Source organism: Streptomyces sp. NPDC051064 (assembly GCF_044455985.1).
GTDB lineage: Bacteria > Actinomycetota > Actinomycetes > Streptomycetales > Streptomycetaceae > Streptomyces.
Genome location: NZ_JBITFK010000007.1, coordinates 56,476 through 166,568 on the forward strand (window position 1 = coordinate 56,476; position 110,093 = coordinate 166,568).

The window sequence follows — 110,093 nt, forward strand, 5'->3', positions numbered from 1 at the left end:
GTGCATGCTTTCGCCTGCGCTCGGTGCCGTACACATCCACCCGGTCAAGTCGCTGGCTGCCCGCGCAGCCGACGAGGCCGTCGTCGAGCCATGGGGACTCGCCGGCGACCGCCGCTGGATGCTGATCGACAGCGGGAGCAGGGTCGTCACCCAGCGTCAGCAGCCGCGCATGGCACAGCTGTCCGCCGAACCCGTGCCGGGCGGCGGACTCGTGCTGTCGGCGCCCGGGAGCCCGTCCCTGACGGTGGAGGTGCCCGGCCCGGCCCGCACGGTCGTCGCGGAGCTCCACCGGAGCAAGGTCACGACGGTCTTGGCCGCGGACGCGGCACACGCCTGGTTCGGCGCGAGACTCGGTGCGGAGGTCCGGCTCGTCCATCTCGACGCGCCGTCGCACCGCAGACCCGTCGATCCGGAGTTCGGCCGGCCGGGCGAGACGGTGTCGCTCGCCGACACGTTCCCGTTGCTCCTCACCACGCGTGCCTCGCTGGACGCGCTCAACTCGCTGGTGGCCCAGGGGGACCATCCGGACGAGGGGCCGCTGCCGATGAACCGGTTCCGGCCGAACGTGGTCGTGGACGGCACCGCGCCCTGGGCCGAGGACGACTGGAAGCGGATCGCGATCGGGGAGGTCGCGTTCCGTGTCGCCAAGCCGTGCGGACGGTGCGTCATCACGACCACCGACCAGCGGACCGGTGAGCGGGGCAAGGAGCCGTTGCGCACGCTCGCCCGGCACCGCCGGGACGGGAAGCTCCTCCTCTTCGGCCAGCTCATGGTCCCGGAGGGCACCGGCGTGATCCGGGCCGGGGACCCGGTGCGGATCCTCGGCTGACCACCCGGCGCACCGGAAGCCGGAGCGGATCGGAACTCGGGCAGGCATGGGGGCCGTTGGCGGCGTGAGGTTGCTCTCTCTTCGCCGTCGGAGGACGTAATCGCCGCCCTCCCGGGTTATCACGGACAGGGAAGGGGGTGCATGACTGTGCGAGCGGTTCTGGGAATTCGGCGGTGGCGGCACAATCCCGTGTGCCGGGCCACCGACCGGCACGAGGCATGGGTGGCGCTGACCGCGCTGCTCCTGATGCTGCTGGCGGCACCGGCCCTCGGCTGGAAGGTCGGCGCACTCACGGACGACGCACTCCAGCGGACGGTGCGGACCCAGCACGAGCAACGCCATCCGACCGCGGCCGTCGTGGTCCGCGCGGCCTCGGGCACATCCCGCTTCGCCCAGGACCCCGAGGCAGCCGTCGCCGAGGGCTCCATGCGTACGTCGGTGGTGGCCGACTGGCTCGCCCCGGACGGTACGGCACGCACGGGCACCGTGTCGACGGGGTCGACGGAGACCGCACCCGGCACCCGGATCCAGATCTGGACGGACGACCGGGGCCGCCCCGCGATGCGTCCCATGGACATGTCCACGGCCCGTACCCACACGGTGCTCGCAGGCATCGGTGCGGCGCTGATCGCGGGCGGTCTGACCGAAATCGCCCGCAGGATCGTCGTATGGCGCATGATGCAACGGCGGTACACCCGGCTCGACCGTGCCTGGGCCGAAGTCGGCCCCGACTGGGGCAGAACGGGTACGGGCAGCTGACCGCAAAGGCGCGGGTTCCCCTCGTATCCGGCTGACCAGTGGCCTTCGGCGGCCGACCCGTCAACTCGCGCCCGTCACGCGCGCTACGGTGGACCGGCCCGCCCGACTCCTCGGCAGGCGGGCCAGAGGGCTGCCGGCCGACCGGCGGCGCCTGGGGACACGTACGAGGCAGCACACACGGCACGAGGTGGGGGCACAGCAGCACCATGGCACAGGGCACGGTCCAGGTGACGCACACCGGCACATCGCGATGGCGGCGCCGTACGGGCGAATACGCATCCCTCACCGCAGCCCTGGAGGCCGCAGCGGACGGTGACGTCCTCACCATCGCCCCCGGCACCTACCGGGAGAATCTCGTCGTCCACCGCGCGGTGACGCTGCGCGGCCCCGAGGGATCCGCGGGTTCGGTACGGATCGCGCCGGTCGACGGTGTCCCCCTGACCGTCCGCGCCTCCGCCGTGGTCCAGGACCTGCATGTGGAGGGCCAGGACTCGGCCGCCCCCGCGCTGCTCGTCGAGGAGGGCGCCCCCGAGCTGTCGGACCTGCGCATCGTGACCAGGTCGGCCGCCGGCATGGAGGTGCGGGGCGCCGCCAGACCGACCGTGCGCCGCTGCACGGTCGACAACCCGGCCGGGGTGGGCATCGCCGTACTCGACGGCGCCGGCGGCGTGTTCGAGGAGTGCGAGATCGTCTCGGCGGGCCAGTCCGGCGTCTCGGTCCGCGACGGCGCGCGCCCCCGGCTCGAGCGCTGCCGCGTGCACCACTCGTCGGGCGCCGGGCTGAGCGTGACCGGGGAGGGCAGCGGCCTCGAGGCGGTGGGCTGCGAGGTGTACGAGATCAAGGGCAGCGGGGTGCAGGTCACCTCCCGCGGTACCGCGCACCTCACGGACTGCAGTGTGCACCGCACGTCCGCCGACGGGGTCACCCTGGACACCGACGCGGTCCTCACGCTCGCGGACTGCGACATCCACGACATCCCGGAGAACGCGGTCGACCTGCGCTCCCGTTCGGTCCTCACCCTGACCCGCTCCACCGTCCGCAGGTTCGGCCGCAACGGCCTCTCGGTCTGGGATCCCGGTACCCGCGTGGACGCCAACCAGTGCGAGATCCACGACAGTACGGGTGACTACCCGGCGGTGTGGGTCAGCGACGGGGCCACGGTGATACTCGACTCGTGCCGCGTCCATGACGTGCCCGACGCCCTCTTCGTCCTCGACCGGGGCTCACGCGCGGATGTCGTGGACAGCGATCTGACCCAGATCCGCAACACGGCGGTCTCGGTGAGCGACGGCGCCACCGCTCAGCTCGACGACTGCCGGATCCGCGAGGCCTCCACCGGAGCGTGGTTCCGGGACCACGGCAGCGGCGGCACACTGAACAACTGCACCATCGACGCGGCGCAGACCGGGGTCATCGTGACCAAGGGCGCCGACCCGACCATCGAGAGGTGCACGGTCACCTCGCCCGCGGAGGCCGGTTTCTACGTCTCCGCGGAGGGCCGGGGCACTTTCGACAGCTGCCGGGTCACGGGGAGCGACGGCTACGGCTTCCATGTGATGGACGGCTGCCGCTCGACCCTGACCCGGTGCCGGACCGAGCGGTGCGCACGCGGCGGATACGAGTTCACCGACGGCTCCGGCGGCGACGGCAGCGCCGGCGGTCCGGTGGCGCGGGACTGCACCAGCGACGAGAGCGGCCTGCGCGGCGCCACTCCCCCGCCCCCGCCGGTCCTGACGGCGACGCAGACCACGCCCGGGCTGCTGGGTGCGATGCCCGGGCAGCGGACGGCGGAGCCCGCCGCCATGCCCGCGGCGCCCGCCGAGCCGGTGCGCGACTCGGGCGCCGTGCTGGGCGAGCTCGACGCGCTGGTGGGCCTCGACAGCGTCAAGCGTGAGGTGCGGGCGCTGACCGACATGATCGAGGTGGGCCGGCGCCGTCGGCTGGCGGGTCTGAAGGCGGCGTCGGTGCGCCGGCACCTGGTCTTCACCGGCTCCCCCGGCACGGGCAAGACGACGGTGGCCCGGCTGTACGGGGAGATCCTGGCGTCGCTCGGCGTCCTGGAGCACGGCCACCTCGTGGAGGTGTCGCGCGTCGATCTGGTCGGCGAGCACATCGGGTCCACCGCCATCCGCACCCAGGAGGCGTTCGACCGGGCGCGCGGCGGGGTCCTGTTCGTCGACGAGGCGTACGCGCTCTCGCCCGAGGACTCGGGCCGCGACTTCGGCCGGGAGGCCATCGACACGCTGGTGAAGCTGATGGAGGACCACCGCGACGCCGTGGTGGTGATCGTGGCCGGGTACACGCACGAGATGGAACGCTTCCTCACCGTCAACCCCGGTGTGGCGTCCCGTTTCTCACGGACCATCACCTTCAGCGACTACGAGCCCGAGGAGCTGCTGCGGATCGTCGAGCAGCAGAGCGACGAGCACGAGTACAGCCTGGCGGAGGGGACGGGGGAAGCGCTGCTCAAGTACTTCACGGCGCTTCCCAAGGGCCCCGCCTTCGGTAACGGCCGAACGGCCCGTCAGACCTTCGAGTCGATGGTGGAGCGGCACGCGGGCCGGGTCGCCCAGCTCCCCGAACCGACCACCGAGGACCTGACCATGCTCTACCCCGAGGACCTTCCGGCGCTTCCCTGAGCGGTGCTGCCCCGGCCCTCCGCACCCGCTTGCTGGGGTACGACGGGCTCGAGCCGTTCCAGGAGCGCGGCACGCTCGACGGCGAAGACCGGGTCGGCCTGGTAGTCCGAGTGCCCGAGGATGGGCTCCGGCAGCGGGTGGTCGGCGGTGCGTCCGTAGACCAGCGGGTCCTTCAGCGGGCCCCGGTCCACTTCGTGGCCCGGCCCCTCGTCGATCCTGACGGGGCCGCCGATCGGGTCCGTCGAACGCCAGAGGTTGCGCCAGCAGTGGACGGACCGGTGCAGCCCTTCGAGGGGGAGCCGGCCGAAGTAGGCCGGGAACCATCGCCCGTACAGCCGCTCGATCGGGGAACCGTACGTGAGCAGCGCGACCCGGCGCCGGGCGGAGTCGGGGAGCTGCCACACCGCCGCCGCGGCGAGCACGCTCCCCTGGGAGTGGCCGGAGATGACGAGCCTGCCGCGGGTGCGCCCCGTCCAGGCGCACATGCGGGACGAGAGGTCCGGGACGGCCCGCTCCGCGTAGCACGGCGGTGCGAACGGATGGGCGGCACGCGGCCAGAACGTACCCACGTCCCAGAGGATGCCGATGGTGCGCCGGGCGGAGACGTCACGGTAGGCACGGCGTCCCCAGGTGACGAGCAGTATCACGCCGAAACCGGTCAGCCAGGAGCCGGTCGACTGGGCGGTCTCGGCGACCGACTCGACGAACGGCCCCGTGCCGTCCGTCGCGAGGCCGGGAACCTCGCCGGTGAGCCAGGAACCGGTCACCGCTCCGGCGCCGAGCAGCAGCGTTGCGGCGGAGAGCAGTCCGAGGATCCCGGGCGCGGAGTCGGTGAGCGCGGCGGTGGCCCGGGTGCGGGCGATCCGCCGGGTGCGTCCGGGCTCGGGGTGCTTCTCCTCGTACTCCGCCTCGACGGCGGGCCCCAGCCGGCGGGCACGGCGCACGGTGCGGACGGCCAGCCAGACGACGGGCGGGAGCAGGAGCAGCAGCAGGACCGGGATGACGGAGGCCTGCCAGCTGAGGAGCACGGGCGGCCCCTCTATGTCCGCGCCCGCACCCATGCCGGGCGTGCCGGGGCCGTCGAGCCAGTCGGCCACGCGCTGGGCGATCCCGCCGGTCATCACCCCGCCGAGCGCGCAGGCGAGCATGGCCACCGCCGGTCCGCCGAGACCGTGCAGGGTGGTGCGCGGCTCGGGGGCGCGCCGGTACAGGCTCAGGGCCACCACGGCGAGTACGGAGACGAGCAGGCCCTGGCCCAGGGCGAGCGTGCGGAAGACGGCCTCGCCGGCGAGGGCACCCGAGGACACCCAGCCGGGGCGCGACCAGCCGGCGTACACGACCGCGCCGAGCAGCAGGGCGAGGGCGGCGGCGGGCAGGAAGGTGGTGACGGCCCGGTCGAGCCGGTTGTCGAGGCGCCGCTCGCTGCGTCCCCGGTGGCAGACCACCGCGACGACGACGAGTCCGCACAGGGCGAGGACGGTCTCGAACAGGACGCCGGTGACCGGGGGTACGGGGCTGTCGGCGGCCCGGTCGTGCCGGGCGGTCGTGCTGCCGACCGCGGCCGCGACCGTGAGGAGTCCGGCAGCGGTGTGTGCCGCGCGCAGCCGGGCCACCAGCCTGCGTCCGTACCAGAAGCCGGGCCTGCCGAGGGCCGGGCGGACGACGGGGGCGCCGGACTGCGCGGCCACGTCCGTGTCCGCCTCCTCGTCCGTCTCCGCGCCGTCCGGTTCGTCCCAGGTCAGGGGGCGCTGTGACTCGTAGGCGCTCCAGGTGCGGTTGGACAGGTACCAGAGGAGTCCCACCAGGGCGGCGGGAACGAGCGCCGCGACGGCGAGGCGGCGTCCGGGCTGGGCGAACCAGCCGTCCTGCCGCGTGGAGAGGAACCCCAGCCAGGAGCGCTGCACGGAGCACTCGGGCGTCCCCGCGCACTGCCAGGCCACCAGGTCGAGGGCGACCTCGCAGGCCGCGGCGGTCAGGAGCACGGTCAGGCTGAGCGCGAGGAGCCGCACCAGCACCCCGTAGAGCCGGACCGTCCGCTTACGCCCCTGGGCGGCGGGCCGCATCCAGTGGGCGAGGTTGACCACCATGAAGGGGAGCAGCAGCAGCCACAGGGCGCGGGAGCCGTTGCCCGAGGTGAGATTGGACCAGCAGTAGGCCTCGGCGATGGGTCCGTCCCGGTGGCGCTCGGGGTGGTGTTCGGCTCCGACGTCCTCGGTGCGCCGGTGGACGGCGGCCGTGGCGTCACCGGTGATCCTCGTCGTACGCGGGTCGCCGAGCATCTCCTGCGGAGTGGTTCCGCCGACACCGTGGACGAGCAGTTCCAGTGCGACGCCGCTGCTCTGCGCGGCCTCGGCCTTGGGGGCAGGGGGCAATGTCGGTGACTCGCTCTCTGGTCCTTCCGGCTCGCGGCCGGTGGGCGGCTGTTCGTCCGGAACAAACTGGGCTGATGCGCGCGGGACGAGCTGGGCTGATGCGCAGTCACCACCATCGCCGACGGGAACCGTACGCCGCACCGGCTCTCACCGAATCTCCCCAGTGGGACGGCTCGTAAGCGTGCGTGGGAGGATGTGGGAGTCCCGCAGGACCGCTGCCGGACCGTGCGGACAGAGCGAAGGACCGGGGCCCGGCGTTGAGCGAGAATCAGAACCTGCTCGCGGAGCAGCGGCGTGCGCTCATTCTGGACGATGTGCGCAAGCGCGGCGGGGTCAGGGTCAACGAGCTGACCCGCAAGCTGAGCGTCTCCGACATGACCATCCGCCGGGACCTGGACGCACTGGCGCGCCAGGGTGTCATCGAGAAGGTCCACGGCGGAGCCGTGCCGGTCGTCGAGGCGAGCACGCACGAGCCCGGTTTCGAGGCCAAGTCGACGCTGGAGCTCAGTGCCAAGGAGGACATCGCGCGCACGGCGGCCGGGATGGCGTTGCCCGGCAGCGCGATCGCGCTCTCCGGCGGTACGACGACGTTCGCGCTGGCCAGGCATCTCCTGGACGTTCCGGGCCTGACCGTGGTGACGAATTCGGTGCGGGTGGCCGATGTGTTCCACGGCGCGCAGCGGCCGACGGCGGCGGGCGGCGCACGGGCCGGTGCGGCCACGGTGGTGCTGACCGGCGGGGTGCGTACGCCATCGGACTCGCTCGTCGGGCCGGTCGCGGACCGCGCGATCGGCTCGCTCCACTTCGACGTCCTGTTCCTCGGTGTGCACGGGATCTCGGTCGAGGCCGGTCTCTCCACGCCCAATCTCGCGGAGGCCGAGACGAACCGCCGCTTCGTGCGGGCGGCCAGGCGCGTCGTCGTGGTGGCCGACCACACCAAGTGGGGGACGGTGGGCCTGAGTTCGTTCGCGGCGCTCGACGAGGTCGACGCCTTCGTCACGGACGCGGGTCTGCCGGGCACCGTCAGGCGCGAGATCGAGGAGCACCTGCCGGGCCTGGTGGTGGCGGGCGGGCCGGCGGACGAGTAGTCCGCCGGCGGGTGCGGCCCACGCCTTCCGATCCTGGGCTCACGGGCGGCGGACGTCCTAGGATCGGACTGTGGCCGTATTCCGCATAGAGCGCTTCACTCCCCTCCCTGCCGCCGAGGCGTGGCGACGGGTGACCGACTGGGAGCGGCACGGCGGGACCGTTCCGTTCACCTCGGTCACCGTCCCCGCGGGCCTGCCCACCGGGACCGGGACGGTCTTCGTCGCCCGTACCGGCGTGGGGCCGCTGGGTTTCGACGATCCGATGGAAGTGGTGCGGTGGACCCCGCCGGCCGCCGGCCGGGCGGGGCTGTGCCGGCTGGAGAAGCGGGGTTCCCTGGTGCGCGGCCGGGCGTCGATCGACGTATGCCCGACCGGTTCGGGCTCGCATGTGATCTGGGTCGAGGAGCTGCGTGTGAGGCTGCTGCCGCGCTGGACGGATCCGCTGCTGGCCGGCGCGGGGCGGCGGGTCTTCGGCCGGGTGCTCGGCACACTGCTCGACGACTGAGGCGCGACCGCGCGCCCCGTCCCGGCGGTGCGGTGTAGCCCGAGGCACTGCTGGAGCGGGTCTGCGCCGATCTGCTGCGCCACGCGGGGGCCACCTGGGGGACGACGCCGCCCTCGTCGCGGTGGAACGGCTTCCAGGTCCGGGGCGAGCGGCGGCCGCCCGGCTCAGGCGGGCCAGGTGCCTGTGGCCAGGAAGTGGTCGATCGTCTCCGTGTACGGCCTGATGTCCAGGCCCTGGCCGCTCAGCCACTCGTCCGAGTAGTACTTGTCGAGATAGCGGTCGCCCGGGTCGCAGAAGAGCGTGACGACGCTCCCGGTGCTCCCCCGCTCCACCATCTCGGCCACCAGCTTGAAGGCGCTCCACAGCCCGGTGCCGGTCGAGCCGCCCGCCTTGCGGCCGATGGCGCGCTCCAGCACCCGGACGGCGGCGACGCTGGCCGCGTCGGGCACCTTCATCATGCGGTCGATGGCTCCGGGCACGAAGCTCGGCTCCATCCGAGGTCTGCCGATGCCTTCGATGCGTGAGCCGCAGTCGCTGGTCGCCAGCTGGTCGTGGCGGGTCCATCCGTCGAAGAAGCAGGAGTTCTCCGGGTCCGGCACGCAGATCCGTGTGTCGTGCTGCATGTAGCGGACGTAGCGCCCGATGGTCGCGGAGGTCCCGCCGGTGCCGGCGGTGGCGACGATCCAGGCGGGTTCGGGATACCGCTCCAGCCTCAGCTGCTGGTAGATGGACTCGGCGATGTTGTTGTTGCCCCGCCAGTCGGTGGCGCGCTCGGCGTAGGTGAACTGGTCCATGTAGTGACCGCCCGTCTCGGCCGCGAGGGCCGCCGACTCCTCGTACAGCCTGCGGGAGTCGTCGACGAAGTGGCACTGCCCGCCGTGGAATTCGATCAGGCGGCACTTCTCGGGGCTGGTGGTCCGGGGCATCACCGCGACGAAGGGCACACCGATCAGCTTCGCGAAGTACGCTTCCGAGACGGCCGTCGAGCCGCTGGAGGCCTCGATGACCGGTTTGCCGCGGCGGATCCAGCCGTTGCAGAGTCCGTAGAGGAAGAGGGAACGGGCCAGCCGGTGCTTGAGGCTGCCCGTCGGGTGCGTCGACTCGTCCTTGAGGTAGAGGTCGATGCCCCAGTGCTCCGGCAGCGGGAAGCGCAGGAGATGGGTGTCCGCCGAACGGTTCGCGTCCGCCTGGACCTTGCGCACCGCTTCCTTGAGCCAGGCCCGGTAGTCCGGGTCGCTCCGGTCGATGTCGACGGTCTCCATGACGCCACCGCCAGGTACGTGCTCACTGGTGTCCATCAGCGGTCTCCTTCGAGTGACGGCGGTTCTCCGTAAGGCCCACGATATTCCCCCCACCTGCACAAATGTTCACTTTGGCGACCCATAGGCCTCCCTTGGCCCGGGTGTCCCGCCGGCACGCCCGGACGCGTGCCCGATCCGGGGCCGCGGCCGGAAGCGATCGCGGTGAGGCCTGGCGTACGGGCCCTGTCCACGGGCAGAATTGCAGAAGCCGGTACAAGGGGGGCGAAGTCGCCATGGCCGAGACAGAATTCAGCCCTGCGGATTTCGGCGCGCGGGAGTTCGGCGCGGTGGAGTTCAGGGCGAGCGACGTCAGGATCCGTCGTTGGGCGCGGTCGCTGACCAGGGCCGGCCAAGTGATCGTCGAGGACGGCCGGATCGCGCTGCTGACGAGCAACGGGCGGGAGATCGCCAGTGCCCCGGTGAGCACGGTGAGCGCCGGAAAGCCGTGGTTCCTGGCCGCGGACTCGGCGGTCGCCCGGATCAACGGCGTGCGGTACCGGCTGACCATGGGCCAGCGCAACCGCAGGCCCGGCGGGGCGGCGCCGGTCCGCAGATTCCTGGAGGCGCTGCGCAGCGCCGCGGGACGGCGGGGCTGACTCTACGGGCCGGTACGGACACCGCGAGTTGCGGAGCCCAACCCCCTGAGTCACGCTGGTCACACGTCACTGATGGTGCACCGGTGGTGACAGCGAAAGCCGACCCCGCCGGGAGCCACGCAGGGCGGACCACGCATGACCAGAAACAGCAGTCAGCCATCTGCTGGATCCGTTCCTTCGTCTTCTTCCGGACCTATTTCGGGGAGTCGCAGCCGTGATCAGCGAGCCAAGCAGGCACTGCGCGGTGGAGCTCCAAGCCCTGCCGTCGCGGATCGGTCAGGTCCGCAGAATCATTTCGGCGCAACTGCGCTACTGGCATCTCGATCCTCTGATCGACCCGGCAGCGCTCGGTGTCACCGAACTGCTGACCAACGTCCACCGGCACGCACAGCCGGACAAATCATGCACCGTCGAGATCGAGCTGCTGCTCGACCGGCTGACGGTCTCCGTCCACGACCACGACCCCCGGCTGCCGACCGTGGGCGACGCCGATCAGTCCGCCACCTCCGGGCGCGGACTGGCGATGATCGCCGCGGTCAGCGAGAGCTGGGGCGTACGACCGAGCGACGGGGCGGGGAAGGTCATCTGGTTCACGCTGCCCGCACCGTCGTTCACCACCGCTCTGCCCCCTCTCCCGGTGTACGGGTCGACGACCGACGGCCCGTTCGGCTCGGACGTCGCGGGGCTCATGGAGCCGACGGCAGCACGGACGCGGGCCCGGTCGGCCGTCGTCGGCTGACGTACACCGCACACAGAGCGCGTCGGTCCTCCCGGACCGACGCGCTCCGCTCCGTTCGCGCCCGGAGCCTCACCCGCCTCCCGCGCTCACACCGGGCCGTCCTTCTCGTAACGGCCGTAGGGCTCGTCGAGGACGGAGAGCCTCCGCCAGTACTCGTCCTCGTCGATCTCACCGGCGGCGAACCGCCGGCCCAGGAGATCGATCGGCGAGTGCTCGCCCGTGGGCCCGCCCCGCCGGACGCCGTGCGGCTGCCAGGGCCCCGGGCGGCGGCTGCGCCAGACGGTGCGGCGCAGCAGCGTGATGACGCCGACGGCGACGGCCGCCCAGATGAGGGGGAAGAGGAGGATCCAGGGCCCGGGCCCTCCGTGGTTCGCCAGTGTGTTCATCTCGGTCAGCTCCTCGGTCAGCTGTTCGTCCGTGCGTTCCTGTCACCTACGAGCCTGTCTCCGGGAGGCGGCCGGAGCGTCGTACGGGCGGCGGCAGTTCGCGTACAGCGGCGGGAGTACGGCGGTGCCGGGCACCTGCTTCCGCCGGCCACCGTGGATGTTGTACCTACTGGTATGTACAGTGGGGTTCATGAGCACTCCGGACCGGTTGATCGAAGCCACCCAGGAGCTCCTGTGGGAGCGCGGCTATGTCGGCACCAGCCCCAAGGCGATCCAGCAGCGGGCCGGGGCGGGCCAGGGCAGCATGTATCACCACTTCGCGGGCAAGCCCGACCTGGCGCTCGCCGCCGTGCTCCGCACATCCGCGGAGATGCGGGAGACGGCCGGCCGCCTGCTGGACGGCCCCGGATCGGCGTACGAGCGGATCTCGGCCTATCTGCTGCGCGAGCGTGACGTGCTGCGGGGCTGCCCGGTGGGGCGGCTGACGATGGACCCCGACGTGGTGGCCAGCGACGCGCTGCGAGCACCGGTGGACGAAACGATCGGCTGGCTGCGCGGCCGGCTCGCCGAGATCCTCCAGGAGGGCCTGGACGCGGGCGAGTTCTCCCCCGGCCTCGTACCCCGGGACGTCGCGGCGGCCGTCGTGGCCACGGTCCAGGGGGGGTACGTCCTGGCCCGGGCGTCCGGATCACCGGCGGCCTTCGACTCGGCCGTCCAGGGGCTGCTCTCCCTGCTCGCCCCGCACGTCCCACCGAACCGAACAGCCTGAGGAGTACGCGATGCACGCCATGCAGTACGAGATCACCCTGCCCGCCGACTACGACATGGGGATCATCCGGGAGCGGGTCGCGACCAGGGGGCATCTCCTCGACGGTTTTCCGGGGCTCGGCCTCAAGGCGTACCTGGTCCGCGAACGCGGTGACACCTCACCGGTCAACCAGTACGCACCGCTGTATCTTTGGTCCGCCCCCGAGGGCATGAACACCTTCCTCTGGGGCCCCGGATTCCAGGGCATCGTCGACGACTTCGGCCGCCCCGAGGTGCAGCACTGGACCGGACTCCTCTTCCAGGAGGGGGCGGCCTCGGCGGCGCTCCCCCGCACCGCTGTCCGCCGCCGCGAGCGGATCGCGGACACCGCGGCCCCGGCCGTCGCGGTGGAGGCCGCGCTGGAGGAGAGCCGTCGGCTGGCCGCCACCCCCGGTGCCGTCGCCACCGCGCTGGCCGTCGATCCACGCCACTGGGAGCTGCTCCACTTCACACTCTGGGAGGACGAGCCCTCGGGCGACCCGGGCGACCGCTACGAGGTGCTGCACCTGTCGTCGCCGGAGCGTGACCGGCTGGGGTGGGGGAAGCAGTGGTGAGCCTGGTCCGCACGGTCCTCGGGGACGTCCCCGCCGGAGAGCTCGGGGTCTGCGACGCGCACGACCACCTCTTCATCCGCAGCCCGGTGCTGCCCGGGCTGGAGCTCGACGACCCGGAAGAGGCAGGCGCGCGACTGAGGAGTTTCCACGAGCTGGGCGGACGGACCGTCGTCCAGTGGACCCCGTACGGAATGGGCAGGCGGGCCGGGGACCTGGCGGCGCTCTCCCGAGCCGGCGGGACGCGGATCGTCGCGGCGACCGGGCTGCACCAAGCCGCCCATTACGCGCCCGGGTTGCTCGGCCGGATCATGCCGGAGCTGGAAGAACTGTTCGTCTCGGAGATCACGGAAGGGATCGGGGCCGCAGGAGTACGGGCGGGGCTGATCAAGGTGGCCGGGGCGTTCCACGGCATCGACGCACACGCCAGGCACACCATGACGGCTGCTGCCGGTGCCCATCGCCGTACGGGGGCTCCGATCGCCGTCCATCTGGAGATGGGCACGGGTGCGCGGGACGTACTAAATCTGCTGTGCGGGGAGCTGGGCGTGGAGCCGCGGCGGGTGATCCTCGGCCATCCGGGCCGGTTCCCGGACGGCGTCGCGCAGCTCGATGCCGCTCGGGAGGGTGTGTTCCTGGCGTTCGACGGCCCGTCCCGGGCGAATCACGCCACGGACTGGCGGCTGCCGGAGCAGCTCGCCGGGCTCGCGGAGGCCGGGTTCGGCGGGCAGTTGCTGCTCGGCGGCGACACCACGGTGCCCGGGACGCCCGGCATGCCGTATCTGCTGCGGCGGCTGCGCCCACGGCTGGCGCGGTCGCTCGGCGAGGAGCTCCTGGGGGCTGTGCTCGTGGCCAATCCCGCGCGGGCGTTCGCCCTGGCCGCGCACTGAGCGTGGCCGCGGCCCGGCCCGCCGGTCAGGCCAGTGCGGCCAGCGGGTCGTCGAGTACGGGCTGCCAGGCCAGTTCGGCCGCGCCCACCAGGCTGTTGTGGTCGAGCGTGCAGGACAGGATCGGCACGCTTCCGCTGCGCCCCCAGAGGCTGCGGTCGGCGACGACGGCCCGCAGGCGTTCGGGGTCGGCCTCCAGGAGATCGCGGTGCAGGCCGCCGAGGATGATCCGGTCCGGGTTGAGGATGTTGACCAGCCCGGCCAGGCCCAGGCCGAGACGGTCGATCAGCTCCTCGGCCGCGGCCCGCACATCGGGGTCGCCGTACTCCGTGCGGAGCAGGTCGCCGGACTGCTTGAGCAGCGACTCCTCGGGGCCGGGCTCCCGGCCCGCCGCCGTGAGGAAGGCGAGGGGGTCCGTCTCCACGTCGAGGCAGCCTCGTCCGCCGCAGTGACAGGGGCCGCCCTCAGGGTTGACGGTCAGATGCCCCACTTCCAGGGCGAGTCCCGAACTCCCGCTGTGGAGGCGGCCGTCCAGGACGAGGGCGCCCCCCACCCCCCGGTGGCCGGTGGCCACGCAGAGCAGGTGCTGGGCACCACGCCCCGCGCCGTGCCGGTGCTCGGCGAGGGCGGCGAGATTAACGTCGTTGGCGGTGAACGCGGGGCCCGTGATGCCCGCGGCGCGCACGCAGGTGGAGAAGATCTCCCGGACCGGCGCTCCGGCCGGCCAGGCGATGTGCAGCGGATTGAGGGCCGTTCCCTCCGGTTCGGCCACGGCGGAGGGCACGGCGAGCCCGGCCCCGACGCAGCGCAGCCCGGTCTCACGCAGGAGCCGGGCCCCGGCCTCGACGACCTCACCGAGGACCTGGGCGGGGTCGGCCATGACGGCGACACAGCCGGGCGCGGTGGCCACGATCCTGCCCCCGAGCCCCACGAGCGCGGCGCGGAAGCCGTCGGAGTGCACCTGGGCGGCGAGAGCCACGGGCCCGCTGTCACGGATGGACAGCCGGTGCGAGGGGCGGCCCTGCGAACCGGCGGCGGAGCCCGGGCTGGAGTCGACCTTGATGAGCCCGAGCGCCTCGAGCTCCGCGGCCACCGCGCCCGCTGTGGCACGGGTGACGCCGAGTTCGGAGGTGAGCACGGCGCGGGTGGGGGCACGCCCGGTGTGCACGAGCTCCAGGGCGGGCCCGAGCGCGCTGCGGCCCCTCTCCAACTTCGTCCGCGTGGTGGTCGACTTGCCGTTCATGGGGGCGAGTCTCCCATGATCCGGAGCCGTTGCCGACGCTCCGACGCCCCGCCCCGTTCACCGGCCGGTCACCGGCGCAGCGGCCTTGCGCGCTCCCTCCGCACGACCCTATCCTCATTTTGTGCCGCAAGTAAACAAACTGCGGACGGCCCTGCCGGGGGAACGTGGCGGAGACACCGCTCCACCTTCGCCGGCCCGCCTCCGTACCGCGCTGACCGTGTTCTTCGCCCTCGACGGGTTCCTCTTCGCCGGCTGGGTGGTCCGCATCCCGGCCATCAAGCACCGGACGGGGGCCAGCGCCTCCACCCTCGGACTCGCCCTGCTCGGCGTCTCCGCCGGTGCGGTGATCACGATGATGCTCACCGGGAGGCTGTGCCGGCGCTACGGAAGTCACGCGGTCACCGTGGTCTGCGGTGTGCTGCTGTCACTGAGCATCGCCCTTCCGGCACAGATGGGTTCGGCGCTCACCCTCGGGCTCGTGCTCCTGCTCTTCGGTGCCGCGTACGGCGGGCTGAACGTGGCGATGAACAGCGCGGCCGTCGAGTTGGTCTCCGCGTTGCGCCGCCCGGTGATGCCGAGCTTCCACGCCGCGTTCAGCTTCGGCGGCATGGCGGGCGCGGGCCTCGGCGGGCTGGTCGCGGGCAGCCTCTCGCCCGCGGCCCATCTCTTCGCCCTGACGGGCATCGGACTCCTCGTCACCGCGGTGACCGGCCCGGTGCTCCTGCGTGGCCGGCCCGCCGCGCCCCCGGTGGAACAGCGGGCGACGGACGCCCGTGAGCGGCCGAAGGGGATGAGCGCCCAGGCGCGCCGGGTCGTCGTCCTCTTCGGCGTCATCGCCCTCTGCACGGCGTACGGGGAGGGGGCACTGGCCGAGTGGGGCGCGCTGCACCTCAGCCAGGACCTGGGAGCCACCCCCGGCCTCGCCGCCGCCGGATACTCCTTGTTCGCGCTGACGATGGCCATAGGCAGGCTCAGCGGCACCGCTCTCCTCGAACGGTTCGGGCAGACCCGGACCCTGGTGGCGGGCGGGTCCACGGCCGCTGCGGGGATGCTGCTCGGCGCGCTGGCTCCGGCCGTCTGGCTCGTACTGCTCGGCTTCGCCGTGGCCGGTCTGGGACTGGCCAACATATTTCCCGTCGCGGTCGGCCGGGCGGGCGCGCTGGCGGGGCCCAGCGGGGTGGCCGCGGCGTCCACCCTCGGCTACGGCGGGATGCTCCTGGGGCCGCCGGTGATCGGCTTCCTCGCCGACTGGATCTCCCTCCCGGTGGCCCTCACCACGGTGACGCTGCTCGCCGCCACGGCGGCGGTGCTGGGCGGTGTCGCCCGCAACGGGAGCGAACACCTGAGCGGTTGAGTAGCCGTACTCAGGCACCACCGGCTCCCCCGGCGCAGGATGGAGGCATCAGCCATCCACGGGAGCGGGACATGAGTCATCAGGTGACGAACAGCCGGCGGCTGTGCACGCCGGCACGACTGACCTTCGGCAACACGGCTTCGCGGATCTACCTCGGTCTCGTGCTGGCGGCCTCGGTGTTCGTCGCGGTGGACACGCTGTTCGTGTCCCAGGAGGACGCCTCGTTCGCCGGTGTCTGGGTGTTCTTCCTCGCCGCCCCGACCGTGTTCGTGTTCCTCCTCGGCAGCTCGATGGCCGGCGCGGACGCCGGGGGCCCCGCCTGGTTCACCTATCTCGCGCTGGTCGTGTCGGTGCTCGTGCAGGCCTGTGCGCTGGGCTGGTTCTCACGGCTGCTGCTCCGCGCGCCCCGCCGGGACGGTTCGGCGCATCCCCAGGGCGTCTGACACCGCTCTGGCACAATCACCGGTGTGGAGACCTCCGAGCACCTGACAGCCCTCACCGCTGAAGGCCACGCACTCGCCCGGGCCGCACGCGAGGCAGGGACGGACGCCCCGGTCCCGACCTGCCCGGGATGGCGGGTGCGCGATCTTCTCAAGCACACCTGCATGGTGCATCGCTGGGCCACCGCGTTCGTCGTCGACGGGCACCGGACGTACCGCCCGGCGGCCGAGGAGCCCGACCTGGACGGCGACGCACTGCTCGACCGTTTCACACAGGGCCACCGCATGCTTGTCGACGCGCTCCGGACCGCACCGGACGGCCTGGAGTGCTGGACGGTCTTTCCCTCGCCGGTCTCGCTCGCGTTCTGGGCGCGCCGGCAGGCGCACGAGACCAGGATCCACCGGGTGGACGCGGAGTCGGCGCGGGGCGGCCCCCTCACCTCCGTGGCACCGCCGCACGCGGTGGACGGCATCGACGAACTGCTGGCCGGCTTCCACGCCCGCGCCAAGAGCCGTGTCCGTACGGAGTCCCCACGCACTCTCCGGGTCCGGGCCGTGGACACGGACGCGGTGTGGACCGTAGGTCTGTCGGCCGATCCGCCGCTCACGGTGCGCGGAGCCGCCGCCCTGGAGACACCCGCCGACTGCACGCTCAGCGGCACGGCCGAGGAGCTCTACCTGGGGCTGTGGAACCGCGCCCCGCTGTCGTCCGTCGGCTTGTCCGGGGACCCAGGGGTCGTCGCGCTGTGGGTGGAGAACTCCGCTGTCGTCTGGTCGTGAGCGGGGGCCGGGTTCGCTCAGACCCCCGGCCGGTCCGCTTCCCGGTCCTGTCCGGCGCCAGGGCGGTTCAGCATCCGGGACAGCACAGCCCGCTGAAGGGGCCTGGCCTCGGTATGGCGGGCCCGGCCGGTTTCCGTCAGCTCGACACGCACACCGCGGCGGTCCTCGCTGCACATCGCCCGGCGCACGAGGCCGTCCCTCTCGAGCCGCGCGACGAGACGCGACAGCGCGCTCTGGCTGAGATGGACCCGGGAAGCGATCACCTGAACACGGAGGCAGCCGTCGCCGTCCTCCGCACCGGCTTCCGCGAGGATGTCCAGGACCTCGAAGTCACTGGCTCCCAGGCCGTGCCGGTCCAGCGCCCGGTCCAGCTCACCCAGGGTCCTGGCGTGCAGTGCGAGCATCTCGCGCCACTCGCCGACGAGCGCCTGCTCGGACTTCTTCGCTGCCATGGCCGCACGCTAGCAGAGGCGCGAACCATTCATGCACACACATAAAATGCATACGCATCAGAACATTCCGAGGTCGGGTCCGAGGGTGGCGGGAAGCGGCGAGAAGACGCGGGAAGCTGCGGAAATCGCGCGGAAACGCATCCTTGCCGTCGGCCACGGCTCCTGTGACACTTCGGACATGTCGCGACGCACTCAGGCGGAACGGGACGCCATGACCCTGGAGATCGGCTACGCCCTGGTCAGCGGAGTCGTGGTGGCCGCGGCCACCTTCGCCGGGGTCTGCCTCCCCGCGCTGCTCCTCCAACTGCCGGCCGGTGCGGAACGCGTGCTGTTCCGGGTGGGTGCCGTGCTCGGCGCGCTGGTGTTCGCCCTCCGGGTGGTGCACGTGCTCCGCCACTTCCCCCGCGCGGCCGAGGAGCGGCGCCTGCCGGCCGTTCAGCCGAGCCAGCCGGGCCGCACGAGCCCCGACTCGTAGGCCAGTACGACGAGTTGCGCCCTGTCCCGGGTACCCAGCTTGACCATGGCCCGGCTGACGTGGGTCTTCGCCGTGAGCGGGCTGACGACGAGCCTGCGGGCGATCTCCTCGTTGGAGAGGCCGATACCGACCAGGGCCATGACTTCCCGCTCACGTTCGGTCAGTTCGTCCAGGACCGTCGCCGCCGCGGGCGCCTTGGAGCGGGCCGCGAACTCCGCGATCAGCCGCCGGGTGACTCCCGGCGACAGCAGGGCGTCCCCGGCCACCACCGCACGGACCGCGCGCAGCAGTTCGTCCGGTTCGGTGTCCTTGACCAGGAATCCGGAGGCTCCGGACCGGATCGCCTCGAAGACGTACTCGTCGAGTTCGAAGGTGGTGAGCATGACCACCTTCACGTCGTGGAGGACCGGGTCGTCGGTGATCGCCCGCGTCGCCGCCAGACCGTCCAGCTTCGGCATCCGGATGTCCATGAGCACGGCGTCGGGGCGCAGTTCGCGCACGAGGCGTACGGTCTCCGCCCCGTCGGCGGCCTCACCGGCCACCTCGATGTCCGGCTGGGCGTCCAGAAGCGCCCGGAACCCTGCCCGGACCAGCAACTGGTCGTCGGCGAGCAGTACGCGGATCACGTCGTCCCCTCCGTTCCCGTCTCGTCCCGTGCGGCGGTACCGCCCCGGCCGGGCCGCAGCGGGAGTTCCGCCGTGACGCGGAATCCGCCGTCGGGACGGGGCCCCGCGTCGATCGTGCCCCCCAGGGCCGCGGCCCGCTCCCGCATGCCGATGAGTCCGTTGCCGCTGCCTCCGGCGTCGTCGCCCGTGGCCGGCCCCTCGTCGTCGACCAGCAGTCCGAGGTGTTCGCTCCCGTACGCGATCCGGACACTCGCGGTACGCGATCCGGAGTGCCGCACCACATTCGTCAGAGCCTCCTGCACGATGCGGAAGGCGGCGAGGTCGGTACCGGGCGGAACAGGCCCCCGTGCGCCGTCCGTTTCGACGGTCACGGTGAGCCCCGCGCCTGCGGCCTGGTCGACCAGCTCGGGCAGGCGGTCGAGGCCTGGGGCCGGGGCCCGGGGGGCGTCGCCGGGGGCCCGGAGGTTCTCCAGCACCTGGCGCACCTCGCCGAGTGCCTCCTTGCTGGCGGACTTGATCGTGGTGAGTGCCGTACGGGCCTGTTCGGGATCGGAGTCGAGCAGGGCCAGCCCGACCCCGGCCTGCACGTTGATGACGGAAATGCTGTGGGCCAGGACGTCGTGGAGTTCGCGGGCCATGCGCAGCCGCTCCTCGTCGGCCCGCCGCTTCTCCGCGGCCTCCCGCTCCGCCCTGGCCGCGGCCCACTGCTCACGGCGCACGCGGAGGAGTTCGGCCGCGGCGACGACGGCCACGACCCAGGCGGTGATGAACGCCTCCTGGCCCCAGGGCGCCGGGCCGTCGCCGTCCGGCGGCAGCCATCGGTACAGCCAGTGCACGACCAGCAGGTGCCCCGCCCACAGGGTGCCCAGTGACCACCATGCCGCCTTGCGGTGCCCCGACACGATGGCGCTGAAGCAGCCGACGGCGACGGCGAGGAAGACCGGGCCGTACGGATACCCGAGGCCGAGATAGACGAGCGTGGCGGCGGACGTGCCGGCCACCGCGACGACAGGGCGGCGGTGGCGCACGAGCAGCACGGCGACCGCGGCGAAGAGCAGCAGCCGGGCGACGAGGCCGAGCGGTTCGCGGTCCTGGCCGTGCGCGGCGACAGTGGTGCCCACCATCACGATCACGCCGACCACGACGGTCGACGGCCATGGCAGCCGGTCGCCGCGCCGTCCCCGGCCGGTGAACCTCCCCAGGCCGCCCGGCCCCTCCCCGCCGCCGTACCTTCCGCGCCCCGGGGGGGTGCGGCCGGCCCGTCGGCCTCCCGGCCCCCGGCGGGGGCCGGCCGCCGCACTCGGGTGCGCTCGCCGATCCTGCATACCGGCCACGCTAGACGCGCGGACCCCCGGCGCACGTCAGCCGGGCGTGGTGATCCTGCGTACTCCCCGCGGAGTACCCGTCCGGGGGCGCCACCCCGCCTCTCCGCCCCGGGATTGCGCCCTGGCCCCGCCCCGCGTCAGCCTCCCGCGCTTCCGGCACCGGCGGGCCGGCCGTCCAGCAGGCCGACCGAGCGCCCGAGCTCGTGAACGGCGTGCCGGAAGAGCCTTTCGCGTGCCTCGACCACGCGGTTGAACTGACCGAAGAGTTCGAAGGAGATCAGCCCGAAGAGCTGCGCCCACGCGGCCACCAGGGCCACCACGACGGCCGGCGGCAAGTCCTCGGCCAGGTCGGCCGCCATCCGTGCGCCCTCGGTGCGCAGTCCGGCATCCTGCGGGGGGGCGGCAAGGCCCTCGGCGAGGTAGGCGTCGCGTACGAGGCCGATCAGGACCTGGCCCACGCGGGAGGCGGGACCCACGGTGTCCTGCGGGGCGGTGTAGCCGGGGACCGGCGAGCCGAAGATCAGCGCGTACTCATGGGGGTGGGCCAGAGCCCAGTCGCGTACGGCGCAGCCGACCGCCAGCCAGCGGGCCGGGTGGGGGACGGCCGGGGCGCCTGCCTTGCCGCGCGCCGCCGTCTCCGCGGCTTCTCCCACCGCGTCGTAGGCGTCGACGATGAGCGCCGTCAGCAGGTCGTCGCGGCTGGGGAAGTAGCGGTAGAGCGCGGAGGACACCATGCCGAGCTCGCGGGCGACGGCACGCAGGGAGAGCTTCGCGGCGCCTTCGGCGGCGAGCTGTCTCCTGGCCTCGTCCTTGATCGCCGCGGTGATTTCGATGCGGGCGCGTTCTCGGGCTCCTCGAATGGTGCTCATGACTTCAGTCTGCCACGCGATCGGAGCACTGAACATAAATGAGAGCAATGCTCTTGCTTTGGCGCACCGCACTCGTGCACACTGATCTCAAGCGAGAGCACCGCTCTCTCACGACACTCGATGGCAGGAGCCACCCATGTCGCAGCAGCCGTACTACCTCCAGGCCAACGCCTTCGCCCAGCGGATGAACGGTGTCGTCGGCTGGCTCGCACGGCACGGCGTCAGCCTCCTCGGCTCCGCCGAGATGTCGGTACGAGGCCGTAAGAGCGGCCGGATGCAGCGCATCCCCGTCAACCCCCACCACCACGACGGGGTCCAGTACCTCGTCTCCGCCCGCGGCCACTCCCAGTGGGTGCGCAACATGCGCGTGGCCGGAGGCGGAGAGCTGAAGGTCGGCCGGAAGGTCCGTGCCTTCACCGCCGTGGAGATCCCGGACGACGAGCAGAAGGTGCGGATCGTCCGCGCCTATCTGAAGCGCTGGGGCTGGGAGGTCAACCAGTACTTCCAGGGCATCACGGCGAAGTCGAGCGACGCCGAGCTCCTGGCCGCCTGCCCCGACCACCCGGTCTTCCGGATCACGGTCGAGAGCTGACTCCGCCCGACCCCTGGCGGTCCATCACATGCATCGCCCGCTGTGCCATCGGATGCGTGCGGACCAGCTCGGCCAGTGACGTCGTCCCCCGGGTGACCCCCGCGAACGCGTTCCAGGCAGGACGGAAGCCCGTCAGCACCGCGTGCAGGATCCCCGGGCGCCGCTCGAACAGCCTGAGCATGCGGCGTCCGACGCTCATCTCCACACCCAGCCCCGCCTTGATCGCGAAGGCATAGTTGAGCGCCTGCCGGCGGGCGTCGACCGCGTCGTGCGACTCCGCGATCCGCACGGCCCATTCGCCCGCGAGCCGCCCGGACCGCAGTGCGAAGGAGATGCCCTCCCTGGTCCAGGGTTCCAGCAGCCCCGCCGCGTCGCCGCAGACCACGACCCTCCCGCGGGAAAGCGGCGAGTCGTCGCTACGGCACCGGGTCAGATGTCCGGAGGAGACCGTGGGCTCGAACCCGGCGAGGCCCAGTCGCCCGACGAAGTCCTCCAGATAGCGCTTGGTCCCCGCACCGTCGCCGCGCGCCGAGATGACGCCGACGGTCAGCGTGTCGCCCTTGGGGAAGACCCAGCCGTAACTCCCGGGCATCGGGCCCCAGTCGATGAGCACCCGGCCCGCCCAGTCCTCGGCGACCGTCTCCGGGACGGGGATCTCCACCTCGAGCCCGAGGTCCACCTGGTCGAGCTTCACGCCGACATGAGCGCCTATGCGGCCGGCACTGCCGTCCGCGCCGACGACGGCCCGGGCGAGCACCGTCTCCCCGCCGGCCAGCACGACGGCGACCGTGCGCCGGTCGGGCACGGCCGCACCGTGCTGCTCCACCCGCGTCACCGCCACGCCCGTGCGCAGCTCGGCACCGGCCTTCTGGGCCTCCTCCACCAGGCCGGCGTCGAACTCCGGCCGGTTGATCAGCCCGAAGAGCATCCGCTTGGACCTGCGGGTGCGCGACAGCTTCCCGTTGAGCGAGAAGGTGACCGCGTGGATCCGGTCCTTCAGGGGGAGTTCGAACCCGGGGGGCAGGGAGTCCCGCGAGTACCCGATGATTCCACCGCCGCACGTCTTGTAGCGGGGGATCTCCGCCTTCTCCAGCAACAGCACCCGACGGCCTGCGACGGCCGCCGCGTACGCCGCGGAAGCTCCGGCCGGGCCCGCGCCGACCACGACGACGTCCCATACCGAGGACTCCTGCGGTACCGACGACGTCTCATCCGGCTCACGTCCGGCGTCTGCGTTCTCGCTGCTCACGATGTGCTTCTGCTCCTGATCCGACCAGTGGCCCCAGCTGCTCACGGCATCCTACGGCGCGTCGCGGCCGAACTCCGCTGTGGGAGGATCAGCCATGAATGCGTTGTACACGCGTCGCCGCGTCCACGGCGTCGACCCCGGCCGCGTACACACCGCGCCATAGTCCTAACGTCGCACCCACGAGGAGCGTGCCCATGACCGCCCGTCCGATTTCAGAGACCGTCGCCTCGCTGATGCCCCGCGCGAAAGCGGAGCTCGCCGAGCTGGTGGCCTTCCGGTCGGTGGCGGACCCCGCCCAGTTCCCCCGGAGCGAGTGCGAGGCGGCGGCCGGCTGGGTCGCGGACGCGCTGCGCGCCGAGGGCTTCCAGGACGTCGCGCTGCTCGACACCCCCGACGGAACCCAGTCGGTGTACGGCTACCTGCCGGGCCCGCCCGGCTCGCCCACGGTGCTGCTCTACGCGCACTACGACGTGCAGCCGCCGCTGGACGAGTCGGCCTGGCTCTCCCCGCCGTTCGAGCTGACCGAGCGCGACGGCCGCTGGTTCGGCCGGGGTACCGCGGACTGCAAGGGCGGCTTCATCATGCACCTGCTCGCGGTGCGCGCCCTCATGGCGAACGGCGGCGTCCCGGTGTCCGTCAAGGTGATCGCGGAGGGCTCGGAGGAGCAGGGCACGGGCGGCCTCGAACGGTACGCCGAGGCGCACCCGGAGCTGCTGGCCGCCGACTCGATCGTCATCGGTGACGCGGGCAACTTCCGCGTCGGGCTGCCCACCGTCACCGCGACGCTGCGCGGTATGACCATGCTGCGGGTGCGGCTGGACACCCTCGAAGGGAACCTGCACTCCGGGCAGTTCGGCGGCGCGGCACCGGACGCGCTGGCCGCGATGATCCAGCTGCTGGCGTCCCTGCGGGCCGAGGACGGCACGACCACGGTCGACGGACTCACGGCCGACGCGGAGTGGGACGGACTGCAGTACCCGGAGAGCGAGTTCCGCGACGACGCCAAGGTGCTCGACGGCGTGGGGCTCATCGGCACGGGTACGGTCGCCGACCGCATCTGGGCGCGGCCCGCGGTGACCGTCATCGGCATCGACTGCCCGCCGGTGGTCGGAGCCACTCCGTCGCTCCAGGCGAGCGCCCGGGCGCAGATCAGCCTGCGGGTGCCGCCGGGCCACGACGCCTCCGAGGCGACGAAGCTGCTGACCGCCCACCTCGAGTCGCACGCCCCCTGGGGAGCACGCGTCTCCGTCGAACAGGTCGGCCAGGGGCAGCCGTTCCGCGCCGACGTCACCAGCCCCGCCTACGCGTCGATGGCCGAGGCCATGCGGCTCGCCTACCCGGGTGAGGAGATGCAGGCCTCCGGCATGGGGGGCTCCATCCCGCTCTGCAACACCCTGGCCGCGCTGTACCCCCAGGCGGAGATCCTGCTCATCGGGCTGAGCGAGCCCGAGGCCCAGATCCACGCGGTGAACGAGAGCGTGTCCCCCGCTGAGCTGGAGCGGCTCTCGGTCGCCGAGGCGCTGTTCCTGCGGAACTACGCGGAGTCCAGGAACGGCTGAGGGCCGTGCCCGCCCCCGGTACGCGCTGGGCGAAGTCGCCCGGAGCAGAACTCCGGGCGGCGGGCCGCCCGCCATCCCTCCGCCCGGCCGTCGCCTGCTTCGGCCACGGTGACCCGCTCACCACCGACGCGGCGTCCGTCCTGCTGGCCGCCGCACGGTGAACGGCAGCCAGCAGGACACTATCGGCCGCCCACGGGCACTCCGGCCTCCAGATTCAGCACGGTGGACCGCTCGCGGGCGCGCAGTGCCCAGCGGAGCCTCTCGAAGCGGGTCGGCGGGAGCAGACCGGCCGCCTCCTCCTCGGTGACGAACCGCCAGCCGCGCAGTTCCGAACCCGGCAGCAGCAGCCGCGCGGCGTCCTCGCCCCGCAGCCGGCCGCCGTCGAACAGGAAGCGCAGTCCTCCGTACGCTGGCGGCTTGGGCGCCTCCCAGTCGATCACCAGAAGCCCCGGCACTGTGTCCAGGTGAAGCCCCAGCTCCTCGGCGACCTCTCGTATCCCGGCCTGGGCCGGAGCCTCTCCGGGTTCCACCACACCGCCGGGGAACTCCCAGCCGGGCTTGTAGGTGGGGTCGACGAGCAGCACCCGGTCCTGCTCGTCGAAGAGCAGCACCCCGGACGCGACGGTCTCCGCACGCGGTTCGGGGGTCTGGACTATGCCGCATTCCCTGGCTTCGCCGGTGCGCAGCGCTTCGGCTATCCGCTCGGCCGTCTCGTACGGGGTGAGGGCGCTGGTGTCGATGGTGTGGGCGTCGGCGGTGATCCATCCGAGGGCCGCCCTGTAGGGCTCGATGTGCTCGTAGGCCCATTGCCGGACGCGCTCGCTGTGCTCGGGATCGTCGGCGAATTCCTCGCGCTGGGCGATCCGGCTCCGCAGGATCGTTTCCTCAGGTGAGAGCAGTACATGACACACCGGTATGCGTCGGGAGGCGAGCCCGCCGAATATCTCGTCGCGGTACTCCTGCCTCAGCAGTGTCATCGGCACGACCAGCACCCCGGAGAGTTCCGCGAGAAGCGCGGCGGCCGTGTCGACCACCAGGCGCCGCCATATCGGCAGGTCCTGGAAGTCGGTCACTTCGGCGAGCTTCTTCTGGGGCAGTAGCCGACGCAGTCCCCCGCCGATCAGCCCGGGGTCGTAGAAGGTGCTGTTCGGGATCAGATCGATCAGTTCGCACGCGGCGCTGGTCTTGCCCGCACTGAACGCACCGTTGATCCAGACGACAATCACTAGCACTCCAGGGTGGGAAAGCCGCTGGACAGCGGCGGAGCGGGTTTCGCGGGATTATCTGGGAGACGGATGGGAAATGGGGATGTCCACAGCCCGGCTCCCACCACCTCCTTCTCCCAGACTCCCTGGAGATACCCAACGATCCGCTCTTCCATCGCGAGCGTCACCTCGCTGTACGTACCCTCCACACCGGGCAGCTCATGCCCCGTGCGGCCCTCCACCGCCACGCGCGGGATATCGCCCGGCTCGCCTAAGACCGTGTCCTACATGGTCAGTTTGAGGAACCGCTTATAGCAGCAGAGAGCGGCTGCCAGTCCGAGAAAGGCCAGGTAGTTGGCTGGTTTTCGTTCGTAGCGGTGGTTGAGTCGGCGGTAGCCGGTGAGCCAGGACATGGTGCGTTCGATGCCCCATCGGCGTCGGCCGAGCCGATCGCTGGAGTCGATGCCTTTGCGGGCGATGCGGACACCGATGTGCTTGCCCCATAACCATCGTCGCAGGTGGGGGATGTCGTATGCCTTGTCGGCGTGGAGGCGCACGGGCTTGGATTCGGCCTTGTGGGATTCGTGTCCCATGTGGAAATGGGACAGCATCGGCTTCAGGGCCTGGCTGTCGTGGGTGTTGGCCGCGGAGAGTCCGACGCGTAGGAGCAGTCCGTCCGCGTCGGACAGGACGTGCATCTTGGAACCCGGCTTGCCCCGGTCCACGGGGCTCGGACCTGCAAGTTCGCCCCTTTTTTAGCGCGGACGTGCGCGGAGTCCAGGACCGCCCGGGGCAGGTCGATCAAGCCCTGTTCGTCCAGGAGCTGGAGAATCTTCTGATGCGGCCGGCCCCACACCCCGGCTCTCGACCAGATGACGAACCGGCGGTGCACAGTCGACTTCGACGCCCCGAAACACGGCGGCAACGCCCGCCAGGCGCACCCGCTGACCAGCACGTAGATGATCGCCGCGAAGACCGCCTCATCATCGATGTTCGCGACCCCGCCGCCCTGCGGCCGCACCTTCGACGGCGGGATCAGCGGCTCCGCGATCCCCCACAACCCGTCCGGAACAATCCAACTCCACGCACCCCGCCCCATACGCAGACCAACGAGCGGCCTCCACATAGGACACAATCTTAGTGGTCATGAGTGGTGCACTTTCGTTCCGTACCGGTCCCCGGTCCGTCCAGGGCCAGCGGAGGGCTTTAGGAACAGAAGTCCGCGATGGTGTCGGTGAGGATGCTGGTGAGGCGGTCCAGCGAGGCGAGGTCGACGTACTCGGTGGCCGCGTGGGCGCCTTCGCCGTCGACGCCGAAGAGCAGGCATGCCGGCACGGTCCAGCAGGGCGCAGTCGGTCCAGAAGGGCTCGGCGTGGACCACGGGCGGGTGGCCGAGGGACGTTTCCGCGTGGCGGGCGAGGGTGCGCACGATCGCGGCCTCTCGGTCGGCCTCGAACGGTTCGCGGTGCAGGCCCCGGGTCAGCCGGTAGCCGAAGTCTGGGACCGTGGCGGCAAGTTGATCGAGGACAGAGACCAGCTCCGACTCGACGGTGTCGGCGTTCTCACCCGGAACGGTGCGGCGCTCCAGGGTGATGCGGCAGTGCGCCGGGTAGGTGGAAGGCTCCTCGCCACCGGTGATGACGGAGGCGTGCACGGTGCCTTTGCCCAGGAGCGGGTGCCCCGGGCCCTCGGAGAGGCGCTGTCCGAGTTGCTCCAGGGCGACGAGGAAGTGCCCGGCCTTGGCGATGGCGTCGACGCCGAGGTCGGGACGGGAGCCGTGGGCGGCGCGGCCGTCGATCTCCACGCCGAACCAGACGAAGCCCTTGTGCGCGAGGGTGACTTCGAGGTGGCTCGGCTCGGTGACGATGGCCGCGTCGGCCGTGAAGGACTCCAGGACTTCCTCGGTGCCCGAGCTGCTGTGCTCCTCGTCGGCGACGCAGGCGAGGATGAGGTCGCCGCGCAGGGGACCGTGGGCGGTGGCGCGGGCGGCGGCGACCATCATGGCCGCGATGCCGCCCTTCATGTCGAAGGTGCCGCGTCGGTACATCCTGCCGTCGCGCATCTGCGGGTCGAGCGGGTCGCCGTCGTAGTCGGCGAGACTGACGGTGTCAAGGTGGCCATTGAGCATGAGGGAACGGCCGCCGCCGGTGCCACGGGCGATCGCGACGAGCGAGGGCCGGCCCGGGCACTTCTCCAGGCGGTGGACCTCGAAGCCGCGGGCGGCCAGCCAATGGCCGCAGAAATCGGCGATGACGGTCTCACCGGCCCCTCCGGGAACCAGGCCCGGGTTGACGGAGTCGATGGAGACCAGCCGGGCCAGCAGGCCGGCGGGGTCGGAATCCAGGGGATCGGCAGCCACTGGAGTTGAGGCAGTCTCAGGGAGCACGAGGGCCTTCCGTGATCTGATGCCGCCCGGGAGATCCGGGACGGCGTGGTGGAAGCCGCACGTTCGGGCGGTGCTTGCCGAGCACCGTGCCCCAGTCGCATCCCACCGGTCCAGCGGAGTTTTCCGAGCATTAACCATCGGAAAAACCGATCGGTCGGCGAGCTGTCCCCCCGTACGCGGGCATGCCGATGCTGGGGAGGGCCTGGTGGCTCTCCCCAGCATCGGCTGTGGGCTCTGTCTCGGGCATCTGGGTGTGTGCTGGGGGCGCCGCAGGGTCATGGTCAGTGCAAAACCGCACTCCGCAGCGGAAGTTGACCGCGCGCTCGACACCGTCGCGGTCACCGGCCGGTTCGTTGAAGGGCGCCGGCAACACACTGGCTGCGCTGAAGTCGACACGCGCTGCCCGGCCAGACGGCGCCCCGATCTAGGTGATTTGGACAACCTGTCCGCCCGCAAAGACGCTGACATCCGTTGCTGGGCCAGGAAGAGCAAGGTCGAGCTGTGCTTCACCCCGGCCTATGCATCCTGTGCGAACCCGATCGAAGCCCACTTCGGACCGCTGTGAAAGTTCACCCTCGCCAACTCCCACCACCCCAACCGCACCGTCCAGACACGGGCCCTGCACGCCTACCTGCGCTGGCGCAATGCCAACGCCCTCCACCGTGACGTCCTGGCCACCGAACGACGTGAACGCGCCCGTATCCGCAGCGAGAAGACCAAGCCGTCAGCTTGCGGCGACGGCCCTGCCGCATGGGGCGCGCGCCCGCGTCGGGGGAAACGCTCACGGGAGCCGCTCTGGCATTCCGGCCACGTCGCGACGACGCAGTCCTCGGTGACAGAGCACTCCTGCTTAGGCGCTCCGCGCGATACAGGTGTTGCCGCCTCATCCTCAGGTCACCTGGAGAGGACATCCTGGGTGAGGAAGAGCGGCATCGAGTCCTCCCACTGGCTGTCGGTCAGCATCTTCTTGTCGGAACCGTCCGCCTTCATGCTGAAGATCTGGCCGTAAGGCTGGAACGTGTCGTCGTAGAGCGCCGCTTCCTCCCGGAAGCCGTACATGCCGCTGCTGTACAGGACGCGGCCGTCGTAGGTCCAAACGGCATGTCCGTCGTTGGCGCCACTGCTCGTCAGTATCTTCAGGGCGCTTCCATCGGGCTTGATGGTGCACACGTCGAAGTTGGTGGGGCTCGTCTTCCGGGTGAAGAGGATGAGCTTTCCGTCCCAGGACCAGTCGGGCAGGTTGTCGGACTCGGTGGTGAGGACGGTCGTCTCGCCGGTCTCAAGGTCGAGGATGCGCAAGCCCATCTCCTCACCCCACACGCGGTAGACGATCCGCTTGCCGTCCTGCGAATAGCTCGGGAAGCGGCGTTGACCGTGCCGTCCGTGAGCACCTGCTGGGCAGAGCCGTCGCTGCGCACCCGTACGAGCACCGCTCCGCTCGTCGCACGTGTCTGGAACCAGCCGCCCACGCCGAACGCGATCCATTTGCCATCATGCGACCAGGCGGGCCGGAACGCGCCGGCCAGCCCCTTCGCGACCATCGCGGGGTCGAGGCCGGACGTGGCACTGTCGAAGACGACCTTCTGGTCCGAACCGTCCGCGCGCATGGTGACGATCGAGGCTGACGCGGTGGTCGCGGGCGAGGGCCGCAAAGGAGCGGCCTTCGAGGTACGCGGTGCGTACGTCGTCGGTCGTCGCGGCCGCGACGGCGGGGCGGCGTCCGCCCTTGCTGCCCTTGGCCTCGGCGGCGCGCAGTCCGTCGTAGGTCAGCTCGCGCTGGAGGTGGCGTTGGAGTTCGCCGGCGGCGGCGAGGGTCTGCACCATGAACTTCACGGTGGACAGCAGCTCGCCGGTTCGGGGGTGGCGGGCGGTGAGGTCCATGGCGGAGAACGCGCCGTCGTGGATGCGCAGGGCAAGGCGGTCGCGGTGGAGGACGTCGAGCACGTCGAGGATGTGCTGGTTGCCGCGCACGAGGCGGAACATCTCGGAGATGTGCACGGTGTCGCCCGGCCGCGCGTACTTCAGCAGCTCGCCGAACTTCGGGCGCTGGAGCGGGTGGAGGCGGCTTGAGGTGCCCGGGTCGTCCTCGAAGACGACCGGGTCCTCGATGCCGGCCTCGTCCAGGACGAGGTCCTGCCGGGCGGTGGACTGCTGGTCCGTCGAGACCCGCTTGTAGACCAGGTTCGCCATCAGGGGCCCCCTCTGTACGGAGGATCGGACCCTATCTGTCGTCAAACCCTGTCAGCAATTACCATCGGATCTGATTGGATTCGCACCGCCACGAACCCCCGGATTGCACGGGTTCATTGGACGGCCGGGCCCCCTGTCGCCAAACGATCGTTTTCTGATGCCAGTCGTACGCATCGAGGCGACCACCTCGGGTACCGGCGGTTTGGCGAGGGGGGAGCCCAATGCAGTGGCGGCGTAGGTAGAAGGCGCTGATCGTCAGACCGATGGCCGTTCGGGAGGCATGCAGGTCTTGTGCGATCCGCGGGGTGAGGACCCCGATGGCAGAGCGCGGCATCACCGTGACCGTTGCGGTCAGCGCGGCAGCGACGATGCCCTGCCAGCATCTGGTGCGCGAATCCACGGGCGGCGCGCGAGCGCTGTCGTCACTGGTCATCACCAGTGGGGCGGGCGTCCAGGGGGCGCCAGGCGGGGCCGCTGTCGTTCTGCCGGACCTGCCCGAAGACCGCGTCGGCGAAGTGGCCGCCGAAGCCGATCGTGTCGGGCTCTTTCAGTTCGACGACGAGACGGCGGCGGTGATCGGCGGCCCCCACGGGGTCGTGATCGAAGGCGGAGGACCATTCAGGGTGGTCAACCTGGATCGGCGAGTGCAGGGAATCGCCGAAGGCGATCAGTCGCTGCCCGCCCGAAGTGATGACGTACTCGGCGTGCCCGGCCGTGTGGCCTGCGGATATCCGCACGTGCACGCCCGGGAAGATCTCCTGTCCGTCCACCACGGGACGCACCAGCGGCGCCAGGGCTGTGACCTCTGCGGTCATGCCCTGCTCCTCCAGCAGGTCGCGCTGGGCCCATTCTGGCGCGGACACCAGGTAGTCGGCATGGGCGAATGCGGGCCGGTCACCGCCTGGGGCGGGATGCCAGGCCCAGCCCAGATGGTCGGGGTGGAGGTGGGTGAATGCGATTGCCTCGACCGTTTCCGACCCACGGCCGAGCTGGGCCAGGCTCTCCAGTAGCGCGCCCCCGTGAATGACGCCGCGCGGGCCGTCCGGAGCCGCGGGGAGCCTCTGCGGTCCGAAGCCCGCATCGATCAGCAGGGCGCGGTCGCCGTGCTCCACCAGCAGGGCGCCGATGCTTGCCACGAGATGGCCCGAGACGTCCAGAAGCTCCGGGTGGGCGGCCCACACCTCATCGGTGGTGTCCGGGAACAGGGCCCGTGGCCGGAGCCGTACATCGCCGTCCGGTACGTACGAGACCTTCGTGTCGCCCAGTTGCAGCGAGCGGATTCCTGCCGGCCTACGCAACCGGTCGGTGCGGTCGAGTGCAGAGTTCGCCATGGTTCTTCCTCTTCTGGTGCGGCGTCAGGTCGTCGCCGTGCGTCTCGGCGACGGCATCACCATATGCATCAAGCTCGAATCATTCAAGCTCTAATTATTCTGACTTGATGGACTTGCTAGGGTGGGGTCATGACGACGCCTCCGGATCCGCACGCCATCGCCGAGCGGGAGATCTGCGGCCTGGTGGACGCACTGGCCCGGCAGATCGCCGATCACGTACGCGTTCGTGCTGTCGCGCTCGACCTGACCCCGGCCCAGGCCACTGCGCTGCGGGAGATGACCGGGCCCATGACTATGCGAGAGCTCGCCGAACGCATGAGCTGCGAGCCCTCCAATGCCACCTTCGTCATCGACAAGCTCGAGAAGCTCGGCCTGGTCGAGCGCCGCGCCCACCCCACCGACCGCCGCGCAAAGCACCTCATCCTCACCGCGGAGGGCGCGGCCCTCCGTGAACGGCTCCTCGAACTCCTCGCCCAGGACTCACCGCTGGGCGGACTCACATCTGAGCAACAGCGCGCCCTCCAGGACCTGTTGGAACAAGCCGTCATCCGCCCATGAGCCAAGGCCTCGGAATCCCGGCTCGGACACCAGGGGGTAACCGACCTGCTGGCATCCGGGGCGAATTGGATGTTTAGGTTCGTTGAGGAGACGAACAAGGACGTTGCCCGTTGGAAGCGCTACTTCGCCCCGGGGCGAGGGCGCTGCGGGACTCGGCGGACCTTACGACCTGTTTGCAGGGCCTCGCAGCCCGGGAGGTAGCGGGCCTCACCGCCGACCTGGTGGCGAAGCGCGCCACGCCATGAACATTTGTTGGGCCACCGTCGGTACACGGCCCCGGTGCGTCAGCCGGAAGTCGCCCCCGCGGCCTGCCGTGCTGCGTAACGGCGGGCCTTGGCCCGGTTCCCGCACGCCCGCATCGAGCACCAGCGGCGGCTGCGGTTCTTCGAGGAGTCCCAGAAAACCCAGGCGCAGGCATGCTCGGAGCAGCGCTTCAGGCGTGCCGCCTGGCCGGTGACGGACAACTCGCTCCAGGCGATCGCCAGCGCCCCGAGGGCCTTCTCGGTCGCGGAGAGATGCAGGGCCGGGGTGAGGACGCCGGGGGAGTCGGCTCCAACGGTGACCACGACGGGCAGTTCGCGCAGCGCCTCGGTCGCCGCGAGCTGCAGCGCCTGGTCGGGGGCGTCTCCCACGTGGACACCCAACTCCTCGCGAATACCCGCCCGCAGCCGCAGGCACAGGACGTGTTCCCGTGCCCCGACGCGCTCGCTACCCCGCAGGAGCCCCTGCTCCCGCAGCCATGCGTCGAGCCTGCGGGCAGTATCCAGGTCGTCGGTGCCGTCCTCGACATCGACAGTGTTGGCGAACGCCTGGACCAGCTGGGCCGATGCCGGCGCGTCAGGCAGGCAGCGGCGGGGCCCGAGGGCCCTGGCTGCGTTCCTGCCGGGACGGTGCGTCAGACGGTGGGGAGCCGGTCCACCAGCAGCTCCACCCTCGGCTCGGTCTCCTCGGGCGGCAGCCGTCCCGACCGGGTCAGGGTCGCCACCCCGTGCAAGGACGCCCAGAACACCTCGGTGAACAGCCCCGGGTGGATGCCGTCCCCGGCGACTTCGCCGAGGCTCTCCATCAGGGCGGCGAAGGCGTCCTTGAGGGGTTCCGGGGTGTCCTCCTGTGCGTACGCGAGACCGCCGTCGAGCTGGAAGATGGCGTCGTAGACCGCCGGGTTGCGTGCGGCGAAGTCGAGGTAGGCGCGGGCGAGGGCGTACACCCGGGCGCGCGGGCCGTCCGCGGCGGACGTCGCGGCACGCACCGCCGCGGCCATCTCGGTGGCGCCCTGGAGGGCGACGGCCCCGATGATCTCGCGTTTGCCGCGGAAGTGGCTGTAGAGGACGGGCTGGCTGTACTCGATGCGCTCGGCGAGACGGCGGGTGGTGACCGCGTCCCAGCCCTGCTGCTCGGCGAGTTCGCGGGCCGTCGCCACGATGAGGCGCTCGCGCTCCGCCCGTTCCCGCTGCTTGCGTTCCTGTACCGACATGATTCGATCCTAGCACCGCTAGACAATGGAGCGGCAGTAGCGCTAGCGTAGCCTCACCAGCTAGCAACGCTAGATCCCGGGAGGGTCGTCATGCTCAGCGCACTCGAGGTCGTCACCACCGTGGCCGTCGGTCTGATGGTGGGGGTGGAGTTCTCCGTCGCCTTCGTCATGAACCCGATCTTCAACGCCCTCCCGGAGGACAGCAATCAGCAGGCCCACTCCCACGGGGGCCGGATGCTCGGCGCCATGATGCCGGTCTGGTACATCGGCTCGCTCGTCCTCGTCGCGGTCTGGGCTGTGGCCGGGTGGCACCACCGCGGTACCGGCCTCGTCGTCACCGCCGGCGCGCTGCTGATCCTCAGCGTGGTCATGTCGCTCCTGCTGCTCGTTCCGATCAACAACCGGAACAAGACGTGGACCCCTGAGAACCGGCCCGCCGACTGGAAGCAGCAGATGAAGCGCTGGGACCGCTTCCACTACGTCCGCGTCGCCGTCATCGTCGGCGCCTTCACCCTGCTGGTCACCGCCCTCACCTGAGCCCACGGGCTCACGACACCCACTGACCGACAGCGAGAGGACGTACCGAAAATGGCCAAGCTGCAGAGTCTCGACCCGCACACGCCGATGTTCGCGCAGTTCAAGGAGAAGACCGGGCCCATCGTCCTGGCCAACACCTTCGTCGTCCCGAAGGAGAGGACGGAAGCGTTCCTGGCCCTCTTTCACAGGCAGGCCGAGTTCATGAAGGCTCAGCCGGGATTCGTCTCCCTGCGGATGCACCAGGGAACGGCGGACAGCCGGCTTCTGATGAACGTCGCGGTCTGGGAGTCGACCGAGGCTCTCGCCACGGCGTTCGGCAGCCCGGAGTTCCAGCGCATGGTTGCCGAGTTCCCCGACGACATCGTGTCGTACCCGCACATCTTCGAGCAGATCGACGTGTGACACGGCAACCGCAGCCGGGGAGGGCAGCACCCCACCTCGCGCAGCCCGTCCCTGAACAGGAGTCACTATGACCGTGGAACTGAACCACACCATCGTCCCCGCCCGTGACCCGCAAGCCTCGGCGCAGTTCCTGGCCGACATCCTCGGTCTCAGCGTCGACCCGCCGCTGGCGCACTTCACGCCGGTCACGCTGGCCAACCAAGTCAGCCTGGACTACGACCAGCTGGACGACTTCGAGCCACACCACTACGCATTCATGGTCAGCGAGGAGGAGTTCGACGCCGCCTTCGCCCGCATACAGGACGGTGGAATCACCCACTACGCCGATCCCGCATGCCAAGAGAATGGGCAGATCTACCGCAGCGAGCGCACCGAAGGCCGCAGGGGTACCTACTTCCGCGACCCCGACGGACATCTCATGGAAATCCTCACCCCGGGCGGTGCCGGGTCGTGAGGCCGGTGGCGGCCCAGCGGATCACGCCCTCGCTGGTGACAGCGGGATTGCGTTCGCAGCCGCGGCGATGCCGGTCAGCCACGTCAGTGTCCGTTCCCCCCGTCTGCAGAGCAGCACTGCGAAGCACTTCTGGTGTGCGGGTCTGCGGATGCCCCCGAGTAAGGCGGTCTTGTCCGCCCCGCCCGCACCGGTCCGCGTCATCTGGCACGTCACCGGCCGCCCCGGCTACGCCCGGGATGAACCCTGCCCCACTCCAACCTGAGCATCAAAGGAGAAGCGTCATGTCGCTGAAGAACGTCAACACCGTGCTGGTCACCGCCGTCACCCTGTTCGTCCTCTACCTCGGGCTGTCCTTCATCCTGGCTCCTGAGGCGTCCACTCAGGGCGTTGGCCTGCCGAACTGGCCCGCCGGCAACGGCGACGGCTTCCTCATCATGAAGGGCACCCGCGAACTCGCGATGGGCCTGGTCATCGGCATCCTGCTGGTGACGGGCCACCGCCGCGCCCTGGGCTGGGTCCTGCTGATGGAGGCCGTCGCCCCGTTCGGCGACATGATCAACGTCCTGGCCCACCACGGCCCCCTCGCCGCCGCGTTCGGCATACACGGCCTGACCTCGGCGCTGATCGCGATCACCGGCCTGCTGACCCTCCGCGAGACCCGCAAGGCCCACAAGGCCCCCGCCCCAGCGCCCGCCGCGCAGCCCGCATGACAGTTGCATGCCCGAAGGGGTGGCCCGGCCCCATGGCCGGACCACCCCTTATCTGTCAGCGACCGCCGGGAAAGGCCAGGCAGACGATCCTCTTCCAGTAAGCGACGGCCTGACGGCTGAGGCAGCCGGTCGAGCCGAACCGGCCCCTTGTCCCGAATCTCATAAACGATCCTTTGCGCGAGCAAGATCAATCGCGTGCCGCCGGACCCCCGCCGAACTCGGATTCACTCTCAGAACCCGTTCTCACACAAAAGCGGGACAGACCCTCTTCTGAGACTTGCATTGTGCGAAAATCCGGGCCCATGACGGCCCCTCAGCAGCCCTTCCCGACCGACCGGTCGGACGCCGACGACGTCGAACAGCACGCCTGTCCGAAGTGCGACGCCCAGCCCGGCTCACCGTGCCGCTCGCGCGGCGGCGCGGTCGCCTCCGCCTACCACACCCGCCGCTTCACCCAGGTTCCCCGCCTGAAGAAGGAGCTGCGCGTCCCGACCCCCGCCGACCGCGGCCCAGGCCAGCCGTGGCGGCCCGGCACCCCGCCGCCGGCACCCATCGACCCGGACCTGCCGAGCACGGACATCCGCATCGGCTACGCCCGCTGCTCGACCCTCGGGCAGGAACTCGACTCCCAGCTCGACGCGCTCGCGGGACACGGCATCCCCCGGGACAAGATCTTCGCCGAGAAGATCAGCACCCGCGTACGGGTCCGGCCCCGGTTCGAGGAGGCGCTGCGGACCGCGCGGGAGGTCAAGGCGCACGCCCCGCACTGCCGGGTCATCCTCACCGTCTACGAGATGAAGCGCCTCGGCCGCGACGCCGCCGAACTCACCGCGCTCGCCGACCACCTCACCGCTCACGGCCTCGTCCTGGAGATGCTCGCCGGTCCCCTGCCCGGCATCTACGAGCCGACCGGCCCGGGGAAGCTGCTGTTCGCGTTCTTCGCCGCGATGGCGGAGACCGAGCGGGAGAACATTCGCGAGTCCACCTTGGAGGGGCTCGACACCGCAGCCCGCAAGGGCAAGCACGGCGGCCGGCCGCCGGTCATCACCGACGACATGCTGCACACCGTGCTGCGGCGCCGCGCGGGCGGCGAGTCCGTCGAGCAGATTCAGCCCGACCTGATCATCCCCACCGGCAGGCGCAAGGGGCAGAGCCCCTCCGTGGCCAGCATCTACCGGGCGCTCGCAGAACACTCCAAGCGCGAGGCATACCCCGAAGCCGTCGAGACCGCGCACGCCGACTTCGCTAACCTCCGTGTCAGCGAAGTTCCCAGTCCCCGCCCCGCCAGCCGTCACCAAGCGCCACTCTGATTACAGAGAGCTACTTGTCACTTCCTGGCAGCTTCGGGAGAACAGGGCCTACTTCTACGGCTCGGGGAACCAGCCTCACCCGTCCCCGCACCGGTCGACTCCCTGCTGTTGGAGCACATCGCGAACCGCGACAACATGGACACCGCCACCAACCCGGCCTCCCGCTGGCTCTTTCCTGGTCGCCGGGCAGGGCAGCCGGCCCGCCCCGACCACCTGGCCGCGCTCCTCCGCGAAATCGGGGTCCCGGCCGCCGCCGCCCGCGGCGCCGCCGTCCGCCAGCAACTCCTTGAACTGCCTGCCCCTGTCGTTGCGGACGCTCTCGGCTACCACGACAAGACCACCAGCCGTCTCCTCAGGGAGACCGGTGGGACCTGGAGCCGATACGCCGCTGGCGATCACAGCCGGTCACCAGCAGGGTGGGTTCCTCGGGGAACCGATGACAGTTGAATACGCGAGCCACCAGTACCATGGCCGTATTTGGCGAACAAGTTGAGACACCCGGGAATTCAGGCGTGGACCAGTTCCAGAGCCTGCTTCAGGTTGTACTCGGCGATGCCCGCCATGAACGTCCGGTCGGGGAAGTCCCCGTCGAGCAGCCGCAGCGGACCCGCCGTCAGCGAGAGTCGCTGTGCGAGCATGTAGAGCGCGAGCCGGTCCTCGTCCAACCCTGCCACCCTCAGCGGCTGGTAGGCGTCGTGCAGGCGGATCCTCAGAAACACGTGCTCCCACTCGACGTCGAAGTACATCAACCCCTCGATGTCGATCGCCACGGGATTCTGGTCAGCGTCCACCAGCACGTGGTCGGGTCCCAGTTCGCCGTGCACGACCGCGTACTCCGCGCGTGGCCGCACCGCCGCCGCCAGGCCCAGCAGCCGCTCCTCCAGCCGGTCGCGGGCGCCCGCGATCCGCGGATCGCGCGAGGCTGCCTCGGCGAGGTCCCGCAGAGCACTGTCGAGGACCACCCCCTCGCACGACGTACCGCGCGACGTTCCTCCTCCATCAACCACGGCCACCTTGCCGTACGCGGGTGCCCGGTGGCCCCGCATCGCCTCCAGCGACTCCGCGAGCCGGGCCATGACCGGAGCAGCCGCGCGCCGGTCGCGCGCGAGCAACTCCTCCAGGCTCTCGCCTGGGAGGTCCTCGACGATCGCCAGGTCGGCCGGGCAGTGGGCGCCGTCGCGATCGACGAGACGGATTCCCGGAACGCGGACGCCGAGTGCGTCCAACCGCGCGTGCGCAGCCTCGAACAGATCGAGCCCGAGGCCGGGCGAGAACGGGTCGGTGAGGTCGTCGTCGCCCTCGGCCGCCGGCCAGTAGTTCTCGGCGTCGTCCCACAGGTAGGCGATCGCCGTCGTCGCATCGTCCATCACCAGGCGGTACACGCCCTTTTTACTGCCGCCCGCGATCCGCTCGACCGCCTCCAGCCGCCGCCTGCCGCCCAGTGCGGCCCGCGCCGCACCCGCCAACTGCTCCCGCGTCACTGCCCTGCGTGCCACGCTCCGAACCGCCTCTCCGCCACGACAACCCGCGCACCCTACGGGAGCATCGACGTGCGGGCGATTGGTTTATTCCGGACCCGAGCACGCGCTGGCTCTGGTGCCCTGGGGTGCCCCACTGCCGCCCGAGATCACTGACGGTGACCGCCGGGCTAGCTCCACGGGGAACCGGCGACAGTTAAATACGAGAGCCCACCAGTATCAACCCCCGTCTCCCCCTCATCTACGAAGACCGATAAGGGGCTCGGGGAGCAGTGGGGCAGGAATCACCGGTATAGCGTTCAGTTTGCTGAACAAGAGTTCGCGGATGGCTGTGAGTGTCAGCGCTTGATGCGGCTGCGCATAGCGAGGACGGCCAGCGCGAGCAGGACGGGCTCGGTGAAGCGGCTGACCATCTCGGTGTAGGTGCCCCAGGTGGTGAGGTCCTGGCCGCTGGAGCGGAACACGACGGAGTTCAGGACCACTCGCAGGGCCTTGTCGAAGCGCTCCTGGGTGAATCGGTCGCCGACGGACAGCGTCAGCTGCGGATCCTGCTTGTCCACGGCCAGCGTCACCCGCCCGCCGCCGGCCGGGACAGTGCCGGTGGCGACCTGCTTCGGTGAGGAGTCGGGCAGGCCGAGGCCCATGATGAGCACGACGGTGGCCGCCATGGCCGCCAGCAGCCAGCCCAGGGCACGGGAAGCGCGCAGGCCGTAGCCGGAGGCCAGCCAGTACCCCCACAGCAGGCCGCGTTCACCGGGCGGGGTGCCGGTGCGGTCGTGGCGGCGCATCTCCATCTCGCCGTAGTAGAAGTCCGCCGCACCGGGCTCGTTCTTGCCGTCCTCGAAGGCCTTGCGCAGCTGCCGGTAGAGCGCGGCCACGTCGTCCGGGTCGGGGGTGAGATCGGGGTCGGGGTGGTGCGGCCCGGTACGCCAGTCACGCGGTGAGGGCGCCTGGCCCGGGGGCGGGGCGGGCTGGCCAGTCGACTGGGCGCGCCAGTGGTGTTCCTCGGCCAGGGTGCGCCGGCGCGTCCACCGGTAGGGCCGTATGAGGTAGCGACGGTGCAGGCCAGTGGGGGTGGGGGCGAAGGTGCAGCGGCCTTCCAAGCGGAGCTGGTCGAGGTGGAAGGCCCCGGAGAACAGGCAGTCCCGCAGGTCGGTGTCGGTCAGGACCAGGTGCGCGGCGTCCACCCCGCGCACCGAGACCACCCGCACTCCGCTGCCGGATCCTGCCAGCAGACTTTCATTCACCGACGTACTGGCGAGACGGTTGGTGGTGAAGGGCGTGGGGTGGGCAACGACCGCCACCGGGAAGGACAGCACCGCGTGACTGAGGTCCGTTGCGGCGTACCGCAGGCGCAGCGTCGCCGTGGACCCCCACCGGGTCCTCTCGCAACGCACCGCGTTCGCCGCGATCTCCAGCGTCACCGGTGCTTCGAACACCACACCAGATAGGTCGACCGTCTTCGCACACACCACTGGCCCGAACACCGGCGTCACTTCAAACCGGGCCTCGCCGAACCCGGCGTCGTCGGAGAACCGGGCCTCGCCGAACCATGCGTCGCCGGAGAACTGCGCCTGGTCGAACCAGGCGTCGCCGGAGAACTGCGCCTCGCCGAACCGGGCGTCGCCGGAGAACTGCGCCTTTCTGAACCAAGCGGTGCGGGAGCACTGCGCCTGGTCGAACCAGGCGTCGCCGAAGAACTCCGCCTCGCTGAACCAGGCGTCGCCAGAGAACTCCGCCTCGCTGAACCAGGCGTCGCCAGAGAACCGCGCCTTGCCGAACATGGCGTCGCCGGAGAAGCGCACCTGGTCGAACAGGGCGTCGCCGGAGAGCTGCGCCTCGCCGAACCGGGCGGTGCCGGAGAACTGCGCCCTCTCAAACTGGGTGTGGCCAGCAAACTGCGCCTCGCCGAACCAGGCGTCGCCGGAGAACTCCGCCTCGCCGAACCGGGCGGTGCCGGAGAACTGCGCCTTGCCGAACGAGGCGTCGCCGGAGAACTCCGCCTCGTCGAACCAGGCGTCGCCGAAGAACTCCGCCTCGCTGAACACGGCGTCGCCGGAAAAGCGCGCCTCGCTGAACCAAGCGGTGCGGGAGAACTGCGCCTCGCCGAACCGGGCGGTGCCGGAGAACTGCGCCCTCTCGAACTGGGTGTGGCCAGCAAACTGCGCCTCGCCGAACCAGGCGTCGCCGGAGAACTCCGCCTCGTCGAACGAGGCGTCGCCGAAGAACTCCGCCTCGTCGAACCAGGCGTCGCCGAAGAACTCCGCCTCGTCGAACCAGGCAGCACCAATGCGGGGCCTATGAGTGGTGGGGTCGTGCAGGGCTTGGAGGAGTAGTGCAGTGAAGGGAGTGCCCCGGTGGTCGATGTCGGCCCCGGCGGCCAGGGTGGCGCCCGCCGCTCGCGGCGGAACTTCCCCAACCACTCGACCGTCACCCGCGACACCCTGCCACCACGGAACCAACCGCCACCGGATGTTCAGGAAACTGAACGCCGTACCGGGGATCCCTGGTCCGTTACTCCCCGAACCCGGATAAGCCCCGCGGCACGAAGATCAATCTCAGCGGCACTTCCTGTACCGCAACTACTCACGCCCGGGGCTGTGCCGAGTTCCGATTGTGCGGGGCAGGCGGCTCGTCCGTCGGCTTTCGGCCAGTGTCCGAGCACCCGCATCCGACCTCTGCGGGGCGTGACATGCTGCGGTTTGATCATCAGCGGCAGCGTTGCCTCGCTGCGGGTAGAAAGGGAGTTCATGCGCGCGCGGCGGTTCTGTTTTGTTGCACTTCTCGCCATTGGCCTGTCGGCCTGCGGTTCGCCGGCGGACACGGGTCCGGCAGACAGGGTGCCGTCGGATTCTTCCTCGCAGGGGCCCGCAGAAAAGAGGAAGCCGGAGCGCGTTCCGCACGATCCGCCGGAGTCGTTCACGGCCCTGGGAGCAGTGGCCCTGCCGCCGGAGGCGACGGCGGGCCGGACCAATCTGCTGGGCGATGTGCGTGACCTCGCGGTGGCCCTGCACCGTACGTCGGCGTATGTGGCCTCCGCCGACCGGATGCAGACCGTGGACCTGACCACCGGGAAGGTGGTGGCGGTGGCGCGCCCGCGTGCGGAGGCCCTGGGCGAGGACGATGATGCGACCGCGCCGCTCGTGTCGGCCGACGGCTCCCTGGTCGTGACGCCGTTCGTTACCAGACAGCCCGGCGCCGGAACGCAGTCTCCCTCGATGGAGTTCGAGGTCGTCGCCACCACGCCAGGGACAGGAAAGGCCGCCTGGAGCACATCGCTCAAAATCCCGCGCGGATGGGTAGAGCGGGACAGCTCCATGCCCGAGGCTCACGTGGTCGGCTTCGCGGGTGGCAACGTCATCGTGACCGTGTACACCGGCTACAACGCCGGCCGTGGGGACCAGCGGTACAGCCATTGGCGCTAAGCCTTGATTACGGCTCTCAAACTGCGACTCTCGGCGTTCGGATAGGGCTGGGACTGAAGCCGTTCTCGGAGGTCGATCTCCTCGGCGGTGAGCGGGTCCTCGGGGCGGCGGATGCGGACGGGCTTGGGCCGCAGCGGCAGGTGGTCGTCCGCCGTGGCTTCCTCGCCTTCGGCGAGTGCCCGGTAGAGCGAGGCCACCGAGGGGTGCTTGCCCGCGTTCTTCCCGGTCTTGATGGTCAGCTTCTTCGCAATCTCGGGGACGGGGACACCTTTGTCCTTGAGGGCGACGGCGAAGGTGAGCATGTCGTCGTCGATGACCTTCGGGCGTCCACCGTGGTTGCCCTTGGCCGCCGCGGCGACCTGGCCTTCGAGGGTCTTCTCCCGGATGTAGTTGCGCTCGATCTGCCCGGCGACGGCCAGGACGGCGAAGAACATGGCCCCCATACCGTTGGGGTCGTAGATCCCGGTGAGCGGGCCGGTGAGGAGTTCGAGCTGGATGCCGCCGGCTTGGAGGTCGGCGGACAGCGTCATCAGCTCGGCGGCGTTCCTGGCCAGGCGCTTGAGCTCGTGCACCGTGAGGATGACGGGCGTCTCGGGGGTGGCCTCCTTGAACTGGTGGGCCAGCGCAAGCGCCTTCTCCAGTTCGGGCCGCACCTTCACCCGGGTGCTGATCTGCTCCTTGAAGACCTTGTGGCACTCGGCGCGGTGGAGGGCTTCGAGCTGGCTCGCCAGCTCCTGTCGCGCGGTCGACGTCCTGGCGTACCCGATCCGCACCGGCCGCTCGGTGCGCGGGGCAGGCACGACGGCGAGCACCGGGCCCTGCTTCCACCCGCGGCCGGGCCCGCGGTCGGCGGGGACGGGGATCTCCAGTTCCTCGCGGAGCGCGGGTACGAGGACGAAGCGGGAGGTGTGGTACTTCGCGGCGGTTTTCCCGCCCCGGGTGCGGCAGGCGCTGCCGGCGAGCGCGTCACAGTTCGGGCAGTCGTGACGCTCTACCGCCAATGCGGCCTGATCGGGCGTGAGATCCATGCCGGGAGTCTCTCAGAACCCCGTCGCACAACGTGCGGGTTTCGAGAGGACTTTTGCGAACGGCGACCTGCGGAAACGCGAGCACTCCTGGGGCTGTCGCGGAACTCTCACAGATGGTCATTTGTGAGAGGAGGGAGGTTCGAACGGGGGCCTTCGAACCTCTACGGACATCCCAGAGCCGATGCCGTCCAGTTTTCGGAGGGCGGTGCGTCCTGGGGCGTGTCGTTCACCAGCCAGGAACCGTTCCACTCGACGTGCCACACGTCTCCCTGGGAGTTCTCGAACTCCACGAAACTGCCTGAAGCGCCTTCGAGGAGCCTGAGCTCCCTCTCCAGTACATCGGGCGTAGTGAACCCGCGGGACGGACCCACGCTGCCGCCACCGGTCCTGGTGTTCTCGTACCGCATCCGCAGGTACGGGACCGGCTGCCGAGTGATGACCGTCGGCCGCAGCATGCGCTTGAACCGCAGCACAGCCTCCTCCAGGTTCTCGTCCCCGCGGAACTCGCACTGATACACGGGAAAGACCGCTGAGACGACCTCGTTCAAGGCCTCATTCCGCCCGTGGTGGTATCCGTGCACCGGGGGCGAAGCCGCTGCCACGGCATCGAACCGGTAGGTCCCGTAGGAAAACCCGGGGACGACCGTGAGCGGTCGGGTTTCGGATCCGCGCCCGAGCTGGTGCTGCCTCGCGAACGTGAGAACGGCCCTGGCAAGGCCCTCGTCGTGCACATCGATCGAGTTCATTTGGTAGGCCCAGCGCCCGTCGACGTCCATAGCCAGGGAGAACACGAAGCGCCACATGGGAGACCATCGCCAGGCCAGGGGCAGGCCGACTACCTCCTCAACGTTCCCGAACTCCGCGACAGCCTGTTCGATGTCCATGTCCGCTGACAGTACAGATTTGAGCGCCAGGGATGATTGCGGGGTTGACTTGGAAAACCAGATCGGTGGCAAGGCCGTCTGCCCGCGAAGATGGCTACATGGACGATCTTCTGAAGTTCCTCGTCGCACGCGTCATGGATGACAACCACGCCTACGCCTACGTGGCCGACACCCTGGGCGGCGAGGCCCTTCTCGACAGCCATCTCCCCATGCTCGATCTGACCGAGCAACTGGCGCACAACTACAAGGCCATGGATCCCGCGGACTCCCGCTCGGCAGGGCTGGCATACGCCCTTCGGGTCCTCGCCCAGTCATACGCTGAGCACCCCGCCTACCGCCAAGAATGGCGCCCATAGCCCTTCAAGGAAACAGATCCAAGGCCGACCGGCGACGCCAGGGTCCTCCTACCCCTCGTCGTCCTCGTCGAGCTCGATCGCATCCGGGTCGCGTAGCGGCCGTAAGCCGCCGCCAGCCGGGGTGGAAACGGTGAAGCTGTAGCGGCCGAGAACGTTGAGGTTCTTGTGCTTGAGCGGGGATAGCCGGGCGATGTCCTCGTCCTTGATCTCGTAGCCCTCGGCGCGGAGCTGGGCGACAGCGGCGTCGATGTACCGGGTGGTCCACAGGACCACGGCGTTCAGGACCAGGCCGAGCGAGCCGAGCTGGTCTTCCATCCCGTCCCGGTACGCCTGGTGGATGGTGCCCTTCTTGCCGTGGCAGATGTCGCGGGCGAGCTTGTGGCGGGACTCCTGGACGGTGAGCTGCTTGTGCATCTGGCGGCGGTAGGTGTCGTCGACCGGGTCGACGACGGCGAGCAGGTGCAGGGTCTTGGCGATGCGCCCGTACTCAGCGAATGCCTGACCGAGCGGGGTGGGGTGGCCTTCGCGGCCGAACATTCGCAGCAGGTCGTAGGCGCGCACCTGGGAGGTGCCGACCTGCTTGTCGGTGATCGCGAGGCGCCCGTCCTTGGACAGCGCGGGGAACACGTCGCAGAAGCGGTAGTCCCACTCGGAGTCCCAGCGGTAGAGCGGCGCGTCGAGCGCGCGTGTCGTGTAGTCGAGCCTCTCGTAGATCACCGACTTCCCGTCCGGCGACCAGACCGGCGACCGCAGCGCCCGCTTGACGGACGGCCGTGTGCCCGAGACGCAGGCCAGTCCCTCGTCGGCTCCTCCCTTGACGAGGTAGCCGATCTCCGTCGCGTTCACGTACTGGGGCGCCACCTTGTGAAGGCTTCCCAGTCGAGAATCCGATCACTGTGATACCAGGCGCCCAGGCGACGGCCTGCTTCCTGGTTCTCTTCCCGGTTGATGTAGCGGACGGAGAAGTCGTCCTTGAACTCGTCGCCTTCGTACTGGTAGCGGGCAGCGCCTTCGGCGGACGAGCGGAACGGGTATTCGTCGCAGTCCTTGCCCGCGGCCGGGGCGCCCGGGGTGTTCTCGTTGCAGTCGAGTTTGCGGACCGCCTCGTTCTGGTCGTAGCGCTGTTTGGAAGTCGCTCCGGCGGACTCGGTGATGCGGTGCAGCGGGTGCAGCGGGCTTTCGCCGGGCAGGTTCTTCCCGGTTTTAGTGGGGTAGCTGACATCCGGGTCCTTACGGCCCCGTCGATTGGCGGGCTACCGCCTCGACTCCGGTGCAGGGGGTGGGCAACCCAGCGTCGCTGGTGTCGCTCTTGTCGTAGCGCAGCGACGGGGTGGCATCGGGGAAGACCGAGCCGAGCTCGGCCCACGGGTTGTGGGCGGCGCTGTCGAGGACCTCGCCCTCTTCGTCCTCGGAGGAGACCAGCTGACTGTTGCCAGGCAGGGTGAAGTCCAGCTTCGGGGTGAACTTGCCGACCGCCACCTGCTCGCCGACGGCGACGTTGGGCAGCGTGGGCGTTGAGGACCACAGGTCGAACTTGGCGTCGCCGTCAGCGTTCCACCCGGCGGGCGAGTCCTCACGACTTTCGAAAAGCCCGAGATAGCGGGCTTCTTCCTGTTTCGCGGTGGCGTTGGGGGCGTGGGCTGCCTGGCTCGAAGCCGCAGGCGCCGTCCAGGCCGCGATCACCGAGTATGCGACGGCGAACGGCATGAACCGCTTCGAGCTCGAGCGGGCCTCTTCCCCACAAGGAACGCAACGCTCGAGCATGCTGGCGATCGAGACCTGGCTCACCGGCTGAGGGCCCTTCCTGCGTCAGACCCGGCTGAGCGCCACACCGGCGCCCGGCCGCAGCCGCACCACTGCGCCCCTCCCCTGCAACGGGAAGACATGGGCGGCAACGTCAGGACGAAGAGCTCCGCCTCCGGCCGCCTGCTGCGGCTGCTTCCGCACCCTCATCGGTGCCGGCACTCCGCGCCGGTGTCGGAGGACGCCGGCGCCGAGGCCGACGAGCGCGGGACCCTCGTCAGCCGTGACGCGGAGCCAGGTCCTCCGGCAGGGCAGGAATCCGCCCCCGGGCACGCGCGAGCAGAACGGCCGGCTCCGGCTCCGCCTGCAGGGACTTGAGCATGAGCAGCCACCAATGGTCCAGCCGCTCCGCCCAGTTCCGACCGCCCGGCATCTCCTCGCTTACCGTGCAGAGGCCGAAGAAGGAGTACACGAGCGTCACGGCCGCGGTCGACGGTGCGACCCCGTCCGCCAACTCACCTCGTGTGCGGGCCTGGGCGAGAAGCCGGGTGACGGCCAGGGCCCAGCCGCCGAACGGCGTGGGTACGGAGGACTTCATGGTGCGGCGTTCCGCCCACAGGCGTGCGCCCGCGCGCGCCACGACGTCCTCGCTGAGGGACCGTGCGACACCGAAGCTGAGTACGACCAACTTTTCCAGCGGAGGGATGTCGGGCGCGGAGTAGGGGGCCGCGAGTTGTGGCCAGGTGGCGAACTGCTCATGGATCACCGCAAGCGCCAGCTTCTCCTTGCTGGAGTAATGGAAATAGATCGCTCCACTCGTTTTTCCGGAGTGATCACTTATGTCATTGACACTCGTTCCCGCATATCCTCGTTCGATAAATAGATGTGCCGCTGATTCGAGTAGCTCTTTACGGGTGGCGCGGGCCCTGTCCTGCACTTCAGTTCCACTTTCGCTCAAATGTTCCAACAGTTGCGATGGGGAAGCTGGCATCTCCGTCCGGAGGGCCCGACCACAGCACGCGGAAGATCCTATTATTCTTCGACCGTGCGTACTTGGGGCTGACTTCCGTGAATTCGCCGCCTGCTATGCAGAATCGTTTCTCGGGGAGTCTGAACTTCGCCCCGATCGGTACGGCGTCGCCCCTGAAAGCCTTTGCTCATCAGGCCAGTTGCCTGCTTTCCATGGAGCAGTCCGCACCGTGCGCGGAGGAGGCGGCCATCTTCCTCGAGGATATTCCCGTCACTCGAAATGGTGATTGCGGAGTTCAGAGGGACCAAATTAACATAACGCCTACGATGTTTAGGATTCGGTCAAAAGGGACGGTCGCGTCTCCCTGACGCACGGAAACGTCACGTGGCGCATGAGTGGTGCGGCACACACACTTCCGCTTCATTTCTCCGAATGGATGACCCATCCAGGCACCCGCCTGCGCCCGTGCCGCCGGTCGGCGCAGCCTCTGAGAACGGCAGTCACATGACAGTTCATCCCATCCTTTCCTGGTCCCCGTCCGCCATCGTCTTCGACTGCGACGGGACGCTGATGGACACAGAGCGACACTGGCAGGAGGCCCGGAATGTCACGTTCCGAGTGTTCGGCGTCAAACCGCCCGCCGGCTTCGCCGACCGGGCCAAGGGCGTGCACTTCACCGAGTGCGGGGCGCTCATGGCGGAGGAGGCCGGGAAGCCGGACCTCGTGGACGACTTCGTGGACACGCTCCTCAGCACCTTCACCGCGCTGGTCGACCAGGACCCGGTCACCATGCCCGGAGCCGCCGCACTGGTCCGGCTGGCCGTCGGCCGTGTCCCTCTCGCCGTGGCGAGCAACTGTCCCCGGACAATGGTGGAGTCATGCCTCGGGCGGGCGGGGCTCCTCCGTTGCTTCGACCACGTCGTGGTCGCCGGCGAGGCGCTACGGCCGAAGCCGGAGCCCGATGTCTACAGGGAGGCCGCACGTCTCTGCGGCGTACCGCCCGAGCAGACCCTCGCCGTGGAGGATTCGCTCACCGGCATGCAGTCCGCGCGGCGGGCAGGTCTCCGCGTCATCGGGATCGGACCGTGCCCGCCGGGTCTGGAGGCGGAGCAGGCCGATCTGTGGGTCAGGAGTCTCGCCGAGGACGAACTGTTGTCATGGGCCAAGCGCCGGATCCGCACGTAGAACGGCTCAGCCGCGGACGCCTGGCCCTGGCCTGAGAAGGCGGTCAGCCGATGGTCACACGGTGCGCCAGCGTGTCCACGCTTCCGCCGGCGGGCCGGCGGGACATCCTCGGGCTGTGGGCCGGCGACGGCGGCGAGGGTGCCAAGCACTGGATGCACATCCTCACCGAGATCAAAAACCGCGGCGTGAACGACGTCCTCATGCTCGTCTGCGACGGACTCAAGGGCCTGCCCGACGCCGTCGAGACCGTCTGGCCCCGCACCACCGTCCAGACCTGCGTGGTCCACCTGCTGCGGAACTCCTTCCGCTATGCCGCCCGCCAGGACTGGGACAAGATCGCGCGTGTCCTCAAGCCCGTCTACACCGCGGCGACCGAGGAAGCCGAGGAAGCCGCGCTCGAGCGGTTCACCGAGTTCGCCGACGCCTGGGGCAAGAAGTATCCGGCGATCGTCCGGCTCTGGGAGAACCCTGGGAGGAGTTCACCCCCTTCCTCCGCTTCGACACCGAGATCCGCCGCATCGTCTGCACCACCAACGCGATCGAATCCGTCAACGCCAGGATTCGCCGGGCGGTCAAGGCCCGCGGCCACTTCCCGAACGAGCAGGCCGCCCTGAAGTGCGTCTACATGGCGATCATGTCGCTCGACCCCACCGGCAAGGGTCAGGCCCGCTGGACCATGCGCTGGAAAACCGCACCCGGCTCCCAGCTCTGCTGCCATCGGGACGACGCCGATAGTCTTCAGGCGCTCGCGCTGCCCGTCCTTCAGGGCCTTCCACACCTTCGGCGTCCGCTGCTTGTCGAATCTTCGGAAGCCCGGTTGGAGATCAGCGACGGTGCCGTGGAGATCAGCGTGTGGGACACCGAGCCGACGCTCCCAGTGGCCCGGGCCGCCGATCCGGGCGATCCATCAGGCACGGGCCGGCTGCGCTCATAGAGCCTCGTCTTCTGTAGTGGCGGCAGGTCTCCGGCCCGCCCACCGGCATCCGCCGTGGCTCTGTGAAGGCCCCCAGGGCCCACGTAGAGGCGTTGCCGGACGGGTCGGAGGTGAAGCTCGGTGTGTTTTTGTCGAACACGAACCAGCTTCCGTAAAGCGGCGATCGGATAATCGGACATGCAGCGCAAATGTTAAGGGCCTTCGGGGGAGGGTATTTCGCAGGTGTGTAGATCCGCGGTCCGGTCTCGGCCCGTCGCCTGCCTGCTGCCGGCCCATGCGGTGGAGCAGACCACCTCCGTATGCGGGACAAGAGCGTCCCGCCTGCCTCAGGGAGTGTCATGTTCACCCTCACACCGCGTTCGCCTCTCCCGGCTCAGACACGTGGCTCCGCATTGAGAGCCGAGTTCGTGGAAGGCGCTGTCATTTCGGTGGGCGACACGCCCCAGGGAATCGCTCTCACGCCCGACGGTGCTCGTGCTTATGTGGCCAACCGTGGCTCGAACACAGTGAGTGTGATCGACGCGGTCACCGACACCGTCACCGTCACCATCCCGACGAACGCCGAGCCGACTTTCGTGGCGATCGCCCCGGACGGAACGCGCGCTTACGTGACCTTCGCCGGCGCCGCTCTCCTCAGCGTCATCGACACCACGACGAACTCCGTCATCACGGACATCGCGGTAAGCGATCCCACGACGGTCGTGGCCATCACCCCTGACGGAACCCGCGCCTACGTGACCGTCGGCACCTCCACCGTGAATGTGATCGACACCGCCACCAACACCGTCACCGACACCATCACCGTGGGCGACGCACCAACCGGCGTGGCCATCACCCCAGACGGGGCCCGCGCCTACGTGGCCAACCAGATCCCGGGCACCGTCAGTGTGATCGACACCGCCACCAACACCGTCACCGACACCATCAGCGTGGGCCGCTTCCCCATCCTGCTGACCGTCACCCCGGACGGAACACGTGTCTACGTCACGGTCGTCGGCGACTCCGCTCTCAGCGTGATCGACACCGCCACCAACACCGTCACGGCCTCGGTGGGTGTCAGCGCCCAGCCGCGTGTGCCTGCGGTCAGCCCGGACGGCTCCCACGTGTACGTGGCGAACGCCGAACCGGACACAGTGAGCGTGATCGACACCGCCACCAACACCGTCGTGGAGAACATCGGCGTGGGAGACGGCCCCACCGACATCGCGTTCTTCCCCGACGGAACGCACGCGTATGTGACCAACACGCTCGCCGGAACCGTCTAGGTTCTCGCAACGGCCGTGATCCCCCATCACGGATCCACCGGGGGCAAAACCCCCGTCACACTCACCGGCCACCACCTGGCCAACGCCACCGCCGTGCACTTCGGCACCGCCCAGGCCACCATCACCGCCAACACCGCGACCTCGATGACCGTCACCACCCCCGGCGGATCCGGCGCCGTTCCCGTGACCGTCACCACCGCCGGCGGCGCCGGAACCCTGGGAACCTTCTACTACACGCCACCCCCCACCCTCACCGGCATCAGCCCCGCCGCGGGCCCTGTTGCAGGCAGCGACCAGGAGATCGTCATCACCGGCCGCAACCTCGCCGGAACCATCGACGTGTTCCTCGGCACCAGCCGAGCCGTCATCCAGGTGGTCTCCGACACCCAGATCACCGTCAGGGCCACCGCTGCTCCGGCACCGGGCGGGACCTCCGTCACCGTGACCACCCCCGGCGGGACCACCGACGGCCTCTCCTACACCTACCTCGCCCCGTCCACCGTCACCAGCGTCAGCCCCAACACCGGACCCACTACCGGCGGCACCGAAGTGACCATCACCGGCACCGGCCTCGCCAGCACCGACCAGGTCACCTTCAACGGAACCCCGACCGCCTTCACGGTCATCTCCGACACCACCCTGACCGCCACCACCCCGCCCAGCGGCACCGACGGCACCGTCGACGTCACCATCACAGGCCCCGGCGGCGCCCCTGCCGGAACGTTCACCTACGCCACCGGCCCCGACATCTGACCTCACACGTCCGCACGCTCCCCGGGGCCAGCTGGTGGCGTGCGGGCTGAGCCGAAGCAGAGGCGCGGGAGCCGCATGGTTGTCCTTGAGACCCGTACCGCCCAGGAACTTCCGTTCCTGCGGCACTGGTGGACTGTCGGTATTCGAGGGTTGCAGTATTCGCCGTAGAGCGAGCAGTTCCGTACCCGGCTCGGTCACGTCAGCGGTGACAAGGTGTAAAGCTCTCGCCGAACGGGCGCTGTCTGCGCGAAGACGCCGGAGCAAGAAGAAGACCGGCCTCTTGCGATGAACCCGCGCCGGCCGCCCGCGCTCCGGTGCGGGCCTTCGCCCTCTGCCACCGCGCCGTACGGCCCCCTCCCGGCAGCGGCAATCCCGCGCGGCAGAAGGCTCACCCGGCGCTCCGAGGTTCACGGCGCCGGTAGGGCACCGATCTGCTGCATCACCCCGAGGAGATCGGGCTGGCCCCGTTCGCCGACGATCCGGCCGTCGGCCAGGTAGTAGAAGTTCATGGCCTGCACCGAGATCTTGTTGCCGCTCGCCGGGATCCCGAAGAATGCACCGTCGTGGGTTCCCCGCATGGTGAACCGCGCGGCCACGGTGTCGCCTTCGGTGACCGTCTCCTCCAGCGTCCACTGGACGTCGGGGAAGGCGCTGCGCATCATCCCGAGGACTTCCAAGTACCCATCGGGCCCCCGCAGTGGTTCCGGGTGGCTTGGAGCATGGAACACCGCGTCCGGAGAAATGACCTCGCGGGCGAGATCCTCGTTGCCCGTGTTGATGAACTCGACCAAACGGTTCATCACTGACTCGGTGGACTGCGATGGCATCTTGCCGTGCCTCTCCAGAGACGTTTGGGCGGGTACCAGCGAGCGTAACATCGATTCGATGTTCACATCGAATCGATGTTCGCGTGTGAAGATGGACTCATGCTGGAACTCGCGATACTCGGCTTCCTCGCCGAGGGGCCCCTGCCTGGACACGAGCTGCGCCGCCGCATCTCACAGCTGACCGGCTATACGCGGCCGGTCAGTGACGGCAGCCTGTATCCGGCGATCAATCGTCTGACCAGGGCGGACTTGATCGAGCGGCGCGCAGACCCGGCCGCGGGGGCGGCCCGGTACGTGCTCAGCCTGACCGCGGCCGGGCGGGCCGAAATGCTTCAGCGTCTGCGCAAGCCCGCCGACCACGAGATCACCGACTTCACCCGGTTCTACGTCGTCCTGGCCTTCCTCTCCCACCTGCCCGACGTAGCCGAACAGCACGCGGTGCTGCGCAGACGGCTGGAGTTCCTTGAAGAACCGGCGAGCTTCTTCTACGACAACGAGCGGCCCCTGCGTGCCGAGGAGATCGCCGACCCCTACCGGCGGGGCATGCTGCTCACCGCCCGCGCCACCAGCCGCGCCGAACGGACCTGGCTGCGCGAGACCCTCGGGGAGGAACCGCCCGCATTCGACACCGCATGCACCGACAGCGATCCGCATGCGCCCGCCGCTCCCGCGAGCTGACTGCCCACGGAGGTACCCAATGCTTGCTTCCTGGTACGACGCCCAGGGCCCCGCCGCCGATGTCCTGCACGTCGGTGAACTCCCTGATCCCGTCCCCGGCCCCGGCGAGGTCCGCGTCCGCGTCACCGTCTCGGGCGTCAACCCCGGCGACACCAAGAAACGGCGCGGCTGGCTCGGCTCGTCCATGCCCTATCCACGGGTGATCCCGCACAGCGACGCCGCCGGAGTCATCGACGCCGTGGGCGCCCAAGTCGACGTCCACCGCGTCGGACAACGGGTCTGGGTATACGGCGCCCAGTCCTACCGCCCCTTCGGCACCGCCGCCCAGTACACCGTCGTACCCGACCACCAGGCCGCACCCCTGCCCGACCACCTCAGTGACGAGCTGGGCGCGAGCCTCGGCATCCCCGGCATCACCGCCCACCGCACCGTCTTCGCCGACGGCCCGGTCGACGGCCAACTGGTCCTGGTCCACGGAGTTCTCGGCGGCGTCGGCTCCCTGGCCGCCCAGCTCGCCCACTGGACCGGCGCCACCGTGATCGCCACCGTCCGCCGAACCGCGGACCTCGACCGCGTCGACCCGGCCGTCGCCCACGCCATCGCCTTGGACACTGGCGAGCCCGCCGCTGCCATCCGCTCGTACGCGCCGCGGGGCGTCGACCGGATCATCGAGGTCGCGCTGTCTGACAACGCCGATCTCGATGCCGTCGCCGCCCAGGGGGCCGTCATCGCCGCCTACGCCACCCGCGCGGACCGCACTGAGATCCCCTTCTGGCCTCTGCTGTTCAACAACGTCACCCTGCGGCTGCTCGGTAGCGACGACTTCCCCGCCGAGGCCAAGCGCCAGGCCGCCCGCGACCTCACCTCCGCCGCCGCCGTCGGCGCCCTTACTTTCGCCGTCGGCGACTGTTACCCGCTGGACGACATCGCCAAGGCCCACGACCACGTCGACGCTGGCGGTGGCCACGGCCGCATCCTGGTCACCATCCCCCAATAGCGCAGACTCGGAACGCTGCCCTGCTCAACTGCCCAGCCCTGCGGGGCGGCCCGTCGCGCTGCCAAGTATTCGGACCAGTTCCCGCCGGCGAGGGTGGCCGAGCGTTCGGCTGTCTTGGGGTGGATTCCCGATCAGGTCGGCGATGACCATGGCGGCAGGTCTACCAGGGCGTCCATCATGGCGGTGTTCCGTGCTGCGCGGGCGGGCAGACCGTGGTGTCTCAAGGTGTCGGCGAGGCCGAGGGGGTTGCGCGGGCGTCCAGGGCTGTGACCGGGCAAGAGGTATCTGCATCGGGGTGTTCCCGGTGAAAGACCCTTGTCATGCCGTAGATGTCGAAGGTCGAGCTGTACGCGGCGATCCGGCGGCGGGACCACCGAGCCGGCCGGAAAATCGAGGGTTATGGGAGCGTTCGTGGAACGGTCACTGTGACTGTTTCCACGAACAGAGCCCCCAGAGGGCTGTGGGACGTACGAGGAGGAGACCTCAAGCGGGCAGTTTCGTGTCGATGACGAAGCTGATTTCGATGACCTGGCCGGGCAAGGTCAGTTCAGTGATGCCCAAGACCGTGCTGGCCGGGCGGTGGTCGCCGAAATACCCCAGGTTGCCCTCCGCCGTCGCAGCGGCATTCTGCCGCAGGTTCACCACGTACAAGGTCTGCGAGACGACCTGGTTCCGGGTGGCGCCGTAGTGGTCCAGGACCTTGTCCATGTTGGCGTAGGTCTGCTCGAGCTGGGCGGCGAAGTCGCCCGCGTAGAGGAACTCGCCTGCCTCATCGAACGAGAGCTGTCCAGAGACGTGGATCAGCTCGCCGGACTTGATCGCCTGTGAGTAGCCGAAGTCGCTCTCGGCCGGCACGTTGTAGTTGAAGACATCAATGGTGGCCACGGTGCTCGCCCTTCCGGTGTGCTCTCTTGTAGTTACTCGGAAACTGTAGGAGAGTGACGGTTGACCTGGAAGAACGCACTTTTCGGTGACTGAGGAACCTGATGGTGACCAAGCAACTACTCAAGGGCCTGCCTGAGGACGCTGACCTGCGGCGCGCAGACTCCCTGGCGCGGGAGATCTTCTCGGACGTCGCCAACAAGTGGGCGCTCCTGATCATTGAGGCGCTCGGCGAGCGCACCCTGCGCTTCAGTGAGCTGCGGAACGAGGTCGAGGGCATCAGCCACAAGATGCTCACCCAGAACCTGCGCATGCTGGAGCGCAATGGCCTGGTCGACCGGAAGGTGTACCCCACCGTGCCGCCGCGAGTCGAGTACACCCTCACCGAACCGGGCCGGGCCCTGCGCACCGCGGTCGACGCCATATGCGGCTGGACCCACCAGCACCTCGGTCACATCGAGAGTGCACGCGGCCGTTTCGACGCCTGACGGGCGCGCTCCGACACCCTCGCGCGTTGCGCGATTCCTTGATCGATCTCACGTTGGTGGCCACCAACGTGGCCCGCGCTTCGCCTGATCGGGCTACCGAGCCATCCTGTGCCACACGTTCAGAAACAGACCTCTCACAGGCGGCGGACCGTCCCATGGACTTGCTGCTGTTCCTCGTGAACATCCACGAGCCTCAAGATCACCAACTGCTGCCCACACCGGCAGGCAAACGCTGCTGTTTGAAGTGAACGAAGCCAGGTGGGAAGCGATGGCCTTTCACGTCGGTGCTCCAGTGGTGGCCGGCGCCGCAGTCGCACTCGTAGATCCCGCTCTCCGGTACGACCTCGCCCGGATGCCACGACGTCCGTTCCTCGCTCATGTTCCCTGTGTACGACGCCCCGGCATGGGGCGCGGCTCCGGGAGCCCGCCCGGCATGCTGTGACTGGCGTGGAGTCGCACCCTGGAGAGATGAGCGCGCCGATAGTCATTCACCGCCTCTCTCCCACGGGCGGCCGGCGGGTCACCATCCGTGGGCAGATCGCCGGGCTCGCCTACGAGGACCAGGACGTCGTGGAGTTCCTGCGTCGGGCAGGGCTCCCGGACGCGGAGGAGCTGCTGGACCGGCCGGAGTGGGTGGAGTGGCGGGGCGGGCGGGCGCATACGTACGTGGCGGCGTAGGCCATGGCGGGGTGACTGGCGCCGCCGGTGGTGTCGGTTCAGGACACGTCAGGGGGTGAGCGAGCAACCTCGGTGTTCCTGGATCAGGTACGGAGCAGTGAGGCGTGGATGTGAGCGATGGCCCGCAGCACTTCGTCGCGGTTCTTGGCTTGCTGCATCCATGCGGGCAGGCGGGCCACCACGGTCATCTTTCGGCCGTGGTCGTGCCAGGGAATCCCTTCACGCAACGGCGCTTGAACGAACCGCTTGATCAGGTCCAGGTGCTCCAAGTTGTAGGCCCATACCGACCCGTGCCGGATCTCGGTCTGCAGCCACAGACGGGCGCCGAAATATGGGTCTCCAGACGACCCAGAGGGGTCCCGGTGCAAGGTCAAACCTCCACGGCGCGATTCCTTCGACGTCCCGCAGTTTCGACAGACGAGACGCCTTGGCACGAAAACGCCCTGGCCGTGTACTTCGGCAGGGTCCGGTGCTGTCCCGACGTGCGCGACTTTGTCGCAGTTGGGACAGCGCACGAGGATAGACCCCAGGAAGTCGTACTTCGTGCTGCGCGGGTCCCGGAACCGACGATGGGCTGTGGAGATCGGGCTCATCGGACCAGTATGCGAGTCAAGCCCGACTGCTGGGCCACCGTGCTGGAGGCACCCCTGTATGACGGGCCCCGCGCACGGACCACCCTGGACCGCTGGCACCAGATCCACGACCTCCTCGACCAGGGCGTCGGCCTCCTCGAATGCGGCCGCCGTCTGCAACTGGCCCTGAATACCGTCAAACGCTATGCCCGAGCCGACCGGCCCGAGCGGATGCTCCGCGTCCCGAAATACCGCGCCAGCCTCGTCGATCCCTACCGCGAGCACCTGCGCAAACGCCGGGTCGACGACCCCGCCGTCCCCGTCCAGCACCTCTTCGAAGAGATCAAGGCACTCGGCCTCACCGGCTGCCTCAACCTCCTGCACAAGTACATCAACCAAGGCCGCGCGGACGCCGACCGCAGCCACATCTCCGCACGCAGACTCGCCCGGATGCTCCTCACCAGGCCCGACAACCTCAACGCCGAGTACCAAGACCTCCTGACCCGGCTCACCGCCGCGTGCCCCGAGTTGACCCAACTGGTAGCCCACATCCGGACCTTCGCCCCACTCCTGAAGCCTCAGCCAGAAAACGCCGACACCCTCGACCAATGGGTCACCCAGGTCCGAGCAGCCGATCTGCCGTATCTGCACGCCTTCACCCGCGGTCTCGAGCGAGACCGCGACGCTGTGATCGCCGCGTTCACACTCCCGTACAGCAACGGCCCGACCGAGGGTGTCAACACCAGGACCAAGCGGATTGCCCGCCAGATGCACGGACGAGCAGGCTTCACCCTCCTTCGCCACCGCATCCTCCTCGGATAACACCACACCGAGTCACCACCGAATGTGAGACAGAGCCGCTTGTTGGACAGACCCTCGTGAGGGCCTTCACGGCGGTGTCTCGGTCGGCCACGAGCTGCAGGACCGGCGATGACGGTCGAAGCGTTCGGGACGGCAAAGGCGCAGCCGCCTGAAGATGCGGCTGTATGTAGCGAGCAAGGCTGACTCGAATGGCGGCCCCCTGGGTGTAGCCCGGCGGGCCCGAGTCCCCTCGGCGGCGATAGCTCACGGCGCCCCTGGTTGACCGGACGGTCCCGGATCTGGAACTCCAGCGCATCCGTCTCCCAATCAAGGGGAACTACGGCTAGCTAAAGCTAAGTAAGGCTAGGTTTCGGAGCGAATAGCAGCAGGCAGGACGCTGACCTGGCCTTGTGTCAACGCAACCGTTGATCCAGACGATCACGGGTCCCCCTCTTCCGTAGCCCCCTGTGGCTTGCCCGCAACACCCCGCTCCGGAAACCCAGCAGGGGTGACACGGTTGCGCCGGCGCGGACGCCGGGGGGCGTCCCACTGTACGAACCGGACCCGGCGCACCGCCGTAACGAGTGACGGCCGGACGTCGTTGGAGCGGACAGCCACTGGAACGACGAGGGGATGCGCGGTGCGCCGCACGGTACTGGGGCAGTTTCCCGCGGGAGGGCCACGGGGCAGCCGGCCCGCTGAGGAGTTCGCCGCCGCCCGCCGCGGCGAGGGCATGGCCGCCGAGGTCGTGATGGACCTGGAGCAGGACGCCTTCCTGGTGATGGTGCCCCAGCAGCCGACGGACCGGGGCCGCTGACCGGGCGGCTCCGTCCCTACGGGGTGGCTACGGCCCGCACGCCGTTCGAGGCGCCGTGGCGGACCGTCGAGGCCGCGGCCGCCGCACCGACCAGTCCCGCGTCGGCGCCCATCACCGCGGACGTCACAGTGAGGTCCTGGACGAAGGACAGCGTGGCGTAGTCGCGCAGGGACCTGCGTAGCGGCGCGAAGAGCACCTCGCCCGCTCCCGCCACTCCCCCGCCGATCACGGCGATATCGATGTCCGTCAGGGTGGCGGTGGCGGCGATCCCGGCGGCGAGAGCCTGGGCGGCCCGCTCGAAGGAAGCGGCGGCGACCGGGTCCCCCGCCCGCGCGGCGGCGGCCACCGCGGCGGCCGTGGCATCGCCGTCCGGGCCGGGGCGCCAGCCGTTCTCCAGGGCCCGCCTGGCGATGTTCGGCCCGCTGGCGATGCGCTCCACGCAGCCGCGCGCACCGCAGGGGCAGGGGTCGCCGTCCAGGTCGACACTGATGTGGCCGATGTGACCGGCGTTGCCCGAGGGGCCCGGGTACAGCTTTCCGCCGAGTACGAGACCGCCGCCGACACCGGTGGAGACGACCAGGCACAGCGCGTTGTCATAACCCCGGGCGGCACCCAGCCAGTGCTCGGCAGCCGTCATCGCGACCCCGTCGCCGACGAGTGTGACCGGCAGCCCGCCGGTCGCCGCGGCAACCCGGTCCACCAGCGGGAAGCCGCGCCAGCCGGGGACGTTGACCGGGCTGACCGTGCCGGCCGAGGCGTCCACGGGCCCCGCACTCCCGATCCCGACCGCCCGCACCCGGTGCCACAGCGGGGATGCCGCCAGCTCCGCCAGGACGTCGTTCACCGCACCCATCACGGCCTCGGCGCCCTCGCGGGCCGGCGTGGGGCGCTGCGCCCGTACGAGAAGGGATCCGCCGCCGTCCACCAACGCCCCGGCGATCTTGGTACCGCCGATGTCGAGCGCGGTGACGAGGTCGGTATGCATCGGTGTGGACTCTCCGGGGGGGTGAGGCGCAGGACCTGCGACTTCAGTCAGATGATGCTCCTAGTCTCCATTCTCTTGACAACGTTGTCCAGGGCCTATGCTCGACGCCACAGCATCCGTCCCCTTCCTGGCACCGCCCAAGGGGGCCGGAATCGCCCGTTCCCGACGACAGGACAGCGCACCGTGGCCGAGACCGCCCGCCATTCCGAGTCCCGCTACGGCAACAGGCCGACCATGAAGGACGTGGCAGCCCGTGCCGGAGTAGGCCTCAAGACGGTCTCACGCGTGGTGAACAGCGAGCCCGGCGTCACCCCCGACACCGAACGCCGCGTCCAGGAGGCCATCGAGGCGCTCGGATTCCGCCGCAACGACAGCGCGCGCGTCCTGCGCAAGGGCCGCACCGCGTCGATCGGCCTCGTGCTGGAGGACCTCGCGGACCCCTTCTACGGCCCGCTGAGCCGCGCCGTGGAGGAGGTGGCCCGCGCCCATGGCGCGCTGCTGATCAACGGCTCCAGCGCGGAGGACCCGGAGCGCGAGCAGGAGCTCGTCCTCGCGCTCTGCGCGCGCCGGGTGGACGGCCTCATCGTGATCCCGGCGGGCGACGACCACCGCTATCTGGAGCCGGAGATGAAGGCCGGCATCGCCACCGTGTTCGTCGACCGTCCGGCAGGCCGGGTCGACGCGGACATGGTCCTGTCGGACAGCTTCGGCGGGGCGCGCGCGGGCGTCGCCCACCTGGTCGCGCACGGCCACCGCAGGATCGGCTTCATCGGTGACCAGCCGCGCATCCACACCGCGACGGAACGACTGCGCGGATATCACGCGGCCCTGGCCGACGCGGGGATCGAGGTGGAGGACGCCTGGGTCTCCCTGGGCCCGACCGACCCGGCCCGGGTCAGGTCCGCCGCCGAGGCCATGCTGGCCGGGCCCGAGCCGGTGACAGCCCTCTTCGCGGGCAACAACCGCGTGACGGTCACCGCGGTCCGCGTCCTGGCCGAGTGCGAACGCCGGATCGCCCTGGTCGGCTTCGACGACATCGAGCTGGCCGACCTGCTCGGCATCACGGTGATCTCGCAGGACGCCGCGGCGGTCGGCCGCACCGCGGCGGAGCACCTGTTCCGCCGCCTCGACGGCGCCGCTCACGCCCCTGCGCGGGTGGAGCTCTCGACGCGGCTCATCCCGCGCGGCTCGGGGGAGCTCCCGCCCGCGTGAACGCCCGGGGCATGTGAGCCCCGGGCGTTCCGGACGGGAGACCTCAGGGGGCCGTCACGGTCAGCCCTCCGCGCCGGGGCGAGGCGAAGCCGTCGAGGTCAGCGCGGCTCAGGCCGGTGAGGTCCATGACCTCCGTGGTGTCCAGGGCGCCGCAGTCGATGCCGCGGAGCAGGTAGCCGCTCAGGGCCTTCGCGGTGGCGGGCTCGTCCATGACGTCCCCGCCGGCCTTGGCCACATAGGCGGCGAGCCGGGTCGCGGCCTGGCCGAGGCCCTCGCGGTAGAAGCTGTAGACGGCGGCGTAGCGGGTGGGCAGGTGGCCCGGGTGCATGTCCCAGCCCTGGTAGTAGGCGCGGGCCAGAGCGCGGCGGGTGAGGCCGTGGTGCAGGCGCCATGCGTCGTGGACCTGCTGGGTGGGGCCGACCGGGAGCACGTTCGTGGAACCGTCGCAGACCCGCACGCCGGTGCCCGCGGCGGCGACCTGCATGACGGCCTTGGCGTGGTCGGCGGCGGGATGGTCACTGGCCTGGTAGGCGGGGCTGACACCGACACAGGCGCTGTAGTCGAAGGTCCCGTAGTGCAGACCGGTCGCCCGGCCCCGGGCGGCGTCGATCATGCGGGCCACCGCGGCGGTCCCGTCCGCCGCCAGGATGGACTGGCTGGTCTCGATCTGGATCTCGAACCCGAGGCGGCCGGAGGGCAGTCCGTGGATTTCCTCGAAGGCCTCGAGCAGCCGCACGAAGGCGGTGACCTGCTCGGGGTACGTCACCTTGGGCAGGGTCAGGACGAGCCCCTCGGGGAGGCCTCCTGCCCGCATCAGGCCGGTGAGGAAGATGTCCGTGGTGCGGATGCCCCGGTCGCGTACGCCGGCTTCCATGCACTTCATCCGGATGCCCATGTACGGAGCCGCGGTCCCGTCGGCGTACGCCTCGGCCACCAGACGCGCCGCGCGCGCGGCGGCCTCGTCCTCCTCCGCGTCGGGGCGCGGGCCGTAGCCGTCCTCGAAGTCGATGCGCAGGTCCTCGACCGGCTCACGCTCCAGCTTGGCGCGCACGCGGTCGTGGACCGGCTCCGCGAGCTCCTGCGGGATGCCGAGGACCGAGGCGAGGGCGGCGGCGTCGGGGGCGTGCTCGTCCAGCGCCGCAAGCGCCTGGTCGCCCCAGGTGCGGAGGGTCGTGGAGGTGAAGCTGTCCGCGGGCACGTAGACGGTGTGGACGGGCTGGCGCGTGCCGGGGTCTCCTGGGTACCGGCGGGCGAGTTCGGCGTCCACCGACGTGAGGGAGGCACTGATCTCCTCGCCGACCGTGCCGGCGAGGCTCGTCGCCACCTTCTCCTGCTGACCCATGACCGTACCCTCCACGTTCAGTACATTTCCGCTTCCCGGAATGTTTCATCCGCATAGTGAAGTTATAAGTCCCCGCTCCCGGCGTCAATGGTGATCGGAAAGAGCCCGGGGCCGCGCGGTGAGAACACCACGCGGCCCCGGGCCTTCGTACGGGCAGAGCTCGTGCCGGGTCAGCCCTTGCGGGTCTTGACCTCGTCGGTGAGCTGCGGGACGACGTCGAAGAGGTCGCCGACGACGCCGTAGTCGACGAGGTCGAAGATCGGGGCCTCGGCGTCCTTGTTGACCGCGACGATGGTCTTCGAGGTCTGCATGCCGGCCCGGTGCTGGATCGCGCCCGAGATGCCGGAGGCGATGTACAGCTGCGGGGAGACCGACTTGCCGGTCTGGCCGACCTGGTTGGTGTGCGGGTACCAGCCGGCGTCGACGGCGGCGCGGGACGCGCCGACGGCCGCACCGAGGGAGTCGGCGAGCGCCTCGATGATCGCGAAGTTCTCCGCGCCGTTGACGCCGCGTCCGCCGGAGACGACGATCGCGGCCTCGGTCAGCTCCGGACGCCCGGTCGACTCACGCGGGGTGCGCGAGAGGACCTTGGTGCCGGTGGCCGTGGCGGAGAAGGAGACCGTGAGGGCCTCGACGGCGCCCGCGGCGGGGGCGGCCTCGACGGCGGCCGAGTTCGGCTTGACCGTGATGACCGGGGTGCCCTTGGAGACACGGGACTTGGTGGTGTACGAGGCGGCGAACGCGGACTGCGTGGCGACCGGGCCGGAGTCACCGGCCTCCAGGTCGACGGCGTCGGTGATGATGCCGGAGCCGATGCGGAGCGCGAGGCGGGCCGCGATCTCCTTGGCCTCGGCCGAGGAGGGCAGCAGCACGGCGGCCGGGGAGACCGCGTCGTACGCGGCCTGGAGCGCGTCCACCTTCGGTACGACGAGGTAGTCGGCGAACTCCGGCGCGTCGGCGGTCAGGACCTTGACGGCGCCGTGCTCGGCGAGCGCGGCGGCGGTGTCGGCGGCACCGTTGCCGAGGGCGACGGCGACCGGCTCCCCGATGCGGCGGGCGAGCGTCAGCAGCTCCAGGGTGGGCTTGCGGACGGCACCGTCCACGTGGTCGACATAGACGAGAACTTCAGCCATGGGACTTCAATCTCCTGCGTGCGAGGGAGTGCGGGGCGTGAGGGAACGGCCGGGGCTCAGATGAACTTCTGGCCCGCAAGGAACTCGGCCAGCTGCTTGCCGCCCTCGCCCTCGTCCTTGACGATCGTGCCCGCGGTGCGGGCGGGACGCTCGGCCGCGGAGTCGACCGCGGTCCAGGAGCCGCCCAGGCCGACCTCGTCCGCCTCGATCTCCAGGTCCTCGAGGTCCAGCGACTCGACCGGCTTCTTCTTCGCCGCCATGATGCCCTTGAACGACGGGTAGCGGGCCTCGCCCGACTGGTCGGTCACGGAGACCACGGCCGGCAGGGACGCCTCGAGCTGCTCGGACGCGGAGTCGCCGTCGCGACGGCCCTTCACGGTGCCGCCGTCGACCGAGACCTCGGAGAGCAGCGTGACCTGCGGGACGCCGAGGCGCTCCGCGAGCAGCGCCGGGAGCACGCCCATGGTGCCGTCCGTCGACGCCATGCCACAGATGACCAGGTCGTAACCGGTCTTCTCGACAGCCTTGGCCAGGACCAGGGAGGTGCCGATGACGTCGGTACCGTGCAGGTCGTCGTCCTCGACGTGGACGGCCTTGTCGGCGCCCATCGACAGCGCCTTGCGCAGCGCGTCCTTGGCGTCCTCGGGGCCCACCGTGAGCACGGTGATCTCCGCGTCGTCCGCCTCGTCGGCGATCTGCAGTGCCTGCTCGACCGCGTACTCGTCGAGCTCCGACAGCAGACCGTCGACGTCGTCACGGTCCAGGGTCAGGTCATCGGCGAAGTGCCGGTCGCCGGTGGCGTCGGGCACGTACTTCACACAGACAACGATCCTCAAGCTCACGCCGGCTCTCCTACTGCATCGTCATTTCTGGGCTGCCTTGTTGCACGCAGCATAGGCGCCTTATCGGGCGGTTTCCGGTCGGGGCGACCCGGCTCCCGGCCAAAATATTACTCGCCAGTACACCCAGTACATTACCCATAAGCAAGCGCTTGGAACTGTGACGTAGCCAACGGGCTCGGCTCCGGCACCGCCTTGCTCGGCCTCAGTCTCGCAGAGCTGTGAAACGCCCCTGGTGGTAGACCAGAGGCCTGCCGCCCCGCGACGGATCCCCGGCCACGACCTCGGCGATCACGATGCGGTGGTCCCCCGCCGGGATCCGGGCCACCACCCGGCAGACCAGCCAGGCGACCACGCCCCCGAGCAGCGGCACCCCCTCGGGGCCCCTGCTCCAGTCGGTGGACGGACCGAACCGGTCGGCGCCGCTGCGGGCGAACGTCGCGGCGAGCTCCTGCTGGTCCTCGCCGAGTATGTGCACGCCCACGTGCTCCGCCTCCGCGACCACGGGCCAGCTGGAGGACGAGGTGCCCACACCGAAGGAGACCAGCGGGGGCTCGGCGGCGACGGAGTTGAGCGAGGTGGCGGTGAAGCCGACCGGCCCCGCGCCCGCGGCGGTGATCACCGCGACCCCGGCGGCATGCCGGCGGAAGACGGAGCGGAGGAGTTCGGGGGAAGCCGTCCGGGTGGTGCCGAGACCGGGCGAGGCCGTCATGGGGAGTCCTTCTGCGAGGGGGCGGTACGGGGCCGTGGGGTCTTCAGGCACCCGGACAGCGCGCACTCGCGTGGCGCACGAGGTCGACATGGACCCGGCCGAAAAGAAGGAGTTCTGGCAGCATAACGTCAGAGTGACGATGCGTGGTGTACACAGTCAAGTGCGTCCCGTCATGTGGGAGATGCGTCACGGTCCGTCACATCGCCTGCCCCAGCGCGGCGACGACATCCGCCGCCCGCGGCTGCCCCGCCGCCCGGCGGACGATGCGGCCCGCCGCGTCGAGCACCAGGACCGTGGGGGTCCGCCTGATGCCGAGGCTGCGCACGAGCGCGAGATGCGCCTCGGCGTCGATCTCGACATGGGCGACGCCGTCGACCATCCCGGCCACCTCCGCGAGGGTGCGCCTGGTGGCGCGGCACGGCTGGCAGAACGCGGTCGAGAACTGCACGAGAGTCGCCCGATCCCCCAGTTCCGCGCCGAGTTGGGCCGCGTCCAGCATGCCCGCGTCCGTCCGCCCGTCCATCCCGGCCTCCCTCTCAGAACTCTGCGCAAAGGGTCAGCGGCCTGCGACCTCATTACATTCCCGGATGATTCACGTGACGAGAATCTCTCGCGCCGGGCCCTTTGGGGCTGGCCACGGCGTCGCACATGGGGCACGATCGCCCCAATGCCGAAAACCTACGGCTGCGTAACTTCCGCCGGGAGAACCCTCCCCAGGCATTGAAGAAGGGTCTTCATCCAGATGGCAGAGCTCGTCTATCGGCCGGTCATCGGCGCCGCTCGCACACTGTTCAAGGCGCTCGACCTGAAGATCGACACCCAGGGTTCGGAGCACATCCCGAAGACCGGTGGCGCGGTTCTGGTCAGCAACCACATCAGCTATCTGGACTTCATCTTCACCGGGCTCGGCGCCCTGCCCCAGAAGCGGCTCGTCCGCTTTATGGCGAAGGAGTCGGTGTTCCGCCACAAGGTGTCGGGACCGCTGATGCGCGGCATGAAGCACATCCCCGTCGACCGCAACCAGGGCGAGGACGCCTACGCGCACGCGCTCGCGTCGCTGCGCGCGGGCGAGATCGTCGGAGTGTTCCCCGAGGCGACGATCTCCCAGTCGTTCACGCTGAAGAGCTTCAAGTCGGGCGCCGCGCGCCTCGCCCAGGAGGCGGGCGTGCCGCTGGTCCCGATGGCGCTGTGGGGTACCCAGCGGCTGTGGACCAAGGGGCGCCCGCGCAATTTCCGGCGCAGCCACACCCCGATCACGATCCGCGTGGGCGAGGCCCTGGAGGCCCCCACCGACCAGTACGCGGGTGCGATCACCCGCCGGCTGCGTGAACGCGTCCAGGAGCTCCTCGAGGCGGCACAGCGCGCCTATCCGGTGCGCCCCAAGGACGCGGCCGACACCTGGTGGGTGCCGGCGCACCTCGGCGGTACGGCGCCGACGCCCGCAGAGGCGCGCGAGCTCGGCTGATCCTCCGCTCGCCGGAGGAAACGTCACGCCGGGTCGTGGAGGGTGATCCGTGCTCCGGGCTGATCTTCTCGAGCGACTCGGCGAGCTCGGCGGCCGCGGCCCCGAGCTCCGGCGCCGTCGCGGGAGCGAGGCCCTCCAGAAGGAAGACGGCCGAAGGCCGTGTACATCTCGCGCCAGGCGGCCACATGCGGATCCTCGTGCGGGGCCCGGCCGCCGAGCCGCTCGATGAGCCTTCGGGTCGCGTCGTCGAGCAGCGCCGAACTCTCATCGTCGCTGGGGCCGTTGACAAGGCCGTGCGCCTCGACGGCGATGTGGGTGAAGCCGGGGGCGAGGCTGCGGACCTCGTCGGAGACCGTGATCGTCAGGGTCATCTTCCGCATTGCTCCGGTACGGGTTTCGGGGACATGGTGGGACTCAGAGCGCGGTCGGAAGGTTCCGGCTCAGCTCCGCGCAGTCGCGTGAGCTCCGCAGGGCGTGGAGAGTCACGGCGTGCGGTACTGCATAGACTACTGGATAGTCCATTTCATTGAACTCCGGCCGCGGCACCCAGGCCAGCCGCTCCTCGTCGGCCGAGAACCGGGCGTCGATTCCGCCCAGGTTCCCGCGCGGATCCTGCCGCACCCACCGCTCCCACCCGGGGAGCCGCACCGCGACCAAGCCGTGGACGACGGGGTCCGTGCCGTCACTCCCGACGAGCCGCTGGTAGCAGAGGCCGGCATGGATGCCCGCGGCCCGCAGCAGCGCGGTCAGGGCATGCGACTTGGCGTAGCAGATACCGGTGCGGGCGGCGAGGACGTCGGACGCACGCCAGGTGACCCGCGGATCTCCCGTGTCCATCGAGTGCGGGATGGCGTCGCGCACGAAGGCGAAAGCCGCGGAAGCGTATGTGTATGCGTCGAGCGTCTCGGCACCGAGACGCTCGGACGTCTCCCGCACGAGCGGATGACGGTGGTCGATGACCTCATCCTCGGCCAGATAGGCGGAGATGTCCGAGTCATGCTGAATCAGCTTCATGCCCGGGGAGCGTAGCGATGCGGCCGACCGGGTGCAATACATTTCCGATCGACCGCATAAATATGTAGCTGCTACTGCCTGGCCATCTCCTCCTTGAGCGCCAGGACGAAGGCGTCGACGTCGTCCTCATGGGTGTCGAAGGCACACATCCAGCGGACGTCTCCGGCCTTCTCGTCCCAGAAGTAGAACCTGAACCGCTTCTGCAGCCGTTCGGTCACCTCGTGCGGCAGCCTCGCGAAGACGGCGTTGGCCTGCACCGGGTAGAGGATCTCCACCCCGTCCACCGTCCGGACCCCGTCGGCGAGCCGCTGGGCCATGGCGTTGGCGTGGCGCGCGTTGCGCAGCCAGAGATCCCGCGCGAGCAGCGCCTCGAACTGGACCGAGACGAAGCGCATCTTGGAGGCGAGCTGCATCGACAGCTTGCGCAGATGCTTCATGGCCCGGACCGCGTCCGGGTTCAGGACGACGACGGCCTCACCGAAGAGCGCACCGTTCTTGGTGCCACCGAAGGACAGGACGTCCACGCCGACCGTGTTGGTGAACGTACGCATCGGCACGTCCAGCGACGCCGCGGCGTTGGCTATCCGGGCGCCGTCGAGGTGCACCTTCATGCCCCGCTCGTGGGCGTGCTCGCAGATGGCGCGGATCTCTCCGGGTGTGTAGACGGTGCCGAGCTCGGTGTTCTGGGTGATCGAGACGACCTGCGGCATCGCCCGGTGCTCGTCGTCCCAGCCGTGCGCCTCCCGGTCGATGAGCTCCGGCGTGAGCTTGCCGTCCGGGGTCGGGACGGTGAGCAGCTTCAGCCCGCCCACCCGCTCCGGCGCCCCGCCCTCGTCCACGTTGATGTGGGCGGACTCGGCGCAGATGACCGCGCCCCAGCGGTCGGTCAGCGCCTGGAGGGCGACGACGTTGGCTCCGGTGCCGTTGAAGACCGGGAAGGCCTCGGCAGTGGGGCCGAAGTGGCTGTGCATGATCCGCTGGAGGTGTCCGGTGTAGTCGTCCTCGCCGTAGGCGACCTGGTGGCCGCCGTTGGCGAGGGCGAGGGCCGCGAGGACCTCCGGGTGCGCGCCCGCGTAGTTGTCACTGGCGAAACCGCGCACCTGCGGGTCGTGATGACGTCGCGCGTCGGTCCTCAGGGTTGCGGGGTCAGCCACAGACGCTTTCCGTTCACTTCTCCGGCGGGCTTGTCCCAGACTCCGGCGATGGCCTCGGCCAGCTCCGTGACGTCCGTGAAGCCCGCGAACTTCGCATTCGGGCGCTCGGCGCGCATCGCGTCGTGCACCAGTGCCTTGACGACCAGGATCGCAGCAGCCGATGTCGGGCCCGCTTCGCCCCCCGCCTTGCGGAAGGCGTCCGCCATGGCGAGCGTCCAGGCCTCGGCCGCCGCCTTGGACGCGGCGTAGGCCGCGTTACCGGCGGTGGGGTTGCCGGCTCCGGCCGCGCTGACCAGCACGTAGCGGCCTCGGTCGCTGCGCTGGAGGGCCTCGTGGAAGGCGAGCGAGGTGGACTGGACCGTGCGGATCAGCAGCTTCTCCAAGTAGTCCCAGTCGGCCAGGCTGGTGTCCGCGAAGCCGGAGCCGCCGCGCCAGCCTCCGACGAGATGCACCAGTCCGTCGACGCGACCGAACTCCTTCTCCGTCTTGAGGGCCCATTCCCGCGCGGCCCCCGGATCGAGGAGGTCGACCGTGTCGCCGGTGACGGTCGCTCCCCCGTGGGCGTAACGCGCGGCGTCGACCGCTTCCACGAGCCGCTCGGGGTTCGCGTCGGAGGCGACCACGGTCGCCCCCGCCTCCGCGAGCCTGAGCAGGGTGGCGCGGCCCGCCGGCCCCGCCGCTCCGGCCACCGCGATCACGGCGCCCTCGAGCACACCGCTGTCGGTCCTGCCTGTTCCGTTCATCGCCACCGCCTCCTCAGAACCCGCGCTCACGCAGCCACCCGCCCGGCGTCCGCCGCGGTGATCCCCTTGGTGGAGGCGATCACATGCTTCAGCTTCTTCGAGAGCGCCTCATAGAACATGCTCAGGGGAAACTCGTCCGGAAGCACGTCGTCGACGAGCTTACGAGGCGGTTGTTTCAGGTCCAGGGCGTCGGGGCCCTTGGCCCAGCGGGATCCCGGGTGGGGCGCGAGATAGGTCGCGACCAGGTCGTACGCCGCGAACCAGTGCACGAGCTTGGGGCGGTCGATGCCGTCGCGGTAGAGCTTCTCGATCTCACCGCAGAGCTGGTTCGTGACCTCGGGGGCGCGAGCCCAGTCGATCTTGAGCGTGTTGTCGGTCCAGCGGACCACGTCGTGCTTGTGGAGGTAGGCGAAGAGCAGCTGACCGCCCAGGCCGTCGTAGTTGCGCACACGCTCGCCGGTGACGGGGAAGCGGAACATCCGGTCGAAGAGCACGGCGAACTGGACGTCGCGGCCCTGGCCGAAGCCGTCGGCCTCCAGCTTCACGGCCTCCCGGAAGGCGGTGAGGTCGCAGCGCAGCTCCTCCAGCCCGTACATCCAGAACGGCTGGCGCTGCTTGATCATGAACGGGTCGAACGGAAGGTCGCCGTGGCTGTGGGTGCGGTCATGGACCATGTCCCAGAGCACGAACGCCTGCTCGCACCGCTTCTGGTCGCCGATCATCTCGCGGACGTCGTCGGGAAGCTCCACGCCCAGCAGGTCGACTGAGGCCTCGGTCACGCGGCGGAAGCGGGCGGCCTCACGGTCGCAGAAGATGCCGCCCCAGCTGAAGCGCTCCGGCGCCTCGCGTACGGCGATGGTCTCGGGGAAGAGCACGGCGGAGTTGGTGTCGTAGCCCGAGGTGAAGTCCTCGAAGGTGATCCCGCAGAACATCGGGTTGTCGTAGCGCATGGCCTCGAGGTCGGCGAGCCACTCGGGCCACACCATCCGCAGTACGACGGCTTCGAGATTGCGGTCCGGATTGCCGTTCTGCGTGTACATCGCGAACACGACCAGGTGCTGGAGGCCGTCCGCACGGCTCCTGGCGGGCTGGAAGGCGAGCAGGGAGTCGAGGAAGTCCGGGACGCCGAATCCGTCCGCGGCCCAGCGGCGCAGGTCGGTGACGAGCGCGCGGTGGTAGGCGTCGTCGTGCGGGAGCAGAGGGGAGAGCTGCTCGACTGCGGTGACCACGCGCTCGATGACGGCTCCGGCCGTTTCGGCGGAGGGGGCGCCCTCGGACCCGAAGTCGATGGAGCCGTCCTTGGACTGCCAGGGGCGAAGCTCCTCCACGGCACTCTTGAGCGCCGGCCAGGCAGGGTGCTCCACGACCCGCTGGGCAGAAGCTATCGCGCCGGCGGCGGCGTGCTCAAGAATTTCCGTCATAACACTTCCTTCACGGGAGAACCTCGCGTCAAGCAACCGTATCCATCCACGGTTCCATCAGACAAGTGGAGGGCAGAAAATTATCCTGCCGACTCACATTTTCACCGTTATTTTTCCTGCCACACATCCGCGCGACAACTTCTTCCGCCGGACTGGCAGGGCAGGGGCCGTCCTGCACGGGAGAACTGGTTCCCTGTGGGTAGGAGCCGCACGCGAGGCGTACACGACGGACGGAAGCGGGAGTGCCTTGACTTTTCTCACCATCGGTCATCGCGGTGTCATGGGTGTCGAGCCGGAGAACACGCTGCGTTCGTTCGCGCACGCGGAGCAGGCCGGCATGGACGCCGTCGAACTGGATCTCCACCTGAGCAAGGACGGCGCGCTCGCCGTGATGCACGACGCGGCCGTGGACCGCACGACGGATGGGCGCGGGCTGATCGCCGAGAAGACGCTGGCGGAGCTCCGCGAGCTCGACGCCGGGCAGGGCGAGCGGGTGCCGGTCTTCGAGGAGGTGCTCGACGCGATCGGCTCGCCCGTCCAGGCCGAGATCAAGGACGTGGCGGCGGCGAGGGCACTGGCGGAGGTGATGCTGCGACGCGATCTGGCCGCCCGCGTCGAGGTCTCCTCGTTCCACGACGAGGCGGTCGCCGAGATCGCGCAGCTCGTCCCGGGCGTACGCACGGTGCTCATCGCCAGCCACTGGGAGGGCGATGTGGTGGACCGGGCGAAGGCGGTGGGCGCGGCGACGCTCGCCCTGAACATCCGCCGCCTCACCCTCGAGGTGGTCGAGCACGCCCACGCGGAAGGGCTGAAGGTGATCGGCTGGGTGGTCAACACCCCCGACCACCTGCGTCTTGTCCGCGCGCTGGGCCTGGACGGCGCGACGACCGACTATCCGGAGATCCGGCGCGCGGGCCGTTTCACCGCCTGAGGCGCGCCCGCGCGCATCCCGCTTCCCGCTTCCCGCGCCCTACAGCTCCTTGACCAGGAGCTCGAAGGCGAGATCGTCGCGCTGCGGGATGCCGAAACGCTCGTCGCCGTACGGGAAGGGCGTGAGTTCTCCCGTGCGGCGGTAGCCCCGGCGCTCGTACCAGGCGATCAGGTCCTCTCGGACCGAGATCACCGTCATGTGCATCTCGCTCACGCCCCAGTCCTCCCGGGCCGTGCGCTCCGCCTCGGCGATGATGACCTTGCCGAGGCCCGCGCCCTGCAGCTCCGGCCTCACCGCGAACATGCCGAAGTACGCGGCCTGCCCACGGTGTTCGAGCTGGCAGCAGGCGACCGGTCCGCCGTCCCGCTCGGCCATGAGGACCCGGCCCCCGGGGACCGCGAGCACCTCGCGCACCCCGTCGGCGTCCGTGCGCTGCCCCTGGAGGATGTCCGCCTCGGTGGTCCATCCGGCCCGGCTCGCGTCGCCCCGGTAGGCGGACTCGACGAGCCGCACCAGGACCGGCACGTCGTCGCCGGTCGCGTCGCGGAAGGTGAGTTCTGCCCGTGCCGTGGCCGGTGCGCTGTCCATGTGGTTCTTCTCCGGTCCTGTGCTGCCGACGGTGTCAGCCCGAGACTAACCCGCCCCCCACCGCGCCCCCGCAGGTTCTGGCGCGCTCCCCCAGTACCCCAATGCGCCCCGGTAGGAGCGGCCGGTACGGGGCATCGATGGGACGACACCGGCGTGATTCGCCGTAGGGGGAGGTGCACCGTGCACGGACCGGCGCTGTCCGGCTGGCTGCTCATGGTGGTGTGCGGGGCCACGGGGGCGTACTGCCTGCTGCGGACCCGCGACGGCACGGAGCGGGAACGCAGATCGGCGCGCGCCGAGGCGCTGATGGGGTTCGGGATGGCCGCGATGGCCGTGCCGGCGGCCCTGCTCACGCTCCCGGAGTGGATGTGGGTCGTGTACGCGGTGGTGTTCGGCGCAGCCGCGCTGCACGCGGTCGTGTACGCCAGGGGCGGCGGCGGTCACCATCTGCACCATCTGGTCGGCTCGCTGGCCATGGTCTACATGGCCGTGGCCATGGCCCCGGGAGCCGCCCATGCCGCGGGAGGCGGCCACGCGGGTCACGGAGCGGGTACGGCCGGGGGCATTCCCCTGCTGACCGGAGCGCTGCTGGTCTACTACGCGCTCTACGTCCTGCACGCGGCGGGGCGGCTGATACCTGCTCCCACGCCCGTCGGCGCGCCGGCCCGCGGGAGCGGTGGCGGCCCCACCGCCATGACGGCGTCCCCAGCCTGGGGCGCGCGGCCGGAACTGGCCCTGGCGTGCAGGCTGACCATGGGGACGGCCATGTTCGCCATGCTGCTCACGCTGTGAGGCGGCGGGCCCTGCGCCGTGTCGTACGTCACTTGGCGCGCGTGGCCATACCCGTGGGTACCACGGCACTCATAGGCTGACGCCATGTTGGTCTCCCTCGCGCTGCTGCTGCTCGGTGCAATGGCTGCCGTCGTGGCCCCGGGCCTGATGGCGAGGACCCGATGGCCGGAGCGCGAGCCGGTCGTGGCCCTGTGGGTCTGGCAGTGCGTGGTCGCGGGTGTCCTGTTGTCGTTCGGGCTCTCCATGACCCTCAGTGCGGCTGCTGCCTGGCAGGCGGTCCGCGGCCATGTCTTCGCCCCCGCGCCGCACGCCGTGGTCGAGGCGTACGCCCTGGGCGCGTACGGGCCGTGGTCGGCGGTCATCGCGGTCCTGCTGGCACTCGGCGGAGTGTGGACCGCCGCCATGCTCGTACGGGAGATCCATCGCGCCCGGGCCCGCCGCCGGCAGCGGCGCGGCGAACTGCTGGTGCGTTCCCCGCTGATGCCGGGCGAGGAGCCCGGCAGCGGGCGCCTCGTGGTGCTGGAGGGCGAACGGCCCGACGCCTGGTGGCTGCCGGGGGCGGCTCCTCAACTGGTCATCACCACGGCGGCACTCGGCCGGCTGAAGGGGCGTCAGCTCGATGCCGTGCTGGCGCACGAGCAGGGTCACGCCCAGGCCCGTCACGACTGGCTCCTGCACTGCTCGGACGCGCTCGCGACGGGATTCCCGCAGGTGCCGGTGTTCGCGGCGTTCCGCGACGAGATGCACCGCCTCGTCGAACTGGCCGCCGACGACGTGGCGTCACGGCGCTTCGGGCGCCTCACGATCGCACTCGCCCTGGTCGAACTCAACGAGGACCGCGGCGTGTTCGGCCCGGCACCGGCCTCCGGCGCCCATGTGCCGCTCAGGGTGAACCGTTTGCTCGCCCCCGTGGACCGGCTGACCGCGGGGCGCCGGCTGCGGCTGACCGCCGCCGCCGCGCTGGTACCCGTCGTACCGTTGCTGGTGGCCTTCGTACCGGGACTCAGGGCTCTGGGATAGCCCCACGAGCGGATCATGCACGAGGATCACCCCCATGCACTCCCCTCCTCCTCTCTCCCCGCCCGCCCGGCGCCCCTTCCTGATCACGGGAGCCGTCTGCGCCTCGCTGTCCCTCGTTCTGCTCGTGCTGGTCGCGGCGCGCTGGTCGCCCTTGATGTCCATGGACACCTCGGTGGCCGGGGCGCTGCACCGCCGGGCGGTGACCGAACCGGGGCTGGTCCAGGTCAGCCGGGTGCTGACGGACTGGGTGTGGGACCCCTGGACCATGCGCCTGCTGACCGCCGTCGTCGTGGTCGCCCTGTGGTGGCACGGCTTCCGGCTGGTCGCGGGGTGGGTCGCCGCGACCAGTCTGCTCACCTCGCTCGTGCAGCAGGGGCTGAAGGCCGCCGTCGGCCGGGAACGCCCCCGGTGGATCGACCCGGTGGACTCGGCGCAGTACGCGGCCTTCCCCTCGGGTCACGCCATGACGGCGGCGGTCACCTGCGGGCTGCTCGTGTGGCTGCTGCGTCTGTACGGCGCGCGGCCGCCCCTGTGGTGGGGGTCACTCGTGCTCGCCGTGATCTCGGTGACCGGCGTGGCCCTCACCCGTGTCTACCTGGGCGTTCACTGGCTGAGCGACGTAGTGGGCGGAATTCTCATGGGCGTCGCCCTGGCCTCGCTGTCAGCGGCCGGCTACACCGAATACACCAGGCGCAGCCGGCGGCCGGCCGGTGGCGGCGGCGGCACGCCCTTGTAGATCCTCACCGGAGGCGGCGAAGATCGGCTCATGCCAATCAAGGGTGTACTTTTCGATTTCTCCGGGACCCTCTTCCGGATCGAGTCCGTCTCCGCGTGGCTGCGCGCGGTCCTCGACGCACGGGGCACGGCCGTGGAGCAGGCGGACTTCGAGCACTGGACGCGCCGGCTGACCGAGGCCGGAGCGCTGCCCGGCGGCCCGGCCCCCGCACGGATCCCGCCGGCACTGGCCGCGGCGTGGGCCGACCGCGACCGCACCGCGCCGGCGCACAGGGAGGCGTACACCGGGCTGGCCCGGCAGGTGGCCCTTCCGGACCCGGGCCTGTACGACGCGCTGTACGACCGCCATAAGACCCCTGCCGCCTGGCAGCCGTACCCCGATGCGGCGGAGGTGCTGCGCGGGCTGCGACGCGACGGCACCGCGGTCGGGATCGTCAGCAACATCGGCTGGGACCTGCGCCCCGTCTTCCGCGCGCACGGCCTGGACGAATTCGTCGACGCGTACGTCCTGTCCTACGAACACGGCGTCCAGAAGCCCGATCCGCACCTGTTCCGCACGGCGTGCGCGCAGCTGGAGCTGGATCCCGCGGATGTGGTCATGGTGGGTGACGACCGCCACGCGGACGCCGGCGCGGCCGCCGTCGGCTGTGAGGTGCGTTTCGTGGACCATCTGCCCGTGGAGGAGCGGCCGGACGGGCTCCGGGCGCTCGGGCTTCCGGAACTCGCCGTGGAGGCACCCGGCACGCACCGTCCGTGAAGGATTCCGGGAGACGGTGTGAGGGATATCCCTGTCCCGGAGGGGGTCCTACGGCCCGCAGGGGGTTTAGCTTGGTGGACATGTCCCCGTATCCGAACCCGTCCGCCACCGTGCGCCCCGCCTCCGTCGTCAACGAAGAGATCCGCACCCTGTGGCAGCGCTCGGGCGGGCTGCTGTCCCCGGACGACGAGACGGAGTACCAGCGCCTGCTGGTGGAGTGGGCCGCGGCCGCGGGTACGAGCGTGCGGCCGGCCGCCTGAGCGACCGGTGTGGCGCGCCGCCCCGTGTCTGATTCCGGCGATCCCCCGCATCGCCGGAATCAGGGATACAGCATGTCCCCGTGCCGCCCACCGGTCAATGAGATAAACGTGCCCCGCCGGGCGGAGACCGCCCGGCGGGGCACTCGCTTTCACCTGCGGGGGGAACCGGTGGTTCAGCGGTCGAAGTAGTCCGGCTGCGTCTGCACGTTGAGCTCCTTCAGCCGCACCTTCTTCGCCGGATCGGTCCGCCGGTCGTCGAGCTTCAGGACGTCGAAGCCCTTGGCGATGTCGTTGGAGTAGATGTAGCCGTTGTAGTAGTAGGCCGACCACGGGCCGGCCGTGGTGACCGCGTCCGTGGAGACCGGACCGCGCTCGAAGTACGCGATCTCCTTCGGCTTCGTGGAGTCGGTGAAGTCCCACACGGAGACGCCGCCCTGGTACCAGGCCTGGACCATCAGGTCCTTGCCCTTGACCGGGATGATCGAGCCGTTGTGCGCGACGCACACCTCGGTGTCCGCCTGCGGGCGGTCGATCTTGAAGTAGCTGCGGAAGACCAGCTTGCGGTGGTCCCCCGTGCCCGTGATGTCGTAGACGCCGTCGGCACCGCGGTTGGGGCCGATCTCGTCGTTGCAGGTGGCCGCACCGCCGCCGCCGAGCTCATCGGTGAACACGACCTTGTCGGCATCCTGGTTGAAGGTCGCCGAGTGCCAGAACGCGAAGTTCACGTTGTCCTGGACCCGGTCGATGATCTTCGGGTTCTCCGGGTCCTTGATGGAGAACAGCAGGCCGTCACCCATGCACGCCCCGGCCGCCAGGTCCTTGGACGGCAGCACGGTGATGTCGTGGCACCCGGTGGTCTTGGAGACGCCGGGGTTGGCCGGCGCGCCGGGGTTGCCGCCGTCCGGGAAGAGCACCGGGAAGTTCACGATCCGGGAGTCCTCGGGGGCGCTGCGCGGCACCTTGATGACGGAGATTCCGTCGTGCGGCGGCTGGCAGTCCGGGAACGTCTCGTTCGGCGAGTACGAGGAGACGTACACGTACACGTTCCCGCGCTCGGGGACGATCGTGTGGGTGTGCGAACCGCACGCGGTCTCGACGGCGGCGACGTACTTCGGGTGGCGCTTGTCGCTGATGTCGAAGACCTTCATGCCCTCCCAGGAGGACTTCTCCGTGGCGGGCTGGGTGGTGCTGGCACAGGAGTTGTCGCTGCGGGAGGAGTCGGTCGACAGGAAGAGGAGATTCCCGGAGACCGAGATGTCGTTCTGCGAACCGGGGCACAGGACCTGTGCGACGGTCCTCGGCTTCTTCGGGTTGCGGATGTCGAAGATCCGGAAGCCGTCGTAGTTTCCGGCATAGGCGTAGCTGCCCTGGAAGGCCAGGTCCGTGTTGGTCCCCTGGAGCGCGTCCTTGGGGACATTCGTGAGGTGCTCGATGTTGGCGCTGTGGACGATCTCGTCCACGCCGGGTATCTCACCGCTCTCGATCGCGGCCCTTGCTTCGGCCTGCTCGCTCGCGGAAACACCGCTGCGGGTGGTGGCGGTGTCGCCGGGGTCCGGTGTCGCGGCTGCGGGGCCGGCCGTGAACAGCGTGGCGATGAGCCCGACCGCGGCTGCCGCCACGCCCAGACGTCTGCGCCGCACGCTGGTGGTGTGCAACGAGGTCACTGCGTCCTCCCTTGTGTCCGTTCGTCGACGAACGGTTCCTGGACCCCGGCAGTATCGTCCTTCACATGTACACACCAACAGATGGCAACAGAGACGTAATAAAAGTTTTTGATCAGAGGCCGGTGGTAGGTGTTAGGACGGTCTGCAACAGACGCATGTGGCAATGGAGGTCGCCGTGTTGATGCCCCGTCGAACCACACGAGTGCGCGCAGCAGCCCTGACGACTGCGCTCGTGGCCGCCGTTCTCGCTGTCGGCGGCTGCGACGACGGCAGCGGCGGCGAAGCGGCCGACGCCGGGGCGGACAAGGGCGTTTCGGTCGTGGCTCCCGGGAAGCCCGGTGAACCGGCCAGAACACTCTCGGCGGACGAAGCGGCGAAGGCCGCCGGGGACGACACGCCGAACTCCGCCGACTTCCGCTACGCCCGCATGATGATCGAGCATCACGAACAGGCGCTCGTGCTCACCGCCCTCGTTCCCGGACGGGCGTCGTCCGCATCTGTCGAACGGCTCGCGAAACGCATATCGGCAGCCCAGAAGCCGGAGATCGGCGCCATGGAGGGCTGGCTGAAAAACAACGGCGGGGACGACCGTGAGGAGACGCACGACCACTCCACGATGCCCGGCATGGCGACCGACAAGCAGATCGAGAAGCTGCGTGCCTCGCAGGGCAAGGCCTTCGACAGGCTGTTCCTGGAGCTGATGATCACCCACCACCAGGGCGCGGTCACGATGGCGACCGAGGCTCTCGCGGACGGCAACAACGTGCTGGTGGAGGAGATGGCCAACGACGTCGTCGCGCAGCAGACCGTGGAGATCGACCGGATGCGCGGACTGATGACCTGAAGGGCCCCACCGGGACCCCCAGGCCCGCGAGCCTCTCCCCGCTTCCCGGCGGCGGTGCCATGCTGGAGGGAACCTGCCGGAGGAGGTACGTCGTGCTCCGTGTCGCCGTCGTGGGTTCGGGTCCCAGCGGGGTCTACACCGCCCAGGCCCTGCTGGAGCAGTCCCAGGTGCCGGACGTGCGCGTGCACGTGCTGGACCGGCTGCCCACGCCGTACGGACTCGTCCGCTACGGCGTGGCACCCGACCACGAGAAGATCAAGTCACTGCAGAGCAGTCTCCGGGCGGTCCTGGAGGACGACCGGATCACCTTCGTCGGCCATGTCGGGGTGGGTGGCGCGGGCGGACTGTCACCCGCCCGGCTCAAGGAGCTGTACCACGCGGTGGTCTACTGCGTCGGCGCCGCGGCCGACCGGCCGCTCGCCGTTCCCGGGGAGGGCCTGCCGGGGAGCTGCTCCGCCACCGAGTTCGTCTCCTGGTACAGCGCCCACCCGGACGCGGCCGCCGACGGCTTCGCGCTCCGGGCCCGTTCGGCCGTGGTGGTCGGCGTCGGGAACGTGGCGGTCGACGTGGCCCGGATCCTCGCCCGCGGCGCGGCCGAACTGCGGGGCACGGACGTCCCGCGGGCCGCTCTCGACGCGCTGGGGGCGAGCAGGCTGCGTGAGGTCCACATCGTCGGCAGGCGCGGCCCCTCGCAGGCCAGGTTCACCACGAAGGAGCTCCGCGAACTGGGCGCGCTCCCCGGGGCTCGGATCGCCGTCGACGGTGCGGAGCTGGCGCTGGATCCGGCGTACGCCGTCGCGGCGGGGCATCCGGGGGCGCCGCTGCCTGCCGTGGTCCGGCGCAATCTGGACGTGCTACGCGGGTGGGCGACGGATCCGCCGCCCACCGCGGTGGGCCGGGAGCGCCGCATCCGGCTGCGGTTCTTCCTGCGTCCGGTCGAGCTGCTGGAGCGGGACGGGCGGGTCGCCGGAGTGCGGTTCGCGCGGACGGCCCCGGACGGTGCCGGAGGCGTACGGGACACCGGGGTGTACGAGGACATCGAAGCGCAGCTCGTGCTGCGGGCCGTGGGGTACCGGGGGACGCCCCTGCCCGGTCTGCCCTTCGACCCGGCGCGCGGCACCGTGCCGCATCTCGCGGGCCGGGTGGTCAGGGACGGGGCGGCGTCGCCCGGGGAGTACGTCGCCGGGTGGATCAAGCGTGGCCCCACCGGGGTGATCGGTTCGAACAGATCGTGCGCGAAGGAGACGGTCGCCTCGCTTGTCGAGGACGCGCCGCTGCTCGTCGGCCGGGAGGTGTCCGCCGACCCCCTGGGCGCTCTCCGGGACCAGGGGCTGCGTCCGGTGGAATGGGACGGCTGGCTGTCCATCGAGCGTGCGGAGTCGGCGCTCGGCCGCTCTCTCGGCCGCGGTCCGGTGAAGATCCCCGACTGGTCCGGGCTGCTCGACGCGGCCCGGGGCGAGTCCCGGTAGCGCGTCAGCGCAGGCCGAGACGCTCGGCCTGCAGCTCCACCCCGCCGAGAACACTGTCCAGCAGGCCGGGGAAGAGCGCCTCCAGATCCTCGGTCCGTACGCAGCTCAGCTTGGCCGTGCCACGGTAGAACTGGGAGATGACGCCGTTCTCGCGGAGCACCCTGAAGTGGTGCGTGGTGGTGGACTTGGAGACCGGGAGATCGAAGCGGGAACAGGCCTGCTCGTCGGTCGCGCCTGCCAGTTGGTGCACGATCCGGAGCCTGATCGGATCGGAGAGCGCGTGGAGCACGCCCTCGACGCGGATCTCCTCGCGCGAGGGGTGGGCGAGCACGCGAGCGGCGTTCGACGTCACGGTGCCTCCACTTCGTCCTGGGGGGATCCATTGTACGAGAGTCGTCGTAGTTTTATCCACGGGCCGCCGCCACGAGCCGGACGCGAGGGCTGCCGTCCGGTCTCCGGCCGAACTCCTCCACCGGCAGCAGCCGCACGGTGAAGCCGGCCCCTTCGAGGTCGTCCACCACTCCGGCGAGCGGGAACGTGCGGTAGTACATGACGAAGGGCGGACGCCACAGCGCGTTGCGCGCCCGCATGGCCAGGTCGAAACCGAGCAGGGACCAGTAGGCCCGGGAGCCCACCGCGGGCGGCGCGCCCACCGGGAAGACGAACAGGCCGCCGGGCCGCAGCGCCGCGTACACCTGGTCGAACAGTGCGGGGCGTTCCTCCGGCAGGAAATGGCCGAACGCCCCGAAGCTCAGGGCCAGGTCGAAGGCGCCCGTGAACGGCAGGGCCAGGGCGTCGGCCCGGACCCAGTCCACTGCGGGACCGCCGGCCTCGGCGGTGCAGATGCCCCGGGCTACGTCGAGCATGCCCGCGCTGAAGTCGACGCCGGTGACCCGCTCCCGGCACAGCCCGCGCAGCACGCCGACACCCGCTCCGGTGCCGCAGCAGACATCCAGACCGCGGTCGAAGGGACCGAGGGGCCGCACCGCGTCGGTGACGGCTTCGAGCACCCGGTCCGGGGTCCGGTAGGGCGTCAGGTCGAACTTCGGCGCGAGCAGGTCGTATCCACGCATCGTCGAGGAGAGCGCCTGCACGGCCAGTTCGCGCAGTGTGGGGCCCTGGGGAGTGAACATCGCCGCTCAGCGTACCCACAGACGCGGTGTCACACCGCCCGGGCGTACTGGTCGGGCGTCCGGATGTCACCACCGAGTTCGCGGGCGGCCTTGCGGGCGAAGTAGGGATCACGCAGCAGCTCGCGGCCGAGCAGGACGGCGTCGGCGCTACCGTCGGCGAGGATCTTCTCCGCCTGCACGGGGTCGGTGATCAGCCCCACTGCGGCCACGGGAAGGCCGGTCTCGTTGCGCACCCGCTCGGCGAACGGCACCTGGTAGCCGGGCTCCACGGGGATGCTCGCCTTCGGCGCCAGACCGCCGGTCGAGACGTCCAGCAGGTCGACGCCGTGAGCGAGCAGCTCGCGCGCGAAGCGGACGGTGTCGTCGGCGGTCCAGCCCTCGCGCGGGTCGTCCGCGTTCTCGGTGAGCCAGTCGGTCGCGGAGATGCGGAAGAAGAGCGGGAGCTCCTCGGGCCACACGGCGCGCACGGCGTCCACGACCTCCAGTGCGAAGCGTGTGCGGTTCTCGAAGGAGCCACCGTAGGCGTCGGTGCGGTGATTGCTCTCCGGGGACAGGAACTGTCCGATCAGATAGCCGTGCGCTCCGTGGATCTCGGCGACCTTGAAGCCCGCGTCGAGCGCCCGGCGGGCGGCGTCGGCGAACTGCCGCACGACCTGCTGGATGTCGTCGACGCCCAGCTCGGCGGGCACCGTGTGGCCATCGTCGTACGCGAGGGGGCTCGGGGCGACCGTCTGCCAGCCCTCGGGGTCACCGGCACCGATGGAGGCCCCGCCGCGCCAGGGACGGTCTGTCGACGCCTTCCGTCCGGCATGCGCGAGCTGGATCCCCGGGACGGTTCCCTGAGACGCGAGGAAGTCGGTGATCCGGCGGAACGCCTCCACCTGACGGTCGTTCCAGATGCCGAGGTCGGCGGGGCTGATCCGGCCTTCCGGGCTGACGGCGGTCGCCTCGACCAGGACGAGCCCGGTGCCGCCGACTGCACGGGAGGCGTAGTGGGCGACGTGCCATTCGTTGGCCGTACCCGCGTCGGGGCCGGATGCCTCCGCGCTGTACTGGCACATCGGGGCCATCCAGATCCGGTTGGGAACGGTCAGCGACCGCAGGGCGTAGGGCTCGAACAGCGCACTCACAGGGGACTCCGATTCCTCGGGACGCGACGGGCGGCGCGACGGCCCGGGGCGTCCCGGGCCGTCGCTTCATACGAGATTCACCGTACTACGAGATTCACCGTACTACGGCGGATGTCGAAATACGAAGTGGCCCGTACGACGCCTTCCTCACCCCTCCGGCCGCAGCCGCCGCCGGAGGCGGATGTCGGCGTCGGCCTCGTACATCTGGCTCCAGCTGCGTCCGCCTCCCGACGTCCAGATCACCTGGACGTTCGCGCCGTCCGTCCGGACGGACTCCACCGTCATCAGCCGGTCCCCGTCCCGTACGTCCCCGCGCAGCAGCTCGCGCGCCCTGACGGTGACGGGCTCCGCCGACCGCGCGTTCTCCGCCTCGGCGGCCGCGGCGACGAGTGCCGCGGCCAGCTCCCTGGCCGCGGCCGTGGAGCAGGACCAGGAGGCGCCCTCGATCCGGATCCCGACCTGGAGGGGCCCCTCCGCGGGCCCAGGGGCCACCTCCAGCGCCGCGCCGCGCCCCTCGGTGTCCCGGATCTCGATGCTCATCCCTGCCGCCTCCTCGTCCCGCTCCGGTCAGCTCAGCCGGAGACTCTCCGGCGGACCCAGATAGCTGGGCTTGAGGCCGCCGGTGTCCACCACGAGGTTCTGGAGTACCACGGTCGGGTCGACCATCCAGAATTTCAGTACGTGGGAGCCCGCCCGGCCGATGTGGTGGGCGGTGCCGGTGCGGTTGACGTTGTCCGAGGTGTTGCGGGCCCACTGCGTGTTCATGGTGCCGTCGTCCGACCCCGTGACCTCGGTGATGTTGACGGACTGCGGGGCGTCGTCGTCGAAGGAGACGGCGTACGTGAGTCCGTCGGTGGCCAGGGCGTTGTTGCGGGGCGACAGATACGCCCAGACGGTCACCGGCCCGGTGGTGAACAGGCTGACCCGGTACTCAAGCCGGGGCCCCGGGCCGCCCGGGGTCTGCCGTGCCGCGGTGACGGGGAAGGGCTCCATGCCCGATCCCGTGCGGCCGATGCCCGGGATGCGGCGCCAGGAGATCCCGTCCCTGCCGACCGCCCGGTGGAAGTGGTCGGCCTCGATGGAGACGTAGCCGTTGGCCTCGACGAACCCCTTGAGCTGTGACCGCTCCAGCCGGGGCCGGTCGACCACGGCACGGACGGTGACCTCGCTGCCGCCGGGGCCGGAGACGGTGACGGGGACCCGTGTGACGCCCTTCGGGGCCCGGGACCAGTCGACCCGGAAGGTCACCCGGGTCTGGGCGTCCACCCTGCCCCGCGTCCGGTCGGCGATCAGCCAGGAGGCGCCCGTACGGATGCGGAAGTCGAAGGGTTCGGTGCCCCGGTTGAACACCTCCACGTACTGTGCGGGCTGGCTCTGGTACGGGCTGAAGACGGGCAGGACCGCCTCTGCGCCGGACGCCGGCCACCACTCGGACGAGCCGTCGACGGCCACGCCCATCTCGGCCTTGCGCGGGAGTTCGATGCGCCGCACGGCGGGGAAGATCTCGTCCGCGATCGCCACGTTGTTCAGCTCGGGCTGCTGCCAGGGGGCGTTGGGGCCGTAACGGTCCACATCGCCGTAGCCGATGTGCGGCTGGGTCTGGAAGCCTTCCCATTTGCCGTCGGCCACCTCGGTATTGAAGCGGCGCGCCAGTGCGAAGTCCTCGGCCAGGCCCGCCTCGGCGGTGGCGGCGAGCTGGTTGGTCAGGGCGCGGCCCTGGGGTGCGTAGTGCAGGTTGGTGAATTCCGCCTCCCGCAGGGCGTACAGATTGGCGGTCGCCCGGACCGCGTAGCCGACGAGCTCGTACCAGGCGTCCTGCGCGGACGCCGGCAGGCCCCGCCGGACACGTTCGGCGGCGGCGTCGAGGCGCTGCCAGTCCTCGGTGACCCGCTCCAGCTCGCGGTAGTCGACGATGCTGAAGGGCGTGGCCCGGTCGTCGTAGACGATGGCGGAGGAGTCCGTGGCCGGGTCCTTGGCCGGGTCGAGGGTGATCTTCCGGTTGAGCAGCTCGGGCTTGCGGCGGGACTGCAGCCTGGCGTACGTACGCAGGATCTCGGCGATCTCCTCGGCCTGGCGCTCGCCGAAGTTCTGCGCGGCGTAACGCTCCTCCCACTCCGGGAGCGCGTCCAGGGGCCATCGGTCGGGATCCCAGGCGTACTCCAGGAAGAACTGGGTGGGCAGTTCGTTGCCCTTGAGGTCGCCCACGTTGGTGACCCAGAGGCCGTGGTTGCCGTAGGCCGCGCTCTGGTGGAGCTGGTCCCACATGTTGGGGAGCGAGGCGGTGTCGACCCACTTGTAGTTGCGCCCCACCCCGACGTAGTCGAAGTGGTAATAGAGGCCGTATCCGCCGCTGCGGGCCTCGTTCTTCAGATCCGGCAGCTTGCGGACGTTGGCCCAGTTGTCGTCGGTGAGGACGACGGTGATGTCGTCCGGGACCCGCAGTCCACGGTCCCAGTAGTGCTGGACCTCCTTGTAGAGGGTCCAGACCTGCGGGACGGCGTCCTGCGCGCCGAGTTCCTCGGCGAGGATCTGACGCTGGGTGGCGATGATCTCCGTCATCAGGTCGATTCCGTCGCCGTCCGGCAGGCTGACGTCGCCGTTGCCGCGCATCCCGAGGGTGACCACTCCCTCGAAGTCCTCGTCCGCCATACGGCGGACGCCCTCACGCCAGTAGGCCTTGATGGCCTCGGCGTTGCGGCGGAAGGACCACTCGCCGGTGCCGCCGTACGGGTCGTGGCCCGGCTTGGTGATGTTTCCCGCGCTGTCGCGGACAGCGGCCACGGCGTGCCGGTTCCACTCCTCGATGCCCCGCATCATGGGCGCCTCGTGGGAGGTGCCCATGACGACCCCGTAGGCCTTCGCGGTGGCGTGGTTCTCCGGGTCGTCCTCGGCGAAGGCGCGGCCCCAGACCGCCGGCCAGAGGTAGTTGGCCTTGAGCCGCAGCATCACTTCGAAGATCTTGGCGTAGAAGGCGGCGTTGAAGCCGCCCTCGAAGCCTGGCGCCTTGCCGGGGCCGAAGAAGGCGGGTGCCCAGGTGCCGAGCGCCGGGTTCTCGTCGTTGATGAAGAACCCGCGGTACTTCACGGCGGGGGTGCCCTGGCTGTACCGGCCGGGCAGGACGTACAGCGCCTCACGGTGGACGGGGGTGACGTCGTCCCACCAGTACCAGGGCGAGACCCCGATGCCGCGGGAGACGTCGTACGCGCCGAAGATCGTGCCGCGCTGGTCGCCGCCGGCGATGACGAACGCGCGGTCCACTCCGGGCAGCGGCTTCTCCACCACCGTCTGCAGGCTGGTCTCCCACGTGCCCGCGATCCCGGAGACCTTGAGCTTGCCCGCGGCGATCAGGCCGTCGATCAGCGGACTGCGGCCGATGGTGCCGATGAGGACGATCTCGCGGGCGCGGGGCGCCTCGTTCCGGGAGAGCGCGGGGCGCACGCCGGTGACGCGCTCGATGTCGTCCCGCAGGTCGCCCGCCACCCGGACGACGCCGTCGTGATCCTTGTCGCTGACCACGACAGGGGCCGCCTTGCCGGCCCTGACCAGGGGGAAGGCGCCGGAGCGTGGCGTGAAGGAGATGTACGCCCCGGGGTCGGTGGGGCGCACCGCCGGGGAGTGCCCCGGGCCGGCGGGCGTCGCCGCGGCCTCCCCCGTCAGCCCCATCAGCGATCCGAGGGGCGTCGCCGCCAGTGCCGTGACGCCGAGGCCGGCCCCGAGGACCGCTCTGCGGCTGGTGTGCTTGTCCATGTCGCTCTCCCCATTTTGTTCACACGCATGACAAATTGAGTGGGCGTGAGCCCTTGGCAGATGTGCGGTGCGGGCGCCGCGAGGTCAGTCGGTGACGCCGGGCGCGGCTGCGGGCCGCGGGGCTGCGGGCGCCGGGCCGCCTTCCTCGCCCGGGCCGGGCGAGAGCGCGGCGACGATGGCGTCGGCGGTGGCGTCCGGCTCCGGACTGATCAGCCCGACGACGATGTACACCACCAGCGAGGTGACGAGCGGTGTGACGATCACGAGCGTCTGGTCCGTGCTGTCGAGCCCGAACTTCACGAGGAGGTACCCGAGCAACCCCAGCGCCCAGGAGGACAGTGCGGCCCGGGGCCCGAACCGGCGGAAGGCGGGCAGCAGTCCCAGAAGCATCGGGATCGATATGGGTCCCATCACGGCCGCGACCAGCCCGACGATGATGCCCAGCACACCACCGAAGTGGTCCGCCTCGATCGCGACGATCATGCTGACGCTGATGAAGACGACGGTGCACACCCGGGCGACGAGCAGCCCGGTCGCCGGGGAGAGGTCCCGGGCACGGCGGACCACGGCGGGGATGATGTCGCGGGTGACGACCGCGGAGACCGCGTTGGCGTCCGAGGAGGCCATCGCCATGGTGTGCGAGAACATCCCCGCCAGCGTCAGCCCGACGAGCCCCGCGGGCAGGTACGACTCCGCCATGAGCGCGTAGACCTTCTCCGGGTCCGCGATGTCCGGCAGCAGCACGGCCGCGGCGACGGGCGGGAAGAGCAGGACGGCCGGCCAGAACACGTACAGCAGGGCGGAGAGCCCGGCCGAACGGCGGGCCGCCTTCGGGGAGTCCGTGGCCATGTAGCGCTGGGCCAGGTTCCACATGCCGCCGTTGTACTCGAAGAGCTTCACGACGACGTACGCGCCGAGGAAGGTCGCGGTGTACGGGCCGACGAGCGGCTGCCCGTGCCCCTCGGGCAGCCTGTGCCAGATGGTGCCCAGGCCGGCCAGGCCGTCGCCGAGGCGGTCCAGCACGACCCAGAGCATGGCGAGTGCGGCGGCGCCCTGGATGACGAACTGTCCGAAGTCGGTGAGCGCGTCGGCCCACAGGCCGCCGACGGTGCAGTAGAGCAAGGTGACGATGCCGGTGATCAGGATGCCGGTGGTCATCGACATGCCGGTGAACACGTTGAGCAGCACGGCCACGGAGGCCCACTTGGCGGCCACGTCGAACACCTTGAGCAGCGCCCCGCTCCAGGCGAGCGCCTGCTGGGTAGGCACGTTGTAGCGCTTGGCGAGGTATTCCAGGGGCGAGGCGACCGCGTAGCGCTGCCTGAGCCGCTGCCAGCGCGGGGCGAACAGCCAGGCGCCCACCGCGGTGCCGAAGGCGAGCGGCAGGAAGGCCCAGACGTAGACGGTGATGCCGTAGCTGTAGGCGATGGCGGCGTAGGCGACGAACACGGCGGCGCTGTAGCCGGACATGTGGTGGGAGATGCCGGAGAGCCACCACGGCATCCGGCCGCCTCCGGTGAAGTAGTCGCTCATGTTGCCGACGCGGCGGTGCGACCAGAGGCCGATGAGCAGCATCACCAGGAAATAGCCGCCCAGGGCGGCCCAGTCGAGCGGGGCCATCAGAACTCCTCGATGTGCGTACGTGACCGGGGCCGCGCGGCGGGGAACCGACGGCCCGGGCGGATTGCCGGCGGGGCGTCTTCTTCTCGTACGAGGGGGCGATCCGCTTCATGCAGCCGGTGTCGTCCCGGTCGCGCCGGCTTCGGCGTGGCGGCCGCCGGGTGGGTCGGCGCGGCCGGCCTGATGTCCAGGTGCGAGTCGGAGTGCATCGACAGCCCCGTGCCGGCCGGGTCCCGGAAGGCGACCGGAGTGATGCGCCCTCCGGTGGTGATCCGGAGGTCCGTCGTCGTTCCGCGCCTCTTCCGTGCCCGTGGTGGTGTGTGGTTCAGTGCCGGCCCGCGGCGAGCGTCAGGGTCTGGCGCAGGGTGCCGTAGGCGGGCTTGGGGACGTAGTTCTCGTCGAAGATGTTGGCCGCACCCTCGCCGGGGAAGGTGTCCGGGACCCAGGAGTAGGTGTCGGAGAAGCCCCAGACGGTGAAGTCGTTGCAGCCCGGGGTGAGGAGGCAACCGCGCAGCAGGACGGCGTAGCCCTCGGCCTGGGCCTCGAGCTTTGTGCTGTCGGCCGGCATGGGGATCCGGACGTCGGCCTCGGTGATCGCGGTCTCGAGGCCGAGACGGTCGAAGCGCAGCATGTTGTCGGCGATGTCGTGGGGCGCGCTGTACTGGACGCCGAGGTGGCCCTGGATACCGACTCCGTGGACGGGCACGTGCTGCTCACGCAGCTCGGTGACCAGCTCGTAGAGGGCCGTGCTCTTCGCGTTGACGCCCTCGATGTTGTAGTCGTTGATGAACAGGCGGGCCTTGGGGTCCGCTCGGTGGGCCCAGCGGAAGGCGTCCGCGATGTAGCCGGGGCCGAGCTTCCGCAGCCAGATGCTGTCCCTCAGCGTGCCGTCGTCGTTGAAGGCCTCGTTCACGACGTCCCACTGCCAGATCTCGCCCTTGAAGTGCGTGACCTGGTCGGTGATGTGCCGACGCAGGATCTCCCGGAGCTCGGCGGTGGTGAAGTCGCCCTCGTTCAGCCATGCGGGCAGCTGGTTGTGCCAGACCAGGGTGTGGCCGCGGACCAGCTGTCCGTTCTTCTTCGCGAAGTCGACGAGCTCGTCGGCGGCGGCCCAGTCGTGCGTCCCTCGCTGCGGTTCGACCGCCTCCCACTTCATGACGTTCTCCGCGGTGACGGAGGAGAACTCCCCTGCGGCCTTGGCCCGGTAGGGCACGTCCTCGGCCAGGGCGGAGGTGTCGACCGCCGTCCCGATGCGCAGTCCGGCCTTCTGGCCGAGGGCGCCGAGGCTCCCCGGGGCGGCGCTGTGGCCCTTTCCGCCGTGCCGTCCGGAGTCGTTGCCGGCGGCGGAGGCACTGGAGAGGGTGAGCGCGGAGACCAGGAGGACGGCGGCCGCGGAGCCGACCGCGACCGAACGAGTTGCCTTGAGCATGACAGGTGCCTTTCCGTGGTGGCGCGCGGACACGCAGCCTGGGGCCGGGCGCGCCGAGGTGGCCTTCGAAAGTTTCGGCACCCGCCCCGCGCACCCCTGGGGGGCGCGGGGCGGGTGTGTGTGGGGGCCGCGGCCCCCACACGTCACGTCTGAGCGATAAGCGGGTCGACCGACGTCGCGCACACCATGCGGCGTCGGTGATCGACGGTCCGCTCTGGGCCGGTGAGACGCAGCCGTACGGTGTGCTTGACGTCGGCCGCGTCGCTGGACGTGGCGAAGCGCAACTCCAGGTCGCCGGGCTCGACTATCCGGCGGCCGCCGGTCCCGGTGAAGGAGACCAGGTCGGGGTGGAATCGGAAGCTGACCTTCCGGGCCTCCCCTGCGGCGAGCGGCACCCGGGCGTATCCGATGAGCCGGACCTCGGGACGCGTGGTCTGGGCCACCGGGTCGTGGACGTAGAGCTGGACCACTTCCGCCCCGTCGCGGTCTCCGGTGTTGCGGACGGTGACCGCGAGGTCGGTCTCGCCGTCGGTGGGGAGTTCGGCGGGCACGTCGGCACCGGCCTCCCAGGCGAACGAGGTGTACGAGAGCCCGTGCCCGAAGGGGTAGAGCGGGGTCGGGTCCAGATTGCTGACCCCGTTGACCCGGCCGAGCGGCGGCTGCAGATACGTCCACGGCTGGCCGCCGGCACCGTTGGGCACGCCTACGGGCAGACGCCCGGAGGGGTTGACCCGCCCCGAGAGCACACCCGCGATCGCCGGGCCGCCCTCCTCACCGGGGAAGAACGCCTGCACACACGCGGCCAGCCCGTCGGCCCGCCCGCCGAGCGCGTACGTCCGTCCCGTCAGCAGTACGAGGACGACGGGGGTGCCGGTCGCGAGCAGCGCGTCGAGGAGCTCGCCCTGGAGACCGGGCAGCGACAGGTCGGCCGCGTCGCAGCCCTCGCCGGAGGTGCCGCGGCCGAACAGCCCGGCCCGGTCGCCGAGCACGGCCACACAGACATCGGCCCCGGCCGCCAGCGCGGTGGCCTCCTCGATCCGGGAGGCGTCCGTGCCGTCCACGTCACAGCCCTGCGCGTAGTCGATTCCCACGCCGGGGAACTCCTCGCGGAGCGCCTCCAGCACCGTCGGCACGTCGATGCCCATGGCCGCCTCGGGGTGCTGGACCCCGACGTGGCTGGGGAAGGAGTAGCAGCCGAGCATGGCCAGCGGGTCGTCGGCACGGGGTCCCACGACCGCGATGCGTCCGGTGCCGCTCAGCGGAAGCGCGGCCTCGGGATTGGCCAGCAGGACACAGGACCGCTCGGCGAGCAGCCGGGCCAGCGCCCGGTTCCGCGGCGGGTCGAGGTCCACCGTGCCGCGCGCCTGCTCCGGATCCACCCCGTTGAGCACAGCGGGCAGGGCCCTCCGGTCCGGATCGAGCAGACCGAGCTCGCACTTCTGCAGCAGGACCCGACGCAGAGCGCGGTCCACCAGTTCCTCGGCCACGAGTCCGTCGCGTACGGCGGCGACGAGCTCGTCACCATAGCTGCGCACGGTGGGCAGTTCTACGTCGACACCTGCGGTGAGGGCCAGCCGCGCGGCGTCGCCGCGTCCGGCGGCGACCTTGTGCAGGGTCTCCAGGAAGCCGATGCCGAAGTAGTCGGCGACGACCGTCCCGTTGAACCCCCAGGTGTCCCGGAGGAGCCCGGTGAGCAGGGCCGGGTCGGCTGCGGCCGGTACGCCGTCGATCTCGGCGTACGAGTGCATCACCGACCGGGCGCCGCCCTCCCGGATCGCCATCTCGAACGGTGGCAGGATCACGTCGGCCATTTCGCGGGCGCCCGCCCGGACCGGGGCGAGGTTGCGCGCGCCGGCCGACGCGGAGTAGCCGGCGAAGTGCTTGAGCGTGGCGACGATCCCGGAAGACTCCAGGCCCCGCACATATGCCGTGCCGATGGTCGCCACGAGGTAGGGGTCCTCGCCGATGGTCTCCTCGACGCGGCCCCAACGCAGGTCCCGCACCACGTCCAGGACCGGGGCAAGCCCCTGATGGACCCCGACCGACCGCATGTCGCTGCCGATCCGGTGCGCCATCTCGGCGACCAGTTCCGGGTCCCAGGCCGCGCCCCAGGCCAGCGGGACCGGATAGGCGGTCGCGCCCCAGGCGGTGAAGCCGGCCAGGCACTCCTCGTGGGCGAGCGCGGGAATGCCGAACCTGCCCGCCTCGGCGATCCTGGCCTGGGCCGTCGCCAGCGAGACGGCGCCGACGCCCGGGTCCACGGGGGCGGTGCCGAACGGCCGGGTGAGCTGGCCGAGTCCGCGCGTGGTGATGTCCTCGAAGTCGACCGGGTCGACCATGTCGTTCTGATGCGGTGCGACTCCGTCGCCCTCCGCGTCGGCGCCCACCCAGATTCCGTAGAGCTGGGCAGCCTTCTCCTCGAGCGTCATCCGGGCGGCGAGGTCGGCCACCCGCTCCTCGGGGCTGAGCGAAGGGTCGCGCCACGGGCCGCCGACGGCGGTGGGCGGTTCGGCCTGGCGGGTGTGCGGGTCGGGGTGGATTGCCATGGCGGCAGGGGTTCCTCTCATGAGTGCGGTGGTCCGGAGCGGCGTCGATGCGCTATTTGCCGCCCACCCCCATCAGTCCGTTGATCAGCGCCCGCCTCGCCACGAGGTACACGGCGAAGATGGGTATGACGGAGAGGATGATCGCCGCCAGTACCGCGGGGATGTTCACTCCGAACTGGCTCATGAAGTTGAACAGTCCGAGCGTCAGTACGCGTTGCTCCTCCGACTGCGTCAGGATCAGCGGGAACAGGAAGCCGTTCCACGCCTGCAGGGCGGAGAAGATCGCCACCGTGCTGATCCCGGCCTTGGACAGCGGCACCGCCAGCTGCCAGAGCATGCGCACGGGCGAGGCGCCGTCGAGGGCCATCGCCTCGTACATCTCCTCGGAGACGTCGCGCATCGTGCCGCTGAGCACGAGGACCGCGACGGGCATCGCGAAGGCGGCGGTGGGCAGGATGATGGCCCACAGGGTGTCGTACAGCCCCATCTTGCCGATCATCAGATACAGGGGCACGATCACCGCCTGCGCCGGGATCGCCACACCGAGCAGGAAGGTCCGGAAGGCGAGCGACGAGAGCCGGCTGCGGGTGCGTACCGCCACGTACGCCACCGGGACGGAGAGCACCAGCACGATGACGACCGTGGCCACGGCGACGAGCGCGGTGTTGCCGATCAGCGTGAGGAACCCGCTGTCGAGCACGAAGTCGTAGTTGTCGAGCGTCGGATCCGAGGGGATCGCCAGCGGGTCGCCGTTCAGCGCCTCGTCCTGGTGCATCAGGGACGCGGAAACCAGCGTGTAGAGCGGCACCAGGACGATGACGAGCCAGATCAGCGAGCCGATGCCGGCCACGGGGTTGCCCAGGGACCTGCGTCGGCGGACCGGGCGGCCGCGACGCGGCGAGGTGGGTGTCGCGCGCTGCTGCGGCGAAGCGGGGCGGGTGTCGATCGACATCTCGTCACATACCTTCCCGGGTGGACCGCATGGACCCGAAGCCACTGAGGCGGACCATGATCAGCGAGATACTGGTGGCCACGACGACGAGAGCCGTGGCGATGGCCGCCGCATAGCCGAGGTCGTACGTCTGGAAGCCGGTCCGGTACATCAGGTAGGGCAGGATCGTCGTGTCCGTGCCGGGGCCGCCCTTGGTCATGATGAGCACGGTGTCGAAGTACGTCAGCGAGCCGACGATCATCAGGATCGACGAGGTCGTCATCGTGTGGCGCAGCTGCGGCAGGGTGATGTGGAAGAACTGCCGCACCATGCCCGCGCCGTCGATGGAGGCGGCCTGGTAGAGGACCTCCGGGATCTGCCGGGCACCGCCCTGGTAGATCAGCGTGTGGAAGGGCATGAACTGCCAGCCGCCGACGAACGCCACCACGAGCAGGGCGCCGGTGGACGATCCCATGACGTTGGGGTCGATGCCGAGCCAGGGCCCGATCGTCTGGATCACACCGAAGTTGGGATCCAGCAGGGCGCGGAACAGTATCGCGATGGCGGTGGTGGAGAGCAGCAGCGGGATGAAGAAGATCGCGGACAGGAACGCCCGGCTGCGCTGGCGGCCCGCGGCCCATACACCCAGCAGCAGGGCCACCGGAGTCTGGAAGACCCAGCTGATCGTGGTGAGAAGAAGGCTCAACCAGGCGGCCTGGCCGAACTCGGAGTCGTTGAACAGCCGGGTCCAGTTGTCCAGACCCGTGAAGGTCGGGGAGTCGAGCCCGTCCCATTCGGTGAAGGAGAGATAGACGGCGATCGCCAGAGGGACGATCGCGAAGACGGCGAAGAAGAGGATGCCGGGAACGGCCCAGGCGACCGGGGGGCGGCCGACATTGCCGGCGGCCGCCTTCCTGTCTCCGTGGCTCTTCGCGACCGGAGCGTGATGGGACATCGTTACTTTGCGGCCTTCATTGCTTCGACGAACTGCTCGGGGGTCGTCTTGCCGGCGAACAGCTTGCTGATCTCCGTGAGCAGTGGCGTGGCGTACTGGGATTCGAGCGCCTGGTCCCACGAGAGGGTGAAGCTCGGGGCCTTCTGCACCATTTCGTACTGGTCGGTGGCGAACTCGGGGTTGGGGGAACCGCTCAGCATCGAGGCCGCGTTGGACGTGGTGGGGACGTCACCGTTGTCGACGAGGGCCTGTGCGTAGGTCTTCGACGCCATCGTCTTCAGGAACTCGATGGCGGTGTCCTTGTGCTTGGTCCGGGCGTTGATGGACCAGTAGTTGGTGGGGTTCCCCACGATGTTCGCCGGGTCTCCGACCCCTCCTGCCACCGTCGGGAAGGTGGTCCAGCCGAGGTCCTTCTTGGCGAATTCAGGCGCTTTGCCCAGCTGGGTCGAGTATTCCCACGAGCCCATGAGGTGCATCGCGGCCTTGCCCTTGCTGAGCAGGGTCGGTGCCGCTCCACTGCCGTAGTCCACGGAGTTGAAGTTCTTGCCGAAGGCGCCCTGATCGATCAGTTCCTTGACGGTCTGGGCCGTCTTGAGCACCGCGGGGTCGCCCCAGCCGTCGGTGTCGCCGTCCTGGATCTTCTTGAAGACCTCCGGGCCGCCGATCCGGTCCAGCAGGTACTCCATCCACATCAGTTCGGGCCACTTCTCCGAACCGCCGAGCGCGAAGGGGATGATTCCGGCGGCCTTGAAGGTCTTGATCGCCGCCTGGAGGTCTTCCCAGGTCTTGGGCGGCTCGATCTTGTGCTCGGCGAAGAGGGTCTTGTTGTAGAAGAGCATCACGGGCTGCATGCCGCGCATGGGCACCCCGTAGATCTTCCCTTCGAGACCGCCGGCCGTCATGATCGAAGGAATGAAACCGTTTTTGAGCTCGGCGTCGTTCTTGACCGTCGACGTCAGGTCGACCAGGTCCTTGGAATCGACGTACGGCTTGATGGAGCCGCCGCCCCAGTTGTAGAAGACATCGGGGGCGCTGGGTGAGCCCATGGCACTGCGCAGCTTGTTCACATAGTCGGCGCCGGGGACCGGAACCAGCTTCACCTTGACCTTGGAGGTCTTGTTGAACGTCTCGACCGCTGCCTGCTGAACCTTGACCGCGTCGTCCCCGTAGACGTAAGCGGTGATGGTGCCGCTGTCGCTCCCGCCGCCGGAACCGCAGCCGGCCAGCACACCGGCCATGACCATCGCCGCGCCCGCCGCGGCCCATCTCGTCGTACGTGTGCCCTGAGTGAATATCCCCGACCGCATGACCGCACCCTCTGTCGAATGTTTCGGCGTGTCTTTCGAATGTTGCCGGAACCGTACGGTCGTGTTTCGGGCCCGTCAAGAGGGTAGGAGGAAGGATTTACCAACCTTGCCCAGACGCGTATCGACAGCTGCGGGGGAGCTACGATTCGTCCATGAGCCCTGCAAAGGTCCAGCCCCAACAGGAGAAGGCGTCCGTCGACGAGTCGTCGGCGAGCACCGCCACGCTGGCAGAGATCGCCCGAGCGGCCGGAGTTTCGGCTCCGACAGTTTCGAAAGTGCTGAACGGCCGCGCCGATGTCGCCCCAGGTACCCGTACGAAGGTGGAGGAGCTGCTGCTGCGGCACGGCTACCGCCGCAGGCGCGGTGCCTCCCAGCAGTCCCAGCTCATCGACCTGGTCTTCCACGAGCTGGACAGCGCCTGGGCGATGGAGGTCGTCCGGGGCGTCGAGAACGTCGCGAGGGAGGAGGGCCTGAGCCTGGTCCTCTCGGAGAGCGCGGGCCGGCTCACCCCGGGCCAGACATGGGTGGACGGCGTGCTGGCGCGCCGCCCGGCGGGAGTGATCCTGGTGCTCTCGGACCTCGACGCCGGGCAGCGTGCCCAGCTGACCAGCCGCTCCATCCCGTTCGTCGTCGTGGACCCGGCGGGCGACCCCGGTGACGACATCCCGTCCGTCGGGGCCGCCAACTGGCAGGGCGGCCTCGCCGCCACCCGCCACCTGACGGGTCTGGGCCACCGACGGATCGGCGTCATCGGCGGACCGACCCGCATGATGTGCAGCCGCGCCCGGATCGACGGCTACCGCGCCGCCCTGGAGACATCGGGGGTCCCCATGGACCCCGAGCTCGTCCGGGAGGGCGAGTTCAACCACGAGGACGGCTACACGGCGGCCCTGGAGCTGCTGCGCCTGCCGGAACCGCCCACGGCCATCTTCGCCGGGAACGACCTGCAGGCACTCGGTGTCTACGAGGCCGCGCGCGAGCTGGGACTGCGGATCCCGGAGGACCTCAGTGTGGTCGGCTTCGACGACCTGCCGCTCACCCGCTGGATCGGCCCGCCGCTCACCACGGTGCGCCAGCCGCTCATCGAGATGGCCGAGACCGCCGCCCGGCTGGTCCTCGACCTGGGCCGGGGCAGGCAGCCGGCGACCACCAGGGTCGACCTGGCGACGAGCCTGGTGGTGCGCAGCAGCACGGCCCCGCCGGCACGCTGAGCGGTGGCCGTCACTCCCGAGGTGCGGACGCACCGCCTTCTGCTGACCCCGTACACGCCGGGTGACGAGGAGGCGTTCGTCGCCCTGTTCCAGGATGTGCGGGTCTCCCGTTGGATGGGCGAGGGCCCGTCCACGGAGGCCGAGCACCGCGCGCTCTTCGGGCGGGTCTTCACCAAGGTGTACGCGCGCGGGCTCTTCGACGTGTGGGCGGTCCGGGAGGGCGCCGCGACCGTGGGCCACGCCGAGATCAAGCCCACGCCGGAGTCCGGAGGACACGAGATCGTCTACGCGCTCGCCCCGGGCGCCTGGGGCCGGGGGCTCGGCACCGAGCTGGCCGAGGCGCTCGTCGCCCAGGGATTCGGCCGGCTCGGGCTGCGCGAGGTGTACGCCACGGTGGCCGCCGAGAACGTCCCCTCACTGACTCTGCTGCGCCACATCGGCTTCCGGCCGGTGCGGGACATCGAGGAGGCCGACGGGAGCACCACCCGCCTGCTGATCCGGACCCGCGCACAGCGCGACGGGGAGGCCGGAAGCGGCCGGTGAGGCCCGGACCGGCCGGCGGCCGTGGTCCTTCCACGGCCGCTGCGACCTGGGCGGGCGTCGTCGTTGCGGGCCGTTGTCAGTGGCGGGGTGCAGACTGACCCGTATCCGGCACAACGGCGTCTCGGGAGGTCCTGTCATGACCGATGTACTGCTCACCGTAGGCACCCGCAAAGGGCTCTTCCTCGGCCGCAGACGCGGCGGGACATGGGAGTTCGGCGATCCGCACTTCAATGCCCAGGCGATCTACTCGATCGCGATCGACACCCGCGGGGAGGCACCCCGGCTGCTGGTCGGCGGCGACAGCGCGCACTGGGGCCCTTCCGTCTTCCACTCCGACGACCTGGGTGCGACCTGGGTGGAGCCGAAGCAGCCTGCCGTGAAGTTCCCGCAGTTCACCGACGCGTCGCTGGAGCGCGTCTGGCAGTTGCACCCCGCAGGGCCCGAGGCCCCCGACGTCGTCTACGCGGGGACCGAGCCGGCCGCGCTGTTCCGGTCGGACGACCGGGGCGAGTCCTTCGAACTGGTCCGCCCGCTCTGGGAGCACCCGACCCGGTCCCAGTGGGTGCCGGGCGGGGGCGGCGAGGGCCTCCACACCATCCTGACCGACCCGAGGGACGCCCGGGCGGTGACCGTCGCCGTGTCCACCGCGGGCGTGTTCCGCACCGAGGACGGCGGTGAGCGCTGGGCCCCCTCCAACAAGGGAGTCTCCGCCGTCTTCCTGCCGGACCCCGACCCCGAGTTCGGCCAGTGCGTGCACAAGGTCACGCGGGACGCGGCCGATCCCGACCGGCTCTACCTCCAGAACCACTGGGGCGTGTTCCGCAGCGACGACGGCGGGAAGCGCTGGCAGGACATCGGGACCGGCCTGCCGTCGGACTTCGGCTTCGCCGCCGCCGCGCACCCTCACCGCCCGGACACGTTCTACGTCTTCCCGATCAACGCCGACGCCGACCGTGTCCCCGCCGAGCACCGCTGCCGGGTGTACCGCACGCAGGACGCGGGCGGTACGTGGGAGCCGCTGACCCGCGGCCTTCCGGACGGCGATCACTACGGGACCGTGCTGCGCGACGCGCTCTGCACGGACGACGCCGACCCGGCCGGCGTCTACTTCGGCAATCGCAACGGCGAGGTGTACGCGAGCGCGGACGACGGCGACAGTTGGCAGCAGCTCGTCTCGCATCTGCCGGACGTGCTGTGCGTGCGGGCGGCCGTGATCGGCTGACCGGGCGCCGTCACCGCCCGCCGGATCATTCCTCGGTCGGCACGCAGAGCACCGGAACGGTCGACAGATGCAGGAGCTTGTGCGGGGTGGAGCCGAGCAGCGCCCCCCGCATAGGGCTCTCGCCCCAGCTGCCCACCACGATGGCTCTCGCTCCGTGGCGCGAGGCGGCTTCGACCAGCACCTGTGCCGAACTCAGGTCGATGACCTCGACCGTGGTCGGCACGTCGGCCTCCTCGGCCGAGGCGACGGGGTACTCCAGCCCGGTGCGCCCGGCTTGGCGGCTGGCCTCGTAGTGGGCGCGGTACTCCTCGCCGGTGGGACCGGGCGGCGCCGCCCCTGGACCGGCTCCGACCAGCGGACCGAGGACCACGAGGAAGAAGTTGCGGCCGGTCCGGTGGAGTGGGGGCGCTGACAGCCGGGGCGCCCGGCGGTGAGGAGCCCCCCGGGTCATCGGGACGCGGCCCCGGACACCGCTGTCAGCGGAGTATCCGGCCCCAGGGGCGGAAGGACGACGAACGGTGACGGTGAAGCAGGATGTCCGGCACGGCACCACTCACGGCAGACGCCAGTCCACGGGCTGTTCCCCGGCGCGCAGCAGGAAGTCGTTGGTGCGGCTGAAAGGCCGCGAGCCGAAGAAGCCGCGGTCCGCGGACATGGGGGAAGGATGGGCGGATTCGATCGCGGGCAGGTCGCCGAGGAGCGGCCGCACATTGCGCGCGTCCCGCCCCCACAGCACGGAGACCATCGGCTTGCCCCGCGCCGCCAGGGCGCGGATCGCCTGCTCGGTCACTTCTTCCCATCCCTTGCCACGGTGTGCGGCGGGTTTACCGGGAGCCGTGGTGAGGGCCCTGTTGAGCAGCAGCACGCCCTGCTGCGTCCAGGGCGTCAGGTCTCCGTTCGAAGGCCGGGGAAGGCCGAGGTCGGAGTGGAGTTCCCTGAAGATGTTCTCCAGACTTCCCGGCAGACGTCGCACGTCGGGCGCCACCGCGAAACTGAGGCCGATGGCCATGCCCGGTGTCGGGTAGGGGTCCTGACCCACTATCAGGACGCGCACCTCGTCGAAGGGCTGCTGGAAGGCGCGCAGCACGTTCTTCCCCGCGGGGAGATAGGTACGGCCCGCCCCGATCTCCGCACGGAGGAAATCCCCCATCGCGGCGATCCGGCCGGCCACCGGCCCCAACGCCTCGGCCCAGCCGGGCTCCACAAGTTCGCTCAACGGTCGCGCTGCCACACCTGTCACTCTACCGGCCTACACGGGCCCGAGTGATCATGTGGTCCCCCACGGAACGGGCTTGAGCGATAGGGTGCCGGTCGTCGTCAGTCCTCCATCCCCCCGGAGTCCAGCCATGAGGCGCGCAGGCGTTCGTCCGCAGACAGCGTTGCCCGTGGCTTCCGGCGGTCGGACCTCCCGGTGGCTGCCGTGAGCGCTGACACGTTCGTCCTCGGCGTCGACTCGGGCGGGTCGGGGCTCCGCGTGGCGCTCGGGCCGGTGGACGCGGAGAACCCGGCGCTGACCGTGGCGTGCGCCGAGCCGGTGCGGACGGGTGCGGACGGCATAGACGCCGGACATCTGCTGGAGCAGCTGCTGCCCGCCGTACGCGGGCTGCTGGAGCAGGCGGGTTCCGGGGCGACCGTCGTCGCCGCCGCGATCGGGGCCGCCGGAATGGCGACCCTCGGCGAACAGCTGCGCGCTCTCCTGCCGGACGCGCTCGCCGACTCCCTGGGTGTACTGCGGGTGGCGCTGGCCGCAGACGCGGTGACCGCGTACGCCGGAGCACTGGGACAGCGACCCGGAGCGGTGGTCGCGGGCGGCACGGGCCTGATCGCGCTCGGCACCGATCTCACGTCGTGGCGCAGGGCGGACGGCTGGGGGCATCTGCTGGGCGACAGCGGCGGCGGCGCCTGGATCGGCCGGGCGGGACTCGATGCTGCGATGCGGGCCCACGACGGCCGCCGCGGAGGGTCGTCCGTGCTGCTGGCGCGGCTCGAGGCCGCCTTCGGGCCGGTCAGCGGCCTTCCGGGCCTGCTCTATCCGCGTACGGACCGTCCGGCGCTGCTCGCCTCGTTCGCCCCCGAGGTCGGGGCCTGCGCCCTCCAGGACGAGGTCGCGGCGGGCATCCTGCGGGAGGCGGCCGCCCACATCGCCGAGGCAGCGGCAGCGGTGTGTCCCCGTACCGCCGGCTCCCGCCCCGATGGGTATGAAGTCTCTCTGACCGGTGGGCTGTTCCGCCTGGGCGAGCCTCTTCTCGGCCCGCTGCGGGGCGAGCTGGCGCAGCAGGTCCCGCAGGCACGGGTGGTTCCGGCGAAGGGCGATCCGCTGCACGGTGCTCTGGAGATCGCCCGCGCCCTCGCAGGAGCGGGGCTGCGACTCCCGGCCCACCCGTCACTGCTCTTCGTACCGGGAGTAACCTAGACGATTCGAGCGGTCGTCCGTCCGGACAGAGCAGGTCAGTTGCCTGCTATGCCATTCAACAGACATATACGGACAGATAACGCCTGACGGCCCCCTCCCCGAACAGAGGGGTACCCAAAACCAGTAGCATGCGGCGCCATGAGCACCCCCACTGGGCCCGCTTCCGGCCTGCCTGTACGAATGCCGCGACCTCGCCAGTCCGGACGGCACCGCCGCCCGGAGCCCGTGGTCGCACCTGAGGGCGCTGCCGCGCTCGTTCTTGCCCTTCCCGGTACCCCTTCCCCGGCCTCGCGCAGCCTGGCCGAGGAAGTGATCAGCATCGCCCGCTCCGAGCTGCCCGGGCTGAACGCGCAGATCGGCTATCTCGACGGCGACGACGCCGAATATCCCACTCTCGCCTCCGCGCTCACCCATGTCGCCGCCGAGCGCACCGCGCGCTACGAGCAGGCCGTCGCCGCGGGCCGCGAGGTCGCCGAGCCCTCGGGCCCGTCCGCCGTCGTGGTGCCGCTGCTCGCCGGCCCGGACAGCGCCCTGATCCGGCGCATACGGCAGGCCGTCATGGAGAGCGGCACGCAGGCCGAGCTGACCGACGTACTGGGTCCGCACCCGCTGCTCGCCGAGGCACTGCACGTACGCCTTTCGGAGGCCGGTCTGGCGCGCGCCGACCGCGCGAGGCTGTTCACCGTGGCGACCGCGGCCGACGGCATCGTGCTGGCCACGGTGGGCGGCGAGGAGGCCGTGCAGGCCGCCGGGATCACCGGCATGCTGCTGGCCGCCCGTCTCGCCGTACCCGTGATGGCCGCGGCCCTGGACGTGGAGGGTTCGGTCGCCTCGATCGCCGCGCAGCTGCAGAACTCCGGTTCGGGGCAGCTGGCGCTCGCGCCGTACCTGGTGGGCCCGGAGATCGACCCCGGGCTGCTGGACGCCGCCGCGAAGGAGGCCGGCTGCTCGACCGCCGAGCCGCTCGGCGCGTACCCGGCCATCGGGAAGCTGGTGCTCTCGCTGTACGCGACGACGCTGGGCATCACCCCGGAGACCCCCCAGGGGGCGGCGCAGGCGCACTGATCCGCGCCACGCACGTGCCGGGCGATGCGGCGCGGACCGGTTCTCGCCGGTCCGCGCCGCATGCCGTGGCGGGGCCGGGCGTCAGGCGAAGACCACGCAGGAGGCGGCCGGAACCTCGATGGAGCCCGCGTGCGCCGGGATTCCCGTCTCCGCGTCCACGGCGAACCAGCTGACGTTCCCGGAGTGCTCGTTGGCGGCGTAGAGCCACTGCCCGGTGGGGTCCAGGGTGAGATCGCGGGGCCAGCGTCCGCCGCAGCCCACAGCCGCCGCCAGGGCGAGTTTCTCGGCCGTCTCGTCGAGTGTGAGGACGGAGATGCTGTCGTGGCCGCGATTGGCGGTCCACAGGAACCGGCCGTCGTGCGAGACCACCACTTCCGACGGGTACGTACGCCCGCCGGCGCCCTCGTCGTGGTCGTGCGGCAGCACCTGCGTCTCGCCGAGCGGTTCGAGCAGACCTCCCGCCGCGTTCCAGCGGCACACGGTGACCGTCGGCTCGAGCTCGTTCAGGACGTACGCGTGTCCCCCGGACGGGTGAAAGGCGAGATGGCGCGGTCCGGTCCCCGGCCGCAGTGCCGTCTCGGCGTGCAGCCGCAGGGAGCCGGTGGCGGGGTCGAGCGCGCAGACGCGTACGGAATCCGTACCGAGGTCCACGCTCAGCACCCAGTTCCCCGAGGGGTCGGCCAGCACCTGGTGCGCGTGCGGGCCCGACTGGCGGCCGTCGTCGGGACCTCGGCCCTCGTGCCGCAGCACCCCGGCTGCCGGGCCGGGTGAGCCGTCGTCCCGGACCGGCAGCGCGGTGACGCTCCCGGAGCCGTAGTTGGCCGTCAGGAGGTGGCCCGCGGCGAGGGTCAGGTGGGTCGGGCTGCCCCCGCCGACCGGCCGTACCTCGCCGAGCAGCCGGGGCGTGCCGTCGTCGTCGATGCCGAAGGCCGCGGCGGCGCCGTCGGAGGTCTCGCTGACCGCGTACAGCACGGGGTCGCCCGTCCCGGGAGCACGGCCGACCGCGAGGAAGGAGGGGTCGGCGACGGCGTCGGTGGACGCGAGGAGGGACGGCGCCCCGGTCTCCCGGTCGACGGCGGCGACACTGATGCCGAGTCCGCCCGCTGAGGTGAACGACCCTATGAATGCCCGCTTCTCCTGGTCGGCGCCCATCCCGCTACCCCTCTTCACGTCCGTCACGATCTTCCCGGCCGACGGTAGCAGGCGACGTTTCCCGGTCCGGGCCTGAACAGGGAGCGTCAGGCTGCCGATCGGCAGCCTGGGCCGGGTGACGCTCGACGATCCCGCCGTGCGTGACGGCTCAGGCGCCGGCCGGAATCCGGCGGGACCTGCGGAGGGGCACCGCGAGTTCGAGCAGGGCCTGCTCCAGCGCATGGAGGTGGGCGAGCATCTGTTCGGCGCCCGTCGGCTCCGTAGCCGTCATGTCGTCGGGCCGGAGGTGCCGCCCGACGGCCGGCGCATCGGTGAGGGCCTCGACGGCCGCCTCCACCCGCCAGCAGGCCGCGGCGAGCCGGACGTCGTGCGAGGCTTCCGGGTCGGCAGCGACGGAGGCCAGGCCGCGCACCTCGCGTACGCAGTCGTCGAGCAGCGCGAGCACCTGCCGCGCCCGTTGTTTGCGGGCCTTCAGCGGGTTGAGCGGGTGCACCAGCGGCGCGAGCGACAAGCGCACCCGGCCGAGGATCGCCTCCAGCTCGACGACGCGCCCGGGTGGGTCGGCGTCCTCGCTCCCGGCGAGCCGGGCGGCGGCCTCCGCCGTGCATGTGTGCACGCATCGCAGCGCCCGCTCCACCCAGGCCTCGGTCACCGAGTGCGTGGTCACCGGCAGCACGAACAGCACCGCCAGTACGGCGCCGAGGGCCCCGACCGCCGTCTCGGTCACCCGCAGCACGAGCAGACCGGTGTCGAGCACACCGAGCAGCCCGTACAGCATGCTCGCCATGACGGTCACGGCCAGCATCATCCAGGTGTAGGAGACAGCGGCGGTGTAGAAGATCCCGAACACACTGATCGCCACGACCACGGCGGCGACGACCGGCTCATGGTGCAGCGGCACAGCCACGGCGAAGCCCAACCCGATCCCGAGCACCGTGCCCAGGAATCGCCGGAACCCGCGGACGACGGTCTCGCCTCGCGAGGTCGTGGCCACGAACACCCACCAAGTGGCGCCGACAGCCCAGTACCAACGCTGGTCGGAGAGCACCTGCCCCACCGCGAGCGCGAACCCCGCTCCCACTGTCGCTTGCACGGCCTGCCGCGTCGTGATCCGCGCGAGCCCGGATGCCCCGGCGGGGAGGGCGACCGCCACGGGGGCCTCGAGCCGCCGCTCGTAGCACCACGCACCGAACCTCACCGCCGACGACGCGACGAGCGACAGCAGCACGGCCGCGTACAGCTCGGGCAGCCGGCCGGGCACGGTGTGCAGGAACTGGGCGGAGAAATAGGACATGAAGCCGAACACGCCCAGCGAGTGCCCGCGGGGTCCCCATCGCCTCGCGTACACCCCCGCCCCCACGACGGCGAGGAACGCCAGGTCGCGGGCGACGGGTACGTCGTGCAGGACGGCGGCGAGCGTGAGTACCGGGAGGCCGACGACGGGGAGGAATGCGGTCGTGATCGCCTGCCCACGCACCGTCGCGTCGGTCACCGTGAACAGTGCGAGCAGCGCGGCCAGGCCACCGCTGACGGCCGCCGCGAGCGAGTGCCCGGCGGCCCCGCACAGCGCGACCGCGAGCCCGATGCCGAGCACAGCCCGGGAAGCGAACCGCAGCCGTATCTGTCCCGGATCCGGTGCCACGAACGCCCTCTTCAGCAAGTTGCCCCGTACCTTTCGCACACAGACCAGCGCCGACATGAGAAAGGCGCCGCGGAGATCCCCGGGGGACCCGCAGCGCCATTGATACCTCTATCTCAGCACCTGGGGGGCTAATGGTTCAACCGATACCCATTCCACTGGTCCATCGGTCCACAAATGGCTGACATCGCTCGGCCGATGCAGGGCCAACGGACCAGCCGCACGCGATACCGCCGCACGAACAGCGCAGAAGCCTTGGACGACGGAACTCCGGCTCGGGCCACTGGCGGCCGGTGGTCAGCTCCCGAGCCCGCCGTCACTGCTGAGCAGTTGCCCGTTGATCCATCCGCCCCGCTCGGAGCAGAGGAAACCGAGTCGGCCCGCCGAGCCCGCGAGGCAGCCGCAGACGAGGCGCGTCAGGCGGGTTGGACGACGAGCACGGCGAGGTCATGTCGTACTCGGCCTCAGCGGCTGATGGTGGCGAGTGCTGCGGCGTACTGCTCGTCGGTCACCGGTTCCAGCCACGTGGTGCCATCGCCGTCGGCATCGCCGACGACCATGGCGATGTGGGCCATGAGAGTGGTGTCGGTACCTCCGTGCCAGTGCTCCTCTCCGGGCGGGCACTTGACGGTCTGCCCGGCGCTGACCCGCACGACCTCGCCTTCACGGGTGCCGACGAGGCCGACGCCGTCGGTGATGTAGAGGGTCTGGCCCTTGGCGTGCGAGTGCCAGTTGGTGCGGGCGCCGGGGGTGAAGCGGACCAGTGCGGTCGCCAGCCGGGCCGGTGCGACGGGGGCCTCGATCATGTTCAGGTAGACGTCGCCGGTGAAGCGCCCGGCGGGGGCCTTGACGGTCTGGGTCTGCGTGATGTGTTCCACGGAGGTGCTCCTTGCTGTGCTGATGCGGCGGGGGCGGTGTGGGCTGCGGTCGCGCGGTGAGAGTCCGGGACGCTCTCGGACGTCGCCGAAAAGCACCTTGCCGGGCGGCGCGAGGCATCGGGCTGTACTGCAGCATTTCGACCGGCCCGAGCGCCTCGGCCGCGTCCCGGAGGGCGCCGGTGAGCGCGGCCGGGTCCAGGACGTCCGCGGAGAATCCGCGGGCCTGGATGCCGTCGCGGCGGAGCTCATCCGTCAGGTGCTCGAGGTGTTCGGCGCTGCGGGCGACCAGGGCGGCGCCGTGGCCGGCGGCGCCGAAGCGGCGGGCGGTGGCCGGTCCGAGGCCGGGACCGGCACCGACGAGAACGTACGTGGTCACGCGGGGGTCCGTTTCGAGCGGGCCGGGGCCGGCCGTTCGGCCCCGGCGAACGGGAATGTGCGGGTCAGGGCTTGAGAAGTGCCTTGATGGCGCGTCGCTCGTCCATCGCCTTGTATCCCTCGGCCACCTGGTCCAGGGGCAGGGTGAGGTCGAAGACCTTGCCCGGGTCGATCCGGCCCGACATGACGCGCTCGATGAGGTCGGGCAGGTAGCGGCGCACCGGGGCGGGTCCGCCGCGCAGGCCGACGTGGGAGAAGAACAGCTCCTGCCCGTCGACCGCGACCTCGTGCGGGACGCCGACGAAGCCGACATTGCCGCCGGGCCGGGCTGAGTGGAGCGCCTGCTGCATGGCCTGCGCGGTACCGACGCACTCCAGCACGCTGTCGGCGCCGATACCGCCGGTGAGGTCCTTGATCCGGGCGATGCCCTCGTCGCCGCGCTCGGTGACGATGTCGGTGGCGCCGAACTCGCGAGCGAGCCTCTGCCGGGGTTCGTGGCGGCTCATCGCGATGATCCGCTCCGCACCCATCTCCTTCGCCGCGATCACGGCCGACAGACCGACCGCACCGTCGCCGACGACGACGGCGGTCGAGCCGGGCTTCACCTCGGCGGCGTCGGCCGCCCACCAGCCGGTGCCCATGACGTCGGAGACGGCCAGCAGACCCGGCCAGAACTCCTCGCCCGGGACCTCGTCGGTGGCGACCAGGGTGCCCTGGGCGTTCGGGATGCGTACGTAGTCCGCCTGGCAGGTGCTCATGAACTCCCTGTGCAGGCAGTTCGACTGAAAGCCGTTACGGCAGTTCGCACAGGTGTTGTCCGAGGTCGCGAAGGAGCCGATGACGAACTGGCCCGGCTTCACCGAGGTGACTTCGCTGCCGACCTCCTCGACGAAGCCGACGTACTCGTGCCCCATGGGGTGCGGGTCACCGATCGGCTCCAGACCGCGCCAGGGCCACAGGTCGGACCCACATACGCACGAGACGGCCGTGCGGATGACCGCATCGGTCGGGTGGAGGATTTTCGGGTCGTCCAGCGTCTCGAAGCGGACGTCACCGGGGGCATGGATCACTGCGCCGCGCATGAGGGGTTCCTTTGCGTACGTGGTCCGGACCGCTGCTGCGGTCCGCGTGCAACCGGCCTGGGACACGAGTTGTTGCATGCCAGGGCCGGGTGGCCCCCTCCTCGCCGACGGACGGCCGGGGAGAAGCACCACGTCTTCCAGGTAACCGCCCCTCGTCACGGGCAGCCAGTCACCGTCGATGGGTGTACCCGCAGTACATCCCTCCCGCGGCCCGCTGCACGTACGGTCGAAGGGTGGACAACCATCAGGAGGTCCGCGAGTTCCTCACCTCGCGGCGAGCCAAGATCACCCCCGAGCAGGCCGGACTGCCCTCCGGGCCCCGGCGCCGCGTTCCCGGCCTGCGCCGCAGTGAGGTCGCGGCCCTGGCCGACATGAGCGTGGAGTACTACGCCAAGCTCGAACGCGGCAACCTCGCCGGCGTCTCCCCCGCCGTTCTCGAAGCCGTCGCCCGCGCCCTCCGGCTCGACGACGCCGAACGAGCCCACCTGCTCCATCTGGCCCAGGCCGCCGACGGCTCCGACGCTCTCGGCCGCCCCCGGCGTCGGCGGCCCGCCCGTCAGTGGACGCCGCACAGCAGCCTGCAGTGGACGCTCGACGCGATCACGGCCGGCCCCGCGTTCGTCCGGAACGGCCGCATGGACATCCTCGCCGTCAACGCTCTCGCCCGGGCCTTCTACGGCGACGTCTACGCCACCGCCCACAACCAGGAGAACCTGGCCCGCTTCACGTTCCTGGACCCCGCCTCCCGCCGCTTCTACCCCGACTGGGGCCTCGCCGCCGACGTCACCGTCGCGATCCTGCGCACCGAGGCCGGCCGCAACCCCCACGACAAGGACCTCCACGACCTGGTCGGCGAGCTGTCCACCCGCAGCGACGAGTTCCGCACCCGCTGGGGTGCCCACAACGTCCGCCACCACGGCACCGGCACCAAGAACTTCCATCACCACGCCGTCGGTGACCTCACCCTCGCCTTCGAGGGGCTGGAGATGGCGGCCGAACCCGGCCTCACCCTCACCATCTACACCGCCGAGCCCGGCTCTCCCTCCGAAGAGGGCCTGCGCCTGCTCGCCTCGTGGGCCGCGACGCAGGATGCCCTCGCCGGCCGTCCCCTGGACAGGTGACCGTATCGGCGGTCCCAGCGGGTCCCGAAGCGTATCGACGACGTAGCACGCCCTGTCACGCTGAGTATCGTGCTCCGTCGGGCTTGATGCGCTCCAGGAGATCAGCGTTCACGGCGGCAGGATGATTCACTGCACGGAGTGAACATGCGCCTGGCTGGTCCGTATGAGGGCTTCCGGCGGCGAGCGGATGAGGCTGCGATGAGTGAACTGACGAAGCCCGAGATCGACCTCCCGGAGGGTGACGCTCCCGCCGAGCTGACGATCCGCGATCTCGTCGTCGGGGACGGGCTCGAGGCGAAGCCGGGCAGGGTCGTCCAGGTTCACTACGTCGGGGTCACCTTCGAGTCCGGAAAGGAATTCGACAACTCCTGGGACCGGGGCCGGACGTTCAAGTTCGCCGTGGGCGGTGGCAAGGTGATCAAGGGCTGGGACCGCGGGGTCAGAGGGATGAGGGCCGGCGGCCGGCGCGAGATCATCGTCCCCCCGCGTCTCGGCTACGGCAACCAGTCACCCTCGCCGTCGATCCCGGCGGGCTCGACACTCGTCTTCGTGGTGGACCTGCTCTCCGTCGCAGCCTGAGGCGCGCGGCGGCCACCGGGATCGCCCTCGTCACCTCCATGGGCTCGTTCGCGGCGGCGGCCTCGCCGTCCCTGCTGGGGTTCATCCAGGAACGCACCGGCAGCCTCGCTCTCGGCCTGCAGATCAGTGCGGGCATCGTGCTGCCGGCCGTCATGCTGCTACTGCTCGGCGTCAAGGCCGGTGACCTGCGCGAGCAGCGCCCTTCCTGGGCCGGACCCCGGCGGGGGCTTCCGCAGATCCCTCGCGCGCGCTCCCTGGTGCCCCGTCAACGGCCGTACGTGGTGCGGCACAGGTCGACGATGTCGGCGGACGCGACCCCCCGCCCCGTCGCGCAGACGGTGCGCATGTCGTACGTCTGCCGCGGCCGCGCCCGGTGGGGCGTGCCCGCGCCACGCGGCGCTCCGGGCCGGACGGGAGCCGCACGTCGCGGCTGGTTCCGCGCCTCCTGGCGGCCCGGTGGCGCGACCGCGTCCGCCCGCCGGGCCGGAGCACGCGCCCCCTTCTCCTTCTTCCGCTTCTCGCCGTCCGCACGGTCCGGTCCCTCCTCGGTCCTCCCGAGGGCGTCATGGACGGCCGGGGGCGCGGTGGGCACCGTGGACGCCTGTGCGGCGGGGGCGTTTCCGGGACGTACGGAGACGGGGGACGCCGGCCTCTGCGCTTCGGCCTGGACGGAGACGCAGCCGGCCGTACTCAGCAGGGCGACGAGCACGAGGGGGATGGACCGCAGATTCATGCCCTGGTCAACGACGGGCAGTGCGAGCGGACACGTCCCGGAGCGCCGGGCGGAGGCGCTCAGTCGGACAGGCCGGACCGGGCGATCCCCAGCGCGCGGTGGATGGTGCGGGACAGCGAAGCCGGCTGTGCGTCCGGGCTCCACGCCCACTGCTCGACCGCGATGCGGAGCGCCCCGTTGAGCAGGGTCGCCTGCACCCGTGGCTCGAGGTCGTCCGACCCGTGGCCCGTCCGCTCGGCGATGACCGCGGCGAAGGCCGGCTCCGCGTCGTGGTGGACCTGCAGCCACACGGCGCGCAGCCCGGGTTCGGTCCGGGTGAGCAGGACCAGGTCGCGCAGGGCGTCCGCGTCGGCGTCCGCCGATGCGACCGGGTGTGAGGACGGGGTCCCCACGACGGCTTCCACCAGCGGCCGGTCGCGCGGCCACGACCTCATGAGCGCGATGACGAAGTCGAGCGCGTAGGTCAGCAGGGGGCGGACGCACAGCTCCTTCGAGGAGGTGTAGCGCCACAGGGTCCGCTGCGAGATTCCCGCGGCGGCGGCGATCTCCTCGGCGGTGGTCGCGGCCACACCCCGGTCGGCGAAGAGGCGCACGGCTTCACGGGCGATCTCCAGCCGGGTCGCGGCCTTGCGGCGTTCCGTCAGCGGCGGGCGTCCGAGGCGGACTCCACCGCGGGCCGCGGCTCCGGCGGTGGCCGCGGCGGGGTCCGGCGCCCCTCCGGCGTGCGCGGCTTCCACGGTTTTCGGCCACCTTCCTTCACGGCTGGGCCCACCCATCGTAGCGATATCTTTTCTGGCACCACTTGCCATTTTGGCATTGCCCGCCATTAAAGGTAGCGTGCCTACCCTGTCGACGAACCCGAGGAGCATCACGTGAGCACCACCACCAGCGGCCCGGGCCGCAGCGTCATCGTCACCGGCGCCGGCTCGGGCATCGGCCGGGCGACCGCTCTGCTGTTCGCGAAGGAGGGGGCCCGCATCGTGATCGCCGACGTCGACGAGGCGGCCGCCCGAACCGTCGCGGAGGAGGCGGAACAGGCCGGCGGGACCGCGGTCACCGCGATCGGGGATCTCCGGGACCAGGCCGTCGTCGACCGGGTGGCCGCGACGGCGGTGGCGGAGTTCGGCGGCATAGACGTCCTGGTCAACAACGCCGGAATCATGGACAGCATGTCGGCGGCGGCCGACACCGGTGACGACGAGTGGGAGCGCGTCATCGCCATCAACCTCACGGCTCCGTTCCGCCTCACGCGGGCCGTGCTGCCGCACATGCTCGCCGCGGGGAAGGGCGCCGTCGTCTTCACCGCCTCCGAGGCCTCCCTGAGGGGCAGCGCCGCGGGTGCCGCGTACACGGCCTCCAAGCACGGCATCGCGGGCCTGACCAAGTCCTTGGCCGTCATGTACCGCGACAAGGGCATCCGCTCCAACGCCATCGCGCCCGGCGGGACGATCACCAACATCCGGGTCGATGCCGACCGGGGCGCCCACGGGCCGGCCGCTCTCGCCCCCTACATGGGCAACGTCGGTTCGCCCGCCCGGGCGGAGGAGCAGGCGGCGGCGATCCTCTTCCTGGCATCCGACGCGGCGAGCAACATCAACGGGGCGATCCTCCCCGTCGACAACGGCTGGTCCGCGGTCTGAGCCCCTGGCCCTGGGTAGAGTCGGGCGACCGATCACCGAGCCAGGAGGAGCACAGCCCGACATGGCGGTGGACGCCCTCGACACCCGCATCCTGCGGCTGCTCATCGAGCAGCCGCGCACCAGCGTGCGCGAGTACGCGCGCATCCTCGGCGTGGCACGCGGGACCCTGCAAGCCCGGATGGACCGTCTGGAGCGGGACGGAGTGATCACGGGCACGGGCCCCGCCCTCTCCCCCGCGGCCCTCGGCCACCCGGTACTCGCCTTCGTACATCTGGAGGTGACGCAGGGGCATCTGGACGAGGTGGGTGACGCGCTCGCCGCCGTCCCGGAGATCATCGAGGCGTTCTCGACGACCGGGGGCGGCGACCTCCTGACTCGCGTCGTGGCCCGCGACAACGGGCATCTGGAGGATGTGATCCAGCAGCTGATCCAGCTCCCCGGAGTGGTCAGGACCCGGACGGATGTGGCTCTGCGCGAGCGTGTGGCACACCGGGTCCTGCCGCTGGTCGAGTCGGTGGGGCGGGCAGCGGGCCCCGGCTGATCACCGTCGGGCATGCTGGAGGCCATGAAGACCGCGCCCTTCCCCGCCCCGCCCGTACTCTTCGATCTCGACGGCACCCTGGTGGACAGCGAGCCGAACTACTACGAGGCGGGGCGCCGGCTGCTCGCCCGGTACGGCGTGCGGGACTTCAGCTGGGAGAACCACACCCGCTTCATCGGGATCGGCACCCGGGAGACCCTCATGGTCCTGCGGGAGGAGTACGGGATCGAGGCGCCGGTCGACGAACTCCTGGCCGGCAAGAACGCCCTGTACGTGGAGC

At 70.5% G+C, this 110,093-nt stretch carries 113 protein-coding genes and 6 pseudogenes (1 of these 119 running past the window's edge); 56 read left to right on the top strand and 63 right to left on the bottom strand.

Going from position 1 to position 110,093, the window contains the following annotated elements:
* The first annotated feature begins 4 nt into the window (after positions 1–4).
* From ACIBCU_RS24645 to ACIBCU_RS24655, 3 genes are all read left to right on the top strand, one after another.
* The gene (locus ACIBCU_RS24645; protein WP_399234014.1) at positions 5–829 is read left to right on the top strand and encodes an MOSC domain-containing protein; all 825 of its coding nucleotides are present in this window, start codon (positions 5–7) and stop codon (positions 827–829) included.
* A 141-nt stretch (positions 830–970) separates the two neighbouring features.
* Complete coding sequence (locus tag ACIBCU_RS24650) at positions 971–1,588, top strand: hypothetical protein (protein WP_399234016.1); 618 nt, start codon at positions 971–973, stop codon at positions 1,586–1,588.
* Between the two features lie 206 nt (positions 1,589–1,794).
* Positions 1,795–4,227, top strand: coding sequence for a right-handed parallel beta-helix repeat-containing protein (locus ACIBCU_RS24655; RefSeq protein ID WP_399234017.1), 2,433 nt, complete (start codon positions 1,795–1,797; stop codon positions 4,225–4,227).
* Here ACIBCU_RS24655 and ACIBCU_RS24660 read toward each other — a convergent pair.
* Positions 4,197–6,599, bottom strand: coding sequence for a hypothetical protein (locus ACIBCU_RS24660; protein WP_399234019.1), 2,403 nt, complete (start codon positions 6,597–6,599; stop codon positions 4,197–4,199). The two genes, ACIBCU_RS24655 and ACIBCU_RS24660, sit on opposite strands and share 31 nt — an antisense overlap.
* A 257-nt stretch (positions 6,600–6,856) precedes the next feature.
* On the opposite strand from ACIBCU_RS24660, the gene ACIBCU_RS24665 reads away from it, so the two are divergent.
* Both ACIBCU_RS24665 and ACIBCU_RS24670 read left to right on the top strand, forming a co-directional pair.
* Positions 6,857–7,687 carry a DeoR/GlpR family DNA-binding transcription regulator gene (locus ACIBCU_RS24665; protein ID WP_362929774.1) on the top strand — a complete coding sequence of 277 codons (831 nt, stop codon included), beginning with the start codon at positions 6,857–6,859 and terminating at the stop codon, positions 7,685–7,687.
* Positions 7,688–7,757: 70 nt separating this feature from the next.
* The gene (locus tag ACIBCU_RS24670) at positions 7,758–8,192 is read left to right on the top strand and encodes an SRPBCC family protein (protein ID WP_362929776.1); all 435 of its coding nucleotides are present in this window, start codon (positions 7,758–7,760) and stop codon (positions 8,190–8,192) included.
* A gap of 164 nt (positions 8,193–8,356) precedes the next feature.
* On the opposite strand, the gene ACIBCU_RS24675 is transcribed toward ACIBCU_RS24670, so the two are convergent.
* Positions 8,357–9,490 (bottom strand): PLP-dependent cysteine synthase family protein, encoded by a 1,134-nt coding sequence (locus ACIBCU_RS24675; protein ID WP_362929778.1) that lies wholly within the window; start codon positions 9,488–9,490, stop codon positions 8,357–8,359.
* A 236-nt stretch (positions 9,491–9,726) separates the two neighbouring features.
* On the opposite strand from ACIBCU_RS24675, the gene ACIBCU_RS24680 reads away from it, so the two are divergent.
* Together ACIBCU_RS24680 and ACIBCU_RS24685 are read left to right on the top strand one after the other, a co-directional pair.
* Complete coding sequence (locus ACIBCU_RS24680; RefSeq protein ID WP_362929780.1) at positions 9,727–10,089, top strand: hypothetical protein; 363 nt, start codon at positions 9,727–9,729, stop codon at positions 10,087–10,089.
* 214 nt (positions 10,090–10,303) lie between these two features.
* Complete coding sequence (locus ACIBCU_RS24685) at positions 10,304–10,828, top strand: ATP-binding protein (RefSeq protein ID WP_362929782.1); 525 nt, start codon at positions 10,304–10,306, stop codon at positions 10,826–10,828.
* An 86-nt stretch (positions 10,829–10,914) separates the two neighbouring features.
* Here ACIBCU_RS24685 and ACIBCU_RS24690 read toward each other — a convergent pair whose 3' ends face one another.
* Entirely contained in the window at positions 10,915–11,214 is a 300-nt protein-coding gene (locus tag ACIBCU_RS24690; RefSeq protein WP_399234022.1) for an SHOCT domain-containing protein, read from the bottom strand.
* Between the two features lie 190 nt (positions 11,215–11,404).
* Between ACIBCU_RS24690 and ACIBCU_RS24695 the strand changes: the two genes are divergently transcribed.
* The 3 genes from ACIBCU_RS24695 to ACIBCU_RS24705 are packed head-to-tail and all read left to right on the top strand — an operon-like array spanning position 11,405 to position 13,462.
* On the top strand, positions 11,405–11,983 hold the full coding sequence (locus tag ACIBCU_RS24695) for a TetR/AcrR family transcriptional regulator (RefSeq protein ID WP_399234024.1): 579 nt from the start codon (positions 11,405–11,407) through the stop codon (positions 11,981–11,983).
* A gap of 10 nt (positions 11,984–11,993) precedes the next feature.
* Positions 11,994–12,575 (top strand): DUF4865 family protein, encoded by a 582-nt coding sequence (locus tag ACIBCU_RS24700; protein ID WP_399234026.1) that lies wholly within the window; start codon positions 11,994–11,996, stop codon positions 12,573–12,575.
* Positions 12,569–13,462 (top strand): phosphotriesterase, encoded by an 894-nt coding sequence (locus tag ACIBCU_RS24705; protein WP_399234028.1) that lies wholly within the window; start codon positions 12,569–12,571, stop codon positions 13,460–13,462. Before ACIBCU_RS24700 ends, ACIBCU_RS24705 begins: the two co-directional genes overlap by 7 nt.
* A 25-nt stretch (positions 13,463–13,487) precedes the next feature.
* On the opposite strand, the gene ACIBCU_RS24710 is transcribed toward ACIBCU_RS24705, so the two are convergent.
* The gene (locus ACIBCU_RS24710; protein ID WP_362929792.1) at positions 13,488–14,702 is read right to left on the bottom strand and encodes an ROK family protein; all 1,215 of its coding nucleotides are present in this window, start codon (positions 14,700–14,702) and stop codon (positions 13,488–13,490) included.
* 121 nt (positions 14,703–14,823) lie between these two features.
* Between ACIBCU_RS24710 and ACIBCU_RS24715 the strand changes: the two genes are divergently transcribed.
* From ACIBCU_RS24715 to ACIBCU_RS24725, 3 genes are all read left to right on the top strand, one after another.
* A complete protein-coding gene (locus tag ACIBCU_RS24715; protein WP_399234030.1) occupies positions 14,824–16,056 on the top strand; it encodes an MFS transporter in 1,233 nt (410 codons plus the stop codon).
* Positions 16,057–16,127: 71 nt separating this feature from the next.
* Complete coding sequence (locus ACIBCU_RS24720; protein WP_399234032.1) at positions 16,128–16,499, top strand: SCO4225 family membrane protein; 372 nt, start codon at positions 16,128–16,130, stop codon at positions 16,497–16,499.
* 24 nt (positions 16,500–16,523) lie between these two features.
* On the top strand, positions 16,524–17,276 hold the full coding sequence (locus tag ACIBCU_RS24725) for a maleylpyruvate isomerase family mycothiol-dependent enzyme (protein ID WP_399234034.1): 753 nt from the start codon (positions 16,524–16,526) through the stop codon (positions 17,274–17,276).
* A gap of 17 nt (positions 17,277–17,293) precedes the next feature.
* Here the strand turns inward: ACIBCU_RS24725 and ACIBCU_RS24730 are convergent, their stop codons facing one another.
* Positions 17,294–17,728 carry a MarR family winged helix-turn-helix transcriptional regulator gene (locus tag ACIBCU_RS24730; protein WP_399234036.1) on the bottom strand — a complete coding sequence of 145 codons (435 nt, stop codon included), beginning with the start codon at positions 17,726–17,728 and terminating at the stop codon, positions 17,294–17,296.
* 178 nt (positions 17,729–17,906) lie between these two features.
* Here ACIBCU_RS24730 and ACIBCU_RS24735 point away from each other — a divergent pair, with 178 nt between their 5' ends.
* Entirely contained in the window at positions 17,907–18,203 is a 297-nt protein-coding gene (locus ACIBCU_RS24735; RefSeq protein WP_362929802.1) for a DUF6332 family protein, read from the top strand.
* On the opposite strand, the gene ACIBCU_RS24740 is transcribed toward ACIBCU_RS24735, so the two are convergent.
* From ACIBCU_RS24740 to ACIBCU_RS24750, 3 genes are all read right to left on the bottom strand, one after another.
* The gene (locus ACIBCU_RS24740) at positions 18,164–18,829 is read right to left on the bottom strand and encodes a response regulator (RefSeq protein ID WP_399234038.1); all 666 of its coding nucleotides are present in this window, start codon (positions 18,827–18,829) and stop codon (positions 18,164–18,166) included. The genes ACIBCU_RS24735 and ACIBCU_RS24740 overlap by 40 nt on opposite strands.
* Positions 18,826–20,154, bottom strand: a complete 1,329-nt coding sequence (locus ACIBCU_RS24745) for a sensor histidine kinase (RefSeq protein ID WP_399234040.1) — start codon at positions 20,152–20,154, stop codon at positions 18,826–18,828. The genes ACIBCU_RS24740 and ACIBCU_RS24745 overlap by 4 nt, the downstream gene beginning before the upstream one ends.
* 137 nt (positions 20,155–20,291) lie before the next feature.
* Entirely contained in the window at positions 20,292–21,023 is a 732-nt protein-coding gene (locus tag ACIBCU_RS24750; protein WP_399234042.1) for a TetR/AcrR family transcriptional regulator, read from the bottom strand.
* A gap of 136 nt (positions 21,024–21,159) precedes the next feature.
* Between ACIBCU_RS24750 and ACIBCU_RS24755 the strand changes: the two genes are divergently transcribed.
* On the top strand, positions 21,160–21,615 hold the full coding sequence (locus ACIBCU_RS24755; protein WP_362929810.1) for a nitroreductase/quinone reductase family protein: 456 nt from the start codon (positions 21,160–21,162) through the stop codon (positions 21,613–21,615).
* Here ACIBCU_RS24755 and ACIBCU_RS24760 read toward each other — a convergent pair.
* Positions 21,599–22,864 (bottom strand): geranylgeranyl reductase family protein, encoded by a 1,266-nt coding sequence (locus tag ACIBCU_RS24760; protein WP_362929912.1) that lies wholly within the window; start codon positions 22,862–22,864, stop codon positions 21,599–21,601. The genes ACIBCU_RS24755 and ACIBCU_RS24760 overlap by 17 nt on opposite strands.
* A gap of 194 nt (positions 22,865–23,058) precedes the next feature.
* On the opposite strand from ACIBCU_RS24760, the gene ACIBCU_RS24765 reads away from it, so the two are divergent.
* A complete protein-coding gene (locus tag ACIBCU_RS24765; RefSeq protein ID WP_399234045.1) occupies positions 23,059–24,423 on the top strand; it encodes a dipeptidase in 1,365 nt (454 codons plus the stop codon).
* Positions 24,424–24,428: 5 nt separating this feature from the next.
* Complete coding sequence (locus ACIBCU_RS24770; RefSeq protein ID WP_362929814.1) at positions 24,429–24,584, top strand: hypothetical protein; 156 nt, start codon at positions 24,429–24,431, stop codon at positions 24,582–24,584.
* A gap of 18 nt (positions 24,585–24,602) precedes the next feature.
* Here ACIBCU_RS24770 and ACIBCU_RS24775 read toward each other — a convergent pair whose 3' ends face one another.
* The 3 genes from ACIBCU_RS24775 to ACIBCU_RS24785 all read right to left on the bottom strand — a co-directional run bounded on the left by ACIBCU_RS24775 (position 24,603) and on the right by ACIBCU_RS24785 (position 27,987).
* On the bottom strand, positions 24,603–25,646 hold the full coding sequence (locus tag ACIBCU_RS24775) for an NUDIX hydrolase (protein ID WP_362929914.1): 1,044 nt from the start codon (positions 25,644–25,646) through the stop codon (positions 24,603–24,605).
* Between the two features lie 266 nt (positions 25,647–25,912).
* Positions 25,913–26,727, bottom strand: a protein-coding gene (locus ACIBCU_RS24780) for an IS5 family transposase (protein ID WP_399234551.1) whose coding sequence is annotated in 2 segments (ribosomal slippage) — positions 25,913–26,379 and positions 26,379–26,727 — 816 coding nt in all. Because the reading frame shifts where the segments join, the coding sequence is not laid out codon by codon here.
* 45 nt (positions 26,728–26,772) lie between these two features.
* Positions 26,773–27,987, bottom strand: coding sequence for a M20/M25/M40 family metallo-hydrolase (locus tag ACIBCU_RS24785; protein WP_399234048.1), 1,215 nt, complete (start codon positions 27,985–27,987; stop codon positions 26,773–26,775).
* Positions 27,988–28,370: 383 nt separating this feature from the next.
* Here ACIBCU_RS24785 and ACIBCU_RS24790 point away from each other — a divergent pair.
* Positions 28,371–28,780 (top strand): annotated as a pseudogene (locus ACIBCU_RS24790) (IS630 family transposase); the annotation flags it as partial.
* A gap of 128 nt (positions 28,781–28,908) precedes the next feature.
* Here ACIBCU_RS24790 and ACIBCU_RS24795 read toward each other — a convergent pair.
* The 3 genes from ACIBCU_RS24795 to ACIBCU_RS24805 all read right to left on the bottom strand — a co-directional run bounded on the left by ACIBCU_RS24795 (position 28,909) and on the right by ACIBCU_RS24805 (position 31,535).
* Complete coding sequence (locus tag ACIBCU_RS24795) at positions 28,909–29,313, bottom strand: TolB family protein (RefSeq protein ID WP_399234050.1); 405 nt, start codon at positions 29,311–29,313, stop codon at positions 28,909–28,911.
* Positions 29,314–29,505: 192 nt separating this feature from the next.
* On the bottom strand, positions 29,506–30,204 hold the full coding sequence (locus ACIBCU_RS24800; protein ID WP_399234052.1) for a recombinase family protein: 699 nt from the start codon (positions 30,202–30,204) through the stop codon (positions 29,506–29,508).
* 422 nt (positions 30,205–30,626) lie between these two features.
* On the bottom strand, positions 30,627–31,535 hold the full coding sequence (locus ACIBCU_RS24805) for an MBL fold metallo-hydrolase (RefSeq protein ID WP_399234054.1): 909 nt from the start codon (positions 31,533–31,535) through the stop codon (positions 30,627–30,629).
* 129 nt (positions 31,536–31,664) lie between these two features.
* Here ACIBCU_RS24805 and ACIBCU_RS24810 point away from each other — a divergent pair, with 129 nt between their 5' ends.
* Positions 31,665–32,093, top strand: coding sequence for a MarR family winged helix-turn-helix transcriptional regulator (locus tag ACIBCU_RS24810; RefSeq protein WP_399234056.1), 429 nt, complete (start codon positions 31,665–31,667; stop codon positions 32,091–32,093).
* Between the two features lie 284 nt (positions 32,094–32,377).
* On the opposite strand, the gene ACIBCU_RS24815 is transcribed toward ACIBCU_RS24810, so the two are convergent.
* Together ACIBCU_RS24815 and ACIBCU_RS24820 are read right to left on the bottom strand one after the other, a co-directional pair.
* Positions 32,378–32,938, bottom strand: coding sequence for a CGNR zinc finger domain-containing protein (locus ACIBCU_RS24815; protein WP_393904656.1), 561 nt, complete (start codon positions 32,936–32,938; stop codon positions 32,378–32,380).
* Positions 32,939–32,988: 50 nt separating this feature from the next.
* The gene (locus ACIBCU_RS24820; RefSeq protein ID WP_393904488.1) at positions 32,989–33,567 is read right to left on the bottom strand and encodes a TetR/AcrR family transcriptional regulator; all 579 of its coding nucleotides are present in this window, start codon (positions 33,565–33,567) and stop codon (positions 32,989–32,991) included.
* Between the two features lie 90 nt (positions 33,568–33,657).
* On the opposite strand from ACIBCU_RS24820, the gene ACIBCU_RS24825 reads away from it, so the two are divergent.
* From ACIBCU_RS24825 to ACIBCU_RS24845, 5 genes are all read left to right on the top strand, one after another.
* Positions 33,658–34,104: an anthrone oxygenase family protein gene (locus ACIBCU_RS24825; protein ID WP_399234059.1), complete on the top strand. Its 447-nt coding sequence runs from the start codon at positions 33,658–33,660 to the stop codon at positions 34,102–34,104.
* 51 nt (positions 34,105–34,155) lie between these two features.
* Positions 34,156–34,506, top strand: coding sequence for an antibiotic biosynthesis monooxygenase family protein (locus ACIBCU_RS24830; RefSeq protein WP_399234061.1), 351 nt, complete (start codon positions 34,156–34,158; stop codon positions 34,504–34,506).
* Between the two features lie 67 nt (positions 34,507–34,573).
* A complete protein-coding gene (locus ACIBCU_RS24835; protein ID WP_099872578.1) occupies positions 34,574–34,960 on the top strand; it encodes a VOC family protein in 387 nt (128 codons plus the stop codon).
* Between the two features lie 281 nt (positions 34,961–35,241).
* Positions 35,242–35,670 (top strand): DUF4267 domain-containing protein, encoded by a 429-nt coding sequence (locus tag ACIBCU_RS24840; protein WP_399234064.1) that lies wholly within the window; start codon positions 35,242–35,244, stop codon positions 35,668–35,670.
* Between the two features lie 302 nt (positions 35,671–35,972).
* A complete protein-coding gene (locus tag ACIBCU_RS24845) occupies positions 35,973–36,980 on the top strand; it encodes a recombinase family protein (protein WP_399234066.1) in 1,008 nt (335 codons plus the stop codon).
* A 75-nt stretch (positions 36,981–37,055) separates the two neighbouring features.
* On the opposite strand, the gene ACIBCU_RS24850 is transcribed toward ACIBCU_RS24845, so the two are convergent.
* The 3 genes from ACIBCU_RS24850 to ACIBCU_RS24860 all read right to left on the bottom strand — a co-directional run bounded on the left by ACIBCU_RS24850 (position 37,056) and on the right by ACIBCU_RS24860 (position 40,881).
* Entirely contained in the window at positions 37,056–37,310 is a 255-nt protein-coding gene (locus ACIBCU_RS24850) for a hypothetical protein (RefSeq protein WP_399234068.1), read from the bottom strand.
* Between the two features lie 176 nt (positions 37,311–37,486).
* Positions 37,487–38,461, bottom strand: coding sequence for a phosphotransferase family protein (locus tag ACIBCU_RS24855; RefSeq protein WP_399234554.1), 975 nt, complete (start codon positions 38,459–38,461; stop codon positions 37,487–37,489).
* Positions 38,462–38,796: 335 nt separating this feature from the next.
* Positions 38,797–40,881 (bottom strand): pentapeptide repeat-containing protein, encoded by a 2,085-nt coding sequence (locus tag ACIBCU_RS24860; RefSeq protein ID WP_399234070.1) that lies wholly within the window; start codon positions 40,879–40,881, stop codon positions 38,797–38,799.
* Between the two features lie 279 nt (positions 40,882–41,160).
* On the opposite strand from ACIBCU_RS24860, the gene ACIBCU_RS24865 reads away from it, so the two are divergent.
* The gene (locus tag ACIBCU_RS24865) at positions 41,161–41,883 is read left to right on the top strand and encodes a hypothetical protein (protein WP_399234072.1); all 723 of its coding nucleotides are present in this window, start codon (positions 41,161–41,163) and stop codon (positions 41,881–41,883) included.
* Here the strand turns inward: ACIBCU_RS24865 and ACIBCU_RS24870 are convergent.
* Both ACIBCU_RS24870 and ACIBCU_RS24875 read right to left on the bottom strand, forming a co-directional pair.
* On the bottom strand, positions 41,880–42,911 hold the full coding sequence (locus ACIBCU_RS24870) for a recombinase family protein (protein ID WP_399234074.1): 1,032 nt from the start codon (positions 42,909–42,911) through the stop codon (positions 41,880–41,882). The genes ACIBCU_RS24865 and ACIBCU_RS24870 overlap by 4 nt on opposite strands.
* 161 nt (positions 42,912–43,072) lie before the next feature.
* The gene (locus ACIBCU_RS24875) at positions 43,073–43,795 is read right to left on the bottom strand and encodes a hypothetical protein (RefSeq protein ID WP_399234075.1); all 723 of its coding nucleotides are present in this window, start codon (positions 43,793–43,795) and stop codon (positions 43,073–43,075) included.
* 98 nt (positions 43,796–43,893) lie between these two features.
* Between ACIBCU_RS24875 and ACIBCU_RS24880 the strand changes: the two genes are divergently transcribed.
* Positions 43,894–44,151, top strand: coding sequence for a DUF6221 family protein (locus tag ACIBCU_RS24880; RefSeq protein WP_399234077.1), 258 nt, complete (start codon positions 43,894–43,896; stop codon positions 44,149–44,151).
* A gap of 48 nt (positions 44,152–44,199) precedes the next feature.
* Here ACIBCU_RS24880 and ACIBCU_RS24885 read toward each other — a convergent pair.
* From ACIBCU_RS24885 to ACIBCU_RS24900, 4 genes and pseudogenes are all read right to left on the bottom strand, one after another.
* Positions 44,200–44,721: pseudogene (locus ACIBCU_RS24885) on the bottom strand (Tn3 family transposase); the annotation flags it as partial.
* Positions 44,722–44,993: 272 nt separating this feature from the next.
* Positions 44,994–45,341: a NucA/NucB deoxyribonuclease domain-containing protein gene (locus ACIBCU_RS24890; RefSeq protein ID WP_399234556.1), complete on the bottom strand. Its 348-nt coding sequence runs from the start codon at positions 45,339–45,341 to the stop codon at positions 44,994–44,996.
* A gap of 40 nt (positions 45,342–45,381) precedes the next feature.
* Positions 45,382–45,939, bottom strand: coding sequence for a hypothetical protein (locus ACIBCU_RS24895; RefSeq protein WP_399234079.1), 558 nt, complete (start codon positions 45,937–45,939; stop codon positions 45,382–45,384).
* 232 nt (positions 45,940–46,171) lie between these two features.
* Entirely contained in the window at positions 46,172–46,831 is a 660-nt protein-coding gene (locus tag ACIBCU_RS24900; protein WP_399234081.1) for a ScbR family autoregulator-binding transcription factor, read from the bottom strand.
* A 537-nt stretch (positions 46,832–47,368) separates the two neighbouring features.
* On the opposite strand from ACIBCU_RS24900, the gene ACIBCU_RS24905 reads away from it, so the two are divergent.
* The 4 genes and pseudogenes from ACIBCU_RS24905 to ACIBCU_RS24920 all read left to right on the top strand — a co-directional run bounded on the left by ACIBCU_RS24905 (position 47,369) and on the right by ACIBCU_RS24920 (position 51,001).
* Positions 47,369–48,049 carry an HAD family hydrolase gene (locus ACIBCU_RS24905; RefSeq protein ID WP_399234083.1) on the top strand — a complete coding sequence of 227 codons (681 nt, stop codon included), beginning with the start codon at positions 47,369–47,371 and terminating at the stop codon, positions 48,047–48,049.
* A 92-nt stretch (positions 48,050–48,141) separates the two neighbouring features.
* Positions 48,142–48,743 (top strand): annotated as a pseudogene (locus ACIBCU_RS24910) (IS256 family transposase); the annotation flags it as partial.
* A gap of 578 nt (positions 48,744–49,321) precedes the next feature.
* A complete protein-coding gene (locus ACIBCU_RS24915) occupies positions 49,322–50,248 on the top strand; it encodes a hypothetical protein (protein WP_399234085.1) in 927 nt (308 codons plus the stop codon).
* Positions 50,249–50,263: 15 nt separating this feature from the next.
* Complete coding sequence (locus tag ACIBCU_RS24920) at positions 50,264–51,001, top strand: IPT/TIG domain-containing protein (protein WP_399234087.1); 738 nt, start codon at positions 50,264–50,266, stop codon at positions 50,999–51,001.
* Between the two features lie 407 nt (positions 51,002–51,408).
* On the opposite strand, the gene ACIBCU_RS24925 is transcribed toward ACIBCU_RS24920, so the two are convergent.
* Positions 51,409–51,894 carry an ester cyclase gene (locus ACIBCU_RS24925; protein WP_399234089.1) on the bottom strand — a complete coding sequence of 162 codons (486 nt, stop codon included), beginning with the start codon at positions 51,892–51,894 and terminating at the stop codon, positions 51,409–51,411.
* Between the two features lie 33 nt (positions 51,895–51,927).
* Between ACIBCU_RS24925 and ACIBCU_RS24930 the strand changes: the two genes are divergently transcribed.
* Positions 51,928–52,506: a PadR family transcriptional regulator gene (locus tag ACIBCU_RS24930; protein WP_399234091.1), complete on the top strand. Its 579-nt coding sequence runs from the start codon at positions 51,928–51,930 to the stop codon at positions 52,504–52,506.
* 19 nt (positions 52,507–52,525) lie between these two features.
* Complete coding sequence (locus ACIBCU_RS24935; RefSeq protein WP_399234093.1) at positions 52,526–53,503, top strand: NADPH:quinone reductase; 978 nt, start codon at positions 52,526–52,528, stop codon at positions 53,501–53,503.
* 483 nt (positions 53,504–53,986) lie between these two features.
* Here ACIBCU_RS24935 and ACIBCU_RS24940 read toward each other — a convergent pair whose 3' ends face one another.
* A complete protein-coding gene (locus tag ACIBCU_RS24940) occupies positions 53,987–54,388 on the bottom strand; it encodes a RidA family protein (protein ID WP_399234095.1) in 402 nt (133 codons plus the stop codon).
* Between the two features lie 101 nt (positions 54,389–54,489).
* On the opposite strand from ACIBCU_RS24940, the gene ACIBCU_RS24945 reads away from it, so the two are divergent.
* On the top strand, positions 54,490–54,873 hold the full coding sequence (locus ACIBCU_RS24945; RefSeq protein ID WP_362929834.1) for a helix-turn-helix domain-containing protein: 384 nt from the start codon (positions 54,490–54,492) through the stop codon (positions 54,871–54,873).
* Positions 54,874–55,072: 199 nt separating this feature from the next.
* On the opposite strand, the gene ACIBCU_RS24950 is transcribed toward ACIBCU_RS24945, so the two are convergent.
* Positions 55,073–55,252, bottom strand: coding sequence for a hypothetical protein (locus ACIBCU_RS24950; RefSeq protein WP_399234098.1), 180 nt, complete (start codon positions 55,250–55,252; stop codon positions 55,073–55,075).
* An 89-nt stretch (positions 55,253–55,341) separates the two neighbouring features.
* On the opposite strand from ACIBCU_RS24950, the gene ACIBCU_RS24955 reads away from it, so the two are divergent.
* Positions 55,342–55,551, top strand: coding sequence for a hypothetical protein (locus tag ACIBCU_RS24955; protein ID WP_399234100.1), 210 nt, complete (start codon positions 55,342–55,344; stop codon positions 55,549–55,551).
* Positions 55,552–55,634: 83 nt separating this feature from the next.
* Here ACIBCU_RS24955 and ACIBCU_RS24960 read toward each other — a convergent pair whose 3' ends face one another.
* Positions 55,635–56,135 carry a hypothetical protein gene (locus tag ACIBCU_RS24960; RefSeq protein WP_399234558.1) on the bottom strand — a complete coding sequence of 167 codons (501 nt, stop codon included), beginning with the start codon at positions 56,133–56,135 and terminating at the stop codon, positions 55,635–55,637.
* A 33-nt stretch (positions 56,136–56,168) separates the two neighbouring features.
* Here ACIBCU_RS24960 and ACIBCU_RS24965 point away from each other — a divergent pair.
* Positions 56,169–56,945: pseudogene (locus tag ACIBCU_RS24965) on the top strand (transposase); the annotation flags it as partial.
* 619 nt (positions 56,946–57,564) lie between these two features.
* The gene (locus ACIBCU_RS24970) at positions 57,565–57,741 is read left to right on the top strand and encodes a hypothetical protein (RefSeq protein WP_399234102.1); all 177 of its coding nucleotides are present in this window, start codon (positions 57,565–57,567) and stop codon (positions 57,739–57,741) included.
* A gap of 16 nt (positions 57,742–57,757) precedes the next feature.
* On the opposite strand, the gene ACIBCU_RS24975 is transcribed toward ACIBCU_RS24970, so the two are convergent.
* Complete coding sequence (locus ACIBCU_RS24975; protein WP_399234104.1) at positions 57,758–58,726, bottom strand: ROK family protein; 969 nt, start codon at positions 58,724–58,726, stop codon at positions 57,758–57,760.
* A gap of 183 nt (positions 58,727–58,909) precedes the next feature.
* Here ACIBCU_RS24975 and ACIBCU_RS24980 point away from each other — a divergent pair, with 183 nt between their 5' ends.
* Complete coding sequence (locus ACIBCU_RS24980; protein WP_399234106.1) at positions 58,910–59,938, top strand: LacI family DNA-binding transcriptional regulator; 1,029 nt, start codon at positions 58,910–58,912, stop codon at positions 59,936–59,938.
* 43 nt (positions 59,939–59,981) lie between these two features.
* On the opposite strand, the gene ACIBCU_RS24985 is transcribed toward ACIBCU_RS24980, so the two are convergent.
* From ACIBCU_RS24985 to ACIBCU_RS25005, 5 genes are all read right to left on the bottom strand, one after another.
* A complete protein-coding gene (locus ACIBCU_RS24985; protein WP_399234108.1) occupies positions 59,982–61,280 on the bottom strand; it encodes a DUF6986 family protein in 1,299 nt (432 codons plus the stop codon).
* Positions 61,281–61,450: 170 nt separating this feature from the next.
* Positions 61,451–62,413, bottom strand: a complete 963-nt coding sequence (locus ACIBCU_RS24990) for an electron transfer flavoprotein subunit alpha/FixB family protein (protein WP_362929850.1) — start codon at positions 62,411–62,413, stop codon at positions 61,451–61,453.
* Positions 62,414–62,469: 56 nt separating this feature from the next.
* Positions 62,470–63,255 carry an electron transfer flavoprotein subunit beta/FixA family protein gene (locus ACIBCU_RS24995; RefSeq protein ID WP_033305351.1) on the bottom strand — a complete coding sequence of 262 codons (786 nt, stop codon included), beginning with the start codon at positions 63,253–63,255 and terminating at the stop codon, positions 62,470–62,472.
* 202 nt (positions 63,256–63,457) lie between these two features.
* On the bottom strand, positions 63,458–63,964 hold the full coding sequence (locus ACIBCU_RS25000) for a flavin reductase family protein (RefSeq protein ID WP_362929852.1): 507 nt from the start codon (positions 63,962–63,964) through the stop codon (positions 63,458–63,460).
* 196 nt (positions 63,965–64,160) lie between these two features.
* Positions 64,161–64,487, bottom strand: a complete 327-nt coding sequence (locus tag ACIBCU_RS25005; RefSeq protein WP_399234111.1) for a TlpA family protein disulfide reductase — start codon at positions 64,485–64,487, stop codon at positions 64,161–64,163.
* A gap of 219 nt (positions 64,488–64,706) precedes the next feature.
* Between ACIBCU_RS25005 and ACIBCU_RS25010 the strand changes: the two genes are divergently transcribed.
* Positions 64,707–65,429 (top strand): lysophospholipid acyltransferase family protein, encoded by a 723-nt coding sequence (locus ACIBCU_RS25010; protein WP_362929856.1) that lies wholly within the window; start codon positions 64,707–64,709, stop codon positions 65,427–65,429.
* A 104-nt stretch (positions 65,430–65,533) separates the two neighbouring features.
* On the opposite strand, the pseudogene ACIBCU_RS25015 reads toward ACIBCU_RS25010, so the two are convergent.
* The 5 genes and pseudogenes from ACIBCU_RS25015 to ACIBCU_RS25035 all read right to left on the bottom strand — a co-directional run.
* Positions 65,534–65,800: pseudogene (locus tag ACIBCU_RS25015) on the bottom strand (cytoplasmic protein); the annotation flags it as partial.
* 43 nt (positions 65,801–65,843) lie between these two features.
* On the bottom strand, positions 65,844–66,443 hold the full coding sequence (locus ACIBCU_RS25020) for a transglutaminase family protein (RefSeq protein ID WP_399234113.1): 600 nt from the start codon (positions 66,441–66,443) through the stop codon (positions 65,844–65,846).
* Positions 66,444–66,514: 71 nt separating this feature from the next.
* Positions 66,515–67,579 (bottom strand): threonine aldolase family protein, encoded by a 1,065-nt coding sequence (locus tag ACIBCU_RS25025; RefSeq protein ID WP_399234561.1) that lies wholly within the window; start codon positions 67,577–67,579, stop codon positions 66,515–66,517.
* Positions 67,576–68,340, bottom strand: coding sequence for an SDR family NAD(P)-dependent oxidoreductase (locus tag ACIBCU_RS25030; RefSeq protein ID WP_362929860.1), 765 nt, complete (start codon positions 68,338–68,340; stop codon positions 67,576–67,578). Before ACIBCU_RS25030 ends, ACIBCU_RS25025 begins: the two co-directional genes overlap by 4 nt.
* A 26-nt stretch (positions 68,341–68,366) precedes the next feature.
* Entirely contained in the window at positions 68,367–69,761 is a 1,395-nt protein-coding gene (locus tag ACIBCU_RS25035; protein ID WP_399234116.1) for a DUF6421 family protein, read from the bottom strand.
* Positions 69,762–70,041: 280 nt separating this feature from the next.
* Between ACIBCU_RS25035 and ACIBCU_RS25040 the strand changes: the two genes are divergently transcribed.
* Positions 70,042–70,692, top strand: a complete 651-nt coding sequence (locus ACIBCU_RS25040; RefSeq protein ID WP_393766767.1) for a glycerophosphodiester phosphodiesterase — start codon at positions 70,042–70,044, stop codon at positions 70,690–70,692.
* A 39-nt stretch (positions 70,693–70,731) separates the two neighbouring features.
* On the opposite strand, the gene ACIBCU_RS25045 is transcribed toward ACIBCU_RS25040, so the two are convergent.
* Positions 70,732–71,280, bottom strand: coding sequence for a GNAT family N-acetyltransferase (locus tag ACIBCU_RS25045; RefSeq protein ID WP_362929864.1), 549 nt, complete (start codon positions 71,278–71,280; stop codon positions 70,732–70,734).
* A gap of 180 nt (positions 71,281–71,460) precedes the next feature.
* On the opposite strand from ACIBCU_RS25045, the gene ACIBCU_RS25050 reads away from it, so the two are divergent.
* The 5 genes from ACIBCU_RS25050 (at position 71,461) to ACIBCU_RS25070 (ending at position 74,844) form a co-directional block, all read left to right on the top strand.
* Positions 71,461–72,072 (top strand): DUF5134 domain-containing protein, encoded by a 612-nt coding sequence (locus ACIBCU_RS25050; RefSeq protein WP_399234118.1) that lies wholly within the window; start codon positions 71,461–71,463, stop codon positions 72,070–72,072.
* 84 nt (positions 72,073–72,156) lie between these two features.
* Positions 72,157–73,092 (top strand): M56 family metallopeptidase, encoded by a 936-nt coding sequence (locus tag ACIBCU_RS25055; RefSeq protein WP_362929867.1) that lies wholly within the window; start codon positions 72,157–72,159, stop codon positions 73,090–73,092.
* Positions 73,093–73,126: 34 nt separating this feature from the next.
* Complete coding sequence (locus tag ACIBCU_RS25060; RefSeq protein WP_362929868.1) at positions 73,127–73,828, top strand: phosphatase PAP2 family protein; 702 nt, start codon at positions 73,127–73,129, stop codon at positions 73,826–73,828.
* Between the two features lie 30 nt (positions 73,829–73,858).
* Positions 73,859–74,584: an HAD family hydrolase gene (locus ACIBCU_RS25065; RefSeq protein ID WP_399234121.1), complete on the top strand. Its 726-nt coding sequence runs from the start codon at positions 73,859–73,861 to the stop codon at positions 74,582–74,584.
* Positions 74,585–74,664: 80 nt separating this feature from the next.
* Complete coding sequence (locus tag ACIBCU_RS25070) at positions 74,665–74,844, top strand: hypothetical protein (protein WP_104792033.1); 180 nt, start codon at positions 74,665–74,667, stop codon at positions 74,842–74,844.
* Positions 74,845–75,017: 173 nt separating this feature from the next.
* Here ACIBCU_RS25070 and ACIBCU_RS25075 read toward each other — a convergent pair whose 3' ends face one another.
* A complete protein-coding gene (locus ACIBCU_RS25075) occupies positions 75,018–76,508 on the bottom strand; it encodes a hypothetical protein (RefSeq protein ID WP_362929870.1) in 1,491 nt (496 codons plus the stop codon).
* A 181-nt stretch (positions 76,509–76,689) separates the two neighbouring features.
* On the opposite strand from ACIBCU_RS25075, the gene ACIBCU_RS25080 reads away from it, so the two are divergent.
* Together ACIBCU_RS25080 and ACIBCU_RS25085 are read left to right on the top strand one after the other, a co-directional pair.
* Positions 76,690–77,352, top strand: a complete 663-nt coding sequence (locus tag ACIBCU_RS25080) for a DUF305 domain-containing protein (protein ID WP_362929871.1) — start codon at positions 76,690–76,692, stop codon at positions 77,350–77,352.
* Between the two features lie 92 nt (positions 77,353–77,444).
* On the top strand, positions 77,445–78,821 hold the full coding sequence (locus ACIBCU_RS25085) for an FAD-dependent oxidoreductase (RefSeq protein ID WP_362929873.1): 1,377 nt from the start codon (positions 77,445–77,447) through the stop codon (positions 78,819–78,821).
* 4 nt (positions 78,822–78,825) lie between these two features.
* Here ACIBCU_RS25085 and ACIBCU_RS25090 read toward each other — a convergent pair whose 3' ends face one another.
* The 11 genes from ACIBCU_RS25090 to ACIBCU_RS25140 form a co-directional block, all read right to left on the bottom strand.
* The gene (locus tag ACIBCU_RS25090) at positions 78,826–79,173 is read right to left on the bottom strand and encodes a helix-turn-helix transcriptional regulator (RefSeq protein WP_362929875.1); all 348 of its coding nucleotides are present in this window, start codon (positions 79,171–79,173) and stop codon (positions 78,826–78,828) included.
* A 52-nt stretch (positions 79,174–79,225) separates the two neighbouring features.
* Positions 79,226–79,954: a class I SAM-dependent methyltransferase gene (locus ACIBCU_RS25095; RefSeq protein ID WP_399234124.1), complete on the bottom strand. Its 729-nt coding sequence runs from the start codon at positions 79,952–79,954 to the stop codon at positions 79,226–79,228.
* A gap of 29 nt (positions 79,955–79,983) precedes the next feature.
* A complete protein-coding gene (locus tag ACIBCU_RS25100) occupies positions 79,984–81,084 on the bottom strand; it encodes an NADH:flavin oxidoreductase/NADH oxidase (protein ID WP_362929879.1) in 1,101 nt (366 codons plus the stop codon).
* Positions 81,085–81,231: 147 nt separating this feature from the next.
* Positions 81,232–81,624: a hypothetical protein gene (locus ACIBCU_RS25105; protein ID WP_362929881.1), complete on the bottom strand. Its 393-nt coding sequence runs from the start codon at positions 81,622–81,624 to the stop codon at positions 81,232–81,234.
* A gap of 27 nt (positions 81,625–81,651) precedes the next feature.
* Positions 81,652–84,831: a glycosyl hydrolase 115 family protein gene (locus ACIBCU_RS25110; RefSeq protein WP_399234127.1), complete on the bottom strand. Its 3,180-nt coding sequence runs from the start codon at positions 84,829–84,831 to the stop codon at positions 81,652–81,654.
* Positions 84,832–84,915: 84 nt separating this feature from the next.
* Positions 84,916–86,451 carry a sodium:solute symporter family protein gene (locus ACIBCU_RS25115; RefSeq protein WP_399234129.1) on the bottom strand — a complete coding sequence of 512 codons (1,536 nt, stop codon included), beginning with the start codon at positions 86,449–86,451 and terminating at the stop codon, positions 84,916–84,918.
* A 325-nt stretch (positions 86,452–86,776) separates the two neighbouring features.
* The gene (locus tag ACIBCU_RS25120) at positions 86,777–87,880 is read right to left on the bottom strand and encodes an endo-1,4-beta-xylanase (RefSeq protein ID WP_399234131.1); all 1,104 of its coding nucleotides are present in this window, start codon (positions 87,878–87,880) and stop codon (positions 86,777–86,779) included.
* 143 nt (positions 87,881–88,023) lie between these two features.
* On the bottom strand, positions 88,024–90,426 hold the full coding sequence (locus ACIBCU_RS25125) for a glycoside hydrolase family 3 N-terminal domain-containing protein (RefSeq protein ID WP_399234133.1): 2,403 nt from the start codon (positions 90,424–90,426) through the stop codon (positions 88,024–88,026).
* A gap of 52 nt (positions 90,427–90,478) precedes the next feature.
* The gene (locus ACIBCU_RS25130; RefSeq protein ID WP_362929891.1) at positions 90,479–91,378 is read right to left on the bottom strand and encodes a carbohydrate ABC transporter permease; all 900 of its coding nucleotides are present in this window, start codon (positions 91,376–91,378) and stop codon (positions 90,479–90,481) included.
* Positions 91,379–91,382: 4 nt separating this feature from the next.
* Entirely contained in the window at positions 91,383–92,312 is a 930-nt protein-coding gene (locus ACIBCU_RS25135) for a sugar ABC transporter permease (RefSeq protein WP_362929893.1), read from the bottom strand.
* Between the two features lie 2 nt (positions 92,313–92,314).
* Positions 92,315–93,556, bottom strand: a complete 1,242-nt coding sequence (locus ACIBCU_RS25140) for an extracellular solute-binding protein (protein ID WP_362929926.1) — start codon at positions 93,554–93,556, stop codon at positions 92,315–92,317.
* Between the two features lie 215 nt (positions 93,557–93,771).
* On the opposite strand from ACIBCU_RS25140, the gene ACIBCU_RS25145 reads away from it, so the two are divergent.
* The 3 genes from ACIBCU_RS25145 (at position 93,772) to ACIBCU_RS25155 (ending at position 96,595) form a co-directional block, all read left to right on the top strand.
* The gene (locus tag ACIBCU_RS25145) at positions 93,772–94,830 is read left to right on the top strand and encodes a LacI family DNA-binding transcriptional regulator (RefSeq protein WP_362929895.1); all 1,059 of its coding nucleotides are present in this window, start codon (positions 93,772–93,774) and stop codon (positions 94,828–94,830) included.
* 21 nt (positions 94,831–94,851) lie between these two features.
* Positions 94,852–95,373: a GNAT family N-acetyltransferase gene (locus ACIBCU_RS25150; protein ID WP_399234137.1), complete on the top strand. Its 522-nt coding sequence runs from the start codon at positions 94,852–94,854 to the stop codon at positions 95,371–95,373.
* Positions 95,374–95,509: 136 nt separating this feature from the next.
* Positions 95,510–96,595, top strand: a complete 1,086-nt coding sequence (locus ACIBCU_RS25155) for a sialidase family protein (protein WP_362929897.1) — start codon at positions 95,510–95,512, stop codon at positions 96,593–96,595.
* Positions 96,596–96,620: 25 nt separating this feature from the next.
* Here ACIBCU_RS25155 and ACIBCU_RS25160 read toward each other — a convergent pair whose 3' ends face one another.
* Positions 96,621–96,965: a universal stress protein gene (locus ACIBCU_RS25160; protein WP_399234139.1), complete on the bottom strand. Its 345-nt coding sequence runs from the start codon at positions 96,963–96,965 to the stop codon at positions 96,621–96,623.
* 183 nt (positions 96,966–97,148) lie between these two features.
* Complete coding sequence (locus ACIBCU_RS25165; protein WP_362929901.1) at positions 97,149–97,826, bottom strand: uracil-DNA glycosylase; 678 nt, start codon at positions 97,824–97,826, stop codon at positions 97,149–97,151.
* 189 nt (positions 97,827–98,015) lie between these two features.
* On the opposite strand from ACIBCU_RS25165, the gene ACIBCU_RS25170 reads away from it, so the two are divergent.
* The gene (locus tag ACIBCU_RS25170; RefSeq protein WP_399234141.1) at positions 98,016–99,008 is read left to right on the top strand and encodes an N-acetylglucosamine kinase; all 993 of its coding nucleotides are present in this window, start codon (positions 98,016–98,018) and stop codon (positions 99,006–99,008) included.
* A 138-nt stretch (positions 99,009–99,146) separates the two neighbouring features.
* Positions 99,147–100,073, top strand: coding sequence for a sirohydrochlorin chelatase (locus ACIBCU_RS25175; protein ID WP_399234143.1), 927 nt, complete (start codon positions 99,147–99,149; stop codon positions 100,071–100,073).
* Positions 100,074–100,154: 81 nt separating this feature from the next.
* Here ACIBCU_RS25175 and ACIBCU_RS25180 read toward each other — a convergent pair whose 3' ends face one another.
* From ACIBCU_RS25180 to ACIBCU_RS25200, 5 genes and pseudogenes are all read right to left on the bottom strand, one after another.
* The gene (locus ACIBCU_RS25180; protein ID WP_362927801.1) at positions 100,155–101,225 is read right to left on the bottom strand and encodes a lactonase family protein; all 1,071 of its coding nucleotides are present in this window, start codon (positions 101,223–101,225) and stop codon (positions 100,155–100,157) included.
* Positions 101,226–101,373: 148 nt separating this feature from the next.
* Positions 101,374–102,885: an FUSC family protein gene (locus ACIBCU_RS25185; RefSeq protein WP_362927602.1), complete on the bottom strand. Its 1,512-nt coding sequence runs from the start codon at positions 102,883–102,885 to the stop codon at positions 101,374–101,376.
* Positions 102,886–103,328: 443 nt separating this feature from the next.
* Positions 103,329–103,742 (bottom strand): cupin domain-containing protein, encoded by a 414-nt coding sequence (locus tag ACIBCU_RS25190; protein ID WP_399234145.1) that lies wholly within the window; start codon positions 103,740–103,742, stop codon positions 103,329–103,331.
* A 106-nt stretch (positions 103,743–103,848) separates the two neighbouring features.
* Positions 103,849–104,118: pseudogene (locus ACIBCU_RS25195) on the bottom strand (SDR family NAD(P)-dependent oxidoreductase); the annotation flags it as partial.
* Positions 104,119–104,182: 64 nt separating this feature from the next.
* Positions 104,183–105,199, bottom strand: coding sequence for a zinc-dependent alcohol dehydrogenase family protein (locus ACIBCU_RS25200; RefSeq protein ID WP_362927604.1), 1,017 nt, complete (start codon positions 105,197–105,199; stop codon positions 104,183–104,185).
* A 233-nt stretch (positions 105,200–105,432) separates the two neighbouring features.
* Between ACIBCU_RS25200 and ACIBCU_RS25205 the strand changes: the two genes are divergently transcribed.
* Positions 105,433–106,320: a helix-turn-helix transcriptional regulator gene (locus ACIBCU_RS25205; protein WP_399234148.1), complete on the top strand. Its 888-nt coding sequence runs from the start codon at positions 105,433–105,435 to the stop codon at positions 106,318–106,320.
* A gap of 198 nt (positions 106,321–106,518) precedes the next feature.
* On the top strand, positions 106,519–106,899 hold the full coding sequence (locus ACIBCU_RS25210) for an FKBP-type peptidyl-prolyl cis-trans isomerase (RefSeq protein WP_362927606.1): 381 nt from the start codon (positions 106,519–106,521) through the stop codon (positions 106,897–106,899).
* A 265-nt stretch (positions 106,900–107,164) separates the two neighbouring features.
* Here ACIBCU_RS25210 and ACIBCU_RS25215 read toward each other — a convergent pair whose 3' ends face one another.
* Together ACIBCU_RS25215 and ACIBCU_RS25220 are read right to left on the bottom strand one after the other, a co-directional pair.
* On the bottom strand, positions 107,165–107,632 hold the full coding sequence (locus ACIBCU_RS25215; protein ID WP_399234151.1) for a hypothetical protein: 468 nt from the start codon (positions 107,630–107,632) through the stop codon (positions 107,165–107,167).
* A gap of 59 nt (positions 107,633–107,691) precedes the next feature.
* Positions 107,692–108,408, bottom strand: a complete 717-nt coding sequence (locus tag ACIBCU_RS25220) for a TetR family transcriptional regulator (RefSeq protein WP_399234152.1) — start codon at positions 108,406–108,408, stop codon at positions 107,692–107,694.
* A gap of 96 nt (positions 108,409–108,504) precedes the next feature.
* On the opposite strand from ACIBCU_RS25220, the gene ACIBCU_RS25225 reads away from it, so the two are divergent.
* The 3 genes from ACIBCU_RS25225 to ACIBCU_RS25235 all read left to right on the top strand — a co-directional run.
* Positions 108,505–109,272: an SDR family NAD(P)-dependent oxidoreductase gene (locus ACIBCU_RS25225; protein WP_399234154.1), complete on the top strand. Its 768-nt coding sequence runs from the start codon at positions 108,505–108,507 to the stop codon at positions 109,270–109,272.
* 61 nt (positions 109,273–109,333) lie between these two features.
* Complete coding sequence (locus ACIBCU_RS25230) at positions 109,334–109,813, top strand: Lrp/AsnC family transcriptional regulator (RefSeq protein WP_362927609.1); 480 nt, start codon at positions 109,334–109,336, stop codon at positions 109,811–109,813.
* A 24-nt stretch (positions 109,814–109,837) separates the two neighbouring features.
* Positions 109,838–110,093 carry the beginning of an HAD family hydrolase gene (locus tag ACIBCU_RS25235; RefSeq protein ID WP_399234156.1) on the top strand. The gene runs 434 nt beyond the window's last position, so only the first 256 of its 690 coding nucleotides appear in the window; it begins with the start codon at positions 109,838–109,840; its stop codon lies off the right edge, out of view.

What these genes read in the sequence shown, in the direction of transcription:
- ACIBCU_RS24950 (WP_399234098.1), bottom strand. Translation starts at nt 55,252, where the DNA reads ATGAGCGAGGAACGGACGTCGTGGCATCCGGGCGAGGTCGTACCGGAG.
- ACIBCU_RS24945 (WP_362929834.1), top strand. Translation starts at nt 54,490, where the DNA reads ATGGTGACCAAGCAACTACTCAAGGGCCTGCCTGAGGACGCTGACCTG.
- ACIBCU_RS25040 (WP_393766767.1), top strand. Translation starts at nt 70,042, where the DNA reads ATGGGTGTCGAGCCGGAGAACACGCTGCGTTCGTTCGCGCACGCGGAG.
- ACIBCU_RS24930 (WP_399234091.1), top strand. Translation starts at nt 51,928, where the DNA reads ATGCTGGAACTCGCGATACTCGGCTTCCTCGCCGAGGGGCCCCTGCCT.
- ACIBCU_RS25010 (WP_362929856.1), top strand. Translation starts at nt 64,707, where the DNA reads ATGGCAGAGCTCGTCTATCGGCCGGTCATCGGCGCCGCTCGCACACTG.
- ACIBCU_RS25155 (WP_362929897.1), top strand. Translation starts at nt 95,510, where the DNA reads ATGACCGATGTACTGCTCACCGTAGGCACCCGCAAAGGGCTCTTCCTC.
- ACIBCU_RS25140 (WP_362929926.1), bottom strand. Translation starts at nt 93,556, where the DNA reads ATGGTCATGGCCGGTGTGCTGGCCGGCTGCGGTTCCGGCGGCGGGAGC.
- ACIBCU_RS25180 (WP_362927801.1), bottom strand. Translation starts at nt 101,225, where the DNA reads ATGGGCGCCGACCAGGAGAAGCGGGCATTCATAGGGTCGTTCACCTCA.
- ACIBCU_RS24735 (WP_362929802.1), top strand. Translation starts at nt 17,907, where the DNA reads ATGTCGCGACGCACTCAGGCGGAACGGGACGCCATGACCCTGGAGATC.
- ACIBCU_RS24985 (WP_399234108.1), bottom strand. Translation starts at nt 61,280, where the DNA reads ATGGGTCAGCAGGAGAAGGTGGCGACGAGCCTCGCCGGCACGGTCGGC.
- ACIBCU_RS25035 (WP_399234116.1), bottom strand. Translation starts at nt 69,761, where the DNA reads ATGACGGAAATTCTTGAGCACGCCGCCGCCGGCGCGATAGCTTCTGCC.
- ACIBCU_RS24870 (WP_399234074.1), bottom strand. Translation starts at nt 42,911, where the DNA reads ATGGATCTCACGCCCGATCAGGCCGCATTGGCGGTAGAGCGTCACGAC.
- ACIBCU_RS25145 (WP_362929895.1), top strand. Translation starts at nt 93,772, where the DNA reads ATGAGCCCTGCAAAGGTCCAGCCCCAACAGGAGAAGGCGTCCGTCGAC.
- ACIBCU_RS24695 (WP_399234024.1), top strand. Translation starts at nt 11,405, where the DNA reads ATGAGCACTCCGGACCGGTTGATCGAAGCCACCCAGGAGCTCCTGTGG.
- ACIBCU_RS24875 (WP_399234075.1), bottom strand. Translation starts at nt 43,795, where the DNA reads ATGGACATCGAACAGGCTGTCGCGGAGTTCGGGAACGTTGAGGAGGTA.
- ACIBCU_RS25230 (WP_362927609.1), top strand. Translation starts at nt 109,334, where the DNA reads ATGGCGGTGGACGCCCTCGACACCCGCATCCTGCGGCTGCTCATCGAG.
- ACIBCU_RS24915 (WP_399234085.1), top strand. Translation starts at nt 49,322, where the DNA reads ATGTTCACCCTCACACCGCGTTCGCCTCTCCCGGCTCAGACACGTGGC.
- ACIBCU_RS24825 (WP_399234059.1), top strand. Translation starts at nt 33,658, where the DNA reads ATGCTCAGCGCACTCGAGGTCGTCACCACCGTGGCCGTCGGTCTGATG.
- ACIBCU_RS25030 (WP_362929860.1), bottom strand. Translation starts at nt 68,340, where the DNA reads ATGAACGGAACAGGCAGGACCGACAGCGGTGTGCTCGAGGGCGCCGTG.
- ACIBCU_RS24655 (WP_399234017.1), top strand. Translation starts at nt 1,795, where the DNA reads ATGGCACAGGGCACGGTCCAGGTGACGCACACCGGCACATCGCGATGG.
- ACIBCU_RS24840 (WP_399234064.1), top strand. Translation starts at nt 35,242, where the DNA reads ATGTCGCTGAAGAACGTCAACACCGTGCTGGTCACCGCCGTCACCCTG.
- ACIBCU_RS25065 (WP_399234121.1), top strand. Translation starts at nt 73,859, where the DNA reads ATGCCAATCAAGGGTGTACTTTTCGATTTCTCCGGGACCCTCTTCCGG.
- ACIBCU_RS25220 (WP_399234152.1), bottom strand. Translation starts at nt 108,408, where the DNA reads ATGGGTGGGCCCAGCCGTGAAGGAAGGTGGCCGAAAACCGTGGAAGCC.
- ACIBCU_RS24675 (WP_362929778.1), bottom strand. Translation starts at nt 9,490, where the DNA reads ATGGACACCAGTGAGCACGTACCTGGCGGTGGCGTCATGGAGACCGTC.
- ACIBCU_RS25055 (WP_362929867.1), top strand. Translation starts at nt 72,157, where the DNA reads ATGTTGGTCTCCCTCGCGCTGCTGCTGCTCGGTGCAATGGCTGCCGTC.
- ACIBCU_RS25005 (WP_399234111.1), bottom strand. Translation starts at nt 64,487, where the DNA reads ATGGACGGGCGGACGGACGCGGGCATGCTGGACGCGGCCCAACTCGGC.
- ACIBCU_RS24880 (WP_399234077.1), top strand. Translation starts at nt 43,894, where the DNA reads ATGGACGATCTTCTGAAGTTCCTCGTCGCACGCGTCATGGATGACAAC.
- ACIBCU_RS24830 (WP_399234061.1), top strand. Translation starts at nt 34,156, where the DNA reads ATGGCCAAGCTGCAGAGTCTCGACCCGCACACGCCGATGTTCGCGCAG.
- ACIBCU_RS25215 (WP_399234151.1), bottom strand. Translation starts at nt 107,632, where the DNA reads ATGAATCTGCGGTCCATCCCCCTCGTGCTCGTCGCCCTGCTGAGTACG.
- ACIBCU_RS24810 (WP_399234056.1), top strand. Translation starts at nt 31,665, where the DNA reads ATGACGACGCCTCCGGATCCGCACGCCATCGCCGAGCGGGAGATCTGC.
- ACIBCU_RS25175 (WP_399234143.1), top strand. Translation starts at nt 99,147, where the DNA reads ATGAGCACCCCCACTGGGCCCGCTTCCGGCCTGCCTGTACGAATGCCG.
- ACIBCU_RS24710 (WP_362929792.1), bottom strand. Translation starts at nt 14,702, where the DNA reads ATGAACGGCAAGTCGACCACCACGCGGACGAAGTTGGAGAGGGGCCGC.
- ACIBCU_RS24820 (WP_393904488.1), bottom strand. Translation starts at nt 33,567, where the DNA reads ATGTCGGTACAGGAACGCAAGCAGCGGGAACGGGCGGAGCGCGAGCGC.
- ACIBCU_RS24730 (WP_399234036.1), bottom strand. Translation starts at nt 17,728, where the DNA reads ATGGCAGCGAAGAAGTCCGAGCAGGCGCTCGTCGGCGAGTGGCGCGAG.
- ACIBCU_RS24755 (WP_362929810.1), top strand. Translation starts at nt 21,160, where the DNA reads ATGTCGCAGCAGCCGTACTACCTCCAGGCCAACGCCTTCGCCCAGCGG.
- ACIBCU_RS25000 (WP_362929852.1), bottom strand. Translation starts at nt 63,964, where the DNA reads ATGACGGCCTCGCCCGGTCTCGGCACCACCCGGACGGCTTCCCCCGAA.
- ACIBCU_RS24680 (WP_362929780.1), top strand. Translation starts at nt 9,727, where the DNA reads ATGGCCGAGACAGAATTCAGCCCTGCGGATTTCGGCGCGCGGGAGTTC.
- ACIBCU_RS24845 (WP_399234066.1), top strand. Translation starts at nt 35,973, where the DNA reads ATGACGGCCCCTCAGCAGCCCTTCCCGACCGACCGGTCGGACGCCGAC.
- ACIBCU_RS24935 (WP_399234093.1), top strand. Translation starts at nt 52,526, where the DNA reads ATGCTTGCTTCCTGGTACGACGCCCAGGGCCCCGCCGCCGATGTCCTG.
- ACIBCU_RS24975 (WP_399234104.1), bottom strand. Translation starts at nt 58,726, where the DNA reads ATGCATACCGACCTCGTCACCGCGCTCGACATCGGCGGTACCAAGATC.
- ACIBCU_RS24650 (WP_399234016.1), top strand. Translation starts at nt 971, where the DNA reads ATGACTGTGCGAGCGGTTCTGGGAATTCGGCGGTGGCGGCACAATCCC.
- ACIBCU_RS25135 (WP_362929893.1), bottom strand. Translation starts at nt 92,312, where the DNA reads ATGTCCCATCACGCTCCGGTCGCGAAGAGCCACGGAGACAGGAAGGCG.
- ACIBCU_RS24805 (WP_399234054.1), bottom strand. Translation starts at nt 31,535, where the DNA reads ATGGCGAACTCTGCACTCGACCGCACCGACCGGTTGCGTAGGCCGGCA.
- ACIBCU_RS25115 (WP_399234129.1), bottom strand. Translation starts at nt 86,451, where the DNA reads ATGGCCCCGCTCGACTGGGCCGCCCTGGGCGGCTATTTCCTGGTGATG.
- ACIBCU_RS24745 (WP_399234040.1), bottom strand. Translation starts at nt 20,154, where the DNA reads ATGCAGGATCGGCGAGCGCACCCGAGTGCGGCGGCCGGCCCCCGCCGG.
- ACIBCU_RS24955 (WP_399234100.1), top strand. Translation starts at nt 55,342, where the DNA reads ATGAGCGCGCCGATAGTCATTCACCGCCTCTCTCCCACGGGCGGCCGG.
- ACIBCU_RS25045 (WP_362929864.1), bottom strand. Translation starts at nt 71,280, where the DNA reads ATGGACAGCGCACCGGCCACGGCACGGGCAGAACTCACCTTCCGCGAC.
- ACIBCU_RS24905 (WP_399234083.1), top strand. Translation starts at nt 47,369, where the DNA reads ATGACAGTTCATCCCATCCTTTCCTGGTCCCCGTCCGCCATCGTCTTC.
- ACIBCU_RS25110 (WP_399234127.1), bottom strand. Translation starts at nt 84,831, where the DNA reads ATGGACAAGCACACCAGCCGCAGAGCGGTCCTCGGGGCCGGCCTCGGC.
- ACIBCU_RS25020 (WP_399234113.1), bottom strand. Translation starts at nt 66,443, where the DNA reads ATGAAGCTGATTCAGCATGACTCGGACATCTCCGCCTATCTGGCCGAG.
- ACIBCU_RS24835 (WP_099872578.1), top strand. Translation starts at nt 34,574, where the DNA reads ATGACCGTGGAACTGAACCACACCATCGTCCCCGCCCGTGACCCGCAA.
- ACIBCU_RS24645 (WP_399234014.1), top strand. Translation starts at nt 5, where the DNA reads ATGCTTTCGCCTGCGCTCGGTGCCGTACACATCCACCCGGTCAAGTCG.
- ACIBCU_RS24750 (WP_399234042.1), bottom strand. Translation starts at nt 21,023, where the DNA reads ATGAGCACCATTCGAGGAGCCCGAGAACGCGCCCGCATCGAAATCACC.
- ACIBCU_RS24990 (WP_362929850.1), bottom strand. Translation starts at nt 62,413, where the DNA reads ATGGCTGAAGTTCTCGTCTATGTCGACCACGTGGACGGTGCCGTCCGC.
- ACIBCU_RS25210 (WP_362927606.1), top strand. Translation starts at nt 106,519, where the DNA reads ATGAGTGAACTGACGAAGCCCGAGATCGACCTCCCGGAGGGTGACGCT.
- ACIBCU_RS25200 (WP_362927604.1), bottom strand. Translation starts at nt 105,199, where the DNA reads ATGCGCGGCGCAGTGATCCATGCCCCCGGTGACGTCCGCTTCGAGACG.
- ACIBCU_RS25125 (WP_399234133.1), bottom strand. Translation starts at nt 90,426, where the DNA reads ATGGCAATCCACCCCGACCCGCACACCCGCCAGGCCGAACCGCCCACC.
- ACIBCU_RS25130 (WP_362929891.1), bottom strand. Translation starts at nt 91,378, where the DNA reads ATGTCGATCGACACCCGCCCCGCTTCGCCGCAGCAGCGCGCGACACCC.
- ACIBCU_RS24720 (WP_399234032.1), top strand. Translation starts at nt 16,128, where the DNA reads ATGAGTCATCAGGTGACGAACAGCCGGCGGCTGTGCACGCCGGCACGA.
- ACIBCU_RS25105 (WP_362929881.1), bottom strand. Translation starts at nt 81,624, where the DNA reads ATGAGCATCGAGATCCGGGACACCGAGGGGCGCGGCGCGGCGCTGGAG.
- ACIBCU_RS24700 (WP_399234026.1), top strand. Translation starts at nt 11,994, where the DNA reads ATGCACGCCATGCAGTACGAGATCACCCTGCCCGCCGACTACGACATG.
- ACIBCU_RS24765 (WP_399234045.1), top strand. Translation starts at nt 23,059, where the DNA reads ATGACCGCCCGTCCGATTTCAGAGACCGTCGCCTCGCTGATGCCCCGC.
- ACIBCU_RS25060 (WP_362929868.1), top strand. Translation starts at nt 73,127, where the DNA reads ATGCACTCCCCTCCTCCTCTCTCCCCGCCCGCCCGGCGCCCCTTCCTG.
- ACIBCU_RS25080 (WP_362929871.1), top strand. Translation starts at nt 76,690, where the DNA reads ATGCCCCGTCGAACCACACGAGTGCGCGCAGCAGCCCTGACGACTGCG.
- ACIBCU_RS24690 (WP_399234022.1), bottom strand. Translation starts at nt 11,214, where the DNA reads ATGAACACACTGGCGAACCACGGAGGGCCCGGGCCCTGGATCCTCCTC.
- ACIBCU_RS25095 (WP_399234124.1), bottom strand. Translation starts at nt 79,954, where the DNA reads ATGTTCACTCCCCAGGGCCCCACACTGCGCGAACTGGCCGTGCAGGCG.
- ACIBCU_RS25120 (WP_399234131.1), bottom strand. Translation starts at nt 87,880, where the DNA reads ATGCTCAAGGCAACTCGTTCGGTCGCGGTCGGCTCCGCGGCCGCCGTC.
- ACIBCU_RS25070 (WP_104792033.1), top strand. Translation starts at nt 74,665, where the DNA reads ATGTCCCCGTATCCGAACCCGTCCGCCACCGTGCGCCCCGCCTCCGTC.
- ACIBCU_RS24800 (WP_399234052.1), bottom strand. Translation starts at nt 30,204, where the DNA reads ATGGCGAACCTGGTCTACAAGCGGGTCTCGACGGACCAGCAGTCCACC.